Genomic DNA, 115,343 nt, shown 5'->3' on the forward strand with positions numbered 1-115,343 from the left:
GGCTATCGAGCAACGAAAACAGGCGCTGGCGTTGTGCCGGAACGCTTTCCAGCAGGCGTGAGGCAAGGTTTTCGACCGGGGTGAAATAGTCGATGTACAGCGCAGGTAGCAATTGATTGAATTCTTCCCGCGGCATCTGCTGCTCCAGTGCATGCAGCAGTTCGCCTTTTCTGAAGCGTGAAGCGCTCACCTCGATCGCGTTGGCGCCGTTACCGTGGCTGATCAGTATCTGTTGCCGTTCGTCGACGATTTTCAGCCGCCGGGTCGCAGGCCATTCCGGCAATGCACACACCAGGTGGAACTGGATGAAGGGGGACTGCGGTGTGACCTTAGTGCCTTCGGCGCGATCGAGGTTGAAGTCGGCGATCTCCTGGTCCAGGTTGAAGTGCTTGATCGTGTCCCGCAGCAATGGCGGCGGCCTCAGCATGTCCTGGTGGAGCTCGCGCAGGCCGGTGCTGTCCATGCCGCCGAGCAGGAGGATCGGCTCAACGGCGGGCTGTTTGATCGAGGCCCCGTCCGGGCCCAGGCGTTGGACTAGCTTGAGGTCATCCCAGTCGGCGGGCGTCTCATGCTCGGCGCGCCATCCGCCGACAGAGTTGCCCCGCACGGGCGGCGCGTAGGCGTCGGGGTCGGTAGGGTGGGACAGCTGCCATTGCTGGCTATCGGGCGCCCGTTGCAAGGCATGAATCTGATCATCAAGCTTCAGGTAATACCGCTGCGCATGTTTATACAAACCCTGCTTATCCGCGACCAGGCCGTCGGGCAGCATCTTGGGATGCCGATAGGGGGTCAGGTCGGGGTTCCACAGGCGCAAGCCCTTGTTGGCCACGTGCACTTTCAGCAGTTTTACACCGAAGCCGGCGGTCTTGACCACGCCTGCGGTGGCGACTGCCATCGCGGCGTCGTCCACCGCGTCGAGAAAGTCATTCAAGGCCTCTTCGCTATCGCCGCGGCTCCAGGCGGCGAAGCCGTCATAGACGGTATTGAGCAGCTGCAAGGCGCTGACGGCCAACAGCACTTCACCGACGATTGGAATGAATGACGCGGCAAAAAACAACAGTGACTTACCCAGTTCCAGATAGCCCTGCAGACGCTTTTGCCGGCTCATCAGGTCGGCATCGGCAGTGGGCACGGCCAGGATGCGTGCGTCACTCCTGATCTGGATGATGCGTTGCGTAGCCATGTCCTGAAACACATGCGTACGGACCGGGGTCAGGTTGAGCCTGCTCTCCAGGTTCGGGCGCGCACTGGGTGACGGTCGAGGGGCCAGCTTCAACAGGCTTCCCTGATGTTGCAGCGGTACCAGGCGAGTGAAAAAAGCCAGGTATTGCGGCTGTTCCAGGCGTTCGGCCAGGCCGTGGTGGAGATCCTCCCAGGTTGGATGCAGGCGAAACGCCGCGCTGGGGTCCTGGGGTGTGTAGAGAACCATCGGCAGCCCGATCGCCGACGCCTGAATAACCATGACATTGGGCAGAACAACATCCTGGAGGGTCAAAAGGCTGCACCGTATGTCGATGTTATTTCCAGTGGTCTGGAGGCTGCGCAGCTGCAGAAACTGCCAGGTGGTGAACGCCTTCTGCAGGTAGGCGATATGCAGTGCGACCCCAAAGGCAAGCTGCTCTTTACTGGACAAGAGTTGCATGACCTCGGCGGCGGTACGGGACGTGCCGGAGTTGGGCGTGGGTTCAAGCGCGTTATCGATATGCGCGAGGTACTGGCCGCCGATATCCAGGTTGCGGCAGACGCTGGCGAAGCGTGTCGCAGCAATAATGCTCAGCACTTCGCCGCTGGGGCCGGGATTATAGATGGCGGTGCCAGTTTCCATGCCGCCGGTCTCGGCTTCCGCTGCTTCGAAATTCTGCAAGGCCGCTTCCAGCAGCGTTTGCCGGGTGGTGCGGGCGTGATTACGGATCAGGCCCAGCAGATGATGGTTTTTCCATTCGCGGGACAGGATGGCGTTCTCGTCGTCCTGCAAACCGAAGAACTCGGTCCGCAGGGCTTGGCGTAACAATGGCCTGGCAAACTCCTCGGGGCTTTGCAGTTCATCCATCAGCGCCTTTAGCGCTTGCCTGGCCTGATTGCTGCTGATGAGGTCACTGCGAAAGTCTGCACGCTGCGAAGCCGAAGCCTGGGTCAGCCAGGCAGGCAATCTGGACGCGATGAATGCCCTGTGGGGCGATTGTGGCAAGGGGGTGCTCATGGGCTAGGCCATCCGAAGTGATGATTGACCTGCCGCAGATTACCCATGAAATTTTCGATCAACGGTTAGAAGATTAGCCCCCGCGCCCCTATAAAGGAGGGTGGTCTGCAGCCTCGCGAGCCTCTGGCTTAAAAGCCGACCACTGTCGTCGGAATTGGTCAAAATTTGTGCTATATTCCGCGCCCGCGATTTTTCATCTCAACACCGGTCACCGTCATGCAAACAGCCAAGCCGTTATTTGACTATCCCAAGTACTGGGCCGAATGTTTCGGTCCTGCGCCATTCCTGCCGATGAGCAGGGAGGAGATGGATCAGCTTGGCTGGGATTCATGCGACATCATCATCGTCACCGGTGATGCCTACGTTGACCATCCGTCGTTCGGCATGGCGATCATCGGCCGGCTGCTGGAGTCCCAGGGCTTTCGCGTCGGGATCATTGCCCAGCCGAACTGGCAGTCCAAAGACGACTTCATGAAGCTCGGCGAGCCGAACCTGTTCTTCGGCGTCGCGGCCGGCAACATGGACTCGATGATCAACCGCTACACCGCCGACAAGAAAATCCGTTCCGACGACGCCTACACCCCAGGCGGCATGGCCGGCAAACGCCCGGACCGCGCCAGCCTGGTGTACAGCCAGCGCTGCAAGGAAGCCTACAAGAACGTGCCGATCGTGCTCGGCGGCATTGAGGCCTCCCTGCGCCGCATCGCCCACTATGACTACTGGCAGGACCGCGTGCGCAACTCGATCCTGATCGACGCCACTGCCGATATCCTGCTGTACGGCAACGCCGAGCGCGCGATTGTCGAAGTCGCCCAGCGCCTGTCGTGGGGCCACAAGATCGAAGACATCACCGATGTGCGCGGCACCGCGTTCATTCGCCGCGACACCCCGGCCGGCTGGTACGAAGTGGACTCCACGCGCATCGACCGTCCGGGCAAGGTCGACAAGATCATCAACCCGTACGTCAATACCCAGGACACCCAGGCTTGCGCTATCGAGCAAGAGAAAGGCCCTGTCGACGATCCGGAAGAAGCCAAGGTCGTGCAGATCCTGGCAAGCCCGCGCATGACCCGCGACAAGACCGTGATCCGCCTGCCGTCGGTGGAAAAAGTCCGGGGCGACGCGGTGCTCTATGCCCACGCCAACCGCGTGCTGCACCTGGAAACCAACCCAGGCAACGCCCGTGCCCTGGTGCAGAAGCACGGTGAAGTAGACGTGTGGTTCAACCCGCCGCCCATTCCCATGACCACTGAAGAAATGGACTACGTGTTCGGCATGCCGTACGCCCGCGTACCGCACCCTGCCTATGGCAAGGAGAAGATTCCGGCCTACGACATGATCCGTTTCTCGGTGAACATCATGCGTGGCTGCTTCGGCGGCTGCACTTTCTGCTCGATCACCGAGCACGAAGGTCGCATCATCCAGAACCGTTCCGAAGAGTCGATCATTCGCGAGATCGAAGAGATCCGCGACAAGGTCCCGGGCTTTACCGGGGTGATTTCCGACCTCGGCGGCCCGACCGCGAACATGTACCGCATCGCCTGCAAGAGCCCGGAAATCGAATCCGCGTGCCGCAAGCCGTCGTGCGTGTTCCCCGGCATCTGCCCGAACCTGAACACCGACCACTCGTCCTTGATCCAGCTGTACCGCAGCGCCCGTGCGTTGCCGGGTGTGAAGAAAATCCTGATTGCCTCCGGCCTGCGCTATGACTTGGCCGTCGAGTCGCCGGAATATGTGAAAGAGCTGGTCACCCACCACGTCGGTGGCTACCTGAAGATCGCCCCGGAGCACACCGAGGAAGGTCCGCTCAACCAGATGATGAAACCGGGCATCGGCAGCTATGACAAGTTCAAGCGCATGTTCGAGAAGTACACCAAGGAAGCGGGTAAGGAGCAGTACCTGATCCCGTACTTCATCGCCGCCCACCCCGGCACCACCGATGAAGACATGATGAACCTGGCCCTGTGGCTCAAGGGTAACGGCTTCCGCGCCGACCAGGTGCAGGCGTTCTACCCGTCGCCGATGGCCACCGCCACCGCGATGTATCACTCGGGCAAGAACCCGCTGCGCAAGGTCACCTACAAGAGCGACGCGGTGACCATCGTCAAGAGCGAAGAGCAGCGCCGTCTGCACAAGGCGTTCCTGCGCTACCACGACCCGAAAGGCTGGCCGATGCTGCGTGAAGCGCTGACCCGCATGGGCCGCGCCGACCTGATTGGTCCGGGCAAGGACCAGCTGATCCCACTGCACCAGCCGAGTACCGACAGCTACCAGAGCGCCCGTCGCAAGAACTCGACGCCGGCCGGCAGCCATAAGGTCGCCAAGGAAACCACCACCAAAATCCTCACCCAGCACACCGGCCTGCCACCCCGTGGCAGCGACGGCAGCAACCCGTGGGACAAGCGTGAGCAAGCCAAGGCAGCGGCCCAGGCGCGGAACAAGCAGGCGGCGAAGGAACGTACCGATGCGGCGAAGGGCAAAGGCGGCAAGCCTGCGCGTAAGCCGGTTGTGCCGCGTTGATCGCAGCTTAAATATGCAGAACGCCAGCCTCGTGCTGGCGTTTTGCTTTCTGGCCGGTGGTGAGCCTGTTTGGTAAGGTGGCGGCCATTGAAGCGCTATCGGGAGCAAGCCCCCTCCCACATTTTGAATGTATTCACACATCCAAGTGTGGGAGGGGGCTTGCTCCCGATAGCGTCAGTCCAGTCACCCCCTTCAAGGAAGAGCACCTCCATGAGCAACCCCCTGCTCAGCATCGGCATGGACTCCAACCGCTCCCAATTCATGGCGCGCCAACGTATTGAAAGCCAGATCAACCTGCCGCGCCTGTTCGCGGCCATCGACGCCGACCCAGGCATCGTTGGCGCAGGCGTTGTCTACATCGACGCCGACTTCAACGTCATTACCCTGCGCGAATTCAAGCCGATTTGCAGTATCAAGCCCAAGCGCATCATTTTACGCGAGGCGCAGAAGTACATTTCGCCTGCCCAGTTTGTGGAACAGGTGAAGACAGACCCCCGTGAAGGGCGCCTTCAGAAGGAGGCATTTGATATGGGTCTTTCCTGCGGCGCAGCGGTGATCGGTTGGATCGTGGTGTTCAGCGGCAGCGTCGCCGTTCCGTTCACAGCCGGTGCCAGCGCTTTTGTCGTGGGCATTGGCATTACGGCGGCGCTGGCCAGCAGCGCCCAATGCGGGTTTGGTGTTGCGCGTACCTATAACGAAGTGCTTGACCCAGATGCCAACGACCGCATGGACGACGCCGAATGGTATGGCGCGGTTTCACCCATCCTCGATGCGGCCTCGCTGGTGGGTATCGGCACGGGGGCCTTGACCACGATTAGGCTGCTCAAGGCCAACAAGGCCGCCGCGTTGGGTAAGAGTTGGTATGAACTGCTCAAGGGCCTGAGCCGTCAGGAGCGCAAGAAGTTGACCAAGGAGTTGCTCAGCCTGCGCGATCCGAGCCTGACGCCCAAGTTGCTCAAGCTGCAGCAGCGCGCCGGCAAGCTGACCAAGAGCTACAGCTCCACCGAAATCCGTCACGCCACCCTGACCCAATTGAAAGATGCGCTGGGCGGCCTATTGGGCATCGCCGGTAGCTATCGCACAGGGCATGTCGGTACGGCCAGTACCATTGCGATCGGCTTGTACGAGGATTTGACCGAATGAGCGGCTTCCCCGATATGCGCAGTTTTCTCGCCCGTTATTTTCCGGTGTTCATGGGTACTATTTTCATGGCGATCTTCTCCGGCTCAGTTGCCGTTTCCACGGCGGGCGTGACCTATTTGCGTGGGGTAGAGCCAGCGCTCAAGTCCAATTATTCCGGGGCTGCGATCCTGCTGCTGGTGGCGGTGCTGGTGTTTGGCAACGTGATGATCGCGCGTGGCTATCCCTGGGCGGCCAAGCTGGTGGCGGGATACCTCGGCGCATGCCTGTTGTTCGTCTTGCCGATGATTCAGTACGACCTCAATCGCCTGGTGTACGGCTCGGCGGTGTTATTCCCACTGCTGGGGTTGCTGTTGCTCAACAGCAAGCGCCATCGCGAAATGCGTCAGCGGCTACTTGAAATACGGCGCCTGCGACAAGCCGTCGTTGCCCAGCGTAAAGCCCTTTAATTGGGTAGATTCACCACCTGTGTTCGCGCTTTCATCAGAAAGTCTGGCCCGCGCTGCGATCTCGCGTTGGACTGACGTGAGTAAACCAACCGGCCGCCCAGGTTGGTAAAACGCCAGCCTCGTGCTGGCGTTTTGCTTTCTGGCCGGTGGTGAGCCTGTTTGTTAAGGTGGCGGGCATTGGATCGCTATCGGGAGCAAGCCCCCTCCCACATTTTGAATGTATTCACACATCCAAGTGTGGGAGGGGGCTTGCTCCCGATAGCGTCAGTCCAGTCACCCCCTTCAAGGAAGAGCACCTCCATGAGCAACCCCCTGCTCAGCATCGGCATGGACTCCAACCGCTCCCAATTCATGGCGCGCCAGCGTATTGAAAGCCAGATCAACCTGCCGCGCCTGTTCGCGGCCATCGACGCCGACCCAGGCATCGTTGGCGCAGGCGTTGTCTACATCGACGCTGACTTCAACGTCATTACCCTGCGCGAATTCAAGCCGATTTGCAGTATCCAACCCAAGCGCATCATCCTGCGGGAGGCGCAGAAATACGTTGCACCGACACAATTCGCTCAACATGTGACGAGCAACCCCAGAGAGTCCAGGCTGATCGGCGAGGCCGTGAACACCGGGATCTCTTGTCTGGGCGCTGTCATCAGTTGGGCTGCGATTGCCAGCGGCACCCTTCTGGTGCCGTTCAGTGCGGGCGCCAGTTCCGTCGTTGTGGTGATAGGGTACGCGGCGGCGGGCGCGAGTTCGCTGCAATGCATCAATGGCCTTGCCCGCACGACGCTTGAGGTGGCCAAGCCCGAGGTCAACGATTGGCTCGACAGTGAAGGCTGGTACCAGAATGCTTCCATTGTGCTCGACGCAGCGTCGCTGGTCGGCGTGGGCGCTTCGACCCTGACGACGATCAAGCTGGTCAGGGCCGCCAAAGCCTCGACGGGCAAGAGCCTGCGGGATGTGCTTCGCGGTTTGAACCGGCAGGAAAGAGCCAGGCTGACGAAAGAGCTGTTGAGCATCAACCATCCCAGCTTGACCGCGAAGATGCTCAAGTTGAGGCAGGCGTCGGGTGAACTCACCAAGCGTTTCACCCCGACGCAGCTCAAGCACGGCACAACGACCCAGATCAAGGACGCCCTCAGCGCAGTCGTAGGGTTCGGCGGGAGCGCCTACTCCGGAAACGTCCATACCATCGCGATCGGGCTGTACGAGGAAGTAAAAGAATGGGCGAATTGATGACGCTCCGGGACTTTTTCAGGCATTACTTTCTGACGTTTCTGGGCGGCGTATTTGCGGCGTATTTTTCATTGGCGTTGGCCGTGGCGCTGGCGTTCGTCACCTATTTTGATGATGCGCCCCTTGCTCAAGTCGGGCTCAAGATCATGCTGGCCGGGGCGGTGTTCACGCTGCTGACGGTGCATAGCAACTTTATGATCTTGCGCGGTAAACCCTCTTGGACATGGTTGATGGTCGGTATCTACGTCGCTTGCCTGCTGTTTGTGTTGCCAATGATCCAATACGGCCCTCACCGTGTTCTTTATGGGTTGGCGCTGGTTTTTCCACTGTTCGGGCTGCTGATACTCAACAGCAAGGGGCAGCGCGAGATGCGCGCCAAACTCGTTGAAATTCGCCACCTGCGCCAAGCCCTTGGCGCCAGGCACAAGGCCCCATGACTGGGTAGATTCGCCACCTCCCTCCAAGGGTTCGCCACAAATATGTGCGGCGGTTGCACCATGGCACGTACGATGGCGTCGTTTTGGTGCTGTACTGCACCGGGCTCCACGATAAAGCGCAATGACTGCCGCTCTGGCATAAGTCTTGCGCGCGTTGTGCCCATGCCCTGGCTCGCAGGAGGCCGCCGTGTCGATTCATGTCGCGTTGCACCACGTTACGCATTACCGCTACGACCGCGCTGTCGAACTCGGCCCGCAGATTGTGCGCTTGCGCCCGGCTGCCCACAGCCGCACGCGGATTTTGTCCTACGCGCTGAAAGTGCTGCCCGAACAGCATTTCATCAACTGGCAGCAGGACCCTCAGGGCAACTACCTCGCACGCCTGGTGTTTCCCGAAAAGACTGACCAGCTGCGCATCGAAGTCGATCTGGTCGCCGAGATGGCGGTCTTCAACCCTTTCGACTTTTTCCTTGAGCCCTACGCCGAGAACATCCCTTTCAGCTACGCCGCCGATGAGCAGCGCGAGCTGGCGCCCTACCTGGAAACCTTGCCGCTGACGCCGAAGTTTGCCGCCTACCTGGCCGGCATCGACCGTACGCCGTTGCCGGCCGTGGATTTCCTGGTCGGGCTCAACCAGCGTCTGGCCGCCGATATCGGCTACCTGATCCGCATGGAACCGGGCGTGCAAACCCCGGAATTCACCCTGGAAAACGCCTCGGGCTCGTGCCGCGATTCGGCCTGGCTGCTGGTGCAACTGCTGCGCAACCTGGGGCTGGCAGCGCGGTTTGTCTCTGGCTACCTGATCCAGCTCACCGCCGACGTCAAGGCCCTGGATGGTCCCTCCGGTACCGAAGTGGACTTCACCGACCTGCACGCCTGGTGCGAGGTGTATTTGCCCGGCGCCGGCTGGATAGGCCTGGATGCCACCTCCGGGTTATTCGCCGGTGAGGGGCATATTCCGTTGGCCTGTAGTCCAGATCCGTCATCCGCCGCACCAATCAGTGGGCTGGTGGAACCGTGCGCGTGCGAATTCACCCACGAAATGTCGGTAGAGCGGATTTGGGAGGCCCCGAGGGTCACCAAGCCCTACACCGAAGAGCAGTGGCTGGCGATCCAGGCCCTGGGCCGGCAGATCGATGGTGACCTGCTCAGGGACGATGTGCGCCTGACCATGGGCGGCGAACCGACGTTCGTCTCCATCGACGACCCCGACGGCGCCGAGTGGAACACCGACGCCCTGGGGCCGGACAAGCGCCGCCTCTCCGCTGAACTGTTCCAACGCCTGCGCAAGCACTACGCGCCCCAGGGCCTGGTGCACTTCGGCCAGGGCAAGTGGTACCCCGGCGAGCAATTGCCGCGCTGGTCGCTCAACTGCTACTGGCGCCGCGATGGGGTGCCGATCTGGCACAACAGTGCGCTGATCGCCGATGAGCAAGCAGACTATGGCGCGGATGGCCCGTTGGCCGGGCGCTTCCTGGCCAGCGTCGCCGAACGCCTCAAGCTGTCGGCGAGCTTTGTGTTCCCGGCATTCGAAGACAACTTCTACTACCTGTGGCGCGAGGGGACGCTGCCGCAAAACGTCAGCGCCCAGGACCCGCGCCTGAGTGACGATCTGGAACGCGAACGCCTGCGCAAAGTCTTCGGCCAAGGCCTGGATAAAATCATCGGCCAGGTGCTGCCGCTGGCGCGCACTGCCGCCAATGACCGCTGGCAGAGCGGGCGCTGGTACCTGCGCGACGATCACTGCCGCCTGGTGCCCGGCGATTCGCCGTTGGGTTATCGGCTGCCGTTGGCCTCGCAGCCTTGGGTGACGGCAGCGGAATATCCGTTCGTGCATCCGACCGACCCGAATCAGGATCAACCGCAACTGCCGACCACCGCGCAACTGCAAAGCCATGGCGAGCCCGCGCCGAGTGAAGAGCGTGTGCCACAGCTGGATGAATCCGCCGACTGGCTGACCCGCACCGCGCTGTGTGCCGAAGCACGGGAAGGGCGCCTCTATCTGTTCATGCCGCCGCTGGAGCGCGTGGAAGACTATCTGGAGCTGGTGATGGCCATCGAGGCCACCGCCGAAGAACTGCAATGTCCGGTGTTGCTGGAGGGCTATGAGCCGCCGGCCGATACGCGCCTGAGCAACTTTCGCGTCACGCCGGACCCTGGCGTGATCGAGGTCAACGTGCAGCCGTCCGCCACCTGGGACGAGTTGGTGGAACGCACCGAGTTTCTTTACGAAGAAGCGCGGCAAACCCGCCTGACCACGGAAAAATTCATGATCGACGGCCGCCACACTGGCACCGGCGGCGGCAACCATTTCGTGTTGGGCGGCGCGACACCCAAGGACTCACCGTTCCTGCGCCGGCCCGACCTGCTGCGCAGCTTGATCAGCTACTGGCATAACCATCCATCTCTGTCCTATCTGTTTTCCGGCCTGTTTATCGGCCCGACGTCCCAGGCACCGAGGGTGGATGAAGCGCGCAACGACGCACTGTATGAGCTGGAAATCGCTTTTGCGCAAATGCCCGCGCCGGGCGAAGAATGCCCGCCCTGGCTGGTAGACCGGCTGCTGCGCAACCTGCTGATCGACGTGACGGGCAATACCCACCGTGCTGAGTTCTGCATCGACAAGCTCTATTCCCCCGACGGCGCCACCGGCCGTCTGGGCCTGTTGGAACTGCGCGCGTTTGAGATGCCGCCCCATGCGCGCATGAGCCTCACCCAGCAGTTGCTGTTGCGGGCGCTGGTCGCGCGTTTCTGGCGTGAACCTTACGCGCCACCGAAGCTGGCGCGCTGGGGCACCGAACTGCATGACCGCTTCCTGCTGCCGCATTTTATCGAACAGGATTTCGCGGATGTGATCGCGGAGCTCAACGCCGCCGGTTATCCGCTGCGCGCCGAGTGGTTTGCCGCGCACCTGGCGTTCCGTTTCCCCAAGGTCGGCGACTATGCCGTCAGTGGTATCGAGCTGGAACTGCGCCAGGCCCTGGAACCCTGGCATGTGCTGGGCGAGGAGGGCGCGGTGGGCGGCACGGTGCGTTATGTGGATTCGTCCCTGGAACGCCTGCAGGTGAAGTTGAGCGGCTTGCCGGCGCAACGCTATCTGCTGACCTGCAACGGCATCCCGGTGCCGCTGCAGCCCACCGGCCGCGTCGGCGAGTTCGTCGCCGGCGTGCGTTACCGCGCCTGGCAACCGTCCAACTGCCTGCAACCGACCATCGCCGTGCATGCGCCGCTGGTGTTCGACCTGCTGGACACCTGGATGCAGCGTTCGCTGGGCGGTTGCCAATATCATGTAGCCCATCCGGGCGGGCGCAATTATGACAGCTTGCCGGTGAATGCCAATGAAGCCGAGAGCCGGCGGATGGCGCGGTTTTTCCGCTTGGGGCATAGTCCAGGCAAGCTGGACGTACCAACTGTAGTTATCAACGATGAATTGCCAATGACTCTCGATCTGCGGCGTTTCCCCAATAAAAATGATTGAGTGCGATCCAAATGTGGGAGGGGGCTTGCTCCCGATGGCGGTCTGTCAGTCAGAATATCTGTTGCTGATGCACTGCAATCGGGGGCAAGCCCCCTCCCACATTGGATCGCGGTGAATTTGAGTTAACCTGAGCCCCCCTTGCCTCTGCCGAGCGTTCCATGTCCGATTTGCTCGACCGTTACCCCCTGACCCCAGGCACCTATCACGAACTGCTGGATGCCAGCGGCGCAGTGCGTGCCCATTGGCAGCGCCTGCTCGACCACCTGCAACGCAGCACGCCGGCCCAACTGGCCCAGCGCCAGGCATTGCTGACCCGGCAGATTCAGGAAAACGGCGTGACCTACAACGTCTACGCCGACCCCAAGGGCGCCGACCGTCCATGGGAACTGGACCTGTTGCCCCATGTGCTGGCCGCTGATGAGTGGCAGCACCTGTCGGCCGGTATTGCCCAGCGGGCGCGTCTGCTCAATGCCGTCCTCGCCGACCTCTATGGCCCGCAGCGCCTGATCGAAGAAGGCCTGCTGCCCGCCGAGCTGGTCTTCGGCCACAACAACTTTCTCTGGCCGTGCCAGGGTATCCAGCCGCCGGACGGAGCTTTTCTGCACCTGTTCGCCGTGGACCTGGCCCGCACGCCGGATGGTCGCTGGTGGGTGACCGCCGACCGAACCCAAGCCCCCTCGGGCGCCGGTTATGCCCTGGAAAACCGTACCATCGTGTCCCGCGCCTTCCCGGATTTGTACCGTGACCTGCAGGTGCAACACCTCACTGGTTTCTTCCGCACCCTCCAGGACACCTTGGCCCGCCAGGCGCCCGGCGATGACCAGCCGCCGCTGATCGTGCTGCTCACGCCGGGGCGCTTCAACGAAAGCTATTTCGAACATCTCTACCTCGCCCGTCAGCTCGGTTACCCGCTGGTGGAAGGCGGCGACCTCACCGTGCGCGACAGCACGGTGTTCCTCAAAACCCTCAGTGGCCTGCGCCGCGTAAACGCGATCATGCGTCGCCTGGACGACGACTTTTGCGACCCCCTGGAGCTGCGCACCGATTCGGCCCTCGGCGTACCCGGCCTGCTCGATGCCGTGCGCCAAGGCAACGTACTGGTGGCCAATGCCCTGGGCAGTGGCGTGCTGGAGTCGCCGGGGTTGCTCGGTTTCCTGCCGAAGATCAACGAATTTTTATTTGGTGAAGCACTGATCCTGCCGTCCATCGCCACCTGGTGGTGCGGCGAGGCGCCGGTGCTGGCCGAGGCGCTGGAAAAGCTGCCGCAGTTGCTGATCAAACCGGCGTTCCCTTCACAAAGTTTCGCTCCGGTATTCGGTCGCGACCTGAACGCCGAACAACGCCAGGCCCTGGCCGAACGCATGCGCGCGCGGCCCTACGCCTACGTCGCCCAGGAGTTGGCGCAGCTGTCCCAGGCGCCGGTGTGGCACACCGTGGATGACCACTTGCAACACCGCGCCATCGGCATGCGCGTATACGCCGTGGCCAGTGACGACGGCTACCGCGTACTGCCCGGCGGCTTGACCCGCGTGGCCGCTGACGCCGACGCCGAAGTGGTGTCGATGCAGCGCGGCGGTGCGAGCAAGGACACCTGGGTGCTCGGTGAACGTGCCCCCGGTGGCGAGCAATGGCGCGCCCAGCGCGCGATAGGCGCACACGACCTGGTGCGCCGCGATCCGTATCTGCCGTCACGCGTGGTAGAAAACCTGTTCTGGTTTGGCCGTTATTGCGAGCGCTGCGATGACAGCGCGCGCTGGCTGCGCATCGTGCTGGCGCGCTATGTCGACGGTGACGATCCGTTGGCGCTGCAGGCGGCGGTGGAGCTGGGTGAGAGCCTGCGATTGTTGCCGGATGAAGGGGCGCTTCCCGAACGCTTGCTGGCCGCGTTGCTCGGCGATGATTGGCCGTCGAGCCTGCGCGCCAATTTGCAGCGTTTGCAGTGGGCGGCGTCCCAGGTGCGCGGCAAGTTATCCCGGGAAAACTGGCAGGCCTTGGTGGAGCTGCAACGCGAAGCCCTGCAATTGGAGAGCGAAACCCCGGATTTCGGCGAGTTGCTGGATTTCCTCAACCGCCTGGTGATGTCCCTGGCGGCGCTGTCGGGGTTTGCCCTGGACGATATGACCCGCGATGAAGGCTGGCGCTTCTTGATGATGGGTCGGCGTATCGAGCGCCTGCAGTTTCTCAGCAGCAGCCTTGCCGCGTTCCTGCGCGGTGTGGCGGTATTCGATCAGGCGGGGTTGGAGTGGTTGCTGGAGCTGGGCAACAGCAGCATCACCTACCGCTCGCGTTACCTGGCAGTGCCGCAACTGATTCCGGTGCTCGACCTGCTGTTGCTCGACGAGCAGAACCCCCATGCGGTGCTGTTCCAGCTGAAACTGGTGAGCCGTACCTTGCGGCGCTTGAACGATGATTTCGGCGTGCCACGGGAAACCGGCCTGGGACCGTTGGTGGAGCAATTGGCGCGCTTCGACCTGGGGTGCCTGGAGAACCCGCTGTTTGGCGAAGCCAGCGTGCGCGCCGCGTTGGACGGCCTGGCCGACCTGCTGCAAGCGGTGGCCGATGAGAGTGGGCAAGTGTCGGATCGCCTGGCCTTGCGTCACTTTGCCCATGTGGATGATGTCAGCCAGCAAACGGTGTCGGTGTGATGAGTGCGCGCTATCAGATTTTCCATGACACCCATTATCACTACGACAGCCCGGTGTCCCTGGCCCAGCAGCTGGCGCATTTATGGCCACGGCCCTGTGCGTGGCAACGCTGCACCTGGCAAACCCTGGATATCAGCCCGCCGCCTTCTTCACGCCGCGATGAACTGGACGTGTTCGGCAACCCGATCACGCGCCTGGCGTTCGAGCGGCCCCATGATGAACTGCTGGTCAATGCCGGGCTGACCGTGGAAGTGCTGACGCGACCCGCGTTGGACTTCCGGCAATCGCCGCCGTGGGACCGCACCCGTGACAGCCTCACCTACAGCAGCCAACCGCTGTCGCTGGAGGTGATCGAAGCCTGCCGCTATCGCTTCGAATCGCCCTACGTGCATTTGAAAAAAACCTTCGTCGAATTCTCCGAAAGCTGCTTCCCGCCTGGCGCGCCTTTGTTGATGGGCGTGCAGGCGCTGATGCAAAAGATCTTCAGCGAATTCACCTTTGATGCCGAAGCCACGCAGGTCGCCACGCCGTTGGTGGAAGTGCTGGAGCGCCGTCGCGGCGTGTGCCAGGACTTCGCCCACTTGATGCTCGCCTGCCTGCGTTCGCGGGGGCTGGCGGCACGCTATATCAGCGGCTACCTGCTGACCCAGCCACCGCCCGGCCAGCCACGGCTGATCGGCGCCGATGCGTCGCACGCGTGGGTGTCGGTGTTCTGCCCGGTGTCGGGCTGGGTGGATTTCGATCCAACGAATAATGTGCAGCCGGCGCTGGAGCACATCACCCTGGCGTGGGGCCGGGATTTTTCCGATGTGTCGCCGTTGCGAGGGGTGATCCTGGGAGGAGGGAGCCATGACCCGGAGGTGCGGGTGACGGTGATGCCACTGATGTAACGGGATCGTTCCCACGCTCTGCGTGGGAACGCCTGCGGTGACGCTCAGCGTCACTGTGCGCCGGGACGCGGAACGTCCAAGGCTGCATTCCCACGCAGAGCGTGGGAACGATCAATTATTCAGCCGGGTCTTTCGGGGTTTCAGTCTCGTCTGCTGCCACTTCACCTTCCGCATCCGGGTTCAGTGCTCCAGCCTCTTCATCTGCAGCGGCTTTCTTGCGTTGCAGCTTTTCCTCTTTCTTCTGTTCCTTGGCCAAGTCTCTCTGACGTTTGGCGAAGGAGTAATTAGGTTTGGCCATGGGCGATCCTCTAGGGTACGAAGGTGAGGGTGGGCGGCGCGCGGCTGCCTTGGGTCGCTATGGTAGCAGCTTAGCAGCGCGCTTGGCCTTCACTTACCGTTGGCGTAAGCGGCCAGCAGGCCGTTGAACAGTTGGTTGAGGTGCATGGCTCAGGCTCCAAGGGGGGATGGGCCGATCATATTCGGTTGCCGCGACGTTGGCTGGTAGATTGTATTGATCAGTCTGATAGCCTAAAGTTGTATACAATCTGTTGATGCAGATCATAAGAACTCACGCCTGATTGAGGCACCCTTGTCGCCATACGCGTTATTCAACCCTGCCTTGGAGATTCACATGTTCGCCAAACTCGTTGCTGTTTCCCTGCTGACTCTGGCTAGCGGCCAGTTGCTTGCCGCAGAGTGCAAGGTCACTGTCGACTCCACCGACCAGATGTCGTTCAACACCAAAGAAATCACCATCGACAAGAGCTGCAAGCAGTTTACCGTTGAGCTGACTCACTCTGGCAGCCTGCCGAAAAACGTCATGGGCCATAACTGGGTGCTGACCAGCGCCGCCAACATGCAGCCAGTTGCAACCGACGGCATGGCCGCTGGTATTGACAAGGACTACCTGAAAGCCGATGACGACCGCGTCATTGCCCACACCAAAATCATTGGTGCCGGCGAGAAAGATTCGGTGACCTTCGATGTGTCCAAACTGACGGCGGGCACGGACTACATGTTCTTTTGCTCGTTCCCAGGCCATATTTCGATGATGAAAGGTACTGTGGTCGTCAAATAAGACCGCGTTATCGTTCATCGGGGGCAAGCCCCCTCCCACATTTGAATGTATTCACAAATCAAAGTGTGGGAGGGGGCTTGCCCCCGATGGCATTCTGACAATCAACGCAAAACTCTCTGCCTCACCTCAAGGCGCAAACGGCATCACGCGCTTGTGCTCAGTCTTGCGGTACGTCTCGCAAATAATCCTGAACGCCTCCTCCCGCAACGGCTCGCCGTGCAGGAACGCATCGATCTCGGCATAGGTCACGCCATGTGACGCTTCGTCCGGCTTGCCCGGCGACAGGTCTTCCAGGTCGGCGGTCGGCACTTTCTCCACCAACGACTCCGGCGCGCCGAAATGCCGCGCAATCGCCCGCACCTGGTTTTTCACCAGCCCGCTCAGCGGCGCCAGGTCGCAGGCGCCGTCACCGAACTTGGTGAAAAAGCCCATGACCGCTTCCGCCGCATGGTCGGTACCGATCACCAGCCCACCGGCCGCGCCCGCGATGGTGTACTGCGCGACCATACGCATGCGCGCCTTGGTGTTGCCCAGCACGAAGTCGCGGGATGCTACCGGTTTGCCCTCGAACGCCGCGACTTCATTGGCCAGGGCTTTGACCGCCGGGCCGATGTTGACGGTGTGGCGCTCGTCCGGCTCGATGAAGTCCACCGATGCCTGGGCTTCGTGTTCGTCGAACTGGGTTTCGTAGGGCAGGCGCACGGCGATAAACCGATAGGCCTCGTCGCCGCTGCTGGCGCGCAGTTCCTGCACGGCGCGCTGGGCCAAGAGGCCTGCGGTCAGGGAGTCGACACCGCCACTGATGCCCAGTACCAACGACTTGAGCCCGGAATTGCGCAGGCAGTCCTGAATAAAAGCCACGCGCCTGGCGACTTCTGCCTCAAGGGCGGCCTGGTCTTTGAACGGCGCTTGCACCTTGAGCTGCTGCGCAATCTCACGCTGTACGGCTTGCATGATTCACTCCTTGCTGGATAGGGCAGGTACTTTGAAAACGTGACGCAAATAGGCGACGAAATTGGGGTCGGTGCAGTGGGTCTTGCCCGCTTCATCGGAAATCTTCGCGACGGGCTGTCCATTGCAGGCGGTCATTTTAAGCACGATGCTCATCGGTTCCACCCCTGGAATATCGCAGGTCAGGTTGGTGCCGATGCCAAAGCTCACATTGATGCGACCGCGCAACGCACGGAAAATCTCCAGGGCCTTGGGCAACGTCAGGCTGTCGGAGAACACCAGGGTCTTGCTCATCGGCTCGATGCCGAGCTTGTGGTAATGAGCGATGGCTTTTTCTGCCCACTGCACCGGGTCGCCGGAATCGTGGCGCAGGCCATCGAACAGCTTGGCGAAGTACAAATCGAAGTCGCCGAGGAATGCATCGGTGGTGATGCAGTCGGTCAGGGCGATGCCGAGCAGGCCACGGTACTCGCGGACCCAGCAATCGAGGGCGGCGATCTGGCTGTCGATCAGGCGCGGGCCGAGTTGCTGGTGGGCCATGATCCACTCATGGGCCATGGTGCCCAACGGCTTCATATCGAACTCGCGGGCCAGGTGCACGTTGCTGGTGCCGACAAAACGCCCAGGGAAGTCGTGCTTGAGCACGCTGACCACTTCCTCCTGCACCCGGTACGAGAAGCGCCGACGTGTGCCGAAGTCGGCCACTTGCAACTCGGACAGCTCATCGCTGCTGGCGTTGGCGGTCAGCCAGTCGAACTTGCGGTACAGCTGCTCGCGGGCCTGCTCCAGGATCACGGTCTGGTAGCGGTAGCGGTTACGCACTTCGCTGACGATGGCCAGCATCGGCACTTCAAACAGGATCACATGCAGCCACGGCCCGCGCAGGCGGATAAACAGCTCGCCGTTCTCGATACCGGTCTGCACGTAGCGCAGGTTGAAGCGGAACAGCCCGAGAAAACGCAAGAAATCCGGCTTCATGAAGCTGATGCGTTCCAGGAAACCCAATTGGTCCGGGCTCAGGCTCAGCTCGGCGAGGCGCTCGATCTGATAGCGGATCTCCGCCAGGTAAGGGCGCAGGTCTTCGCTGTTGCGGCAACGAAACTCCCATTCAACCTCCACGTTGGGGTAGTTGTGCAGCACCGCCTGCATCATGGTCAGCTTGTAGAAGTCGGTGTCGAGCAGGTTCTGCACGATGCGATCGGCAAACACACTCTCGCTCATAACGGGAATCTCCAGACGGGTCGGCGAGGGGCGCCGGCCTTTACGCTCAATTGAGGAAGGGGGCTAGTGGCGCATAGACCTGGGTCGGTTTGCCAGTGATTTTTTTGCCAAGGCCACTGGCGCCATCGGGGGCAAGCCCCCTCCCACATTTTGAAATGCATTCCAACCTGTGGGAGGGGGCTTGCTCCCGATAGCGGTATTTCAGGCACTACACAACTTGCTCCATCATCCATTTCACAAATTCGCGCACCTTGGGCACCTCCGCCGAATGCTCCGGATATGAGAGGTAATAAGCATCCTGGCTCGGCATTGCATGCTGCCAGGGAATCACCAGCTTGCCGTCGGCCAATTCCTCTTCCACCAGAAAGCGTGGCAGCAGCGCCACGCCGCAGCCGACTTGCGCCGCGCGAATGCACATATAAAAGGTGTCAAAGCGCGGCCCGTGGTAACTGTGCTCGGTGTGGAAGCCCTGGCTGGCGAACCAGTCATGCCAGCCTTGAGGGCGTGAGGCGTTTTGCAGCAGCACCAGCTCGCTCAGTTGGGTGGGGTCGGTAAACGGCGCTGCCGGCAGGCTCTCCGGGGCGCACACGGGGATGAGTTCTTCGCTGAACAACTTCAGGCTTTCGGTGCCGGGGCGTGAACCCTGGCCGAAGTAGAACGCCATGTCGGCCTTGCCTTGCAGCAGTTCATCCGGTTCCTGTTCGTTGCACAGGTCCAAATGAATCTGCGGGTGGCGCAGGCGCCAGCCCTTGAGGCGCGGCACCAGCCAACGCGCGCCGAAGGTGTAGGGCGTGGACACGCGCAGTACTTCGGTTTCGCCGCCGTAGGAACGCAGGTAGTGGGTAGACATCTCCACTTGGGTGAGGATCTTGCGCACCTCTACCAGGTACAGATCGCCCGCCGGGGTCATCTGCAAGCGGCGCCGCACCCGGCGAAACAGCAGGTGTTGCAGCAACTCTTCCAGCTGCGCCACCTGTTTGCTCACCGCGCTTTGCGTGAGGTTCAGTTCCTCGGCGGCGCGGGTAAAGCTCAGGTGGCGGGTGGCGGCTTCGAAACACTGCAGGGCGGTGATCGAAGGCAAATGTCTTTTGTTCAGCACGGCATGCCTCTTTTTATTCTTTGCATGAATAAACGGAATGATATCTCGCCTAATCGTCGTTTGTTGGCAAGTCTTGGGCCAGCTACAAATGAGGCCTGGATCGCCGCGCCGGTTGCGGCGCACATTTTTCTGTTTCTGTTTGAAGGAGTGACCCATGGTTGCCGCATTGCTTGACCGTCTCGGGGTAGACCCGGCGCTGTACCAGGCGGGTACACAACCCGTGCATTCGCCGATCGATGGCAGCCGTATCGGCAGTGTGCACTGGGAAGGCGCGGCCGAGGTGGAGCAGCAGGTCAGTCGCGCCGAGCATGCATTCGACGCCTGGCGCAACGTGCCGGCCCCGCGTCGCGGCGAGCTGGTGCGCCAGTTGGGCGACATGTTGCGCCAATACAAGGCCGACCTTGGCGAGCTGGTCTCCTGGGAAGCCGGCAAAATCACCCAGGAAGGCCTGGGGGAAGTGCAGGAAATGATCGACATCTGCGACTTCGCCGTCGGCTTGTCGCGCCAACTCTACGGCTTGACCATCGCCTCCGAGCGTCCCGGCCACCATATGCGTGAAACCTGGCACCCACTGGGCGTGGTCGGCGTGATCAGCGCGTTCAATTTCCCGGTCGCCGTGTGGGCGTGGAACACAACGCTGGCGCTGGTGTGCGGCAATGCGGTGATCTGGAAACCGTCGGAAAAGACCCCGCTCACCGCGCTGGCCTGCCAGGCGCTGTTCGAACGGGTGTTGAAGAACTTCAAGGATGCACCGCAGTACCTCAGCCAAGTGATTATTGGCGGTCGCGATGCCGGCGCCGCGCTGGTGGATGACCCGCGTGTGGCGCTGATCAGCGCCACCGGCAGCACGCGCATGGGCCGCGAAGTGGCGCCGAAAGTTGCCGCGCGCTTTGCCCGCAGCATCCTCGAACTGGGCGGCAACAATGCAATGATCCTCAGCCCCAGCGCCGACCTGGACATGGCCGTGCGCGCCATCCTGTTCAGTGCGGTCGGCACCGCCGGCCAGCGGTGCACCACCCTGCGCCGGCTGATCGCCCATGAATCGGTCAAGGCCGACATCGTCACCCGTCTCAAGGCCGCCTACGCCAAGGTGCGCATCGGCCACCCGCTGGAAGGCAACCTGATCGGTCCGCTGATCGACAAGCATGGCTTCGACAACATGCAGGACGCCCTGGAGCAAGCCCTGAGCGAGGGCGGCAAGGTGTTCGGCGGCAAGCGCCAGTTGGAAGAGCAGTTCCCCAACGCCTACTACGTGTCGCCGGCGATTGTGGAAATGCCCGAGCAGAGCGACGTGGTGTGCACCGAGACCTTCGCGCCGATTCTGTATGTGATCGGCTACACCGACTTCGCCGAGGCCCTGCGTCTGAACAACGCGGTGCCACAAGGCTTGTCGTCATGCATCTTCACGACCGATGTGCGCGAAGCCGAGCAGTTCATGTCGGCAGTGGGCAGTGACTGCGGGATTGCCAACGTCAACATCGGCCCCAGTGGTGCGGAAATCGGTGGGGCGTTTGGCGGTGAGAAAGAGACCGGCGGCGGGCGTGAGTCGGGCTCGGATGCGTGGCGCGGGTATATGCGGCGCCAGACCAATACCGTGAACTACTCGCTGGAGTTGCCGCTGGCTCAGGGCATCACCTTCGACTGAAGCCCCCTCAAGTCGAAGTGAGAGCAAAAATGTGGGAGGGGGCTTGCTCCCGATAGCAGTGCTTCAGTCAGCGACTCTGTAGCTGACCCACCGCTATCGGGAGTAAGCCCCCTCCCACATTCGGCCGGATTTTCAATTCTGAAAAGTTGTTTGTTAGGTCTCATCGGAGTCTGGCAATGTCTTTACGCGAAACATGTTTGTGGGAACACCTCACCCCGAGCCGGCCGGATCGCGCTGCGCTCAAAGGCGAAATCAAGGTGGATGTGTGCGTGATCGGTGCAGGCATCACCGGTTTGTCGGCGGCCATTCACTTGCTGGAACAGGGTAAAACCGTCGCGGTGCTGGAGGCCCACCGCACCGGCCATGGCGGTTCGGGGCGCAACGTCGGGCTGGTCAACGCCGGTATGTGGATCCCGCCGGACGAGATCGAAGCCGGTTTCGGCGAAGCCGTGGGCAGTCAGCTCAACCGCATGTTGGGCGCCGCGCCGTCGCTGGTGTTCGGCCTGATCGACAAATACGCCATCGATTGCCAACTGCGCCGCGAGGGCACTTTGCACATGGCGCACAATGCCCGTGGCGAGGCGGACTTGCGCAGCCGGGAAGCGCAATGGAAGCGCCGCGGTGCGCCGGTCGAGTTGCTGACCGGGCAGGCATGCGAGCAGGCCACCGGCACCACGAAAATCGCCGCCGCGTTGCTCGACCGACGCGCCGGCACCTTGAACCCGATGGCCTACACCAGCGGCCTGGCGAATGCGGCGGCCGGGTTGGGCGGGCAGTTATTCGATCATTCCCCGGTGACCCAGCTTGAACGCCAGGGCGCAGACTGGCTGGTGCAGACTGCCCAGGGTGCGGTGCGGGCCGCACAGGTGGTGATCGCTTCCAATGCCTACACTGAAGGCGAATGGACCGAGCTGCGCCGCAATTTCTTCCCCGGTTATTACTATCAGGTCGCATCGGCACCGCTCACCGACGACGCTTCCTCACGCATCCTGCCGGGTGGCCAGGGTTCATGGGACACGCGCCAGGTGCTGAGCAGCATCCGTCGCGATGCCGATGGCCGCCTGTTGCTCGGCAGCCTGGGCAACGGCAACCAGAAGCCGGCCTGGTTCCTCAAGGCGTGGGCCGATCGAGTGCAGCAGCACTACTTTCCGTATCTCAAATCGGTGCAGTGGGAATACACCTGGACCGGCTGCATTGCCTTTACACCCGACCATTTGATGCGTTTGTTTGAGCCGGCGCCTGGGCTGGTGGCGGTCACCGGCTATAACGGTCGCGGGGTGACCACCGGCAGCGTGGTCGGCAAAGCGTTTGCCGACTATTTGTGTCACCAGAATCCCCAGGCGCTGCCGATTCCCTTTACACCGATGCAACCGCTGGCGGGCGCAGGCCTGCGCAGTTGCCTGTATGAAGCGGGATTCTCGCTGTATCACGCCGGGCAATGCCTGCGGATCGTGATCTGATCCGCGAAACAGCGCGCGGAGGCCGGCATTTTCTTAGCCGGCTACCCATCTGTATTGGTGCAAGTCGTAGCAATCGCGCACTGTAAATGTGCAGTTCCGTTACGCACTTGGTTACAACTAGCGGAGCGGTCGTTTATCCCTCCGGTTGCAGGTGCCACCGTTCGGGGTTGTACTTTTTTTGCTTGCCGGTTGCACCTGTCGGGGCTAGACGGTTGCACGTCCTGGCGAAAGGACTCGAAACGCCAGCAATAACAATGACACCGTGTCTTTTTGAAGAATAAAAAAGTAATGGCACGCGGCTTGCTCTGAGCTTTCAGTGAAAAGTTTGAATGCAAGTTGTCGTGCCAAAAATCAAAAATATCGGAGCACCACTCATGTCCCAGACGTTTTACAAGAAAGGTTTTCTGGCCCTCGCCGTTGCAGCGGCGCTGGGTGTTTCTACGTTTGTTCAAGCTGATGTGAAAATTGGCGTGGCAGGCCCGATGACGGGTGCCAACGCCGCTTTCGGTGAGCAGTACATGAAGGGTGCCCAGGCGGCGGCCGATGAGGTCAACAAGGCGGGTGGCGTCAACGGCGAGAAGATCGTGCTGGTGGCCGGGGATGACGCCTGCGAGCCGAAACAAGCGGTGGCCGTGGCCAACCGCCTGGCCGACCAGGACAAAGTGATCGGCGTGGTCGGGCACTTCTGCTCCTCCAACACCATCCCGGCCTCCGAGGTGTATGACGAAGCGGGCATCATCGCAATCACCCCCGGCTCCACCAACCCACAGGTGACCGAGCGCGGCCTGGGCGCCATGTTCCGCATGTGCGGGCGTGACGACCAGCAGGGCATCGTCGCCGGCGACTACATCGTCGACGTGCTCAAGGGCAAGAAAGTCGCGGTCATCAACGACAAGGACACCTACGGCAAGGGCCTGGCCGACGCCACCGCTGCCCAGTTGACCAAGCGCGGCGTGAAACCGGTGCTGGAAGAAGGCCTGACCCGTGGCGAGAAAGACTTCAGCGCCCTGGTCACCAAGATCCGCTCCCTGGGCGCCGACGTCGTGTACTTCGGCGGCTTGCACCCGGAAGCCGGCCCGCTGGTTCGCCAGATTCGTGAAGCTGGCTTGAAAGACGTCAAGTTCATGTCCGACGACGGCATCGTAACCGACGAACTGGTGGCGACCGCCGGTGGTGCGCAGTACGTGGACGGCGTCTACATGACCTTCGGCGCCGACCCGCGCCTGTTGCCGGACAGCAAGGCGGTGGTCGAGCAGTTCCGTAAAAACGGCACCGAGCCCGAAGGCTACACCCTGTACGCCTACGCCTCGATCCAGGCCCTGGCCGCAGGCTTTAACGGCGCCAAGTCGAACAAGGGCGAGGACGCAGCCAAGTGGCTGAAGGCTCACCCGGTTAAAACCGTCATGGGCGAAAAGGCCTGGGATACCAAGGGCGACCTGAAAATCTCCGACTATGTGGTTTACCAGTGGGACAAAGACGGTAAATACCACCAGCTGGAAAAGCAGAAGTAAGGCTCTGCACCACAGTCCCAATGTGGGAGGGGGCTTGCTCCCGATAGCGGTGGATCAGGTTCAAATCTATTGACTGGCACACCGCAATCGGGAGCAAGCCCCCTCCCACAAGGGGACTGGGTTGTGATCAAGATCTGTCTTTTCCTCCAGAAGCGCCGCACACCCACCGGTGTGCAGGTGCTCACCGCGTGAGATTGCGTTATGGATGGTATTTTCCTGCAGCAACTGGTCAACGGCCTGACCCTCGGGTCGGTCTATGGCCTGATCGCCATCGGCTACACAATGGTCTATGGCATCATTGGCATGATCAACTTCGCCCACGGCGAGGTTTATATGATTTCCGCTTACCTCGCGGCGATCAGTCTGGCACTGCTGGCTTACTTCGGCATCGAATCCTTCCCGCTGCTCATTCTCGGTACCCTGGTCTTCACCGTCGTCGTCACCGGCGTGTACGGTTGGGTCATCGAACGTGTCGCCTACAAACCGCTGCGTAACTCCACCCGACTGGCTCCGCTGATCAGCGCCATCGGTATCTCGCTGATCCTGCAGAACTACGCGCAGATCGCCCAGGGCGCCAAGCAACAAGGCATTCCCACCCTGCTGGCCGGCGCCTGGCGCGTCGATATCGGCACCGGGTTCGTGCAACTCACCTACACCAAAGTGTTCATCCTCGTGGCGGCATTCGCCGGCATGGCGTTGCTTACCTACATCATCAAATACACCAAGCTCGGCCGCATGTGCCGCGCCACCCAGCAAGACCGCAAGATGGCCTCGATTCTGGGCATCAACACCGACCGTGTGATCTCCTACGTATTCGTCATCGGCGCCGCCATGGCCGCCCTGGCCGGCGTGCTGATCACCCTCAATTATGGCACCTTCGACTTCTATGCCGGCTTCATCATCGGCATCAAGGCGTTTACCGCAGCGGTACTCGGCGGCATCGGCTCCCTGCCTGGGGCGATGCTGGGCGGGATCATCCTCGGTATCTCCGAGTCGCTGTTCTCGGGGTTGATCAACTCCGACTACAAAGACGTGTTCAGTTTCTCCCTGCTGGTGGTGATTCTGATTTTCCGTCCCCAGGGCCTGCTTGGTCGCCCACTCGTGGCGAAGGTGTAAACATGTCTGCTGCCAAATCTATCGATATCAAGAAAAGTGTGGTCGATACGGTCCTCGCCGGGCTGATTTCGCTGATCGTGTTCGGCCCGATCGTCGGCGTGGTGCTCGACGGCTACAGCTTCAACCTGGAACCGGCGCGCGTGGCCACGTTGGTCGCCATCGTGATGGCCGGGCGCTTTGCCCTCAGCCTGTTCCTGCAAACCCCCAAGGGCGTGAAGATCCTGCAGGGTTTCGAAAGCAGCGGCTCCGGCGTGCACGTGCGGGCGCCGGACTACAAGTCGCGGCTGCGCTGGATCATTCCGGCGTTGATCGTGATCGCCATCGTGTTTCCGATCTTTGCCAACAAGTACCTGCTGACCGTGGTGATCCTCGGGCTGATCTACGTATTGCTCGGCCTGGGCCTGAACATCGTGGTGGGTCTGGCCGGTCTGCTCGACCTGGGTTATGTGGCGTTCTACGCCATCGGCGCCTACGGCCTGGCGCTGGGTTACCAATACCTCGGCCTGGGTTTCTGGACGGTGCTGCCGCTGGCCGCCATCGCGGCGGCGTTGGCGGGGTGCATACTCGGCTTTCCGGTATTGCGAATGCATGGTGACTACCTGGCCATCGTGACCCTGGGCTTCGGTGAAATCATTCGCCTGGTGCTCAACAACTGGCTGTCGTTCACCGGTGGCCCGAACGGCATGCCGGTGCCTTCGCCGACCTTCCTCGGCCTGGAGTTCGGCAAGCGTGCCAAGGACGGCGGCATTCCGTTCCACGAGTTCTTCGGCATCGATTACAACCCCAATATCAAGTTCATGTTCATCTACATCGTGCTGTTCCTGGTGGTGCTGGCCGTGCTGTACATCAAGCATCGCCTGACCCGCATGCCGGTCGGGCGTGCCTGGGAAGCCCTGCGCGAAGATGAAATCGCCTGCCGCTCCATGGGCCTGAACCACGTACTGGTCAAGCTCTCGGCGTTCACCATCGGTGCCTCCACGGCCGGCTTGGCCGGGGTGTTCTTTGCCAGCTATCAGGGCTTCGTCAACCCGTCGTCGTTTACCTTCTTCGAGTCGGCGTTGATCCTGGCCATCGTGGTCTTGGGCGGCATGGGCTCGACGGTTGGTGTGGTGATCGCGGCGTTCGTGTTGACCGTTGCCCCGGAACTGCTGCGCAGCTTCTCTGAATACCGCGTGCTGCTGTTTGGCGTGTTGATGGTGGTGATGATGATCTGGCGACCGCGCGGGTTGATCCGCATCAGCCGTACCGGTGTGACACCACGTAAAGGAGTGGCGCCATGAGCAAGGAAGTCGTCCTTTCCGTTGAACACCTGATGATGCACTTCGGTGGCATCAAGGCCCTGAGCGACGTGAGCCTCAAGGTGAAGCGCAACTCGATCTTCGCCCTGATCGGCCCCAACGGCGCAGGCAAGACCACCGTGTTCAACTGCCTCACCGGTTTCTACAAGGCCAGTGGCGGCAAGATCGAACTCAACGTGCGTGGCAAGCAGACCAATGTGATCCAGTTACTGGGTGAGCGCTTCCAGGCCACCGATTTCGTCTCGCCGAAAAGCTTTTTCAGCCGGGTGTACTACAAGATGTTCGGCGGCACCCATTTGGTGAACCGTGCGGGCCTGGCGCGGACCTTCCAGAACATTCGCCTGTTCAAGGAAATGTCGGTGCTGGAAAACCTGCTGGTGGCCCAGCACATGTGGGTCAACCGCAACATGCTCGCCGGTATCCTCAACACCAAGGGCTACCGCAAAGCTGAAAGCGATGCCCTCGACCATGCCTTCTACTGGCTGGAAGTGGTCGACCTGGTGGACTGCGCCAACCGCCTCGCCGGCGAGCTTTCCTACGGCCAGCAGCGCCGCCTGGAAATCGCCCGCGCGATGTGCACGCGGCCGCAGATCATCTGCCTGGATGAACCGGCGGCGGGCCTCAACCCTCAGGAAACCGAAGCCCTCAGCGCGATGATTCGCCTGCTGCGCGACGAACACGACCTCACAGTGGTGCTGATCGAACACGACATGGGCATGGTAATGAGTATTTCCGACCACATCGTGGTGCTGGACCACGGCAACGTGATCGCCGAGGGCGGGCCGGACGCGATCCGCAACGACCCGAAAGTGATCGCCGCCTACTTGGGCGCAGACGAAGAGGAACTCGTATGAACGGGCCTATCCTCGAAATGAAGGACCTGGACGTGTTCTACGGCCCGATCCAGGCCCTGAAAAAAGTCTCGCTGTACATCAACGAAGGCGAAACCGTCAGCCTGATCGGCTCCAATGGCGCGGGCAAATCCACGCTGCTGATGTCGATCTTCGGCCAGCCGCGGGCTGAGTCGGGGCAGATTCTCTACAACGGCGTGGACATTACCCACAAGTCGTCCCACTACATCGCCTCCAACGGCATCGCGCAATCGCCGGAAGGGCGGCGGGTATTCCCCGACATGACCGTCGAGGAAAACCTGCTGATGGGCACCATCCCCATTGGCGACAAGTTCGCGCAGGAAGACATGCAGCGCATGTTCGAGCTGTTTCCACGGCTCAAGGAGCGGCGTAACCAGCGCGCGATGACCATGTCTGGTGGCGAGCAGCAAATGCTCGCCATCGCCCGCGCGCTGATGAGCCGGCCCAAGCTGTTGCTGCTCGATGAGCCAAGCCTGGGCCTGGCGCCGATCGTGGTGAAGCAGATCTTTTCCACCCTGCGCGAGCTGGCCTCCACCGGGATGACCATTTTCCTGGTGGAGCAGAACGCCAACCACGCCCTGCGCTTGTCGGACCGCGCCTATGTAATGGTCAACGGCGAGATTCGCCTGACGGGTACCGGCAAGGAACTGCTGGTGAATGAGGAAGTGCGCAACGCCTACCTGGGCGGTCACTGATCTCAATAACATCTCGGTCCCCTGTGGGAGGGGGCTTGCCCCCGATAGCGGTGTATCAGTCAGCACATCTGTTACTGACCCACCGCCATCGGGAGCAAGTCGAATCGTCGCACCGCCCCTCCCACATTGTTTTGTGTGATCCATAAGGCCTGCGCCAAATTGTGGAAAACAAATTCAGCTCCCCTCCAAAGCGCGACATATAGCCGCCGCAAATCCCTGTTTTGTCACAGTTTTGACTTGTCCCCATCCGCTGTGGAACCGGCTGTGGGTAAGGTGGGAGTAGCTGGCTGCAGGCCTCTGAAACCGCGGCTTGCAGCGGTGTGGTTAGTATTTGCCCAGCCACTTTTTCGGGACCCGTCGAGGGGTTTGTCAACCTGTTTAAAGACACAGGTATATGACCGTTGCGTGTCACTCCAGCCTGTGGATAAGTCTGTGACTAAACTCTGGAAAGACTGCCGCAGAGGCCGGAATGACTGGCCTGGAGCCATCGTCCAGATGTTCACCGGGGAAAACGCCTACATACGCCTCTGTCCAGGTCAAGCAAAAAACTTTCTAAAACCATCTGCAGGCCTTGTATAACGTGGCTCAAGGCGATTTGCACTTGCCCCCAAAGACTGTGGGCGCAGTTGTGGATAACCTGCGCGTATGTGGCTGCAGGCCTTGATCTGCATAGCTCTGCCCGGCGTGGTTAAAAAATGATCAGATGAGTATGAAAGTGCGCGCATAGCGGTTGCCGCGAGGGCAGCGTAAGGGCATTCTGCTGGCAACTTTTCCCGTTGCCCGCAAGGAGACCACCATGTCCGACACGCTGTTTATTACTGGCGCCACTTCAGGTTTCGGTGAAGCCTGTGCCCGCCGTTTTGCCGAAGCTGGCTGGAAACTGGTGCTCACCGGCCGGCGTGCCGAGCGCTTGAATGCGCTGGTCGAAGAGCTCTCCAAGCAAACCGAAGTGCATGGCCTGGTGGTGGACGTGCGTGATCGCAAAGGCATGGAAGACGCCATCGCTAATTTGCCGCCATCGTTCGCCACGTTGCGCGGGCTGATCAACAACGCCGGCCTGGCCGTGGGCACCGACCCTGCGCCCAAATGCAACCTCGACGATTGGGAAACCATGGTCGACACCAATATCAAAGGGCTGCTGACCACCACCAACCTGCTGCTGCCGCGCCTGATCGCCCATGGCCGTGGCGCCGGGATCATCAACCTGGGTTCCATCGCCGGTAACTACCCTTATCCGGGTAGCCATGTGTATGGCGGGTCCAAGGCGTTCGTGAAGCAGTTCTCACTGAACCTGCGCTGCGACCTGCAAGGCACCGGCGTGCGGGTGACTAATATCGAGCCGGGCTTGTGCGAGAGCGAATTTTCCCTGGTGCGTTTCGGCGGTGATCAGGCGCGTTATGACGCGACCTACGCGGGCGCCGAGCCGATCCAGCCGCAGGATATTGCCGACACGATCTTCTGGGTGCTGAATACGCCGGCGCACGTGAATATCAACCGCTTGGAGCTGATGCCGGTGAGCCAGACCTGGGCTGGGTTTGCGATTGAGCGTGGGGCCAAGTAAGGCTCAACTGATTGTTCCCACGCTCCGCGTGGGAATACCGCCGGGGACGCTCTGCGTCGCGCTTTGCTGGTGACGCAGAGCGTCACACCATGCATTCCCACGCAGAGCGTGGGAACGATCAAAGGTACACTCCGCTCCTGAAAACCCTCCGCACTGTGCGGTTTAAAGGTTTTGACGGGAGGAAATGTGAGTAACCGAGGTGAGCAGGCACTGCTCAAACAATCGACCATCCTGATGTTCGCAGTTGCGACCGCCGGGATTGTCACGGGTGTGATATCCGGCGCCCAATCCATTCTGTTCGACGGCTTTTTCTCGCTGATCGCCACCGCCATCAAGGTGTTGATGCTGATCACGGCCAAGCTGATCGCCAAGAAAAGCAACGAGCGGTTCCAGTTCGGCTACTGGCACCTGGAGCCCATGGTGCTGTTGATCGAAGGCAGCTTTCTGCTGTTGATCGCCATCTATGCGTTTCTCAACGGCGTGTTCGGCATCATCAATGGCGGGCGCGAGATCGAGTTGGGGCTGGTGATCATTTATGCGGCGGTGTTTACCGTGGTGGAGTTCGCCTACTTCTTCTATGTGCGCTACCGCAATCGCACGCTGAAATCCTCGCTGATCCAGTTCGACAACATCAGTTGGCTGGTAGACGCAATGCTGTCGGTGGGCCTGTTGATCAGCTTTCTGGCGGCACTGCTGCTCAAGTCCCAGGGGTATAGCGAGTGGGCGGTGTATGTCGACCCGCTGATCCTGATCCTGTTGGCCCTGAGCATGCTGGCGCCGGCCTTCAAGATCCTGCGCCCGGCGTTGCGTGAGGTGCTGGGGATCGCCCCGGATCACCTGGACGACACCGTGCGCGAAGTGATGGACGCGGCCCAGGCCAGGCATGGTTTCGATGACTACGTGTCCTATGTGCAAAAGCACGGGCGGGCGCGGTTCATCGAAATCCATGTGGTGTTGCCGGCGGATTACCCGGTGGATAACGTCGCGACCCTCGACAGACTGCGCGAGGAGATAGCCACAGGGCTAGGCACGCCGGATGCGGCGCGCTGGTTGACGATCAGTTTTACTGGGGATCGCAAGTGGATTGCATGAAGTCAGTTAGACCGAGGTGAGGCCATCGGGAGCAAGCCCCCTCCCACATTGGATCGGGTTCACACAGTCAAATGTGGTAGGGGCGGTGCGACGATTCGACTTGCCCCCGATGAGGCCCGTAAGGTCAGCCCAAATGCTGGGTCAGACCCTGATAGCAAGTCGCCAAATGATAAGGTGTGGTAGAAGGCATATCCCGGCGGCTCACCTGACCGTCGGCATCCAGGCATTCATGCCAACCCTTCCCATGCAGGAAATGCTCTTGCAGCGCCAGCAATTGACGCTGCAGCACTGCCTCGCTGTCAGGTCTCAGGGTCAACGCCCGCAGGTATTCAGCCTGCGCCCAGATACGTTGAGTGCCGTCGCGCACGCTGCCGTCCAGGGCAAGCATGCCGCTGACCGCACCGCTTAACTTATCCACACCCTTTTGCTCGGCATAGGCAAACGCTCGCGTCAGTGAGGCATGCAGCGCTGTACCGCGCAGCACATCCGACGACTCGAGCAAAAAGAACCACTCGAACTGATGCCCTGGCTCGAACCAGTTATCCACAGCGCCCAGCGGTTTTTCCATCATCACGCCGTGCTGGCGGTCGATAAAGCGCTTTTGCAGGGCGCCGGCCAAGTCCAGCAATGCGTCACGCGTGAGGGGATCGTCACGCACCGCCAGTGTGGCGAGAAAGCCTTCGGCCAGGTGCATCAGCGGGTTCTGCAAGGGGCCCGACTTGAGGCTTGACCAGTTGCGCTCAAGCACCGCTTCGTAGAGGCCGTCGCCGCTGGCGAAGCGTTCGGCGACCACGGCAAGCGCGGCATTGAGCACCGATTCCATCAACGGTTCACGCACCTTGGCCCAGTAATGGGCGCAGGCAAAGATGATGAAGGCGTGGGTATAGAGGTCTTTGCGTTTATCCAGCGGCTGCCCGGCCGGGTCGATGCTGTAGAACCAGCCGCCGTGTTCGGCGTCGTGGAAGTGCCGTTGCAGGGAACGGAACAGTGTGGCGGCGCGCTCCTCGGCAAAGGCTGCACCGGGTTCGCCGATCAGGCTGGCGAACAGGTACAACTGCCGGGCGCAGGCCATGGCGCGGTAGCGTTGTGGAGGCAACGGCTGGTGATCGGCGTCCAGTGCCTCGTACGGCAGCGCCAGGTCGGCATTCCAGCCCGGGCCCTGCCAGAGCGGCACGATCAGGTCATGGAAGTGCGTGAGCACGGAATTCAAAAGAGGTTGGGGCATCGGCTGGCGTCGTCACGGCAGGGGTGTGGCGCGCATGGTATCAGGCTGATCGTTCCCACGCTCTGCGTGGGAATGGTTTTCATGACGCTCCGCGTCATGCGTGGGAACGCGGAGCGTCCCCGGCTGCATTCCCACGCGGAGCGTGGGAACGATCTATCAGCCCGCCAACAACCAGACCCCAGTCGCCGCCGATGCAGCCCCGGCCACCCGCACCAACGGTGCCGCCGCCGCCGGCAGCAGGCGCACCACGGCATAACCGGCTGCGTGCAGCGCCGCAGTTGCGCCGACAAACCCCGCCGCATACGCCCAGGGGCTGGACATGTCCGGTAACTCCAAGCCATGGGCCACGCCGTGAAACAGGGCAAACAACGCCGTCACACCCACCGCCACGAACAACGGCGGCCGTACTGCCAGCGCCACCGCCAGGCCCAGCGCCAGCACCGAGGCGGCAATCCCGCTTTCCAGCGCCGGCAATTGCAGGCCTTCAAACCCCAGCATGCCGCCAATCAACATGGTGCCGACGAAGGCGCAAGGCAGGGCCCAGCGTGCATTGCCTTTTTGCTGCGCCGCCCACAGCCCGACCGCAACCATGGCCAGCAAGTGATCGAGACCGCCCAGCGGGTGGCTGATGCCGGCAACCAGGCCATTGTCGCCGTGACCCGGGTGAGCAAACGCGAGGGCGGGGGCCAGCAGCAACGCGGCGGCGAACAGTTTCTTGAGGTTCATATACAGGCTCCGTAGGGGGATCAGGCAGCGGTCAGCAGGCCTTGGCGTTCGATAAAGGCGACGATTTCATCCAGGCCGACGCCGGTTTTCTGGTTGCTGAACACAAAAGGTTTGCCATTGCGCATGCGTTGAGTGTCGCTGTTCATCAACTCCAGCGAGGCACCCACCAGCGGCGCGAGGTCGATCTTGTTAATCACCAGCAGGTCGGATTTGCAAATACCGGGCCCGCCCTTGCGCGGGAGTTTGTCGCCGGCGGACACATCGATCACATAGATGGTCAGGTCTGACAGCTCGGGGCTGAATGTCGCCGACAGGTTGTCGCCGCCGGACTCCACCAGAATCAGGTCCAGGCCGGGAAAACGCCGGTTGAGTTGGTCCACCGCCTCCAGGTTGATCGAGGCATCTTCGCGGATGGCGGTGTGCGGGCAGCCGCCGGTTTCCACGCCGATGATGCGCTCCGGCGCCAGGGCCTGGTTGCGCACCAGGAAATCGGCGTCTTCGCGGGTGTAGATGTCGTTGGTGACCACCGCCAGGTTGTAGCGGTCGCGTAGCGCCAGGCACAGGGCCAGGGTCAGGGCCGTCTTGCCGGAGCCTACCGGGCCGCCGATGCCGACGCGCAGGGGTTGTGTGTTCATGTCAGGTTCTCCAAAAAACAGTCTCAGGAACGGAACAGGCGGCTGTACTGGCGTTCATGAGCCATGCATGCCAAAGACAGGCCAAAGGCGGCGCTGCCCAGATGATCGGGTTCGATGCGGTCGGCATGCTGCTGGGCCTGTTGCAGCAGCGGCAGCAGCTCGCTGGTCAGGCGCTGCGCGGCTTGCTGGCCCAGGGGCAGGGTTTTCATCAGCACGGCCAGTTGATTTTCCAGCCAGCTCCATAGCCAGGCGGCGAGCGCGTCGTCGGGGCTGATTGCCCAGGCCCGCGCGGCCAGCGCCCAGCCGAGGGCGAGATGGGGTTCAGGGTGTTGGGCAAGAAAGTCGCGGGCGGCGGCGTCCAGTTCCGGCAAGCCATTGAGCAGTTGCTGCAGGGAGTAGCCCATCTGCCGGCTCTCCTGATACAGCTCGCGGGTTTCGCGGCTGGCACGGTGTTCTTCACACAGCTGCGCCAAGCGTGGCCACGCCTGTTCTGTGGCCGCGCGGCAATGGGCGAGCAGCAACGGCGCTTCGAAACGCGCGAGGTTGAGCAGCAATTGATCGCTGATCCAGCCCCGCGCGCTGGCGGCATCGTTGACGCGGCCGTTGTCCACGGCCATTTCCAGTCCCTGGGAATAGCTGTAGCCACCAATCGGCAACTGCGGACTGGCCAGGCGCAACAGCGCCCAGGCTGGGTTCATAGACGCACGCCGAACTGATGCAGTTTGGGCGCATAGTTGAAGGCTTCATCGCCATGCCGCGAATGATGATGGCCACCGCCGTAGGCCCCGTGTTCAGGCTGGAAGGGCGCCTCGATGGTGTGCACATCGGCGCCCAGCTGCTCAAGCATGGCCTTGAGCACGTAGTCATCGAGCAGGCGCAGCCAGCCATCGCCGACCTGCAGGGCCACATGGCGGTTGCCAAGATGATAGGCGGCGCGGGTCAGTTCAAACGCGTTGCGACAGGTGACGTGCAGCAGTTGTTCAGGACGCGCGCAGACACGTACGACGCGTCCGTCTTCAGCTTGTAGGAATTCGCCGTCATGCAGCGGCGACTGCCCACGCTCCAGAAACAGGCCGACGTCTTCACCCTCGGCACTGAAACAGCGCAGGCGGCTTTTGCTGCGGGCTTCGAAGTTCAGCAGCAGTTCGGCGGCCCAGAGGGCTTGCGGGGCGATTCGGCGGTGGATCACCAGCATCAGAAAGCTTCCGGCTATGAGCGATAAGGGAGCTAGAGCAAGGGGCTTGCCAACCCGGAAGGTGCGTAGGAATTTCCTGTCAGCAGGGCGCGAGCGCCACAAGGCAGGGCACTCGCTGAGTGCATCTGTGTGGCAATTTGGTGCGCTTGAGCGGGTTTTAGCACCGTAAAAGGGCATTTTGCGTGGTGAGCGGCCGTGTGTTGCATGAAACTTCTTTCATCCAATTCTTCATTGCGTTTTTAAGGATTTATCCCACAAAGTCACGGGAATCGGCCTTCGTGGAGTTACACGGGGGTTGTTTAAGATTCGCGCCGTGTTTAATTCACTGCGATGTTCATCATGTTCAAGTCACTTATCTGTTCCGTCATTGTCAGCCTGTCGTGCCTTATCTCATCAGCCTCGGCCACTCTTCAACAGCCGCCCACCTTTGTTTCCAAGCCCGCATCATCCTCGGTCGACGATGTGATCGACCGGGCCCATCAATTGCTCGGCACACCCTACAAGTGGGGCGGTACGTCTACCGAGCAAGGGTTCGATTGCAGCAGTTTCCTGGTCTATCTGTTCAAGACCGAAGCGAATATTCAGCTTCCGCGCACCACGGCTGCGATGCACCGTTCCACCGCCGCGACCATCAAGCGCACTGCGTTGAAGCCGGGCGACGCGGTCTTTTTCAAAGGCAACGGGCAGGGGCGGGTGAGTCACGTCGGGCTGTATATCGGCGAAGGCAAATTCATCCATTCACCGCGTACCGGCAAAAATGTGCGTATCGATTCGTTGAGCAATACCTATTGGAGCAAGAACTACACCACGGCCAAGCGCTTTCATACGGCCGGCTGAGGCATTACTCGGTGCTGCCCAGGCCTTGCCAATGCTTGAGGCCGATAAAGATGAAGCGCAATTGCTGGGTGATCTTCGCCTGGGGCGTGAGATGGGCAGGCAACGCGTGGGCGGGTGGGTCGATGATGTCGGGCAGGGTGGCGAACACGCTTTTGACGATGAGGTCAGCCATTACGTGCAAACCTTCGGCATCCAGGTGTTGCAGCTTGGGCATCAGCGTGAGGTCGGCCGCCAGGTCGCGGGTGATGTCTTCGCGCAGGGCGCCGATGGCCTGGCGCACCGCCAGGCAACCGCCATATTGTTCGCGGGCCAGGAACAGGAACTGGGAACGGTTGGCCGAGACCACATCGAGAAAGATCCGCACGGACGCATCGATGATCCCGCCCATCACGAATTCGTTGTGGCGCACCAGTCGAATCGTGGCGCGGAAGGTCTGGCCGACTTCACTGACCAATACGAGCCCAAGCTCGTCCATGTCGGCGAAATGGCGATAGAACCCGGTGGGTACGATACCCGCGGCCTTCGCCACTTCGCGCAGGCTCAGGCTGCCAAACCCACGGCCACACTCCATCAGATGGCGGGCAGCGTCCATCAAGGCGAGGCGGGTCTGTTGCTTCTGTTCGGCGCGGGGCAGCATGAGCGGATGGGCTTTGTCAGCGAGTACAGCGACGCACTCTAGCAAAACCGCTTTGCCGGCGTCGAACTTGGCGGGGGCGAGACGTGACGCGGTCTATATAAAAGCGAAAGCCCGATCGACAGACCGGGCTTTTTTATGGGCCACCATGGGCTTAGCTCTGTGCTTGATGCAGTTCTTCCAGACGGTCGGCACCGCCTTCAGCAAGACCTTGGGTGTAGGCGCGATCATTGGCTTGTTCAGCACCGCCTTCTACCAGACCTTTTTCTTGCAGGCGGTCGTTGCCACCTTCGGTCAGGCCTTCGGTGTAGGCGCGTTTGTTGGCCTGTTCCGAACCGTTTTCAGCGACAGCGCCTTTGGCGTAGTCACGGTTTTCGTCTTCTTGCGAACCGCTGCGCGCCAGGGTCTGGCTGGACTGCACGGCTTGAGCTTTGTTCTGTGGGGTGGCCTGTTCGGCGGCTGGCAGGGCAAAGGCACTGGAAGCCAGGATGGATAACAGGACGGTAGCGAGTACTTGGCGTTTCATGAGGGTTGCTCCTTGGGAGGGCGATAAAGTGGGTACAGGGCTAATGCTACTCTTGATAAGTCGATATAAAAGTTCATAAAGACAATGGTAATAATCAACAGAATTGATTGTTCCCACGAGAGGCTCTAGAACGCGCCTCTCAAGCACGCGGTTTTGCACCGGGGTGGGTATTTTCGACACGAACCTGGGTAACAATGGTGCGTCGTTGATGATCAACCTTGTCTGTTTGATCAGGAAAATCGCTTTTTTCGGCTAAATCGGCCGTTGCGTTAAACCCCCGGGCACTTTGCCAGTCGTAGTCCTATAAGCTGTGTCAAAGGCTGTTGCCCAGCCAGTCGTATTCAGGAGTCCTGTGCAATGACGCGCACTCGAAAAATTGTCGCTTGGAGCTGCGCCAGCTTCGTTCTGTTGATTGCCATCGCGGTATTGGTCCTGGTGTTCTTCGACTGGAACCGCATCAAGCCCCCCCTCAATGCCAAGGTCTCCGAAGAGTTGCACCGCCCGTTCGCCATCAATGGCAACTTGGCGGTGGTGTGGCAGCGTGAGCCCGACGAAGGCGGCTGGCGCGCGTGGGTGCCGTGGCCCCATGTGATTGCCGAAGACCTGAGCCTGGGTAACCCCGACTGGTCCAAGCAGCCGCAGATGGTCACGCTGAAGAAAGTCGAGTTGCGTATTTCGCCATTGGCCTTGCTGGCACAACGCGTGGTGATCCCGCGTATCGACCTCACCGAACCGAGCGCCGACCTGCAGCGCCTGGCGGACGGCCGGGCCAACTGGACCTTCACGTTCGACCCCAAGGACCCCGACGCCGAGCCTTCCAGCTGGGTGGTGGACATCGGCGCCATCGGCTTCGACAAGGGCCACGTCACCCTCGACGACCAGACCCTCAAGACCCGCCTCGATGTGATCATCGACCCGCTGGGCAAACCGATTCCTTTCGGTGAAATCGTCGGTGACGCCGATGCCAAAAAGGTCTTGGAGAAAGGCTCGGCGCCGCAGGACTATGCGTTCGGCCTCAAGGTCAAAGGCCAGTACCATGGCCAGGCGCTCGCCGGCACCGGCAAGATCGGCGGGTTGCTCGCCTTGCAGGACGCGGCCAAGCCTTTCCCGCTGCAGGCCCAGGTTCAGATCGCCGACACCCGCATCGCCCTGGCCGGCACCCTGACCGACCCGCTCAACCTCGGCGCCCTCGACCTGCGCCTGAAGCTGTCGGGCAGCAGCCTCGGCAACCTCTACCCGTTGACTGGCGTGACACTGCCCGATTCGCCGGCGTACTCAACCGACGGTCATTTGATCGCCAAGCTGCACGAAGCCAGCGGCGCTTCATTTCGTTATGAAAACTTCAACGGCAAGATCGGCAACAGCGACATCCACGGCAACCTCGCCTACGTTGCCAGCCAGCCACGGCCCAAGCTCAGCGGCGCGCTGGTGTCCAACCAGCTGCTGATGGATGACCTGGCACCCTTGATCGGCGCCGACTCCAACGCCAAGCAGAAAGCCCGTGGCGGCGAAAGCAAACAACCGGCCACCAAAGTCTTGCCGGTGGAAGAGTTCCGCACCGAGCGCTGGCGCGAGATGGATGCCGACGTGGAATTCACTGGCAAACGCATTGTGCACAGCGCCGACCTGCCCTTCACCGATCTCTACACGCACCTGGTACTCAACGATGGTGAGCTGAGCCTTGAACCCCTGCGCTTCGGCGTGGCCGGCGGCAAGCTCGATGCGCAGATCCGCTTGAACGGCCGCACCACGCCGATGGAAGGCCGCGCGAAACTCACGGCGCGTAACTTCAAGCTCAAACAGCTGTTCCCGACCTTTGAGCCGATGAAAACCAGCTTTGGTGAACTCAACGGCGACGCCGATATTGCCGGGCGCGGCAACTCCGTGGCGGCGCTGCTGGGCACGGCCAACGGTGACTTGAAGATGCTGATCAACGACGGCGCCATCAGCCGTGGCCTGATGGAAATCGCCGGCCTTAACGTGGGCAACTACGTGGTGGGGCGCCTGTTTGGCGACAAGGAAGTGAAGATCAACTGCGCGGCGGCGGACTTCGGCATCAAGACCGGTTTGGCAACGACACGCTTGTTTGTGTTTGATACCGAGAACGCGATCATCTACGTCGATGGTACAGCGAATATGGCGACCGAGCAGTTGGACCTGACCATTACGCCGGAGTCCAAGGGCTTTCGTCTGTTCTCCCTGCGCTCGCCGTTGTACGTGAACGGGCCGTTCATCAAGCCCAATGCCGGCGTGAAAGCCATCCCCCTGGCGCTGCGCGGCGCGGGCATGGTCGCCCTGGGTGTGATCGCCGGCCCGGCTGCCGGATTGCTCGCACTGGTCGCCCCAAGTGGCGGCGAGCCGAATGCGTGCGCACCATTGTTGCAACAGATGCGAGAAGGCAAGGCGCCGAAAACCGTGAAGTAAATAACGGACTGCACCTGAAACCAAATGTGGGAGGGGGCTTGCTCCCGATTGCGGTGTATCAGCCAATCAATCTTTGACTGAGACACTGCCATCGGGGGCAAGCCCCCTCCCACAGTGGTATTGCGGTGTTACGGGTTACAGACCCTGCAGAATATCCGCCATGTCATCGGCGTGTTCTTCTTCCTGGGCCAGGATGTCTTCGAAGATGCGACGGGTAGTCGGGTCTTTATCGCCGATGTACTGAATGATCTCGCGATAGCTGTCCACCGCGATGCGCTCGGCCACCAGGTCTTCGTAGACCATTTCCTTCAGCGAGTTGCCCGCCACGTATTGTGCGTGGGAGTTCTTCGACAACAGGTCGGGGTTGAACTCCGGCTCGCCGCCCAGTTGCACGATGCGTTCGGCGAGTTTGTCGGCGTGTTCGGCTTCCTGGGTGGCGTGCTCCAGGAACTCGTCGGCGGCGACGCTGGCTTTCAGGCCGCTGGCCATGAAGTAATGACGCTTGTAGCGCAACACGCAGACCAGCTCTGTGGCCAACGATGCGTTGAGCAGGCGGATGATTTCTTCGCGGTCGGCGTCATAGCCTTCGGTCACGGCACCGTTTTCGACGTTCTGGCGGGCGCGGCTGCGCAGGGTCGCAACGTCAGTCAAGTGTGCTTCAGTCATCTCAATCTCCTGGGGCTAATCCGGTTTTACGCCACGCTCTGCCGGCGTGATCGCTCCAGGTTGTGAGTCGCGCAAGGGGCGAAAAGTTTTATCGGATTTAACCGGATGTGTCATGAGCACTCCGTGTACTGGCATCGCGGCGACTGGAATATCCATGGCCGGTGAAGTTGTAACGAGTTTTGACTACACTGCGCTGTAGGCCGCGCCCTTCGGCACGGTAACCGGGAGAAAACTCCATGAAGATGCTGCGTATTCCGTTGATCATGATGAGCCTGCTGCTGTGTTCCCAGGGTTTTGCCGCCACCGCCCAGCAAAACAAAATGACCACCTGCAATGCCGAAGCCTCTACCAAGACCCTCAAGGGCGACGAGCGCAAGGCCTTCATGAAGACCTGCCTGTCGGCCCCGGCGGCCAATGACGCCAAGACCCTGACCCCGCAGCAGCAGAAGATGAAGGATTGCAACGCGTCGGCGAAAACCAAGGCGTTGGCCGGTGATGCGCGCAAGACCTTCATGAGTACTTGCCTGAAGAATTGATAGCCCCAGGCCATAGAAGGCTGCGACACTCGTACACAGCCCCCTGTAGGAGCGAGCTTGCTCGCGAAGAACTCCATTACCCCCGCGTTTATTCAGAATAAACGCGTTATCGTTGGCGACCTTCGCGAGCAAGCTCGCTCCTGCACATCCTTTAACGCCGTTCGTTTTGAGGCTGTATGCCAACGTTTTCTCAGCGTCATGTGTTGTTGCTGTCCAGCTACATCATCATTTTCGGCGGGTTGCTGCTGGTGCTGCCGCTGAAACTGCTGCCCAGCCTGCTTGCTGGCCTGTTGGTCTATGAACTGGTCAACATGCTTACGCCCCAGCTGCAGCGGCTGATCGAAGGGCGGCGCGCGCGCTGGCTGGCGGTGGCCTTGCTGGGTACCTTGATCGTCAGCGTGCTCACGCTGATCTTCGCCGGCGCGATCAGCTTCCTGCTGCACGAAGCGGAAAACCCCGGCGCCTCGCTGGATAAATTCATGCACGTGGTCGACCGCGCACGCGGCCAGTTACCGCCGTCCATCGATGCCTATCTGCCCGCCAGCGCCGCCGAATTCCGCGTGGCCATCGGCGACTGGCTGAGCAAACACCTGAGCGAACTGCAACTGGTCGGCAAAGACGCGGCCCACATGTTCGTCACCTTGCTGATTGGCATGGTGCTCGGCGCGATTATCGCCTTGCAGCGCGTGCCCGACCTGACCAAGCGCAAACCCCTGGCCGCCGCGTTGTTCGACCGCCTGCACCTGTTGGTCCAGGCCTTTCGCAACATCGTCTTCGCCCAGATCAAGATCGCCGCGCTCAACACCGCTTTCACCGCCGTGTTCCTCGCCGTGGTGCTGCCGCTGTGTGGCATTCACCTGCCGCTGACCAAAACCCTGATCGTGTTGACCTTCCTGCTCGGCCTGCTGCCGGTGATCGGCAACCTGATGTCCAACACCCTGATCACGATTGTCGCGTTGTCGCTGTCGATCTGGGTCGCGGTGGCGGCGCTGGGGTATCTGATCGTGATCCACAAGGTCGAGTACTTCCTCAACGCACGCATCGTCGGTGGGCAGATCAGTGCCAAGTCGTGGGAGTTGCTGCTGGCGATGTTGGTGTTTGAGGCCGCGTTCGGGCTGCCGGGGGTGGTGGCGGGGCCGATTTATTATGCGTATTTGAAGAGTGAGTTGAAGCTGGGTGGGATGGTTTAGGTTTTGTGTTGCCTGGGCTGACGCCATCGGGAGCAAGCCTCCTCCCACATTTTGACCGTGTTCACAAATCAAAGGTGGGAGGGGGCTTGCCCCCGATGAAGTCACCACGGTGTTTCAGGTGAAATTCAGCAACCGTAACGTTTGCTGGCCTCAATCGCCAACCCACTGCCAATACTGCCAAAGATATTACCTTCCACATGCCGCGCATTCGGCAGCATCGCCGAGATGCTGTGACGCAGTGCCGGGATCCCGCTGGAACCACCGGTGAAGAACACCGTGTCCACCTGAGCCACATCCACCGAGGCGTCGTTGAGCAGTTGGGTCACGCTGTTGCGCACGCGCTCGAGCAGGCCATCGATGGCCGATTCGAACAGGTTGCGGCTCAGTTCCACGCTCAAGCCAGGCTCAACCCGGTCCAGCAACACCAGGCGGCTGTCTTCATGGGTCAGCTGGATCTTGGTCTCTTCCACTTCCATCGCCAGCCAGTGCCCGGCACGCTGTTCGATCAGCTTGAACAGGCGGTCGATGCCGCCGGTGTCTTCGATGTCGTAGCGCATGCTGCTCAGGGCCAGCTGGGATTTCTGCGAGTACACCGAGTTGATGGTGTGCCAGGTGGCCAGGTTCATGTGATGGCTGGTAGGCATGTAGGCGCCGCTTTTCATGCGGCTGCCGTAGCCGAACAGCGGCATCATGCCTTGCAGGCTGAGCTGCTTGTCGAAGTCGGTACCGCCGATGTGCACGCCACCGGTGGCGAGGATATCGCTCTGGCGGTTGTCGTTGTGACGACGGTCCGGTGACAGGCGCACCAGGGAGAAGTCGGAGGTACCGCCGCCGATATCGACGATCAGCACCAGTTCTTCTTTTTCGATGGTCGACTCGTAGTCGAACGCGGCGGCAATCGGTTCGTACTGGAACGAGATGTCCTTGAAGCCGATCTTGCGGGCCACGTCGACCAGGGTGTTTTCCGCTTCCTGGTCGGCCATCGGGTCGTCATCGACGAAAAACACCGGGCGCCCCAGCACCACTTCTTCGAACTCGCGGCCGGCGGTGGCTTCGGCGCGGCTCTTGAGCTGGCCGATGAACAGCGCCAGCAGGTCGGTGAACGGCATCGCCGTGCCCAATACGCTGGTGTCGTGCTTGATCAGCTTGGAACCCAGCAGGCTCTTGAGCGAGCGCATCAAGCGGCCTTCGTAGTTCTCCAGGTATTCGTGCAGCGCCAGGCGACCGTACACCGGGCGGCGTTCCTCGAAGTTGAAGAACACCACCGACGGCAGGGTGATCTTGTCGTCCTCCAGCGCGATAAGCGTCTCCTCGCCGGGGCGGATCCAGCCGACGGTGGAGTTGGACGTGCCGAAGTCGATGCCGCAGGCACGGGCTGGGGATGGGTTTTTCATGTCGATCGGGTTCCGGTTGCAAAACGGCCGCGCAGTGTATGCCAGTCGACGCCGGATGCGTAGGCCGACCATCCGTTAAATAGTGCTTGAAAGCGCGCGATTCGCCCCCACATCTGGTGCATACGGCAAGTGCCTGTAAAACTCCGACGCACCCCAGGCCGCAAGACTCAACACGTGCAAACCAGCGCACCTTGTGTCCGGGCTGTGCGATCTCGTTTAAGGATGGTGAACCACCGATGGATTTTAAAGACTACTACAAGATTCTGGGTGTCGAGCCGAGCGCCGACGACAAGGAAATCAAAGCCGCCTATCGCAAGCTCGCGCGCAAATATCACCCGGACGTGAGTAAGGAAAAAGACGCCGAAGCCAAGTTCAAGGACGCGTCCGAAGCCTATGAAGCCCTCAAGAGCGCGGACAAGCGTGCCGAGTACGACGAGTTGCGCAAATATGGCCAGCACGGTCAGCCGTTCCAGGGGCCACCTGGCTGGCAGAGCCGTGGCGGTTTTGGCGGTAGCGCGGGCACTGAGGATTTTTCGGACTTCTTCAGCTCGATCTTCGGCGCGCGCAGCGACGGCTTCGGCGGCGGCCAACGCCGCCCTGCCGGACGCAAGGGCCAGGACGTGGAGATGCAGTTGTCGGTGTCCCTCGAGGAGACGCTGTCCACCGAGTCCAAGCAGATCAGCTTCCAGGTGCCTCAGTACGATGCTTCGGGCCGGCACGTGAGCAATACGGTCAAGAGCCTGAACGTGAAGATCCCGGCCGGTGTGGCCGACGGTGAACGCATCCGCCTCAAGGCCCAGGGCGCGCCCGGTATTGGCGGCGGTGCCAACGGTGATCTGTACCTGATCATCAAGTTCGCGCCCCACGCCAAGTTCGAAGTGGATGGCGAAAACCTGGTGATCAACCTGCCGCTGGCGCCGTGGGAATTGGCGCTGGGCACGGAAGTCACGGTGCCGACGCTGACCGGCAAGATCAACCTCAAGGTGCCCGCCGGCAGCCAGAACGGCCAGCGCATGCGCGCCAAGGGCCACGGGTTGCTGAACAAGGCTGGCCAGCGTGGTTTCCTGTTCGTGCAGCTCAAGGCGGTGATGCCGCCGGCAGGTAGCGACGAGGTGAAAGCGTTGTGGCAGGAGCTGGCCAAGAAAGCCAACTTCAATCCGCGCGAGCAGTTCTAAGCTGCCTTAATGTAGGAGCGAGCTTGCTCGCGAAGCACTCAAGGACGCCGCGTTTATTCAGGTTATACGCGTTATCGTTGACGTTCTTCGCGAGCAAGGGCTAGCCGCCCGCCTGCTCCTACAGTGAGGCGGTAGTCAGAACAGAAAATAGCGCTGCGCCATCGGCAGTACTTCAGCCGGTTCACACCACAGCAATACACCATCGGCCTTGACCTGATACGTCTGCGGGTCCACTTCGATATCCGGCAGGTAATCGTTATGGATCAGGTCGCTCTTCTGCACCTCGCGACAGCCCTTGACCACCGCAATCTGCTTTTTCAAACCCAGGGCCTCGGGCAGGCCGGCCTTCTGCGCTGCCTGGCTGATAAAGGTCAAGCTGGTGGCATGCAGTGAGCTGCCGAAGCTGGCGAACATCGGGCGGTAATGCACCGGCTGCGGTGTCGGAATCGAAGCGTTGGCATCGCCCATCAGGCTGGAGGCAATCGCGCCGCCCTTGAGGATCAGCGTGGGTTTGATCCCGAAGAACGCCGGGCGCCACAGCACCAGATCGGCCCATTTGCCAACTTCGATGGAGCCGACAATATGGCTGATGCCATGGGTGATCGCCGGGTTGATGGTGTACTTGGCGATATAGCGCTTGGCGCGAAAGTTGTCGTTGCCCGGCCCGTCACCGGGCAGGGCGCCACGCTGTTTTTTCATCTTGTCGGCGGTCTGCCAGGTGCGGGTGATCACTTCGCCGACGCGGCCCATGGCCTGGCTGTCGGAACTGATCATCGAGAACGCGCCGAGGTCGTGCAGGATATCTTCGGCGGCAATGGTCTCGCGACGGATGCGGCTTTCGGCGAAGGCCACGTCTTCGGCGATGCTCGGGTCGAGGTGATGGCAGACCATCAGCATGTCCAGGTGTTCGTCGATGGTGTTGCGGGTGAACGGCCGCGTCGGGTTGGTGGAGCTGGGCAGCACGTTCGGCAAGCCGCAGGCCTTGATGATGTCCGGCGCATGTCCGCCACCGGCACCCTCGGTGTGATAGGTGTGAATGGTGCGGCCCTTGAGCGCGGCGAGGGTGGTTTCGACGAAGCCGGATTCGTTGAGGGTGTCGCTGTGGATTGCCACCTGCACGTCGTATTCATCGGCGACGCTCAGGCAGTTATCGATGCTGGCGGGCGTGGTGCCCCAGTCTTCGTGCAGCTTCAAGCCAATGGCGCCGGCCTTGACCTGTTCGATCAACGGCTCGGGCAGGCTCGCGTTGCCCTTGCCGGTAAAACCGATGTTCATCGGGAACGAATCACTGGCTTGCAGCATGCGCGCCAGGTGCCAAGGCCCTGAGGTGCAGGTGGTCGCGTTGGTGCCGGTGGCAGGTCCCGTGCCGCCGCCAATCATAGTGGTGACGCCGCTGGTCAGCGCCTCTTCGATCTGCTGCGGGCAGATGAAATGCACATGGGAGTCGATACCGCCGGCGGTGAGGATCATGCCTTCGCCGGCGATCACTTCGGTACTGGCGCCGATGGCCATGGTCACGCCGGGCTGGATGTCGGGGTTGCCGGCTTTGCCGATGGCGTGGATGCGGCCGTTCTTCAGGCCCACATCGGCCTTGACGATGCCCCAGTGGTCGATGATCAGCGCGTTGGTGATCAGGGTGTCGACCACTTCATGGGCGAGTAACTGGCTCTGGCCCTGACCGTCACGGATCACCTTGCCACCGCCGAATTTCACTTCCTCGCCATAGACGGTGAAGTCCTGCTCGACTTCGACGAACAGCTCGGTGTCGGCCAGGCGGACCTTGTCGCCAACGGTGGGGCCATACATGTCGGCGTAGGCTTGTTTGGAAATCTTCATGTGTGTGTCCTCGATCGTTCCCACGCTTTGCGTGGGAATGCATCCTGTGACGCTCTGCGTCACGATGTTAAGAGCGGACGCGGAGCGTCCATGGCGGCATTCCCACGCGGAGCGTGGGAACGATCAGTCGAGGTCGCCCATGATCCGACCGGCAAACCCGAACACCCGCCTTCCACCGCTCAAATCCACCAACTCCACCTCCCGACTCTGCCCCGGCTCAAACCGCACCGCCGTGCCCGCCGGAATATTCAGGCGCATGCCACGGCTCGCGGCGCGGTCGAAGGTCAGCGCATCATTGGTCTCGAAAAAATGATAATGCGAGCCCACCTGAATCGGTCGGTCGCCACTGTTGGCCACGCTCAGGCTGATGGTGCGCCGGCCCACGTTCAGTTCGATCTCGCCAGGCTGGATCTGGAATTCGCCAGGAATCATGCAGGTTGCCCCAGGGTCTTGAAGTAAATGGCGGTCGGGCTGTAGCGCCCGTCCGGGCTTTGGCAGTAGTCGGGCAATTCGCCGACCTTGGTGTAGCGCAGCGACTGGTAGAAGGCCTCGGCGCCGGAGCCGGCTTCGGTGTCGAGGTAGAGCAAGCCGCGCTTGTGCTGGCGTGCGGCGAGTTCCAGGGCATTCATCAATTGCTGCCCCAGGCCGTGGCGCCGCGCACGGCTGTGCACCAGCAGCTTCTGCACCTCGGCACGGTTCAGGCCATTGGCTTTCTGGCACAGCGCCAACTGCACGCTGGCGACCACCTGTTCATCGCGCACCACCACCCACAGCAACAGGCTGGCGTCTTCGATGCCGGCTTGCACACCGCTCAGGTACGCGCGGGCCTGGGTCTCATCGAAGTCGGCCATGAAGCCCACCGAGGCGCCATGTCGGACCGCGTCCAGCAACAGCTCGATCAAGCCGAGGCGGTAATGGGCAAAGCTTTCAGCATTGACTCGACGCAGTTGCGCAGCGCTCATCGATCTCACTCCTTGGGCGGTTCGGCGCCCGGGTTCAAGGCCAGTTGCATAAAGGTCAGGTCGAGCCAGCGGCCGAACTTGATACCCACTTGCGGCATCTGCCCGGTGGTGATGAAGCCCAGACGTTCATGCAGGCGGATCGAGGCCAGATTGCCGCTTTCGATGGCCGCCACCATTACCTGTTTGCCGCCGCTGCGCGCGCGTTCGATCAGGGCCTGCATCAAGCGCGGGCCGAGGCCCTTGCCGCGCTGGTCGTTGCGCACGTACACCGAGTGCTCGACGCTGTAGCGAAAGCCTTCGAAGGGCCGCCAGTCGCCGAACGAGGCATAGCCGGTGACCTCGGCGTTTTCCACCGCCACCAGGATCGGATAGCCCTGGGCCTGGCGGGCGCTGAACCACGCCTGGCGGTTAGCCAGGTCGACCGGCTGTTCGTTCCAGATCGCCGTGGTGTTCAACACCGCGTCGTTGTAGATATCGCGGATTGCCGGCAGGTCTTGCTCGGTAGCATCACGAATCATTGCCGCGCCTCACGCAATGGGTTGATGGACAGTGACCAGCTTGGTGCCGTCCGGGAAGGTGGCTTCCACCTGGATGTCCGGGATCATTTCCGGAATGCCTTCCATCACTTGCTCACGGCTGAGCAGGGTCGTGCCGTAGTGCATCAGGTCGGCCACGGTGCGGCCATCGCGGGCGCCTTCCATCAGCGCGGCGGAAATATAGGCGATGGTTTCCGGGTAGTTAAGCTTCACCCCACGCGCCAGGCGGCGTTCGGCTACCAGGCCGGCGGTGAAGATCAACAGTTTGTCTTTTTCCCGTGGGGTCAAATCCATGGTTCAGTCCGTCGTGAAATACATTCATAAATACAATGGAGATCAAGTGTGGGAGGGGGCTTGCCCCCGATAGCAGGGTGTCAGCCAATACATCTGTTACTGACCCACCGCCATCGGGGGCAAGCCCCCTCCCACATTTTGATCTTCATGTGCTCCAGATTCTCGGGGCGACTGCTTCGCGGCCAAGCAGCGCCGGGCGCAACAGTTTCCATAATTCAATCAACCATCCCCGTGCCAGCAGCGCTTCACTGGCCAGGCAGCGCGCGACCAGCAAACCGGGCAGTTGGGTCAAATCGCCGCGCACCGCGTTGGGCAGTGAGCGGCAGTGTTCGAGCAATTGAGCATCGATTTCACCGGTCACCAGGAGTGTGGCAAACACCGGTTGCCCATCCAGCCCGATAGGCGAATCCAGCAGCCCATCGCCGCCCACAATGCGCTGGCGCTCATGCCAGAGCAACTGGCCGTCGCGACGGATATCAAGGTGCGATTGAAAGTGGCCGAGGTCGAACCGCTCGCCGCTGGCCGGGCGCCCGAGGGCGACCACGTCCCAGTAGAACAACCGCGCATCGCCGTGCAGTTCGATGCGCGTGCTCAGTTCGGCCTGGGCGGCGCTGAATACGATGGTTTCCTGGGGCAGCCATTCCAGGGTCGCGCCGGCCTCCACGCGCAAATTCAACTGCTGAAACGCCGGGCCGCTGGCGCGGTACCACTTGGCCGCGCCGGGGCTGGTCAACTGTGCCCAGGCGCCTTGGGCAACCTGCGCGCTGATGTCGAGGCGATCACCGCCGGCAATGCCGCCCGGCGGGTGCACGATGATGTGCTGGCACACCTCGGGGCCTTCGGCGTACAGGTGTTTTTGCACGCGCAGCGGGCCGAGGTGGCGGCGCAGCACCGGGCGGGTGGTGTCGCCGAAACGCGCATAGCCGAGTTCCAGCTCGGCGCGCCAGCTGGGGGTGAACAGGGCAGGGGTAACGGGCAGGTTCATGGTTTTGTGCTTATCGTTAGGACGCTACAGATTAGATGGTTACCAGCCCGCGTACACCTTCGCTTTGCATATTTTCACCCCGGCCCTGCTGCACGATTTCGCCACGGGACATCACCAGGTACTGGTCGGCCAGTTCAGCGGCGAAGTCGTAGAACTGCTCCACCAAGAGAATCGCCATGTCACCGCGTGCCGCGAGTTTCTTGATCACCGCGCCGATTTCCTTGATCACCGAGGGCTGAATGCCTTCGGTGGGCTCATCGAGAATCAACAACCGCGGGCGACTCGCCAAGGCGCGGCCGATGGCCAACTGTTGCTGCTGGCCGCCGGACAAATCCCCTCCGCGCCGGTGCTTCATCTGCAGCAACACCGGGAACAGCTCGTAGATAAAGGCCGGCACTTCCTTGGCTTGGGCACCGGGGAAGCGCGAAAGGCCCATCAGCAGGTTTTCTTCCACCGTCAGCCGGCCGAAAATTTCCCGGCCCTGGGGCACGTAGGCAATGCCAGCATGTACGCGCTGATGCGGCTTGAACCCGGTGATCGGCTTGCCCTCCCACGTCACCGCGCCTTCCTTGGCCGGCAGCAGGCCCATCAGGCATTTGAGCAGGGTGGTCTTGCCCACGCCATTACGGCCGAGCAAGCAGGTGACTTCGCCGATCTGCACGTCAAACGACAGACCGCGCAGGATATGGCTACCGCCGTAGTACTGGTGCAGCTTGTCGACTTGCAGCATTCTCAAACCTCCTAATGAAACGACGCGGAGCGTCCAGGGCGGCATTCCCACGCGGAGCGTGGGAACGATCAGCGACCGAGGTAGACCTCGATCACCCGCTCATTTTCCTGCACCTGCTCCAGCGACCCCTCGGCCAGCACGCTGCCCTGGTGCAACACGGTGACGTGGTCGGCAATCGAGCCGACAAAGCCCATGTCATGCTCCACCACCATCAACGAATGCTTGCCCGCCAGGCCCTTGAACAGTTCGGCGGTGAATTCGGTTTCGGCATCGGTCATGCCCGCCACCGGTTCGTCCAGCAGCAACAGTTGCGGGTCCTGCATCAGCAGCATGCCGATCTCCAGAAACTGCTTCTGCCCGTGGGACAGCAACCCGGCCGGGCGCTGTGCCGAGGCCGTGAGGCGGATGGTGTCGAGCACCTCATCGATGCGGTCTTTCTGTTCGCCGCTCAAGCGTGCGCGCAGGCTGGCCCAGACGGACTTGTCGGTCTTCTGCGCCAACTCGAGGTTTTCGAACACCGTGAGGGCTTCGAATACCGTGGGTTTCTGGAACTTGCGGCCGATACCCGCCTGGGCGATCTGCACTTCGCTCATGCCGGTCAGGTCCAGGGTTTCGCCGAACCAGGCCTTGCCGTGGCTGGGCCGGGTCTTGCCGGTGATCACATCCATCAGCGTGGTCTTGCCTGCGCCGTTGGGGCCGATGATGCAGCGCAGCTCGCCGACGCCGATGTACAGGTTGAGGTCGTTCAAGGCCTTGAAGCCATCGAAGCTGACGCTGATGTCTTCCAGGGTCAGGATGGTGCCGTGGCGGGTGTTCAGGCCCTTGCCCGCAGCCTGGCCGATACCGATGGCCTCGCGGCCGCTGCCCGCGTCGAAAATAGGTTCAAGCATGACGTTCCTCATTTCTTCAGCAGGCCGATAACGCCCTTGGGCAGGTACAGGGTGACGAGAATGAACAACGCCCCGAGGAAGAACAGCCAGTATTCCGGAAAGGCCACGGTGAACCAGCTCTTCATGCCATTGACCACGCCGGCGCCGAGCAACGGGCCGATCAAGGTGCCGCGCCCGCCCAGGGCCACCCAAACGGCGGCTTCGATGGAGTTGGTCGGCGACATTTCGCTGGGGTTGATGATGCCCACTTGCGGCACATACAACGCCCCCGCCAAGCCGCACAACACTGCGCTCAATACCCACACGAACAGCTTGAAGCCGCGCGGGTCATAGCCGCAGAACATCAGACGGTTTTCCGCATCACGCAACGCGGTGAGCACCCGGCCGAACTTGCTCTGGGCCAGGCGCCAACCGAGGTACAGGCTCGTCACCAGCAGCAGTACCGTGGCCACGAACAACACCGCCCGTGTGCCCGGCTCGGTGATGCCGAAGCCCAGGGTGCTGCGGAAATTGGTAAAGCCGTTGTTGCCGCCGAACCCGGTCTCGTTGCGAAAGAACAGCAGCATCCCGGCAAACGTCAGGGCCTGGGTCATGATCGAGAAATACACGCCCTTGATCCGCGAGCGGAAGGCGAAGAAGCCGAACACCAGGGCCAGCAGCCCTGGCGCCAGCACCACCAGGCACAGCGCCCACCAGAAGTGTTGGGTACCCGCCCAGTACCAGGGCAATTCGGTCCACGACAAAAAGGTCATGAACGCCGGCAACGCATCGCCGGACGCCTGGCGCATCAGGTACATGCCCATCGCATAACCGCCCAGGGCGAAGAACAAACCGTGGCCCAGGGACAACATCCCGGCGTAGCCCCACACCAGGTCGAGCGCCAGGGCGACGATGGCATAGCAGAGGATCTTGCCCACCAGCGTCAGGGTGTAGGCGGAGATATGAAAGACGTTTTCCGCCGGCAACAGCGACAGCAACGGCAGCGCCAGCAGCACCGCGAGCAGGATCGCGCCGACGGTGATCGTCACCTTGGGGCCGGCTTTCTGTGCGGCCGTAAGCATCAATGGCTGGTTCATCAGTCGATCACCCGTCCTTTCAGTGCGAAGAGTCCTTGCGGGCGTTTCTGGATAAACAGAATGATCAGCGCGAGGATCAGGATCTTGCCGAGCACGGCGCCGATCTGCGGTTCAAGAATCTTGTTGGCGATGCCCAGGCCGAAGGCCGCCGTGACGCTGCCGGCAAGCTGGCCCACACCGCCAAGCACCACCACCAGGAACGAGTCGATGATGTAGCTCTGGCCCAGGTCCGGGCCGACGTTGCCGATCTGGCTCAGGGCGACGCCGCCCAGCCCCGCAATGCCGGACCCCAAGCCAAAGGCGAGCATGTCTACCCGCCCGGTCGGCACACCGCAGCAGGCGGCCATGTTGCGGTTCTGGGTGACGGCGCGCACGTTGAGACCCAGGCGCGTCTTGTTCAGCAACAGCCAGGTCAGCACCACCACGAACAGCGCGAAGGCAATGATCACCAGGCGGTTGTACGGCAGCACAAGATTGGGCAGCACCTGAATGCCCCCGGACAGCCAGGCGGGGTTGGACACTTCGACGTTCTGTGCGCCGAACACCAACCGCACCAGTTGGATCAGCATCAGGCTGATGCCCCAGGTGGCGAGCAGGGTTTCCAGCGGGCGGCCATACAAGTGACGAATCACCGTACGCTCCAGCGCCATGCCGATGGCGGCCGTGACAAAAAAAGCCACCGGCAGCGCGATCAGCGGGTAGAACTCGATGGCCTGGGGCACGTAGCGCTGCATCAGCAACTGCACGACGTAGGTGGAATAGGCGCCGAGCATCAGCATTTCGCCGTGGGCCATATTGATCACCCCCAGCAGGCCGAAGGTGATCGCCAGGCCCAGGGCCGCGAGCAGCAGAATCGAGCCCAGCGACATGCCGCTGAAGGCTTGGCCGAGGATCTCCCCGACCATCAATTTGCGTTTGACCTGGGCCAGGCTGGTCTCGGCGGCGGTATGCACGGTGGCTTCGGTTTCGACGCCGGGCGCGAGCAACGTCTCCAGGCGCGTGCGGGCCAGCGGGTCGCCCGTGCTGCCGAGCAAGCGCACGGCGGCCAGGCGCACCACCGGGTCGCTGTCGACCAATTGCAGGTTGGCCAGGGCCAGGCTGAGGGCGCTGTGCACTTGCTCATCGGGCTCGGTGGCGAGCTGCTGGTCGAGGAATTTAAGCTGGGCCGGCACCGCGCTTTTTTGCAGGGTGCGCGCCGCATCAAGGCGTACCTTGGGATCGGCCGCAAGCAGTCGCTGGCTGGCCTGTACATTATCGATCAGGCCGCGCAGGCGGTTGTTCAGGCGTACGGTCTTGGTTTCACCGTTGACGGTGAGTTGGCCTTGTTGCAGGGCGTCCACCAGTTCGATGCGCGCCGGGTCTGGCTGGGCGGCCCAGTCCTGGAGGAGCTTGGCTTGCTGCGCCGGGTTGGCGTTGATGAAGTCTTCGGCGTCGCTGGCGTGTGCGGCCAAAGGCAGCAACAACAGCAAGGCGAGTAAATAGCGATTGAGGGCAGCGGGCATAAACAAGTGTCCTAGTCATGCACGGACAGTGTGGGAGGGAGCAAGCCCCCTCCCACATTTGGCCTGTGGTGGGGCTTAGTTGCTCTTCACGGCGTAATCGGGCTTTTTGTCATTGCCCGGAATGTACGGGCTCCACGGTTGTGCACGGATCGGCTCATTGGTCTGCCACACCACCGAGAACTGCCCGTCAGCCTGGATTTCGCCGATCATCACCGGCTTGTGCAGGTGGTGGTTGGTCTTGTCCATGGTCAGGGTGAAACCGGACGGTGCGGCGAAGGTCTGGCCGGCCAGGGCTTCGCGCACTTTGTCGACATCGGTGGACTTGGCCTTTTCCGCCGCCTGCGCCCACATGTGGATGCCCACGTAGGTGGCTTCCATCGGGTCGTTGGTCACGGCCTTGTCTGCGCCTGGCAGGTTGTGTTTCTTGGCGTAGGCTTTCCAGTCGGCCACGAACTTCTGGTTCACCGGGTTCTCCACCGACTGGAAGTAGTTCCAGGCCGCGAGGTTGCCCACCAGTGGCTTGGTGTCGATGCCGCGCAGCTCCTCTTCACCCACGGAGAACGCCACTACCGGTACCTCGGTCGCCTTCAGGCCCTGGTTGGCCAGTTCCTTGTAGAACGGCACGTTGGAGTCGCCGTTCACGGTGGAAATCACTGCGGTCTTGCCGCCGGCGGAGAACTTCTTGATGTTGGCGACGATGGTCTGGTAATCGCTGTGGCCGAACGGGGTGTAGACCTCTTCGATGTCTTTGTCCGCCACGCCTTTGGAATGCAGGAACGAGCGCAGGATCTTGTTGGTGGTGCGCGGGTACACATAGTCGGTGCCCAGCAGGAAGAAGCGCTTGGCGCCGCCGCCTTCTTCGCTCATCAGGTACTCCACCGCCGGGATCGCCTGCTGGTTCGGCGCCGCGCCGGTGTAGAACACATTCGGCGACATCTCTTCGCCTTCGTATTGCACCGGGTAGAACAGCAGGCCATTGAGCTCTTCGAACACCGGCAAGACCGATTTACGCGACACCGAGGTCCAGCAGCCGAACACCACGGCGACCTTGTCCTGGGTCAGCAACTGGCGGCCTTTTTCAGCGAACAGCGGCCAGTTGGACGCGGGGTCGACCACCACCGGTTCGAGCATCTTGCCGTTCACACCGCCCTTGGCGTTGATCTCGTCAATGGTCATCAGCGCCATGTCCTTGAGCGAGGTTTCGGAGATCGCCATGGTCCCGGACAACGAGTGCAGGATGCCGACCTTGATGGTCTCGGCGGCCTGGAGGGTCCAGGTCATGCCCATGGCGGCAATGGATGCCGACAAAGTGAAAGCCTTGATCAAGCTGCGACGCTTCATGGTGCGATCTCCGTAAAACCGATAGTTTTTGTTGGGCAGATACACACGACTTTGCAAGGGCTGTGCCTGCTACGCGAGGCACAGGATTACAGGCGGGTTCGGGAGGCGCTCAGGCACAGTGGCGCACCAGCATGGCGCCACATTCCGTTGTGGAGTGCACGGCAAGCTTCAAAACAGGGCGTTGCGCAACAGGCCGTGCCGGCGGTGCGCAACCCAGTCCTACGCGGTGACGCTGACCCGTGAAAGGAGCAGGCGGTCCAGCACCCACACGACGATCAGCGAAGCGCCCACCAACGGGAAAATGATTGCCAGGCCGAGCATGATCGCCATGGCGGTTTTCCACCTGGGCAAATCATGACGCAGGGGCGGCACACCCAGCCCGCCCTGCGGCCGACGCTTCCACCAGATCACCACGCCACTCACCGCGCTGAGCAGGATCATCAGGCAGATCACCAGCACGATCAGTTGGTTGACCCAGCCGAACATCTTGCCTTCGTGCAGCATCACGCCGGTTTCGGTGGCGCGTGCGACGCCGTTGTAATGTGCCCAGCGCACGTCGGCGAGCACCTTGCCGGTGTACTGGTCCACATGCAGCGTGGCGTCGTTACGTGGGTCGTCGGCGAACACCGCGACCGTGAACACGCCCGTGGCCGTGGTGGGGAAGGTGATGCTGTAACCGGGCTCGACCTGGCGCGCCGTGGCCAGGTCGACCACCTGTTGCAGGCTGACGATGGGCGCGGCGGGGCCTGCATGCATGGCGCCGTGGTTCATGTGTTCGGCATGATCGCCCGACATCGGCATCGGTGTGTTTTCCATCGCCCAGGGCACGGTTTGCTGGCTGGCGGTATTGAGGCTGCGCGCCTGCTGGTCCGATTGCGGCACGTTGTTCCACATCGCTGACGGGAAGGTGTTCCACAGGTCGGCGTATTGCTTGCCCCAGAACCCTGTCCAGGTCATGCCGCTGAGCAGCATCACCAGCAGGAATGCCGCGCCCCAGAAACCGGCGACGGCGTGCAGGTCGCGCCAGAACAACCGTCCTCGGCTGCCCAGGCGTGGCCATAACACGCCCGCCGATGACTGACCGCGCGGCCACCACAGGTACAGGCCGGACACCACCAGCATCACGCCCCAACCGGCAGCGAGCTCAATCAGGCGGTCACCCGTGGTGCCGATCATCAGCTCGCCATGCAGGGCGCGGGCGATGGCTTGCAGGTTGTTCTTGGCGTCCTGCTCACCGAGCACGGTGCCGCGATACGGGTCAACGAATACAGTGATTTCGCGGCCTTGGTGTTGCATCACGAACTGCGCGCTGCTGGTGGCGTCGGCGGGCGGCAGGTATTTGCTGATCGCGGCCTGAGGGTAAGCGGCCTTGGCCCGTTGCAGTTGCTCGTCGGCGCTCAGTGCCTGCGCGGCGGCGGGCACTTTGAGCAGGTCGCCGTACATCAGGGGATCGAGCTGGGGTTTGAACAGGTAGATGATGCCGGTCAGGGCCAGCAGCACCATGAAGGGGGCGACGAAGAGCCCGGCGTAGAAGTGCCAGCGCCAGGCCAGGTTGTAGAAGGAGATTTTTTGAGTGGTCATCAGGATGCTCCGCAAAAGCGTGAATTCTTGTCGTTGGTCAGGCCGCAATCGGGGGCAAGCCCCCTCCCACATTGGATCGGGTTCACAGATTGAGCCTTGTGAACACAGTCAAGTGTGGGAGGGGCTTGCCCCCGATGCTTTTAGAAGCTCATATCCACCTTGGTCCAGAGGGTGCGCCCCGGCTCCTTGATGGCTTGCGGGTCGCTTGCCGGGTAACCGAACCCGGCGTTGCCGGCCAGGTTCAAATGCTCGGCATAAGCCTTGCCGAACAGATTGTCGACACCGGTACTGACCTTGAAGTTTTTATTGATGCGGTACGCCGCGTTCAGTGAGAACACACCAAAACCGCCGCTCTTGTCGAAGTCCTTGCCGACCACATTGCCCTTGTTCGGGTCGATACGGTTTTGCGCCGCGACCACGCGCCACAAGGCCCCGGCGCTCCAATCATCTTCGCTGTAGGTCAGGCCCAGGCGCGCATCCAGCGGCGGCATCTGTGGCAGTGCCTTGCCGTCGCTGCTGTTCTTGCCCCAGGCGTAGGCGAGGCTGGCGTCGGCTTTCCAGTGTTGCGTCAGTGTGTAGGCCGCACCCAGTTCACCGCCCATGATGCGCGCGTCGACATTGCGCGCCTGGGAGGTGGTGCCCATCATGCCGGGCCTGTAGTCGAACAGGATGAAGTCGCGCACCTGGCCGACGTAAGCCGAGGCCCAGGCTTGCAGGTCGGCGGTTTTGTATTGCGCGCCGACATCCAGCTGGGTGGTCTTCTCGGGCTTTACGCCGTCGAAGGCATTGGCCGAGCCGACCGCGCCGGTGTTGGGGGAAAACAGCTCCCAGTAATCCGGGAAGCGTTCGGCGTGACCCACGCCGGCATACAGTGTGGTGGGGGTGTCCGCCAGGTCGTGCTCGTAGCGCACGAAGCCTGACGGCAAGGTATCGGCGCGGGTGTCGCCGGCGGTCGGGTTGGGGCGCGACATCATTCCCGAGCCAGTGCGTTGGCGAAAATCCTTGGCCGAGGCGCGGTCCAGGCGTGCGCCGGTGATCAGGCGGTCGCGGTCGGCGGCGTACCAGGTCAGCTCGCCAAATACGCCGTAGTTGTGGAAGTTGGCGTCCTTGTCGCGCGGCAGGTCCTTGTAGGTGTCGACGCCCATGCTGCTGCGCGCGCGGTGTTCGTTGGTCTGCGCGTCCAGGCCGCCGATCAACTGCACATCGGCCCAGCGCCACGTGGCCTTGACCCTTGCACCGAGGGTGCGGCGGTCGACGTTGGAGGCCATGGGCCCGGCCATCATGCCGGTGCCGGACGGTACGCGCAGGCTGTAGTTGTCCATCACGTGGTCGGCGTAGTTGTAGTAGACCTGGGCCTCAAGCTTATCCAGCACCTCGCCGAGGTTGGACTTCTCGAAGCGCAGCCCCAGGCTTTCGCGCAGGAACTGCGACCCGTCCATGCCGCGCCCGGCGTAACGTGCCTCGCCATCGCCACGGCCGGCGGTGAGCTCGAGCAGCGTATCCGCGTCGGGGGTGAAGCCGACAGCGACGTCGCCGTTCCATTTGTCATAGCGCGACGCGACCGTGTCGTTGTTGCCGTCCTTGTAATCGTCGGCGTGGGCCTGGTTGCCGATCACCCGCACATAGCCCAGCGGCCCGCCGGCAGCGGCATCGATGACCTTGTCGAAACGGCCGTTGGAACCGGCCAATACGCTGGCGTTGAGCCGCGTGCCCAGCTCGCCGAAGTGTTCCGGCTCACGCTCGAACAGCACGGTGCCGGCTGACGCACCGGGGCCCCATAGCACGGTTTGCGGGCCCTTGATCACGGTGAGCTTGTCGTAGGTTTCCGGCGAGATGTACGAGGTGGGCGCATCCATCCGGCCGGGGCAGGCGCCGAGCATCATGCCGCCGTTGGTGAGGATATTCAGGCGCGAGCCGAACATGCCGCGCAGCACCGGGTCGCCATTGGTGCCGCCGTTGCGTACCAGAGCGAAACCGGGGATGGTCTTGAGGTAGTCGCCACCATCGCTGGCGGGCACTGGCTGGCGTGGGTCTTTCGGGTTGGTGACAACGGTGAGTGGCGAGCTGGGGGCGATCGCGGTGATCACCGTGGGGCTCAACTCGTGTTCTTCCGCGTGGGCCTGCGAAGCAAGCAGTGCGCCGCACAGTACGGCAAAAACAGGGGCAACCCCCAAACGGGTGTCGACAGGAAACCTGGACATGAAAAATTCCATCAATCAATCGTAAACGACACGGCCAGCAGCCTGCGGCTGTCTGTTTAAAGTCGGCCGGTGTGAAGTAACGCTATGAGGGGCTTACGAGGCGATGGGCGGCGCACGACTGCGGGCGCCGGGGAAGATGCTTTGCCGGGCATGGCCCAGGCGCGGGGCGGGGGGAAGGGCGTTGGCGGGCGGCGGGGCGTCGAGGGCGATGAAGGACACGCCGCCGGGCAGGGCCGGGCAACTGAAGAGCAGGCTGCAATAGCCGCACTTTTCCCAGAGCACGTGGTGCTCGTCGGGGGTTTTGGTGGGCTTGGGCTCGCCATGGCAGCTCGGCATGTCCATCGACATACCGGCGTGATGATCCATCGGCATCGCTTGGGAAATCAGCGGGCCGATAAAGATCATCAGCATGGCGAACAGGCTGATCCAACTGCCACGCATCAGGCGTGGGCGTGGAGACAACCTGGCGCGAGAGGCGCCCATCAAGGTCAGCCTATTGGGCGTGCTGATGCGCGTGGGCGGCCACCGGCGGCGTTTTCTGCACCGATACGTTCACGTCGACCTTGCCGGCCTTTTCAAAGGTCAGGGTCAGCGGGAACTGCTTGCCGTCGGCCAACAGGCTGCGGTCTTTAAGGCCCAGCAGCATGACGTGGTAAGCCATCGGCGCGAAGGTCAGCTCGCCCTTGGCCGGCACGGCGACGCTGGGCACCTGGCGCATCTTCATCAGGTCGCCTTGCATCACATGCTCGTGCAGCTCGGCTTTTTCGGCGACGCTGGTTTCGACGCTGAGCAAACGGTCCGGGGAAGCGCCGGTGTTATGAATCACGAAGTACGCCGCAACGGTGGGCGCATTCGGCGGCAATTCCTGGGACCAGGGATCGCTGACCAACAGGTCGCCGACCTTGTAGTCATCGGCATTGGCGGCACTGAACACCGGCAGCAGCAACGCCGCCAGAAGCAGGGAAGATTTGAGCATGGCAGTTCTCCAGAACGGTTCTAAACGCAGTTCACTTGCGAAGCAGATCAGACCGTTGGAGAGGCGCGGGGGTTGAGGCTCGGCCATTGCTGGCGTGGCGTGGGGTTTTGCAGTGCAGGCGCCGGCAGGCTGCGCAGGGCCTCGAACCGTGTGACATACAGCTGCGGCACATGCCCCGGCAACGCCACCCACGATGCCGAACCTGAGCAACACCAGCAATGCTGCATGGCAGAGTGATCATCCGGCGCCGCCGGAATTTCCAGCGTGCTTAGGGCGAGCGTCTTCAAGCTGGCGCCGTTGGAAGAGCAGAAACTGCCCCACATCAACCGCTTGACCGGGTCATCCACCTGCTGCATCGCACCGGCCAGCGGCATGGCAAACGCATTGAACAGCACTGCAAGGCAGGCGATCCAGGCAATTGCAAAGCGTTGACGGGCCATGGCGGATAATCCGTAGGGTTAAACGATCAGGCGGGTATTTAGCCTGATCGGGGGGGATAAGTAAAAAGGGGCGGTGTGGTTTGGTGTCGCAGTGCTATCAGATCGCCGTGGCGTGAAGCTTGAGGCCCAACGCCTTCATGACCTTCATGATAGTCGCGAACTCGGGATTGCCAGCGCTGGAGAGGGCTTTGTACAGACTTTCTCGTCCGAGGCCGGCATCGCGGGCTACCTGCGTCATGCCTTGGGCGCGGGCTATGTTGTTAAGAGCTGAACGAATCAGCACGCCGTCACCGGCATCTTCTTCGAAGGAGGCTTCAAGATATTCAGCCATGTCCTCCGGGGTCTTGAGATGCTCGGCTATGTCAAAATCCTTAAATTGAATCATGAGTCACTGCTCCTTTCCAAATTGATCTGCGATGTGTTTTGCACGCTGGATATCGCGTTTTTGCGTCGATTTATCGCCACCTATCAACAGCAGGTAAACCAGCTCACCTATGCGCGTGAAATACACCCGGTAGCCTGGGCCATGGTGGATGCGCATTTCCGATACGCCATGCCCTACGGTTTCGCAGTCTCCAAAATTGCCCCTCATCGCGTTATCCAATCTGACCAGCACACGACCACGGGCGGGTCTGCCGCGTGACGAATCTAGCCACTCCTGAAACTCGTCGGATCTCTTGAATCGAATCATCTTTGATCGTATTCCTTGGGATACAAGATGGCAAGTTGCGACGCGCTGCAAAGGCAGTGCATCCCCATCGCGGGCGCTGAGGCAAAACCGCGAGAGCGGAGGGTAGAGCGCAGGGTTTTGGCTGAGCCAGCCAGCGGGTTCGGAAGAGTTTGTAAGATGAATCGACTTATTGATGGCGTAGACAAACAACCAGAGTTTTTCCAATAAGCGTTCGATCGTTCCCACGCTCTGCGTGGGAATGCCGCCCAGGACGCTCTGCGTCTGCTCTAGTAATTGTGACGCGGAGCGTCACGGGATGCGTTGCCACGCGGAGCGTGGGAACGATCAAACAGAAACGTCCGACAACTCTTTGAGGTTGCCGGTAGGAAACTCAATCTCTAGTCTCCGTACACCGCTGCAAACTCAGCGGTCGGGCGTCGCGGCTCGGATTGATTAAGCATTGCCTCCTTTCAGTTGACGCTTTTTTATCGTCTACTGTGCGGCGCTATGGTGGCTGTGCGCGGGATACCTTCGGGTATGCCGGCTTCCTTAATCTCCGGTCCGCGAACCTGCGCACAGCTGCCACCCCCATCGCATCGCGGCGATTAGTTGGCAGCTCCACTTAGATTAAGGAGCTTCACATGATCAAACCCACCCCCAATCCCCCCATCCGGCTGTTCACCGTGGCCGACGGCATCAGCACCGAAGACCTGCTGGTCAACCTCAGCGAAACACTCGCCTCGGCCAATGCGCTGAGTTGCGACATTGCCTTTAACCTGGAAGGCGCGCCACGCGAGGAATTGCTGGGCGTTGCGCAGTTGATCGAGCTTGCGCAGTTGTTGGCTGATCGTGTGAACGATGTCGGGCAGGCCACAGCGGCAGGCAGCTGATAACCCAGTCCAAATGTGGGAGGGGGCTTGCCCCCGATTGCAGTGGATCAGCCAATAAGTCTGTGTCTGACACGCCGCACTCGGGGGCAAGCCCCCTCCCACATTGGACCGGTGTGGTTCAGTGAGCGTGGATGGCCTCTAAGGCCGCGGCCACTGTGGAGAACTCCCGATCCACCGCCGCCAACACCGGCCGCTTCAACACTAACACCGGCACCCCGCGTTCCCGCGCCACTTCCAGCTTCGGCTCGGTGGCCGTGCTGCCACTGTTCTTGCTGATCAGCACATCAATCCTGCGTCGTTCAAACAACGCGCGTTCTTCTTCGATGAGGAACGGGCCGCGTGCGCCAATCACTTCACAGCGATCATTGCCGGGATACACATCCAGCGCGCGCAGCGTCCAGAACTGTTCGGCGGGGATTTCGTCGAGATGCTGCAACGGTTCGCGACCCAAGGTGAAGAGGGGACGATTGAACGGTTTGAGTGCTTCGGTCAGCTCGGCCCAATCACTGACCTCACGCCAATCGTCACCGGCCTGCGGCCGCCATGCCGGTCGGCGCAACGCCCAGCAGGGCACACCGCACAACTGCGCCGCCCGCGCCGCGTTCTGGCTGATCTGCGCTGCATAAGGATGGGTCGCGTCGAGGATCAGGCTGATCCCCGCATCCCGAACAAACTGCGCCAAGCCCTCAGCGCCACCGTAACCGCCGACCCGCACTTGGCAGGTCAGATTGGTCGGCACACGTCCCACGCCCGCCAGGCTGTAGATATGTTCCGGCCCTAACGTCCGCGCGATGGCCAGCGCTTCGGTCACACCGCCCAGCAACAGAATCCGTTTCATAGCGGCTTGACCACTTCCAGCAAGGTAATCGGCAGCGCCTGGCGCCAGGTATCGAACTCTCCCAGCGGCTGGGCCTGGGCCACATGGACGCGCGTCAGTTCGCCGCCGTGCTCGGCGCGCCAGTTCATCAGGGTCATTTCGCTTTGCAGGGTTACGGCGTTGGCGACGAGTCGACCGCCGGGGCGCAGCTGTTGCCAACAGCTGTCGAGCACGCCGTCGCGGGTGACGCCGCCGCCGATGAAGATGGCGTCGGGTGTCGGCAGGCCATGCAGGGCGTCCGGGGCGGTGCCGCGTACCAGGTGCAGGCCGGGCACGCCGAGGGCGTCGCGATTGTGTTCGATCAAGTCTTGGCGGCCTGCGTCGGCTTCAATCGCCAGTGCGCGGCAACTAGGATGAGTGCGCATCCATTCGATACCGATGGAACCGCTGCCCGCCCCCACATCCCACAGCAGCTCGCCCGGCATGGGGGCCAGGCGCGCGAGGGTCATGGCGCGCACATCGCGTTTGGTCAGTTGGCCGTCGTGCTTAAAGGCGCTATCCGGCAAGCCTGCCAGGCGCGACAGGCGTGGCGTGTCGGGAGAGGCCAGGCACTCGATGGCGACCAGGTTCAGATCGGCGGCCGAGTGGTGCTGCCAATCCTCGGCCAGGCCGTCGATACGTCGCTCATTCGCCCCGCCCAAGTGTTCAAAGACGCTCAATCGGCTCGGCCCGAACCCGGCCTCGGTCAACACCGCCGCGATCAACGCAGGGCTGCCACCGTCATTACTCAGCACTAACACGCGCACACCGCTGGCCAGATGCGCGTTGATTGCCGCGACGGGCCGAGCCACCACGGATAACGTCACCACGTCCTGTAACGGCCAGCCCAAACGCGCGGCTGCAAGGGATACCGACGACGGCGCGGGCACAATCAGCAACTCTTGCGCCGCAATCTGTCGCGCCAGGCTGGCACCCACGCCATAGAACATCGGATCGCCACTGGCCAATACGCACACCGGTTCTCCGCGCCGCGCCAGTACCGGTTCCAGGGAGAACGGGCTCGGCCACAACTCGCGCTCACCGCGAATGCACACCGGCAACAGGTCCAACTGGCGCTGCGCCCCTATAATCCGTGTGGCGCGCAACAAGGCGTGCCGAGCGTTTCTGCCCAGGCCCTTGAAGCCGTCTTCACCGATGCCTACTACCGTCAGCCAGGGCGACATATCAATTCCTTGAACGACATCCGACGGGCAGGCTTTTCATGCCGTCGGACAAAGCAGGCATAATACCGCGCCTTTACCCGTCAACCGGAAGCCCCGTGAAGCCAACGCCCGCTCTGAATACCTTGCGCCCCTCGGCTTGTCCGGGGTTGTTGCGCATCGTCCAGGCGTTGGACGGCGGTATTTGTCGGATCAAACTGGCCGGTGGCTCGATCACCACGGCCCAGGCCAACGCCGTGGCGGACGCTGCCCAGGCGTACGCGGGCGGGGTGATCGAGGCGACCAACCGCGCCAACCTGCAGATTCGCGGGATCGGCGCCGAGCAGGAGGCCTTGATCGCGATGTTGTTGGCGGCAGGCCTCGGCCCGAGCAACGCGGGCGGTGATGACGTGCGCAACCTGATGCTCAGCCCCAGCGCCGGCATCGACCCACAGATGCTGTTCGACACACGCCCCCTGGCCGGGCAGATCCTCGCCACCCTGGAAAACCATCCACGCTTTCATGAGCTGTCGGCCAAATTCGCCGTGCAGCTGGATGGCTTCGAGGCCTTGGCGATGCTCGAACATCATCACGATCTGTGGCTGTCGGCCTTCGAACAGGCGGGTGAAACCCTGCTCGCGTTCGGCCTGGCCGGCTGTCCTGGCCTGAATGCACCGTTGGCCGCTGTGCGCTTGGACCAAGGCCATGCGCTGGTGGTGGCCGTGCTCGAAGCCTTTCTCGACCTGGCCACGCCGGAACAAACGCGCATGCGCCATCTGGCTGTGGATAACTTACTGAGCCGCCTGCGCCTGCCGCTACTGCCTGCGAATGGCTTCAACCGCCCGGCCAGCAGCGCTTCGGGCCATCCGGGCAGTTATCCACAGCGCCAGCAAGACCGGTTCTATGTCACCGCCGCCGCGCCATTGGGCCGCCTGGATTCGGCGATGCTCAAGGGCGCCGCACAGCTGGCCTGCGAGTATGGCGACGCCACCTTGCGGTTCACCCCTTGGCAGGGCGTGCTGCTGCCTAACCTCACACAGCCAGGCGTGGTGACCGAACAGTTGGCGCAACTGGGCTTTCTCTGCGCCGCCGACCAACCCCTGGCGCGCATGATCGCCTGTACCGGTTCCAGCGGCTGCGGCAAAGGCTTGTCGGATACCAAAACCGACGCCGTGCAATTGGCCGGCCTGCGACCGGGTCACGCTGTTCACTTGTCCGGCTGCCCGCGCTCCTGCGCCGCCGCACACACTGCGCCGGTCACCTTGCTGGCGGTGAGCACCGGCCACTACGACCTCTATTTTCGCGACGCTGCTCATCCAGGTTTTGGCCGGCTGCACGCGCGCACTCTTTCTATTGACGCGGCGGGCGCCTTGCTGCGCGCTCGCCCACGGAGCAACACCGATGATTGATTACATCCGCGACGGTCAGGAGATCTATCGCAACTCCTTCGCCATCATTCGCGCGGAGGCGAACCTGGCGCGTATCCCGGCGGATCTGGAGAAACTCGCGGTGCGGGTGATTCATGCATGCGGCATGGTCGAGGCCATCGACGGCCTGCAATTTTCCGACGGCGCAGGCAAGGCCGGGCGCGACGCGCTCGCGGCGGGCGCACCGATTTTATGCGATGCGCGGATGGTCTCCGAAGGCGTGACCCGTGCGCGCCTGCCGGCCAACAACAAGGTGATCTGCACTCTGCGCGACGACAGCGTGCCGGAACTGGCGCGCGAGCTTGGCAACACACGCTCCGCCGCTGCCCTGGAACTTTGGCGCCCGCATTTGGCCGGCAGCGTGGTAGTGATCGGCAACGCACCGACCGCCTTGTTCTACCTGTTGGAAATGCTCGACGCCGGCGCGCCGAAACCGGCGTTGATCCTTGGTTTTCCGGTGGGTTTCGTCGGTGCCGCCGAATCCAAGGCGATGCTCGCCGCCGACAGCCGGGGTGTGCCGTTCGTGATCATGCAGGGCCGCCTGGGCGGCAGCGCCATGGCCGCCGCCGCCGTCAATGCGCTCGCCACGGAGGTTGAATAATGCCTGCACGCGGACGTCTGATCGGCCTGGGTGTAGGCCCCGGCGACCCGGAACTGATCACCCTCAAGGCCCTGCGCCTGCTGCGCGAATCGCCGGTGGTGGCGTACTTCGTGGCCAAGGGCAAGAAGGGCAATGCCTTCGGCATCATCGAAGACCACCTGGTGCCCCAGCAAACCCTGATGCCGCTGGTGTACCCGGTGACCACCGAGGCGCTGCCGGCGCCGCTGTCCTATGAGCAAGTGATCAGCGATTTCTACGACACGGCCAGTGTCGATGTGGCCGCGCACCTGGATGCTGGCCGCGATGTGGCGGTCATCTGTGAAGGCGACCCGTTCTTCTACGGCTCCTACATGTACCTGCATGACCGCCTCGCCGAACGCTATGAGGCGCAGGTCATCCCGGGCGTGTGTTCGATGCTGGGCGGTGCTTCGGTATTGGGCGCGCCGCTGGTGTATCGCAATCAGAGCCTGTCGGTGCTCTCTGGCGTGTTGCCCCACGATGACCTCAAGCGCCGGCTGGCGGACGCGGATGCGGCGGTGATCATGAAGCTGGGGCGCAACTTTCCCAAGGTGCGCCAGGTATTGGAAGAACTCGGTCTGGCCGGGCGCGCGCTGTACGTGGAGCGCGCCACCATGGCCAATCAGAAAATTGTGCCGCTGGATCAGGTGGAGCCGATGTCGTCGCCGTATTTCTCGTTGATCATCGTGCCCGGTGAACGGTGGCAAGGTTGATGAGCCCGGCGATTGTCATTCTGGGCCAGGGCAGCCTGGCGACCGCGCGCAGGATCCAGCAACTTTACCCGGCTGCGCTGATCCATGGCCTGGACGGTCGGGTTGAGGGTGCAGACCAACGCTACAGCGAATTCGGCGCCACCCTGCGCCAGCTCTACCAGCAAGGCACGCCGCTGATTGCGCTGTGCGCCGCCGGCATTGTGATCCGCACCCTCGCGCCGCTCTTGCTCGAAAAAGGCGAGGAGCCGGCCGTGCTGGCCGTCGCCGAAGACGGCAGCGCCGTGGTGCCGCTACTGGGCGGCCTGGGCGGCGTGAATGTGATGGCGCGGGAGATTGCCGCCGCGTTGGGCGTGGCAGCGGCGATCACCACCAGTGGCGAGTTGCGGTTCGGCACCTGCCTGCTCAACCCGCCCACGGGCTATGCGTTGGCGGACCTGGAGCTGGGCAAGCGCTTTGTCTCGGACCTGCTGGCCGGTGAAAGCGTGCGCATCGAAGGCGCGGCGCCCTGGCTGGAGCAGGCCAATTTGCCGCAGGATCCGCAGGCACGCCTGGCGATTCATGTGGGCAGTGCCGAGCGTACGCCTGCCGCCAACGAATTGCTGATCTACCCGAAGACGGTGTGCGTCACCTGCAAGCCCGGTGCGCACCTGGCGGCACGTGTGCGCACGGCCTTGCAGGAGGCGGGCGTTGCCGTGCAAGCGCTGGCGTGCCTGCTGGCGAGCGACACGCAGATGGCCGAAGCCTCGTTGCATGAGGCCGCGTCTGAGTTGGGAGTGCCGCTGCGGTTTGCCAAGCTTGAGCCGCACGCGGACATCACCCTCAGCGTGGCCGAGCAGCCGGTGGATGTGTCACAGGTAGGCCGCCCGCGTGGCCGTCTCGCCGTGATCGGCCTTGGCCCTGGCGCCGCTGACTTGATGGTGCCGGCCGTCAAGGCCGAGTTGGCGCGCTGCACCGATGTGCTGGGCTACGAAACCTACGTGCGCATGGCCGGGCCGTTCCGTGACGACCAGGTGCAGCATTGCACGGACAACCGCGAAGAAATGCAACGCGCACGTCACGCCTTCGAACTGGCCGCCCAAGGGCGCTCGGTGGTGGTGGTGTCGTCTGGCGACCCCGGTGTATTCGCCATGGCCGCTGCGGTGATCGAGGCGTTGCATGAGTCCAGTGACCCAGCCTGGCATCAGGTCGACCTGCAGATCCTGCCTGGCGTCTCGGCTTCCCTGGCCACCGCTGCCCAGGCGGGCGCGCCGCTGGGGCATGATTTCTGTGTGATGTCGCTGTCGGATAACCTCAAGCCCTGGTCGATCATCGAAAAGCGTCTGGAGCTCGCGTCCCAGGCCGACCTGGCGCTGGCGTTCTACAACCCGATTTCCCGTGCGCGCCCGTGGCAACTGGGGCGTGCACTGGAGATCGTCGCGCAGCACCGCACGCCTGAAACACCGGTGGTACTGGGCCGTGATATCGGTCGCCCCGGCCAGACGCTGCGCGTCACCACGCTGGGCCAGCTCACCCCGGACCAGGTGGATATGCGCACCATGGTGCTGGTCGGCTCGTCCACCACCTGCACCTTTGCGCGTGCCGGCGGCGGGGAGTGGGTGTACACACCGCGCTGGTACGGCGGTAAACCCGGCTCCTGAAAACACCTCGGCGGTGATCCGAAAGCTCCGAATGACTCAAGGAATTTCCTGTAGTCGTCCGGGGCTTTTTCTTTTTTTCACGGCGAAACCATGAAGCCCTTCGTGCATGCCGCGCTATTGCTGGACGGCGCGCTTAGCCGAGCCGCGCCAAGGGATGTTTGTCGTCTGGAAAGCCTGTCGGTCAGTGGACTAGTGTGGTTACAAGCCCCGAGTCGGGGTGTACGTGGAGAATTGGAAATGGAGCGACATCACAGAAGGATCAACAGTACCAAAAGGCGCAAGTTGATTGCCGCCTACAAATTGCCGGGTGCGCCAGGCACGCACGCGGCTTTACCGCTGGACACCGAAGATGACTGCAACGCGGCGGTGGTCAACAACGGCGTGATTTCCTTTGCCGAGGGGTTGTCCGGGCTTAACCGCGAGTACATCCGCAAAAGCTACCTGTTGGCCAGCAGTTATGTGAGCGATGTATTGAAGGTTCATCGGGGCACCGAGGCCTGGTACGACGAATTTATCAAGGTCATGGTCAGCCTCGGCTGGTTGCCGTTGCGCAGCAGTTTTGAGCGAGTCTCACGCGCCAGCAAGGGGTTGACGGTGCAACTGGCGGCACTGAATATCATCGGCGCGATGCTCGCTTCGATGTCGTTGTCGGGGCCGCTGCTCAGTCTGCTGCCGAAACTGGCTGCGGATGCGCTGGAAGCCTTGAAGCAACAGCCGGCGTCGTTCGATTTGTTCAAGCGCAACAGCAGCGTGCACCAGGGCGGTGACTTTGGCGTGGCGTCCTGCGCGCAAACCAATGGCGAAGTGATGATGGTGCTGGTGACCTACAGCAGCCGTGGCGTGAGTAAACAGGTGGGTTTGCCGTTCCTTGAATGGGACAGCTCATCGTTCGAGGCCTTCAGCGGGCAGACCTGCCTGGTGCTGAATACCTCGGTGGTCAACGAGAAGACCCTTCAACTGATGCGTGACAGCGCGGGCGACAAGGTGCAGTCGGCCATTGCCAAATACCGGATCTAGGTCACCAGATAACCGCGCACCCCGGTAAAGATAATTTGCGCGGCCAGGGCACACACGAACAACCCCATCAACCGGCTGACAATCTGCAAGCCCTGGTCGCCGAGAATTCGTTCGATACGATTGGACAGGTACAGCACCACGCCCACGGTAAGGCTGGCCAGGGCGATGCTGAGGATGGCGGTGAGCTTGTCGTCCCAGTGGGGCTGGCTTACCCCCATCACCAGCAGCGCGCCGATGGTGCCGGGGCCGACCGTCAGCGGGATGGTCAGCGGTACGATGGTCACGTCCTGCTGCACGTTATCGGTCTGCACTGCCGACTTGCCTTGGGCCATGCCCAGGGCAGAGATAAACAGCACGCTGCCGGCACCGATGCGGAAGGCATCCACGGTGATACCGAACACACTGAAAATCACCCGGCCGAACAGGTACAGCAGCACGCTCGATACCAGCGTCGCCAACGCGACTTTCCACGCCAGGCGCCGCCGCTCCTTGCTGGAATAACCACGGGTCAGGCTGATAAAGCAGGACAGCACAAAGAACGGGCTATAGAGCACCAGCATCTTCAGGTAAACGCTGAACAACACATGGAGCATGAGGGGCGGCTCGCGGGTGGTGGAAGTGTGGAGGAGTCTATCAGGCGCCAGAGATCAAATGTGGGAGGGGGCTGATCGTTCCCACGCGCTGATCGTTCCCACGCTCCGCGTGGGAATGCATCCGGTGACGTTTCCACGCGGAGCGTGGGAACGATCAGTCAGGAGGGGGCGTGCTCTGGTCGCTGTTGGCGCTGCGCCACCCAGAATTCCACCAGTTCACGCAACTGCGACAGCTCCACCGGCTTGGCCATATGCCCATCCATCCCGGCCTGGCGCGCACGTTCCTTGTGTTCCGAAAGAATGTGCGCAGTCAGCGCCACCACCGGCGTGCGTACACGTTGGTGGCTGACTTCCCACGCGCGCAATTGCTGGGTGGCGGAGAAACCATCGAGGATCGGCATTTCACAGTCCATCAACACCAGGTCATAGCGCTGGGCTTTCATCGCTTCCAACGCTTCTTCGCCGTTGCTGGCGGTGTCCGGGTTGAGGTTGAGCTTGCCGAGCATGCCACGTATCACTTTGGTGGAGATGCTGTTGTCTTCGGCCACCAGGATGCGGAAGTCGCTGGGCACCGTAATCACTGCCGGGGCGGCTGGAGCGGGGCGAGGGTGGGTCAAGCCTTTGCTGCGTTGGGCCAGTTCGTCGGCCAGGGTGGTCTTGAGCGTATACCCGGCCACCGGTTTGGCCAGGATGCGTTTGATCCCGCAGTTGCGCGCGATGATCTTGCTCGGCGCGTTGCTGATGCCCGTGAGCATGATCAGCAGGATATCGTGGTTCAGGCTCGGGTCTTCCTTGATCTTCGCCGCCAGTTGCATGCCGGTCATGCCGGGCATGTTCTGGTCCAGGAGCACCACGTCGAAGTAATCGCGCAGGTGCGCCTTGGTACGCAGCAGGGCCAGGGCCTCCTTGCCGGAAGCCACGGCGCTGACGTTCAGGCCCCAGGCCGAGCATTGTTGCAACAGCACCTTGCGGCAGGTGTCGTTGTCGTCCACCACCAGTACGCGTGCGTCCTTGAGCGGGCCGTCGAGATCGGAGGTCGGGTGCTCGAGGCGTTCCGGGTCCAGCGGCAGGGTCAGCCACAGCGTGCTGCCTTGGTGACTGCCGCTCTTGATACCGAACTCGCCGTTCATCAACAGGATCAACTGACGCGCGATAACCAGGCCCAGATGGCCACTCAAGCGTGTCGCCGAGAGGAAGTTCTTGCTGTGCAGTTCGCTGTGCAGCAGGGCGTCGCGTTCGGCGGCTTCCATCGGTACGCCGCTGTCTTGTACCGCAATGCGCAGGCGCGGCACGGTGCTGCGTTCGTCGAGGGCCACGACGATCAGCACTTCGCCCTCGTCGGTTTTGTGCAGGGCGTTTTCCAGCAGACTCAGCAACGCCTGGCGCAGGCGTGTCGGATCACCGCTGATCACGCGCGGCACCTGGGGCTGGATGAAGCTGATCAGCTCGACATTCTGCTGCTCGGCCTTGGCGCGGAAGATGCTCAGGCAGTCGTCGATCAGCGCGTTGAGGTCGAACTGCACATCATCGAGTTCGATCTGTCCCGACTCGAGCTTGGAGATGTCGAGGATTTCGTTGATCAGCGTGAGCAACTCGTTACCGGCGCTGTGGATGGTCTGCACATAGTCGCGTTGTTTCACCGACAACGGCGTGCCCAGCAGCAACTCGGTCATGCCCAGCACGCCGTTCATGGGGGTGCGGATTTCGTGGCTGATCTTCGCCAGGAATTCGGCCTTGGCGGCAATTTCGGCGTTGCTGGCGGCCAGGTCGCGGCTGAGGCTGAAGCGGGTTTCGACAATGGCGCGCTGGCGCTCGCCGAGGGCCAGGCTCATCAACAGGCCACTGAGGCAGATAAACGTGAGCAGGGTCACGATCAGGCCTTGCGGTGCCACCAGCGTGAGGCCGAGCAGGGCGGGCAGAATGATCAGCGTGCCGATGTTGAACACCACCATGCCGGCCACGAACAGGCGCGCCGGGCGATAGCCTCTTTGCCAGTGATAGGCCGAGACAAACAGCATGCTCAGGCCGGCCAGCGCGACCAGGGCGTAGGTGATGATGTTCAACGGCAAGGTGTTGACGAACAACAGCAACAGGCCGCACAGCACGATCAACAAGATGTCGGCCATCAACAGTTTGTTCAGCGGGTGTGGGCCCAGGGGCATGAAGAAACGGTAGGCAAACATCAGCCCGCACGGCGCGGTCAGCAGCAGCGCGAGGTAGGCGCCTGGGGTCTGGATCGCATGCCAATTCGGCAGCCACGGCCCCACCACGTTGAGCAACAGCGCCAGGCTGAGCATCAACAACACTTCGCAGGCCGCCAGCCACAGGCTGCTGCGCGAGCGGTGGTAGGCGAAGCGTGTGAGGTTATGCAGGATCAGCATCAGCAGCACGCCGAACAACAGGCCATAGAGCAGCGTCTGGTTCTGGTTGGCGGCGGCCAGTACGGCGGGTTCCAGCGTGATGTAAGGGCGTAGCTCGTGCTCCGACACCAGGCGCAGGTACACCTCGAGCGGGCGCTGGCTCTGCGGCATCGGGAGCATGAAGTCACTGCTCGGCAGCGGGCGCTCGGCCTGGGGCTGGCGCGTGCCGGTGGTTTGTTGTTCCACCAGGGTATCGCCATCCAGCACATACAGGCTCAGGTGCGACAGGTCCGGCGCGAACACCCGCAGCACTTGTTCATGCTTGCCGGGTTGCAGCTTGAAGCGTACCCACAACGCACCGTCCGGCTGCGCGGCGGTAATCCGGTCCAGTTCGATGGGGCTGAATTGATTGGTGTAGCGGGCGGAGCGGATATCGCTCAGTTGCAGGTCGGCCTGCTCATCGAGCAATACTGCCCAGCCACCGCCTTGGGCAGCGGCTTGAGCCGGGGCCAGGCAGAGCAAGGTCAGCAGGCTGACTGTAAAAGCTAAGGCGATCCTGAGCCAGCGCACGGCGAAGTCCCTTCGTAGGTGAATGCACGGGTTAACTATGCGCGGGGGGCATGAGTACGGCAAGGGCCAGAGGCCCTTACCTACCCGAACGGATAGCTACTCAGTTGCTCTCGCCACGTTCACGGGCAATGGCGCGGTAACCGATGTCGGTGCGATAGAAGCAGCCCTTCCAGTCGATTTTCGCGGCCAGCGTGTACGCCTGTTGCTGCGCGGCGTCGACACTGGCGCCCATTGCGGTGGCGCACAGCACGCGGCCACCGGCGGTGACGACCTTGCCGTCCTTCAGCGCGGTGCCAGCATGGAACACCTTGCCTTCCAGCGCTGCTGCCGCGTCCAGGCCCTCGATCACATCGCCCTTGGCGTAATCGGCCGGGTAACCGCCGGCGGCCAGCACGATACCGACACTCGGGCGTGGGTCCCACTGCGCTTCGACCTTGTCCAGGGCCTGGGCCAGCGCGGCTTCCACCAGCAGCACCAGGCTCGATTGCAGGCGCAGCATCACCGGTTGGGTTTCCGGATCGCCAAAGCGGCAGTTGAACTCGATGACTTTCGGGTTACCAGCTTTGTCGATCATCAGCCCGGCGTAGAGGAAGCCGGTGTAGACGTTGCCTTCGTCGGCCATGCCGCGCACGGTCGGCCAGATCACCAGGTCCATGACGCGCTGGTGCACGTCGGCGGTGACGACCGGGGCAGGGGAGTAAGCGCCCATGCCGCCGGTGTTCGGGCCGCTGTCGCCGTTGCCGACGCGCTTGTGGTCCTGGCTGGTGGCCATTGGCAGTACGTTCTTGCCGTCGACCATTACGATGAAGCTGGCTTCTTCGCCGTCGAGGAATTCTTCGATGACCACGCGCGAACCGGCATCACCAAAGGCATTGCCGGCGAGCATGTCGCGCACGGCGTCCTCGGCTTCCTGCAGGGTCATGGCGACGATCACGCCTTTACCGGCGGCCAGGCCATCGGCCTTGATCACGATCGGCGCGCCTTTTTCACGCAGGTAAGCCAGGGCCGGTTCGATCTCGGTGAAGTTCTGGTAGTCGGCGGTCGGGATCTTGTGGCGTGCCAGGAAATCCTTGGTGAAGGCTTTCGAACCTTCCAGTTGAGCAGCGCCTGCGGTCGGCCCGAAGCAATCCAGGCCACGGCTGCGGAACAGGTCGACGACGCCGGCCACCAGCGGCACTTCCGGGCCGACGATGGTCAGGGAGACGTTTTTCTCGGCGAAATCTGCCAGTTGCTCAAGGGCCAGCACGTCGATCGCGACGTTTTCGCACTTGGCTTCAATGGCGGTACCGGCGTTACCGGGGGCGACGAAGACTTTCTGGACGCGTGGGTCCTGGGCAACTTTCCAGGCCAGGGCGTGTTCACGGCCACCGCTGCCAATGATCAAAACATTCATTTCAAAAACCTCGTTAGCATGATCGTTCCCACGCTCTGCGTGGGAATGCAACACGGGACGCTCCGCGTCCCAAAGCGTGACGCATAGCGCCACAAGAGGCATTCCCACGCGGAGCGTGGGAACGATCGATCAGTGGCGGAAGTGGCGCATGCCAGTGAAGACCATGGCGATGCCAGCTTCGTCGGCAGCAGCGATGACTTCAGCATCACGCATCGAACCGCCCGGTTGGATCACGGCGGTCACGCCTGCTTTTGCGGCATTGTCCAGACCATCACGGAACGGGAAGAACGCATCGGAAGCCATCACCGAGCCGGCTACCTGCAAGCCGGCGTGTTCGGCCTTGATCGCAGCGATACGTGCCGAGTTCACGCGGCTCATCTGGCCGGCGCCGACACCGATGGTCTGGCGGTTCTTGGCGTAGACGATGGCGTTGGACTTAACGTACTTGGCGACTTTCCAGGCGAAGATCAGGTCGTTGATCTCCTGCTCGGTCGGCGCGCGTTTGGTCACGACCTTAAGGTCCTGGCTGCCGATCATGCCGATGTCGCGGCTCTGCACCAGCAAACCGCCATTGACGCGCTTGTAGTCCCAGGCAGCGGCGCGCTCAGCCGACCATTCGCCGCAGGCCAGCAGGCGCACGTTGGCCTTGGCGGCGACGATGGCGCGGGCTTCTTCACTGACGCTTGGCGCAATGATCACTTCGACGAACTGACGCTCGACGATGGCCTTGGCCGTCTCGGCATCCAGTTCACGGTTGAAGGCAATGATGCCGCCGAACGCCGATTCGGTGTCGGTGGCGTAGGCCAGTTCGTACGCCTGGCGGATCCCGCCTTCAGCGTCCGGGCTCACGGCCACGCCGCACGGGTTGGCGTGCTTGACGATCACGCAGGCCGGCTTGATGAAGCTCTTCACGCACTCCAGCGCAGCGTCGGTGTCGGCCACGTTGTTGTAGGACAGTTCTTTGCCTTGCAGCTGGGTGGCGGTGGCGATGCCCACTTCGGCCGGCTTGGCTTCCACGTAGAACGCCGCGCTCTGGTGCGGGTTCTCGCCGTAGCGCATTTCCTGGGCCTTGATGAACTGGCTGTTGAAGGTGCGTGGGAACTGGCTGCGGCCTTCGGTGCTCAGGACGTCGGCGGCCTGGTTCACGGTGCCCATGTAGTTGGCGATCATGCCGTCGTAGGCGGCGGTGTGTTCGAACGCCTTGAGCATCAGGTCAAACCGCTGGGCGTAGGTCAGGCCACCGGCTTTGAGGCTGTCGAGCACTTGGGTGTAGTCGCTGGCGTTGACCACGATGGCCACGTCTTTGTGGTTCTTGGCGGCCGAGCGAACCATGGTCGGGCCGCCGATATCGATGTTTTCGATGGCGGTCGGCAGGTCGCAGCCTGGCTTGTTGATGGTGGCTTCGAACGGGTAGAGGTTAACCGCCACCAGGTCGATCGGCTTGATGCCGTGCTCGTTCATGATGGCGTCGTCGATACCGCGACGGCCAAGGATGCCGCCGTGGATTTTCGGGTGCAGGGTCTTGACCCGACCGTCCATCATTTCCGCGAAACCGGTGTAGTCCGCGACTTCTACTGCGGCCACGCCGTTGTCCTGCAGCAGTTTGAAGGTCCCGCCCGTGGAGAGGATTTCCACGCCAAGGAGCTGCAAGCTCCGGGCAAATTCGAGGATCCCGGTCTTGTCGGAAACACTGATCAAGGCGCGGCGGATCGGCAGGCGGGTAGTCTGGTCGGTCATCTCAATTTCCATCAAAAGCAAAGGAGTCAGCAAAAAAGGCGACCGTTTTTACGCGGGCGCCTTTCTGGTTTGATTGAATGCTTACAGCAAATCGTATTGCTTGAGCTTTTTGCGCAGCGTGCCCCGGTTGAGGCCCAGCAGCTCACTGGCTTTGGTCTGGTTGCCCTTGACGTAGTTCATCACGCTTTCGAGCAGGGGCGCCTCGACTTCGGAGAGCACCAGGTTGTACACGTCCGTGACGGAAGCGCCCTCGAGGTGGGCGAAATAATTGTGCAGCGCCTTCTCGACACTCCCGCGAAGGGTCTGGCCTTCTTCGCTCGGCGTGTTGAGGTGCTGTTTCAAATTGACGTTGTCGCTCACGGGTGCTGTTCCACTCACTAAAGTCTCGGTCATCATCGTCATGCGGCCACCCCTTCTCCATCCCCTGTTCCCAGGCTCTTGTCACGTTCGGCGAAGAACTCACGAACGGTGGCGACCTGTGCCTGCGTTTCATCCAAACGGTTGAACTGAGCGCGAAATTCCCTGGCGCCCGGCAAGGTGGCGAGGTACCAGCCGACATGCTTGCGAGCAATGCGTACGCCCATCACATCCCCATAGAAGGTGTGCAGGGCGGCCAGATGCTCTAGCAGAATACGTTCCACCTCGGTCAGTCCCGGTGCCGGCAACACGTTGCCGGTACGCAGGAAATGCTCGATCTCACGGAAAATCCATGGCCGCCCCTGGGCGGCCCGGCCGATCAACACGCCGTCGGCGCCGGTTGCGTGCAGAACGCGCCGGGCTTTCTCGGCTGAATCGATATCGCCATTGGCAAACACCGGCATCGACACCGCCTGCTTGATCGCGGCAATGGTGTCGTACTCGGCTTCCCCGGTGTAAAGGTCGGCACGGGTGCGGCCATGCACCGCCAGCGCTGCAATACCTGCCTGTTCGGCGATCTTCGCCACCGTCAGGCCATTCTTGTTGTCCCGGTCCCAGCCGGTGCGAATCTTCAGGGTCACCGGCACATCGACTGCGGCGACAACGGCCTGCAGGATCTCGGCAACCAACTGCTCATCTTTCAGCAGGGCGGAACCTGCGGCCTTGTTGCAGACCTTCTTGGCCGGGCAGCCCATGTTGATATCAATGATCTGCGCGCCCAGCTCCACATTGGCCCGAGCGGCATCCGCCAGCATCTGCGCATCACCCCCGGCGATCTGCACCGAGCGTGGCTCGGGATCACCTTCGTGGATCATGCGCATCCGCGACTTGCGGGTGTTCCACAAACTCATGTCGCTGGTGACCATTTCAGAGACTACTAGACCCGCGCCCAAACGTTTGCAGAGCTGACGAAAGGGCTGGTCCGTGACGCCCGCCATCGGGGCGAGGATCAAGCCGTTGTGCAATGTATATGGGCCGATGCGTACCGCCGACATAGGACTTCCCTGTTGTGGGGCCGGATCATTAGAGTTCGAAAAAGGGTTGGCATGATACCCGCTCTCGATGACTGGATAAAGGCTGAATTGGATAAAATCTGAACAGTTATTTTTTTATCGCCAGTGGTTTGGTTGACGTCGGCGCAGTCAATAAACCGCCGTCAAACCTCGGTGCTGGCGCAGCTTCACTCGGGCGAATGGAAGCTCAGGCTGTAGTTCACCGCTTTGCTGCCGGGGTCAAGGATGTCCAGGGAGATGTGGATCGGTGTCTGCGACGGCATTTCACTGACCCCGGCCAACTCGCCGCTGAGGTACTCGGCGGGCTTGAAGCGCCGACTGGCGATCAGGCCGCCGTTCAAGTCGGCAAAGCGCAGCTCCAGCTGCGGAAAGGGCTGGGAGAAAGTCGCGCGGTTGTAGATGATCGCATCCACCACCAGCGCCCCAGCGAACTCCGGATGGCTGCGCACCACCAGGTTGCTGCTCTTGATGTGGGCGATGTCGACCCGTGATGGCACAGTGCAGCCCAATTTCGGGCACAGTTGCTGGAACCACGGACGGTAGGCGTCCTGGCGGGCCAGTTCGTCGAATTGGTAGGCGATGTACTGGCCTGCCAGGCCTGCGGCGGCGAGCAGTACCAGCACGATCCAGGTCAGGCGGCGGCCCAGGCCTGACGGACGCTTCTGCGCATACAGGTGCAGCGGGTCGTCTTCCAGGTCCTGGAACACCTCGTCGACATTGGCCTCGGCACGCGCCCGCTTGCGCCGGGCGTGGGGGCGGTCGTCGGTGGCTTGCGCCGCTGGCGTCAGAGGCGTGAAGGGTGGATCGGGATCGTCGTCCGGATTCGAGCGCAGCGGCGGTTCATCGTCGTCGAGATCGTCGCGGTGAAACGACAGGGACGGCTCGGTGCGCTCGCTCGGCTCCGGCTCCGGCTCCGCTTCGGCGGGCAGGGCGCGCTCTTGCGGCGGCTCGCTGAACAGGCTGGCGGCCCACTTTTCTTCCTCGGCCTTGACTGTATTGCGGCTGGCGCTGAGGGCATCTTCCTTGTGCCGACGCTCGGCACCGGGCTGGCGGCGGTCCGCGCCGACGGGCTGGGTGTGCTGAATTTCGCGGCGCTCGAGCTTGGCCAGTTCCTCGTCCAGGTCCAGGGTGTCCAGGTCCAGCTCTTGGGCTGTCCACTGTTTTTGGCTGATTGCGCGCGGCGGCTCAGACGTGGGTTCATCAGCGCCGAACTGTTCAGGTTGCGCTGCCGGCACCGAGGCTCGCTGCTCCAGCAACTGGCGCGCAGCATTGAACACCTGCAGGCAGGAGCCGCAGCGCACCACGCCACGGGCCACGCTCAATTGAGCGTGGTTGACGCGAAAGCGTGCTTGGCAATGCGGGCACTGGGTGACGAAACTGTCGCTCATGCGGCCATCCGATTCAGACAAGCGCTCATTCTAGCGCCGACGACCGCTGATGCGTACCCAGCCGTCACGGTTGGCGATGGGGTCCAGCTCGAAATCCCTGGCGTAGGCGGCGGCGACCTCTTCACCTTGCTCGGCGAGAATGCCCGACAGTGCCAGGCGCCCGCCTGGCTTGACCAGGTTCGACAACTGCGGCGCCAGCGATACCAACGGCCCGGCGAGGATGTTGGCGACCAGCACATCGGCCTGTACCTGGGGCAGGTCCTCAGGCAGATAGAGTGGGAATTTGCCTTCAGGAATGTGGTTGCGCCCGGCGTTATCGCGGGAGGCTTCCAGGGCCTGCACGTCGATATCGGTGCCCACGGCCTGCTTGGCGCCCAGCAGCAGCGCGGCGATGGCCAGGATCCCCGAGCCGCATCCGAAGTCGAGCACGTTGCAGTCGCTCAGATCCTGGCCGTCCAGCCATTCCAGGCACAGCGCGGTGGTGGGGTGAGTGCCGGTGCCGAACGCCAGGCCCGGGTCCAGCAGCAGGTTGACCGCATCCGGCTCGGGGGCGGCGTGCCAGCTGGGTACGATCCACAGGCGCTGGCCGAAACGCATGGGCTGGAAATTGTCCATCCAGCTGCGTTCCCAATCCTGGTCTTCGATCACTTCGCTGTGATGCTCCGGCAGCGGGGCGCCGGTGAGCAACTCCAGATGGGCCAGTACGCTGGCGGCCTCGGTGCCGTCTTCGAACAGGGCCAGCAAGTGGGTGTGGGACCACAGCGGGGTGGTGTTGAGTTCCGGTTCGAAGATCGGCTGGTCTTCAGCGTCCATGAAGGTCACCGACACAGCGCCGACTTCGAGGAAAGCGTCTTCGTAGGTTTCGGCTTGTTCTGGGCTGATGGCGAGACGGACTTGCAGCCAAGGCATGGCGGGCACCTTTGAAAAAATGAGTGTGCAGCGGGATGGGGCTGCGAAAGCGCGCAAGTTTACGCGAGCGAACAGCAGAAGACGACATTACTGACGATCGTTCCCACGCTCGGCGTGGGAATGCTGCTCTGGACGCTCCGCGTCCGTGACGCGGAGCGTCACAAGATGCGTTCCCACGCCGAGCGTGGGAACGATCAGTCAAGCCCCCTCCCACAGGTGGTTGGTGTGTGGCTGCCAGAAACAACAAAGCCGCCCGAAGGCGGCTATGTGGGTGGAGCACTTACTGGTTGGCCAGCTTGTGTTCCAGGTAGTGAATGTTCACACCACCTTCGCAGAAGCCTTCATCACGCACCAGGTCCCGATGCAGCGGGATGTTGGTCTTGATGCCGTCGACCACGATTTCGTCCAGGGCGTTGCGCATGCGGGCCATGGCCTCGTCGCGGGTCGCGCCCCAGGTGATCAGCTTGCCGATCAGCGAGTCGTAGTTGGACGGAACCTTGTAGCCGCTGTACAGGTGCGAATCCACACGTACGCCGTTGCCGCCGGGCGCGTGGAAATGCTTGACCAGGCCTGGGCTCGGCATAAAGGTTTGCGGGTCTTCGGCGTTGATCCGGCACTCCAGGGAGTGGCCGTGGATCTTCACGTCTTCCTGGGTGAAGGACAGCACGTTGCCGGCGGCGATGCTGAGCATCTCCTTGACGATGTCGATACCGGTGACCATCTCCGACACCGGGTGCTCTACCTGCACGCGAGTGTTCATCTCGATGAAGTAGAAACGGCCGTTCTCGTAGAGGAACTCGAAAGTACCGGCGCCACGGTAGTTGATGTCGATGCACGCCTTGACGCAGCGCGCCAGGACTTCCTGGCGGGCTTTCTCGTCCAGGCCTGGTGCCGGTGCTTCTTCCAGCACCTTCTGGTGACGACGTTGCAGCGAGCAATCGCGGTCGCCCAGGTGGATCGCGTGGCCCTGGCCGTCGGACAGTACCTGCACTTCCACGTGACGTGGGTTGGTCAGGTATTTCTCCAGGTAGACCATCGGGTTGCCGAACCAGGCAGCCGCTTCGGAGCGGGTCTGCTTGGCGGCTTCGATCAGTTCTTCTTCCTTGTGCACCACGCGCATGCCGCGACCACCACCGCCACCGGCGGCCTTGATGATCACCGGGTAGCCGACTTCACGACCGATGCGCAGAGCGGTTTCCTCGTCTTCCGGCAGCGGGCCGTCGGAGCCGGGAACGGTAGGCACGCCGGCGGCGATCATGGCGTCCTTGGCCGAGACCTTGTCGCCCATCAGGCGAATGGTTTCGGCTTTCGGGCCGATGAAGGCAAACCCGGATTTTTCCACCTGTTCGGCGAAATCGGCGTTTTCCGCGAGGAAGCCGTAGCCTGGGTGAATGCCATCGGCGCCGGTCACTTCGGCGGCAGCGATGATGTTCGAGACTTTCAGGTACGAGTTGGTCGCCAGGGGCGGGCCGATGCAGATGCTCTCGTCCGCCAGTTTCACGTGCATCAATTCGGTATCGGCCGTCGAGTAAACAGCGACGGTCTTGATGCCCTCTTCCTTACAGGCGCGCAGGATACGCAGCGCGATCTCGCCGCGGTTGGCGATCAGGACTTTTTGCAGTTTCTTCGCAGGTTTCAACATCGAAGGCGCTCCGCGGTTCAAACGATGGTGAACAGCGGCTGGTCGTACTCAACCGGCTGACCGTTTTCTACCAGGATGGATTCGATGACGCCGGCTTTTTCAGCCGTGATGTGGTTCATCATCTTCATCGCTTCAACGATGCAGATGGTGTCGCCCACTTTCACGGTCTTGCCCACTTCAACGAAGGCTGGCGAGGTCGGTGCCGGGGTGCGGTAGAAAGTACCGACCATTGGCGACTTGACCACGAAACCGTTCAGCGCAGGGGCTGCTGGCGCCGCAGGCGCGGCGGCGGCTGGAGCAGCGGCAGGTGCGGCAGCGGCCGGAGCCGGTGCTTGCATCTGTGGCGCGTAGAACTGTTGAGCCGGGGTCTTGCTGTGACGGCTGATCCGTACGGACTCTTCGCCTTCCTTGATTTCCAGCTCGTCGATACCGGATTCTTCCAGCAGTTCGATCAGTTTCTTAACTTTACGGATATCCATGAATCATCAACTCCCAAGGGTCGGTCAGGGGCGTTTAGCCTGTTCTTCAACGTGTTCCAGGGCGGCCTCCAGGGCCAGTCGGTAACCGCTGGCGCCAAGGCCGCAGATCACTCCTACCGCTACATCGGAGAAGTAAGAGTGATGGCGGAAAGCTTCGCGTTTGTGCACGTTCGATAAATGCACTTCGATGAATGGGATGCTCACCGCCAGCAGCGCGTCACGTAATGCAACGCTTGTGTGCGTAAAAGCGGCGGGATTGATCAGAATGAAATCCACGCCTTCGCCACGCGCGGCATGGATGCGATCAATCAATTCATACTCGGCATTGCTTTGCAGGTAGAGCAAATGGTGGCCGGCGACACGGGCCCGCTGTTCCAGATCGAGGTTGATCTGATCCAGGGTCACTGCCCCGTAGACGCCCGGTTCACGGGTGCCGAGCAGGTTCAGGTTGGGTCCGTGAAGAACCAGTAAGGTCGCCATCGGCTGTTCCTTGTTATTGGTGGGGTACTGCAGAACCCGGCGACTATGCCGCAAAGCCTTTGTGACTGTCCAGTTCTATGCAGTAGCCAGCACGATTAGCGAGGATTGCGCGAAATTTGTGACTGTGGCTCAGGATCTGGTCATTGGCAATGCAATCGAGAACATGTGGGAGATCAATGTGGGAGGGGGCTTGCCCCCGATAGCAGTGTGTCAGTCTCGACATCTGTAACTGAGCTACCGCAATCGGGGGCAAGCCCCCTCCCACATTTGATCTTCATAGGGCGCGGGATCGGGTCAGACCCGGAATGCCTGCACAGCCGTATTGAGCTGCCCACCCAGCACCAGCAGATGCTCGCCCTGGCTGCGTCCCTGGCCGATACGCCGCAGGTTGTCTTCACCCAGTTGGTGAATTCTTTCGCTGTTGTCGCGAATCTCACTCACGGCCCCGCTTTGTTGCGCCGTCACGTCAGCGATGCGCACGGCGGTCGCGGAGATGGTCTGGATTGCCCCGACGATTTCATCCAGCGCGCCATCGGCGGCCTGGGCTTGCTCGGCGGTGGCTTCGGCGTGTTCGACCTGTGCCCGCATGCCTTGTACCGATTGGTGGGCGGCGGTTTGCAGGCCGGCGATCAGGCCCTGGATTTCGGCGGTGGCGCCGGCGGTACGCTGGGCCAGGGAGCGCACTTCATCGGCGACCACGGCAAAACCGCGCCCGGCCTCACCGGCGCGGGCCGCTTCGATCGCGGCGTTGAGCGCCAGCAGGTTGGTCTGGTCGGCGATCGAGCGGATCACCGTGAGTACGCCGCCGATGGTGGCGGACTCTGCGGCGAGTTTCTCGATCATCTGCGCATTTTGCTGCACTTCACCCACCAGGGCATGCAACCCGGCCAGGCTCAAGCCGATTACCCGCTGACCTTGTTCCACGGCGACACCGGCACTGCGACTCGCGCCTGCGGCCTGGCTGGCATCACCCGCCACTTGCTGGATGGTCGCCTCCAGTTCGCCCAGGGAGTCACGAATCTGCGCGGTGTCCCCGGCCTGGCGTTCGGCGCCGTCGTGCAAACCGCTGCTCAGTTCGGCCAGGGTGCGGCTGCTGCCAGCGACTTCTTCGGCATTGCCGCGGATCGTGCCGACGAGGTCCACCAGATAAGCGCGCAGGCGATTCAGCGAGGCTTCGATGTCGCGCAGTTCGCGGTTGGTCCTGCCCAAGGCGATCGGCTGGCTGAAGTTGCCTTCGGCCCAGGTGGACAGCGCCGGGGCGAGGTGGGTCAGCACCCGCGCCAGGCGGCGTTGCAGGGTATCGATCAACAGTGCGATCAGCAGGATCAGGCCAATCATCAGCCCCTGCATCAGGCGCACTTCGCCCTGGATGTTGGCGTGCTGCGCGCGCACCACCGGCTCCAGGCCGGCGATGGCTTGTCGCACGCGGGTGATCTTGATGTGTGTGGCGGCGGCGAGTTCGGTGCGTTGCTGGATCTGTTCGCGGGTGCGCTTGAGTTCGGCGGGGTAGCGAGTCAACAGGCTGTTGAGTTCACGCTTGAGGTCGACGCCGGTGTCCTGGGCTTCGGTTTTTTCAGCGTTTTCCAGGCCCATCAACGCGGAAAAATCGTCGCTGCTGGAGTCGGCACTGGCCTTCACCCCCAGCAAAGGCAACTGCGCCAACAGGTCAGCCTGGGTACGAATGCTGGCGATTTCACGCTCGACATCATCGGCCAATTCGGCGCGACCGCTGCTCACCAGTTTGTCCCGTGCCAGGGACAGCTTGCCCAGGTGTTGCGCGGCGGCCAGCAGTGGCGGCAGATAGCGCGCCGCGTCCGGGGCATTCACGGCGCTGGCGTACTGGCTCAGTTGCTCCAGGTTCGCCCCCAGCTCGCGTTCGGCCTGCAATAACAGCGCTTGCGGGTCGCCGGCCAGTTTGCCGGCGGCGAGCAGGTCGGTTTTGCTGAAAGCGTCCAGGTCCGTAAGACTGGGGCGCAGGTTCTGGGCCAACTCTGGCGGCAATGAATCGAGCTGCTGCAGCAGGCTTTCCAGGCTCTGGCCGGCGCTGCTCAAACGCAGGGCATCGCCGCTGGCCAGGTAGTCGTCGATATTGCGTGCGACCTGGTTTTCGAAGGCCTGGGACAGCCCCAGATAGCGCTCCATCAACAGGTACGGGCGCTCCAGTGCTCGTTGCGACCACCACAGCGTCGCCCCAAGTGCCAGGCACACGGCCACCAACAAAAGGGTATTGAGATTGGTCAGCAGCTTCAGGCGCATGCGTGGTTTCAACCGACAGCAAAAGATAAGTGCCTGAAGTTATTGCGTTTACATTACAAAGTTATGACCGAATCAGTGGATTCCGGTGAAAAGATGGCACTTTGCTTTGATGTGCGAGCGGCTTGCACGCGGTTACGTCCGGCATGCTTGGCGCGGTACAGCGCCTCATCGGCCTGGGCGGCCATCGTCAGGCTGTCGGAACCGTCGCACAGCTCCACCAGCCCGGCGCTGAAGGTGCACCATAAATCCTGGGGTTGGGCCGGGTAGTGGATTTCCGCAAAACGCCCACGAATCTCGTCCAGCACTTTGCAGGCCGATTCGAGGTCGGTGTCGGGCATCACAATGGCGAATTCCTCACCGCCATAGCGGCCGATATAGTCGCTTTTGCGCAAACGCTGCTTGAGAAACAACGCCAGGCTTTTGATCACGCGGTCGCCCATGGGGTGACCGTGGCTGTCGTTGACCCGCTTGAAGTGGTCGATATCGAGCATGGCAAAGCTCAGCGGCTTGTTCTCGCGGCGGGCGCGGAAGCTGCAGTCTTCGAGCAATTGCAGGATATGCGTGTGGTTGTACAGCCCGGTCAGGCTGTCGCGCACCATCCGCGCTTTCAAATTGCGCGCACGCGCCGCACGGTTGCGCACGGTGGTGATCAGGTGGCGCGGCTTGATCGGCTTGGTCAGGAAGTCGTCACCGCCTTCGCTCATTGCATCCAGTTGTTTGTCCAGGTCGTCCTCGGCCGACAAGTAGATGATCGGTACGCTGACATAACGGTCGTTGTGGCGAATCACCTTGGCCAACTCGGTGCCGGTGCAGGCGGGCATGTACATGTCGAGGATGATCAGGTCGGGCTGGAAGTCGGCCAGTTCGGCCATGGCCCGGATCGGCTCGATCAACGTGCGGGTGACGATGCCGGCGCTGTTGAGCAGACGCTCGGTGTGCAACGCCTGGGCGCGGGAGTCGTCAATGATCAGCACTTTATACGGCTCATATTGAGCCACGCAGGTCAGCACTTCGATCTTTTCCAGCAGGCTCGAGGCCTCCAGCGTGCCGGTCAGGAATTCTTCACCGCCGGCGCGCACGGCGGCCAGACGGGTCGGGGTGTCGGTTTCATGCAGGCTGAAAAACAGCAGCGGCAGCTTTTGCTCCAGGCCTTCCTGGGCTTCGGCAGCCAGTTTCAGGCCCAGGCCGGTGCCGCAGAAATCCACGTCCATCACGATGGCCGACGGCAGGCGCTCGGCCATGGCGGCGCGAAAGGCTGCGACGCTGTCCAGGGACTGGGCGCTCATGCCAAAGAATTCCAACTGCTTGGCCAGGCGCTCGGCGCGGTTGTGGTCGGCCAGCATCACGTAGATCGGCTTGCGCATCGGCGGCAGCAGGGTTTGTTCCAGCTGATCGCCCTGGCGCAGCCCGGTGCGCGACAAGCGCTGCATCAAGCGATTGAGCTCGGTGATCAATTGGCTGCTCAGGCGCCCGCGGTTTTCATCCACCGCTTTGAGGGACTCGCCAATGTGCTGGGCCAGTTGGCGGTGTTCGGGCTGTTCGAAACGCTCGGCAAAGCGTTGCAGGCGCAGATTGGCTTCATTGAGCTCGGAGAAATCCGCGTTGGACCATTCGCTACGCTGCAGGCGCTGCCAGATCTCAAGAATTTGACGTGCCTGATGAATTACCCGCTGGGCAAAGTGCTGCTTGAGACGCTCGCGGCTGGGGTCTTCTGACTCGGTCATATCCTGACTACTGTGCGGGTGCATGCTGAGGTCGACTGATGGCTCTATGCTAGCATCTCTTTTCTGCTGCATGAGTGTCATACGTCAATTAAGTACGTGTCTGTGGTATTCATTTTTTGACCTCGTGGTCGCGCTGTGTAAAAAGCGTGCATCCTTTATAGTCCAACCTTCGGTATGCGCCAATTTGGTTTAAAAGCCCGCACCGATGGGCACGATGGGGTAGGGTTGTGGTCGGAATGTTTGACCGCACCCGGACAATTGATGTGCATGAACTCAAGTGATTGAAAGGATATCGCCATGCTGGACTGGAAAAACCGCGAAGGCAGTGCCAAAGGCCCCGCCCCTGAGCCCAAGTCGGCCAACCGCAGCTACGTTCGCAACCTGCTGATGAGCCGCGCCTTGCTCAGCGTGATCTGCTTGTACTTGCTGGTCACCGGTGGCCTGGGTTGGTATTGGAGTCAGGAACCCGCGTTGTTCCCGGTCCAGCAAAACGCCCAGCTGGCCGCCGAGAAGGAAGGCAAGCAGATGGTGATCGGCTACACCACCGTCGAAACCCTGAAAACCGTGGTCGGCACTTTGCTGAACAAACCCGGTGGCTACATTTCCAACGACCGTTTCCCGCCAGGCCTGTGGATGGACAACATGCCCAGCTGGGAGTACGGCGTGCTGGTGCAGGTGCGTGACCTGACCCGTGCCCTGCGCAAAGACTTCGCCCGTTCCCAATCGCAGTCGGCAGAAGACGCTGACCTGGCCAAGGCCGAGCCGCGTTTCAACTTCGACAACAAGAGCTGGGTGCTGCCGTCCAGCGAGTCGGAATACCAGGAAGGCATCAACTCCCTGAACCGCTACGAAGCACGCCTGTCCGACCCGAACCAGAAGGGCGCGCTGTTCTATTCCCGCGCCGACAACCTGAACAACTGGCTGGGCGATGTTGCCACCCGCCTGGGTTCGCTGTCGCAGCGCCTGTCGGCCAGCGTGGGCCGGGTCAAGCTGAACACCGCGCTGAAAACCGAAGCGCTGGCGCCGGGTGAAGTGCCGCAGGTCGATGAGGAAGTGGTGGAAACCCCCTGGATGCAGATCGACAACGTGTTCTACGAGGCCCGTGGCCAGGCGTGGGCACTGTCCCACCTGCTGCGCGCCATCGAAGTCGATTTCGCCGATGTGCTGGCCAAGAAAAACGCCACCGTCAGCGTGCGCCAGATCATTCGTGAGCTGGAGGCCTCGCAGGAACCGGTGTGGAGCCCGATGATTCTCAATGGCAGTGGCTTCGGGGTACTGGCGAACCATTCGCTGGTAATGGCCAACTACATTTCCCGGGCCAACGCTGCGGTGATCGATTTGCGTCAGCTTCTCAACCAGGGTTGATGATGGACGCTACTCAAAGGGAGGCCGCCCACCGGGTAGCCTCCGATGCTGAACTGATCTGTTGGGTCGACGAGCAGGACAACCTGCTCGGCCACCTGGTCAGGTCCGATCTTCGCCGGCGTGGCTTGATCGGCCGTTGCACCTTCATATTCCTGTTCAATACCAAGGGTGAGTTGTGCGTGCATCGGCGCACCCTGAGCAAAGCGCTGTATCCAGGGTTCTGGGACACGGCCGCGGGCGGGATGGTCGCGGCAGGGGAAACCTATGCCGATTCGGCGGCCCGTGAGCTTGCAGAAGAACTCGGCGTCAGCGGCGTGGAATTGACCGAACATGACCATTTCTATTTCGAAGACGGCGACAGCAGGCTTTGGTGCACCTCCTACTCTGCGGTATGGGACGGGCCACTGTGCCTGCAGCCCGAAGAAGTCATGGAAGCGCGCTTCCTGCCGGTTGAAACGGTGTTGAGCGAGGCGAAACACAAGTCTTACTGCCCGGACGCTCAAGAGGGCCTGCGGCGCTATCTGGCGTTGCGTCGCTAAAGTTGCATGAAATGGCGCCATTTGGCCCTTAGCAACTTGGCTTTTTGCCGTTACACTGCGCCACTTTTCATCCCTAGAGGATTGCCGGTGGCCAAGAAAGCCGCATCCTTCGCCGCCCTGGGTGGCCTGGTATTTTCCACCGACGCAGGTCGACACTGCCCGGACTGTCGTCAGCCCGTGGATTCGTGCACCTGCAAAAACACCCTGATTCCCGAAGGCGACGGCATTGCCCGCGTACGCCGCGAGAGCAAAGGCCGTGGCGGCAAGACGGTGACCACCATCACCGGCGTGCCGCTGGCCGAAGACGCGCTCAAGGAGCTTGCCACCGCGCTGAAAAAGCGCTGCGGCACGGGTGGCGCGTTGAAAGACGGGGTCATCGAAATCCAGGGCGATCACGTCGAACTGCTGTTGGCCGAGTTGATCAAGCTCGGTTACAAGGCCAAGAAGTCCGGCGGCTGAAAGCCTCTTCCCAACCTGTGTCTAAACTCTGTCCTGCAAGCGAGGTCTACCTCCCTCACAGGCAAATCGTCATTTTCATTCTTTAGACTGCGCCAGCCTCCGCTTGAGGTGGCGCCTTCGCCTTCATTTATAGGGGACTTCGATGTCCGTACGACGCACACGCAAAGACGATGGCAGCCAATGGACAGTTGCGGACAGCCGCAGCGTTTATGGGATTCGCCATTGGGGGGCCGGTTATTTCGCGATCAATGAAGCCGGTCGCGTAGAAGTCCGTCCGAACGGTCCGAACAGCACGCCCGTCGATCTGTACGAGCAAGTCGACGCGCTGCGCAAAAGCGGCCTGTCGTTGCCACTGCTGGTGCGCTTCCCCGATATCCTGCAAGACCGTGTCCGCCAGCTCACCGGTGCCTTCGATTCGAACATCGAGCGCCTGGAATACCAGAGCCAATACACCGCGCTGTACCCGATCAAGGTGAACCAGCAGGAAGCGGTGATCGAGAACATCATCGCCACCCAGAACGTCTCCATCGGCCTGGAAGCCGGCTCCAAGCCTGAGCTGCTGGCCGTATTGGCCCTGGCGCCGAAGGGCGGCACCATCGTCTGCAACGGTTACAAGGACCGAGAGTTCATCCGCCTGGCGCTGATGGGCCAGAAGCTCGGCCACAACGTGTTTATCGTGATCGAGAAAGAATCCGAAGTGGGGCTGGTGATCGAAGAGGCTGCCAGCCTCAAGGTCAAGCCCCAGGTCGGCTTGCGTGTGCGCCTGTCGTCGCTGGCCTCGAGCAAGTGGGCTGATACCGGCGGTGAAAAGTCCAAGTTCGGGTTGTCGGCGGCGCAACTGCTGTCGGTGGTCGAGCGTTTCCGCGCGGCGGGCCTCGACCAGGGCATCCGCCTGCTGCACTTCCACATGGGCTCGCAGATCGCCAACCTGGCCGACTACCAGCACGGGTTCAAGGAAGCCATTCGTTACTACGGCGAGCTGCGCAACCTCGGCCTGCCGGTGGACCACATCGACGTCGGCGGCGGACTGGGCGTGGACTACGACGGTACCCACTCGCGTAACGCCAGCTCGATCAACTACGACATGGACGACTACGCCGGCGTGGTGGTGGGCATGCTCAAGGAATTCTGCGACGCGCAGAGCCTGCCGCACCCGCACATCTTCTCCGAAAGCGGCCGTTCCCTGACCGCCCACCACGCCATGCTGGTGGTGCAGGTAACCGACGTCGAGAAACACAACGACGAAATCCCGACTATCGAAAACAAGGAAAGCCTGCCCGAAACCGTGCAATGGCTGGTAGACCTGCTCGGCCCGACCGATATCGAGATGGTCACCGAAACCTACTGGCGCGCCACCCACTACATGAGCGACGTGGCTACCCAGTATGCCGACGGCAAACTGACCCTGGCCGAGAAAGCCCTGGCCGAACAGTGCTACTTCGCCGTGTGCCGCCGCCTGCACAACTCGCTCAAGGCGCGCCAGCGCTCGCACCGCCAGGTGCTGGACGAACTCAACGACAAGCTGGCCGACAAGTACATCTGCAACTTCTCGGTGTTTCAGAGCCTGCCGGACACCTGGGCCATCGGCCAGGTACTGCCGATCCTGCCGCTGCATCGCCTCGACGAAGAGCCGCTACGCCGCGCCGTGCTGCAAGACCTGACCTGCGACTCCGACGGCAAGATCAAGCAGTACGTCGACGAGCAGAGCATCGAGACCAGCCTGCCGGTACATGCCCTGAACGAGGGCGAAGACTACCTGCTGGGTATTTTCCTGGTGGGGGCTTACCAGGAAATCCTCGGTGACATGCACAACCTGTTCGGCGACACCGACTCGGTGAACATCTACCAGCGTGAAGACGGTTCGGTGTACAGCGCCGGTATCGAGACCCACGACACCATCGAAGACATGCTGCGCTATGTGCACTTGTCGCCGGAAGAGCTGATGACGCATTACCGTGACAAGTGCGCGAGCGCGAAGATCTCCGCGTCGGAGCGCACCCAGTTCCTGGATGCGCTGCGCCTGGGCCTGACGCGGTCGTCGTACCTGTCCTCGTAATAGCAGCTGATATAGCTCTAAAAATGTGGGAGGGGGCTTGCCCCCGATAGCAGTGGATCAGTCAGAGCATTAGTGGCTGACACACCGCAATCGGGAGCAAGCCCCCTCCCACATTTGGATTGCATTTCTTCAGTTGGCGCCCAGCCACAGTCCTTGCCGATTCAACCGCCACGCAATCGCCCACAGCGTCAAACTGCGCACTGCCATGAACACCAGGAAGGTTATCCACAACCCGTGATTGCCCAACCCCTGCAGTGCCCAGGCGATCGGCAGTACCAACAGCACCGTCAGCAACATCCCATTGCGCATTTCCCGCGCCCGCGTTGCGCCGATAAACAGCCCATCCAGTAAATAACTCCACACCGCAATCAACGGCAATACCGCGAGGTAGGGCAGGTAGATATCGGCGGTTTCGCGCACGCTGGGGATATCCGTCTGCATGGCGATAAACACATGGCCGCCGAAGGTAAAGAGCAATGCGAAGCCCAGGCTGGCGATCAATGACCAGCCACAGGCCACCACCAATGAACGTCTCAACGCCTGTCGGTCATGCGCGCCGATGGCGTGGCCGCACAGAGCTTCCACCGCGTGGGCCAGGCCGTCCAAAGCGTGAGCGGTCAGCAGCAGGCCGTTGAGCAACAGCGCATTGGCCGCCACGGTGGCATCGCCCAGGCGGGCGCCTTGTACCGTGATCATGAAGAACACCGACTGCAACGCCAGGCTGCGGATAAAGATGTCGCGGTTCACCGCCAGCAGCGGGCGCCAGCTTTCCCATAGCTTCAACGCGCCCCAGGCGATATGCCCAGGGTAGGCGCGCAGGGCTTTTTGCGTGAGGGCCAGGCCGAGCAGGGCGCCGGTCCACTCGGCGATCACCGAGGCGCGGGCCGAACCGACCACGCCCCAGTCCAGGCCGAGCACGAACCACAGGTTCAGCGCGATATTGACCAGGTTGGTGGTCAGCAGAATCGCCAGCGGCGCACGGGCGTTCTGGGTGCCGAGGAACCAGCCGACCAGCGCATAACTGGCCAGTGCGGCAGGCAAACCGAACAGGCGCGTATGGAAGAATTCACGGGTCAGCTGGTTCAGTTCGGCGGAGGGCTGCATCCACTCCAGGGCCAGGTGGCTCAGCGGAATGCCGACGGTGCCGAGCAACATCGCCAACCCCAGCGCCAGCAACAAACCCTGCAGCAGGATCTGGCGCAAGGCCGCGCCGTCATTACGCCCGGCGGCCTGGGCGGCGAAACCGGTGGAGCCCATGCGCAGGAAACCCATGGCCCAGGCGAGAAAGGTGTACAGGCTGGCCCCGACGGCCACAGCGCCCAGTTGGTGAGCGTGGGGCAGGTGGCCGATGACCATGCTGTCGACCAGGGCTACCAGCGGCACGGAGATATTCGACAGGATCATCGGCGCGGCCAGGGCCCAGACACGGCGATGGGTGGGGCGGTGGCGCCAGTCGGCGAGCAGGGCGGTCATGAAGGCTCCTTCGAGGGTGCCGCATTGTAACCGTCCACCCGCCACACCGCAGAACCAATGTGGGAGGGGGCTTGCCCCCGATGGCGGAGTGTCAGGCACAGATTTATCCACTGAGAGACCGCATTCGGGGGCAAGCCCCCTCCCACATTTTTTGATCTCCATTGACTGTGGGATTGGGCTTGGCCCACCCTCCGTCGGTCAATGTGACCGGCGCCACAACGGCTTGGCCGGCGCTGATATATAGTTCACCCCCCGGTTTCCTCTGACGACGAGTGCCCCATGCTTAACAAAGGATTGTTCCTGGCCTGCGCGCTGGCCCTGCTGAGCGCCTGCGATTCTTCCGATAAACCGTCTGCGCCTTCCGCCCCGGCGGCGAGTGTGGCGCCCAAGCCGGCCAAGGCGGCGGTGGATGTGGCGGCGTTGAAGCAGCGCTACGCCGGGCGCGAGTTGAGTGTGGTGGACGTGTCCGAGGTGCAGTTGGATGGGGCCAGCACCTTGTCGGTGAGTTTCTCCATTCCCCTGGACCCGGATCAGAAGTTCGCCGACAAAGTCCATCTGGTGGACAGCACGTCAGGCAAGGTCGATGGCGCCTGGGAACTCTCGGACAACCTGATGGAGTTGCGCCTGCGTCACCTGGAACCGCAGCGCAAGCTGGTGCTTACGGTTGACCCTGGCGTCAAGGCGGTGAATAACGCCCTGCTGCCCGCCGAGTACAGCGCCCGCCTGGAAACCCGTGACCTGCAAGCCACCGTCGGCTTCGCCAGCCGCGGCACATTGCTGCCCACGCGCCTGGCCGAAGGCTTGCCGGTGATCGCGCTGAACGTCGACAAGATTGACGTCGAATTCTTCCGCATCAAGCCCGAGTCCCTGCCGTCGTTCCTGGCGCAGTGGGGGCGCAATACCAGCCTGCAAAGTTACGAGTCGCTTGAATTGCTGCCGATGGCCGATCTGGTCTACGGCGGGCGTTTCGACTTGAACCCGGCGCGCAATACCCGCGAAACCCTGTTGCTGCCGATTGCCGGCCTCAAGCAATTGCAGCAGCCCGGTGTGTACCTGGCGGTGATGCGCGCCTCAGGCACCTACAACTATTCGCAACCGGCCACGTTGTTTACCTTGAGTGATATCGGCCTGTCGGTGCACCGCTACGCCAATCGCCTGGATGTGTTTACCCAGGCGCTGGAAGGTGGCAAGGCGCTGAACGGCGTCGAGCTGGAAATTCTCGATGCCGAAGGCCGTGTGCTCGGCCAGGGCAAGACCGAAGACGGTGGCCACGCCGAGTTGCCGCTGCCGAAAAAAGCCCAGGTGCTGCTAGCCAAGCAAGGCGAACAGACCAGCTTATTGCGCCTCGACAGCGCCGCGCTGGACCTGGCCGAGTTCGACATCGCTGGCCAGCCGTCCCATCCGCTGCAGTTCTTTGTGTTCGGCCCGCGTGACTTGTACCGTCCCGGTGAAACCGTGCTGCTCAACGCGCTGTTGCGTGACAAGGACGGCAACGCCGTCAAGCCGCAACCGGTAAGCGTCGAAGTGCGTCGCCCGGATGAGCAGGTCAGCCGCAAGTTCGTGTGGGACGCCGACGCTTCCGGCCTCTATCAATACGCGCTGCAACTGGCCGGCGAAGCACCGACCGGGCGGTGGCAGTTGGTGTTCGACCTGGGCGATGGCAAGCCGCAGCTGTATGAGTTCCTCGTCGAAGACTTCCTGCCCGAGCGCCTGGCGCTGGAACTCAAGGGCAGCGACACCGCGCTGAGCCCTGCGGATGACCCGGTCATCCAGGTCAACGGCCGTTATCTGTACGGCGCGCCGGCCTCGGGCAACCGGGTCAGCGGGCAGGTTTATGTGCGCCCGCTGCGTGAAGCGGTCAAAGCCCTGCCGGGCTTCCAGTTCGGTTCGGTCACCGAAGAAGAGCTGAGCCAGGATTTCGAACTGGACGAAAGCACGCTCGACGCCAAGGGCCAGGAAGAACTGACCCTGGAAAGCAAATGGGCCGAGGCCAAGTCGCCGCTGCAACTGATCGTGCAAGCCAGCCTGCAAGAGTCGGGCGGGCGGCCGATCACCCGGCGCCTGGTACAGCCGATCTGGCCGGCCGAGCAGTTGCCGGGCCTGCGCGGGCTGTTTGACGGCACTGAAACCAACGGCGACGGCCCGGCGGAATTTGAAGTGCTGGTGGCCAACCAGGACGGGCAGAAACTCGCCGCGCAGAACCTCAAGGTGCGTCTGGTGCGTGAGCGCCGCGACTACTACTGGAACTACTCCGACAATGATGGCTGGAGCTATCACTACAACGAGAAATTCCTCAACCTCGACGAACAGACCCTCGACATCAAGGCTGGAGATACCGCCAAGGTCAGCTTCCAGGTGGAGTGGGGCCCTTATCGCGTGGAGGTCGAAGACCCGCAGACCGGCCTGATCAGCAGCCTGCGCTTCTGGGCCGGCTACCAGGCCCAGGACAACACCGAAGGCGGTGCCGTGCGCCCCGACCAGGTCAAGCTGGCGCTGGATAAACCTGCCTATGGCGATGGCGACACGGCCAATGTCACCGTCACCCCGCCGGCTGCCGGTAAAGGCTATCTGCTGGTGGAGTCCGCCGAAGGGCCGCTGTGGTGGCAGGAAATCGACGTGCCGGCCGAAGGCAAAAGCTTCGCCGTGAAGCTCGACCCGAAATGGTCGCGGCATGATCTGTACGTGAGCGCACTGGTAATCCGTCCAGGCGAGCGCAAAGCCAATATCACCCCCAAACGCGCGGTGGGCCTGCTGCACCTGCCGTTGGATCGTACCCAGCGCAAGCTGGGCCTCACGCTGACCGCTCCGGAAAAAATGCGCCCCAAACAACCGCTGACGGTGAAGATCGCCGCCAGGAATGCCGACGGCAGTGTGCCCAAGCAGGTGCATGTGCTGGTGGCCGCAGTAGACGTGGGCATTCTCAATATCACCGAATACCCCACACCCGATCCGTACGCCAGCCTGTTTGGCCGCAAGGCCTACGGCGTGGACCAGTTCGACATCTACGGCCAGTTGATCGAAGCCGGGCAGGGCCGTCTGGCCAGCCTGGCGTTCGGTGGCGACGCGGCACTGGCCAAGGGCGGCAAGCGCCCGGACACCAGCGTGACCATCGTCGCCCTGCAAAGCGCGCCGGTCACCCTCAACGAAAAGGGCGAGGGTGAAGTCAGCGTCAATATTCCGGATTTCAACGGCGAACTGCGCCTGATGGCCCAGGCCTGGAGCGATGATCGCTATGGCATGGCGCAAGCCAAGACGGTCATCGCCGCGCCGCTGATTGCCGAGCTGTCGGCGCCGCGCTTCCTGGCCGGGGGTGACCAGACCACCTTGGCGCTGGACCTGTCCAACTTGTCCGGTAAGGCGCAGAAACTCGAGGTGCAACTGACCGCCGAAGGGCAACTTGAACTGGCCGGTAACGGCGCGCAAACCGTCGAGCTGAAACAAGGCCAGCGCACCACCCTGCGTATCCCGGTGAAAGCCTGGGGCGGCCTGGGGCAGGGCAAAGTGAAGGTCACGGTCAATGGCCTGGACCTGCCCGGTGAAACCCTGCCGCCGTTCAGCCGTGAATGGACCCTGGGCGTGCGCCCTGCTTACCCGGCGTTGCTCAAGCATTACCGCGCCGTGCTCAAGGACCAGCCGTGGAGCTTGCCGGCAGGCACCCTGGAGCAGTTCGACAGCTCGGGACGCGAGGCGTTGTTGAGCCTGTCCAGCCGGCCGCCGTTGAACCTCGGCGCGCAGATCAGTGCGCTCAAGGCTTACCCCTACGGCTGCCTGGAACAAACCGCCAGCGGTCTGTACCCCTCGCTCTATGCCGACGACGCGCTGCTCAAACGCCTGAGTATCAAGGGCGAGCCGGATGCCGAGCGTAAACGCAAGATCGAGCTGGGCATCGAACGCCTGCTGGGCATGCAGCGCTACAACGGCAGCTTCGGTTTGTGGGGCGCGGACGGCGAGGAAGAATATTGGCTGACCGCCTACGTCACCGACTTCCTGCTGCGCGCGCGCGACCAGGGCTTTGCCGTACCGGCCGAGGCGCTGAAGAAAGCCAGCGAGCGTCTGCTGCGCTACGTGCAGGAGCGCAACCTGATCGAAGTCGACTACAGCGACAACGCCGACCACACCCGTTTCGCCGTGCAGGCCTACGCCGGCATGGTCCTGGCGCGCAGTCAGCAGGCGCCGCTGGGGGCCTTGCGCAGCATCTTCGAACGCCGCAGCGATGCGCGTTCCGGCTTGCCGCTGGTGCAGCTGGCCATCGCCCTGCAGAAAATGGGCGACCAGCCGCGTGCGGACCAGGCGTTGCTCGCGGGCCTGGCGGCGCAGCGCAGCGCCAAGGAATGGTTGGCCGACTACGGCAGCCCATTGCGCGACCAGGCGATGATCCTGGCCTTGCTGGAAGAAAATGACCTGGCCAAGGGCAAGCGCGAGGAACGATTGTTCACCCTGGCGGACCAGTTGGCGGCCAGCCCGTATCTGTCGACCCAGGAGCGTAATTCACTGTTCCTCGCTGGGCGCCTTGGGCTCGCCCAGCCAGAGGCGAGCTGGCAGGTGTCGCTGACCGGCAGTGGCGCGGTGCGCGAACTGAACAATCAGCAATCGACGCTGCAACTGGATGACAAGCTGCTGTCCAGCGACTTGACCCTGAGCAACCAGGGCGAAACGCCGGTGTATCAGCAACTGACCCTTTCCGGTTATCCACAAGTGCCACCGGCAGCGGGCGGCGAAAACCTGAGCATCCGTCGCGAATACCTGGGCATGAACGGCCAGCTGCTGAACCTGCACAGCCTCAACAGCGGTGATTTGGTGTTGGTGCACTTGGCGGTCAGCGCCAAGCAACGGGTGCCGGACGCCCTGGTGGTCGACCTGCTACCCGCCGGCCTGGAACTGGAAAACCAGAACCTGGCACAGAGCGCGGCCAGCCTGGAGAACGCCAGCAGCCAGGTGAAGGAGTGGCGCGAATCGATGCAGAACGCCTCGCTCAAGCATCAGGAGTTTCGTGATGACCGGTACGTGGCGGCGATGAACCTGGATGGCTATGGCACGACGCACTTGCTCTATCTGGCGCGGGCTGTAACGCCGGGCACCTACCGTGTGCCGCCGCCGCAGGTGGAGTCGATGTACCGGCCGAACTGGCAGGCGGTGGGCGAAACCCCGGCAGATATGGTGATCAAGGGCCGCTGATCGCTGAAGTTGAAATGGAGATCCAATGTGGGAGGGGGCTTGCCCCCGATGGCGGTGTGTCAGTCACCCTATGCATTGACTGAACTACCGCTATCGGGGGCAAGCCCCCTCCCACAGGGATTGTGCGGTGTGTGTGGGATCAGTGCACGACCCAGCTCAACAACCACAGGCCCAGCACCAGCCAGATGATCCCGATAATGACCGAGGCGCGCATAAAGGCGCGTACCGCCGAGTACAGGAAGAGCAGCCCGACGATCAGGGTAAGGATGCTGATGATCGAGGTGTCCATGCCCAGGGTGCGTGACAAGCCATCGATAAAGTTGCCGCCAGCGTGGGTCAGGGCTCCGAACAAGCCGCTCAGACCGTCGACGATAAAGCGGATGACGGCGCCGAGCGCCTGGCCCAACCACTCGAAAAAGCTTTCTACCTGCATGTGCGTGTCCTGATAAGAAGGTGGGCGTAACTGTGCCTTTGGTCGTTGTTGCGACAGGCGAGTTCCCTACAAGCATAGAGGTTTGCCCGCTTGAATTTGCGTTTTGTTGCCCGCTGGGCACTGCTGAGCCTGTTGTTGGTGATTGCCCTGCTATGGCTGGCCGACCGTATCTGGCCTTTGCCGTTGCCCCAGGACGACCTGGCCCGGGTGGTGTTGGCCGAGGATGGCACACCACTGTGGCGCTTTGCCGATGCCAATGGCGTGTGGCGCTATCCAGTGCAAACCAGCGAAGTCTCACCGTATTACCTGGACGCGTTGCTGACCTACGAAGATCGTTGGTTCTATCGGCACCCCGGGATAAATCCGTTGGCATTGGCGCGGGCGACGTGGCAGAACCTGAGCGGTGCGCGGGTGGTGTCGGGCGGCAGTACGTTATCGATGCAAGTGGCGCGTTTGCTCGATCCGCATTCGCGTACCTTCCTCGGCAAGTTGCGTCAGCTGTGGCGTACCGCGCAGTTGGAGTGGCACCTGTCCAAGGAGCAGATCCTCAACCTGTACCTGAACCGCGCACCGTTCGGCGGTACGCTGCAGGGCGTGGCGGCGGCCAGTTGGGCTTATCTGGGTAAATCCCCGGCGCAATTGACCCACGCCGAAGCGGCCCTGCTCGCGGTATTGCCTCAGGCACCGAGCCGCTTGCGCCCGGACCGTCACCCGCAGCGCGCCCAGCAGGCTCGCGACAAAGTGCTGCGCCGGCTCGCTGAGTTCCAGGTATGGCCGCAATCGGCGGTGGATGAGGCGCTGGAAGAACCGCTGCTGCTCGCGCCGCGCCTGGAACCGAGCCTGGCGCCGTTGCTCGCGCGGCGCTTGAACCGTCCCGACAGCCCGCCGCTGATACGTACCACGGTGGATGCCACGTTACAGCGCCGTCTGGAAGACCTGCTGTTGGGCTGGCGCGCACGTTTGCCCGAACATACCTCCGCTGCGATCCTGGTGGTCGAGGAGGAGACCATGGCCGTGCGTGCCTACCTCGGCTCGGTGGATATCAATGACGCCAAACGCTATGGGCATGTGGACATGATCAGCGCGCTGCGCTCGCCCGGTTCCACCTTGAAACCCTTCCTCTATGGCATGGCGCTGGACGATGGCTTGATTCATTCCGAATCCCTGCTGCAGGACGTGCCGCGACGTTACGGCGATTACCGGCCGGGCAATTTCTCCATGGGCTTTACCGGGGCGGTGCCGGCGAGTACGGCGCTGTCCAGCTCGCTGAACCTGCCGGCAGTGCAATTGCTGGAAGCCTACGGGCCGAAACGCTTCGCCGCGCAGATGCGCATCGGCGGCATGCCGCTGGCGTTGCCGGCATTGGCCGAACCGAACCTGGCGCTGATCCTGGGGGGCGCGGGCAGCCGCCTGGAAGACCTGGTCAGCGGCTACAGTGCGTTCGCCCGCGACGGCAAGAGCGCCACCCTGCGCTTGCAGCCGGATGACGCGCTGAGGGAGCGGCCATTATTGTCGCCGGGAGCGGCCTGGATCGTGCGGCGTATTCTCAGCGGCCAGGCGCGCCCCGACCGCGACCCACGGGCCGAACTCGTGCAACGCCCGACGCTGGCCTGGAAAACCGGCACCAGTTATGGCTTTCGCGATGCCTGGGCGATTGGTGTCGGCCCGCGTTACCTGATCGGCGTCTGGATCGGTCGACCAGACGGCACGCCGGTGCCGGGGCAGTTTGGCCTGGCCTCGGCAGCGCCGTTGATGTTGCAGGTGCATGACGTGCTGGCCAACCGCGACAGCCAGCGCGGCATCAGCGCAGCCGTCAAACCGGTGCCGGCCAATGTCGGCGTGGCGGCCATCTGTTGGCCGCTGGGCCAGCCGATGAGTCGCAGCGATCCCAATTGCCGTCGCCAGCGCTTTGCCTGGACACTGGACAACACCACGCCGCCGACCTTGCAGGCGCTGGACCAACCCCTGAGCGTGGGGTTGATGGAAAACCTTTGGGTCAACGCCAAAGGGTTACGCGTCGATGCCCATTGCCCCGGCGCAGAAGCGAACAATATCGCCCTGTGGCCGGCGCCGCTGGAGCCTTGGTTGCCCAGGGCGGAGCGCCGCGAAGCGCGCATCCCGGCAGCCGACCCGGATTGCCCGCCGCCGGCCTTGGCCGCCGCTTCGCCGTTGTCTATTGTGGGCGTGCGCGAGGGCGATCAACTGCGTCTGCCCGCTGCCAGTCAACAGGCGCTACGCCTGAAAATCTCCGCCCTGGGCGGTAGCGGGCGGCGGTGGTGGTTTCTTAACGGGGCGCCTTTGGGTGACAGTGCCAACCAGGATTTCATCAATGCCAGTTTCGAGCGATTGGGCCGTTATCAACTGAGTGTTCTGGATGAGGCGGGGCAAACTGCCAGGCTTGAGTTCAGTGTGGTTGATTAGGGCCTCATCGGGGGCAAGCCCCCTCCCACATTTGATTTGTGAACACATTCCAGTGTGGGAGGGGGCTTGCCCCCGATAGCGTCCTCAAGCCCACCACCGCTATTCACTTGCCTTCAATCTCCATCCCCCTGAAGCTATACCCATTCAGGAGCCCCCAATGAACCTCGAACACCTCACCGAACGCCTGCACCGCATCCGCGATACCAACGATTGGAAGCAGTTCCACAGCCCGAAAAACCTGGCCATGGCCGCCAGTGTGGAAATGGCCGAACTGGTGGAGATCTTCCAATGGCTGAGCGAAGACCAGTCGCGCCAATTGCCCGCCGATAAGCTGGCTCACGCCGGCCAGGAAGTCGGTGACATCGTGCTGTACCTGCTGTTGCTGTGCAGTGAGCTGGGCCTGGACATGAACGAGGTGGTGCGCGCCAAACTGGCCGACAGCGAACGGCGGTTTGCCCATGAGTGATCGGCATTTCGACCAGTTGGCCACGCGTTTTGCCGAGAAGATCTATGGTGGCGCCAAGGGCGCGATTCGCCTGGCAGTGTTGCAGGCCGATCTTACCGAGGCCCTGCCGGACCGCCCGTTGCGCGTACTGGATATCGGCGCGGGGTTGGGGCACATGTCGTTGTGGCTGGCCGAACGCGGCCATCAGGTAACCCTGGCCGAGCCCGCCGAGCCCATGCTCGAAGGCGCACGCCAGCGTTTCGCCGACGCCGGGCAGAACGCCACGTTCATTCACGCGCCCTGGCAAGACTTGCTCGGCCAACTCACCGAGCCCTACGACCTGGTGCTGTGCCATGCGGTGCTCGAATGGCTGGCCGAACCCCATGCGATCCTGCCGGTGCTGCACCAGTTGACGCTGCCCGGCGGCTGGCTGTCCCTGGCGTTTTACAACCGCGACGCGCTGATCTACCGCAACCTGCTCAAGGGCCACTTTCGCAAGATGCGCAAGAACGATATGGCCGGCGAAAAGCAGAGCCTCACGCCGCAGCAGCCACTGGACCCGCGGGAATTGGCGGCGCAACTCGAAGGGCTCTGGCAGGTCGAAAGCCAAAGTGGCGTGCGTGTGTTCCACGACTATATGCCGGTGGAATTCCAGGCGCGCGCCGATCTGCAGGATTTGCTGGAGATGGAGCTCGCTCACCGTCGTCACCCAAGCTTTGCCGGACTTGGGCGTTATTTGCACTGGGTATGCCGTCCGGTTTAAGCGGCCCAGCCTGCGGAGGTCGAAATGCGTCGTCTCGGTTTGCTCCTGTTGTCTCTCGGGTTAGGCGCCTGTTCCAGCCCTAACCCTTATGTGGCCGCTTCGGCTCCGATCCCACCGGCCCCGGCGCAAGCGGCCACGACCTTCGATGCCAGTGCCTACCCGGCGCCGGTGCGCGACTATGGTGCCTACCGCAATTGGGCCTGGCGTAACGGCCAGTTGCCGGCCGGCACCGCGTGGGCGGATTCGGCCCAGGTTGCCGAAGCGGTCAGCGGCGCACTGGACCAGCGCGGTTTGCGCCCGTTGCATGACAATCGCGCGCCCGACCTGTTGGTCAGCGCCGATGTGCGCCTGGAGAAACGCCTGCGGCAAGTCCAGGATGACTATGGCTACGGCTATGGCGGCTACAACCGTTATGGCAATGGCTACGGCATGTACAACTCGGTGCCGATGGTGCGTACCTATGAAGTGCAGGTCGTGGTGGTGCGGGTCAATCTGTTTGACGCCCGCAGCGGCCAGCCGGTGTGGAGCGCCAGTGCGGAAACGGGCAGCCAGGGCAGCCTGAGCGAGCGTGCGGATGCGCTGCGCCAGGCGGTACAGAAGGCACTGACGGCGTATCCTCCGCGTTAACCGCTATTCTCATTTAAAGCCGGACCGATCGTTGGAGGGCCACCATGTTTCGTCGTATCGCTACGCTTGCTTTTGTCATGCTGCTGGGCGGTTGCCAGAGTAACCAGGTCAACCACGATTTTGACGCCAGCCGCGACTTTGCCGCCTACCGTCACTGGGCCTGGAAGGAGCCGGCGCTGCAATACCGCCCGGATGACCCGCGCATCAAGAGCGACCTCACCGAGCAACGTATCCGCCAGGCCGTGGGCGAGCAGCTTGATCAGCGCGGCCTGCGCCCAGCAGCGCCCGGCACCAAGGCTGACCTGAATGTGCAGGCCTACCTGATCGTCGAAGACCGCCAGCAGCAGGTCACCACCAACTACGGCGGTGCCTGGGGCGGGCCATGGAATGGCTATTGGGGCGCGCCGATGTACAACGAAACGCGCAACATCACTTACAAGGTAGCGACCCTGCAGATCGACCTGCTCGACGGCAAGGACGGCAAGCTGGTGTGGCGTGGCAGTGACGAACAAATCATGGCCAGCTCGCCGAACCCCCAGGACCGCAGCGCGGCCATTCGCAACACCGTGAGCAAAATCCTCGCTAACTACCCGCCGCGCTGATCCTGCCCTTTAGAAGCGCTGCGCCGGCAGCGCGTCTACACTTATCGATACCCTAAGGAGAGTAAGCGCACGGCAACTCGCCGGCACAGGAGTGCTCGATGTCTCCCCGACTTCATGGCAAGCAACGCGGCGCCATCGGCTTGATGGCGGTCGGTGTGTTGGCAGTGGTGTTGGCGTTCACGTTGCTGGCGGTCGACAGCGGACGGCTTTACCTGGAAAAGCGCAGGCTGCAAGGGGTAGCGGACACGGCAGCGCTGGAAGCTGTCAGCCGCGACGGCACTTGCGCGGCCGGCCTGAGCGCAGCGGCGTATGCGGCGCAAAGCGTGGCTCGTAATCAATTCGTGGTGGGTAACGGCAATACTTTGGTCACCCGTTGTGGCGCCGTGACCACCGGCGCGTCCGGCCAGCGCGTGTTCGCGGCCAATCCGGCGCTGTCAGCGGCGATCGAAGTGGTGGTCAGCAAAACCGTCACCACCAGTGTCGCCGGCGGCGTGTGGTCGTTGTTTTCCGGTACCCCGGTCAGTCTCAATACCCAATTGACCGCTAAGGCCGTGGCGGCGAAGCCCACGCCACCGATGGCCCAGTTGAGCATCAAAAGCACCCTGACCAGCGTCGATACCGCCAGCGCCGGCTCGTTGAACGCGGTGTTCAGCGGGTTGCTCGGCGGCGCGGTCAATGTGTCGGTGCTCGGCTGGAATGGCTTGCTCGACAGCAACATCAATATGCTCAGCTACCTCGACCAGTTGGCCCTCGACCTGCACGTGGCCGCCGGTGACTACACCCAGTTGCTCAACACCACAGTGACCGCCTCGCAGTTGCTTCAAGCCGCCATCAGCGTGCTGGGTAACAGCCCGTTGACGGCGAATGCCGTGACCGCGCTGGGCATTATCAAGGTCGCGGCGACCAACCCGGTGCCGCTGACCGTCGGCACAATCCTGCAGGTGCAGACCGGCACCACCGCTGCTGCGCTGAATGCCAACCTGCAGGTGTTCCAACTGGTCCAGGGCGTTGTGCAGTTGGCCGGCAGCCAGAGCGGGGCGGCGGTGACCTTGCCCATCAACGTGTTAGGGCTGGCCAATGTCACCACACAGGTCAAAGTGATCGAGCCGCCGCAGCTGTCGGCCATTGGCAATCCGATGCTCGCGGCGGCCAACCCATTGGGCCCGAACAGGATTTTTGTGCGCACTGCGCAACTGCGCACGCAGATAACGGTGAGCTTGCCGGTGCTCAACAGCGTGGCCGGCTTGACCACGGCGGTGAATGACCTGGTGGGGCCGCTGACGCCGGTGCTCAACGGCCTGCTGAGCCTGAACCTGGTGACCACGATCAACTCGGCATTTTGCCTGCTGGGCGCCGGTTGCCAACAACTGGACATCATTGCGGTGCCGGGTAACGTGCCGCTCAAGATCGTGCTGGATGCCGGCGGCGCCAGCACTTATGTCACCGGCTACACCTGCCCTACGGGCAGCGCGGGCACCAAAAGCCTGACCGCCCACACCATCAGCTCGATCGCGTCGTTGAATGTCGGCAACATCAGCAACGCATTTTCTTCCACCCTGCCGATGAGCGTGGCGCCTCTGCCGCTGGTCGATATCGGCATCAAGACCTGCCACAAGATCCTTGGCATCGGCAGTTGTGACCCGCGTGTGGCGTTTGCTGGCGGCGGCATCGCGATCAACCTGCAAAGCACTGTGGCGGGCAGCAACAGTGAGCAGAACCTGGTGTTTTCCAGCACCACACCGTTCGCCACGCCGCCTGATGTGGGGCTTGCGCCCAGTTATCAATCGGCTGTGCCGGCTGCAAATTTGGTGAGTGGCCTTTCCGCCGCGCTCAATGGCGTCGGCATCACGGCTTATCGACCCGTGGGGAGCAACCCTTTGGGAAGCGTGATCGCAAGCACGGTGTCGTTGCTCAGCGGTGTCTCCGCCCTTGTGACGCCCGTGTTGAATAACGCCCTGGGCCCATTGCTCAACCCGATCCTCAACAACCTGTTGAACAGCCTGGGCATCAGCCTGGCAAGCGTGACCGTGGGCGCCAACCTGAGCTGCGGCCAGGCCGGCGAAGCTTACCTGGTGATTTAAACGTCGCTGGCCCTGGGCAGTTCCACGCAAAACCGCGCGCCGTGCTCGCCGTTGCTGACGCTGAGGCGTCCGCCCATGTTTTCGACGATGCCGTAGCTCACCGACAAGCCCAGCCCGGTGCCCACGCCAATCGGCTTGGTGGTGAAGAACGGCTCGAAGATGCGTTCCAGCAAACGCGGGTCAATGCCACCGCCGTTATCTTCGACCCAGATGCGTACGTGGCGGCTGTCGTGTTCGGTGTGCACGGCGATCCAGGGGCGCAGGTCCGGTTGCTTTTGCTTCAGGCTCAACAGCGCATCGCGGGCATTGACCATCAGGTTGATCAGCACTTGCTCCAGCTGGTCGGCGTAACCTGTGACCTGCACCGAACCGTCCGCCTGGATCAGTTTGACCTCCACGCCTTTGCCGTGCAGGCCTTCGCTGAGCAGCGACAGGGTGCCTTCCACCGCGTGCGCCGGGTCGAAGGGCTGCTGCTCGACTTCCGAGCGGCGGCCGAACACGCGCATATGGTCCACCACCCGCGCCGCGCGTTGCACCTGTGCGTCAATGCGCTGGAGTTTTTCCGTCAGGTAGTCGACCTGCACGTCGCCATTGCCCAGGCGCTTGAGCACGTTGACGACGGCCATGCGCATCACGTTCAGCGGCTGGTTGATCTCATGGGCCAGGCCGGTGGCCATTTCGCCGAGGGTGGCCATTTTCGCGCTTTGCGTCAGCTGCTGCTGGGCGCGTCGCACTTCGGTGTTGTCGCGGCCCACGGCCTGCACTTCAACCAGATGGCCGTGCTCGTCGAACACGCCACGGTCCGACCACACCCACCAGGCATGCTCGCGCCCCGGCAGTTGCAGGCTGATTTGCGCCGTGCTCACGGGAAATTCCGGGGTCAGTTGCTGGATGCGCAGCACAAACGCCGCGCGTTGCTCGGCCGACAGCCAGTGCCCAAGGTTCAGTCCCGGCAATTGCCCGGGCCGGCATTCCAGGTAATTGGCCAGGGGCGTGTTGCCAAAGGTCAGGGTCAGGTCCGGGCGGTAGCGGCAGATCATTGCCGGGGAGTCTTCCACCAGGATGCGGTAGCGCTCTTCGCTGGCCTTGACCTGTTGCGCAGCCAACGTGGCTTCGGTGACGTCCAGCCACAGGCCGACCGCCTCCACCGGCAGGCCGAGGTCGTCGCGCAGCAATTTGGCCTCGTCGAGTAGCCAGTGGTAGTCGCCCTGTTTATCCTGGACCCGATAGCGACTGCGCACGCTGCCTTCGCGCAACAGTTGGCGCGTGCGCTGGAAATACAGGTCACGGTCTTGCGGGTGGACCCATTGCACCAGGCTGTCGTGGCTGCATTCGGCGAGGGTGCGGCCCAGCAGCGGCAGCAGGCTGTCGCTGAAAAACACCGGCTGCAAGGCACCGTTCACGTAGCGCTGCACGTAGATCACCGCCGGCGAACTGGCGATCAGGTTGTCCAGGCGCGCATGGGCGGCGTCGGCTTGCAGTTGCTGGTTTTTGATGTCGCTGATGTCGAGCATGAAGCCGATGCAGCGACGCTGCTCACCCGCGCCCAGCACCTGGCCCTGCACGCGGTACCAAGTGGGTGGTTGGTCGCTGTCGCCACGGTTGAGGCGTACGCTGGCGAGCAAGGGTTTGCCAAGGGCTTGCAGGTCGCGCAGGCGGCTGTGCAATTCCTCGCGATCAGCGGGGTGGATGAGGTTGAGCCAGGTGTCCAGGGCTTGCCGGGTCGGGCCGTCTTCGGGGCCCAGGTTGCGCAGCAATTGCGGCGCCAGCTGGATCTCGTCGCTGGCGGGCAGCAACTCCCACCAGCCGGTGCCCAGCAAGCCCTGCAGGGCTTCCTGGCGCTCCAGTTGCAGATGATGGCGGTGTTCGCGCAGGCGGCTGAGCAGCGGGGCGGCGAGGGCGGCGGCGAGGTTCAGCCAGTCACGCTCGCGGGTGTCGGGTTCACCGCTGTAGGCCCCGCACAGCAACCACGCGGCGACGCCCTGGCTATCGCGGTAGGGCACGAGGAACCCATCTGCATTGCCAAACACGCTGTGCAAGCGTGGGTGTTCACCGCGCCCGTAAAGTGCCTGCAGGCTCAATGGGGTGGTGCCGTTGAGGCTGTCCAGGCAGGTCCCGAGGCGCTGGCCGGGGTGCCAGAACAGCGGCGCGTCATGCTGGGCGTATTGGCTGTAGATCATCCAGCCCTGGTCCTCTTGATCGAGCAGCGCCAGGGCGATACAGGGGATTTTCCAGCGCTGCGCCACACTGCACAGTTGTTCGTTGAACACATCGGGCAGTCGGCTGAGGCTGCACACGCGCAGGTGCTCGCTGACCTGGCTGGCCAATTGCCGATTCTGTTCGCGCTGCTCGGCCAGTTGCCGCCCGTCAAGCAAATCGCCGATATCCACCGCGTGCAGCCGCCACCCTTGGTCGTCAGGCTCAAGGCTGCCACGGGTGTGCAGGACCTGCCCGGCGCTGCCCTGGAAATCCAGGTCAAGGCTATGGCGCTGCCAGTCAGCGGGAACGCCCTCCACTGCCAGGGCGCTATGGGCCCACAGCAAAGCGTGCAACGGCGTCCCTGCGGCAAAGGGCGCCAGGTGTGAGCGCAGTGTGCCGCTGATATCGAGCACTCGACCTTGGGCATCCAACAGCACCTGCAAACCGGCCGAGGGCGCCGCCGCAGGCGCGATCGCCAGCGCGCTGCCCCGGCCGAGCAAGCGCCCGAACAGTTTGTCCCCGGAGGTCAAAATTGCAGGCTCGACTGTGCCTGCAGCGTCACCGGCAACTGCGGCACGCTGCCAATGCCGGGCAGCACAATGAACGGCATCACCGCCTGCAGATTGGCCGAGGGGTAGTTGATCTGCACCTTCAGCAGGCCACCCACGAAGGTGGTGCTGACCTGCGTCGCCGTGTTGAAGTTATAGGTGTTTGGGATCCAGCGCAGGCGTTCGCTGATCGCGCTCTTGGCGGTGCTTTGCACCGCAGCGCTGTAGCCCGGCATGGCCGGGTCCAGCCCGACGCTAAGGCGCACGGCCTCGGCGGTGGCCTGGTTGAACGACTGCAATAACAGCAGCGGCAGGCTGTAGCTGACCATGCCGTAGAACACGGCGAAGAACATCACGAACACCGCGACGAACTCAATCGCGGCCGTGCCTTTCTGTTTGTGGGGGAGGCTAGTTTTCATCACCGCGTCTACCCTGACGGCTACTACTTGATATCAGCATAGAATCAATCGGCAAAAAGGGATGTTTTTTACGTGATCCAAGGTGCGGTGGTGCTGTTGTGGTTGGGGCTTTGCGCGGTGCAGGACACGCGGCAGCGATTGCTCGCCAATCGCCTGACGCTGGGCGTTGCGGTGTTGGCGGGGATCTACCTGTTCTGGACCGGCAGCACCTGGCTCGGTGCCTCCGTCGGCCAAGGTCTGTGGGCGTTTATTCTGGCGCTGCTGTTGACCTTGCCGGGGTACGCCTTGGGCCGTCTTGGCGCTGGGGATGTGAAGCTGCTCGCGGCCTTGGCCCTGGTGTCGGATGCCGAGTATTTGTTGGGCTCGTTTATCGGCGCAGCCGTGGCGAGCGGGCTGTGGCTGTTGCTGGCGCCAAGGCTCTGGCCGCTTATGAGTCAACGGCTTGCGGCTTGCCTGGGGCACCTTGCGCCCGCACCGTCAAAAAAACTGCCGTTTGCGCCGTTTTTGCTGGTCGGATTTGCGCTTGTCTGGTTTTGGATTCATTGAATGACGGAAGGGATTAACGCTATGTACATAGTTGGAAAGTACGTCTACGTTTAATAAAGCGTTGTATAGGAATATTCGTGGTTAAGGATGGGTCAATCTTTTGGCTGCCAGGCATGGAGTAGCGTGTGGACAAGCTTAATTCTGCGGTAAAAGTGCTTGTGGTCGACGATCAGCCGTTGATCGTGGAAGAGCTTTGCGAATTTCTTGAAAGCAGCGGGTTGCGTTGTGTGCCGTGTGAGTCCAGCCAGCAAGCCTTGACACGTTTCAGCGAAGACACCGAGATCGGCCTGGTGCTGTGTGACCTGCATATGCCGGAGATGGATGGCATCGAACTGGTCCAGGCCCTGCAAAAAGTGGCCGGCCGGCAGCGGGTCTTCGAGGCGATCATGCTGACCGGGCGCGCCGACAAACAGGACGTGATCAAGGCCCTGCGCGCCGGGATCGCGGATTACTATCAGAAGCCGATCAATCTGGACGAGTTGCTCGAAGGTTTGCAGCGCCAGCTAGCCGCGTTGCAAGAGCGCAAGAACGACCTGCAACTGGGGAACCTGAACCAGAAGCTGCAATTTCTATCCGAGTCGATCAACGACCTGTACCAGGACCTCGATAAAGTGCGCCGCAATCCTAAGGGTGAAGAGGCCACGACGGAAGAAACCGGGCCGGTGGAAATTCCGGCGATCTTCAACCAGCTGTCACCGCGTCAGCTGGATGTGGCCAGGCTGGTTGGCAAAGGGCAGACCAACTATCAGATTGCCTGCGAGCTGGGCATCACGGAGAACACCGTCAAGCTTTATGTGTCGCAAGTGCTGCGGCTGACGCATATGCACAACCGTACGCAGTTGGCGCTGGCGTTATCGCCGAGTAATTCGACGCTGCGCCAGCGGGTGACGGCTCACTGAGTGATCGTTCCCACGCTCTGCGTGGGAATGCCTCCTGCGACGCTCCGCGTCGCGCCCACCGCGGTAATGCGCACAGCTGACGCAGAGCGTCACGGGCTACATTCCCACGCGGAGCGTGGGAACGATCACCACGTAGGCACCCTCACCACTCAGTTGTCCCCTTGGGTTTTCCCGCCGATCTTCTGCTCGAAAAACTCCGGAATCTCATGCTTGAAACTGTCCACCCAGCGCTGGGCGGCCACGTCGCGTTCGGTGGCGGAGGCTGACTGTGGCGTCGCTGACGCGGCTGTCCCGCTGACCTGCAACGCCAGCCAGTTCTCCGTGGCGGCCTGCTGTGGCGAGGATGGGCCGGGCTCGATGGCCATGACACCGAGCGGCAAGGCCAGCACGGCCAGGCTTGCGAAATAAGGCAGTTTCATCATCAATTCCTCGGGTTGCTGTTGGCGTCGCTGACTCTGGCGATCTGGTCCTTGGCCTTGGCGGCGGTCGCGCTTGAAGCCTTGAGTTTTTCGGCACGGGCCTGGGCTTCGGTGACTTGTTCGGGCCCCAGGCCCATCTGGCTGACCACCTGCGCGGCCTGCTTCCAGTTGTCTTGATAGATCAGCAGCGTCACCAGGTTGATCGCTGCCAGTGGGTCGCTTTGCTTGAGTTCCATGGCGGTCATGAATTCAAACCGCGCGTCGTCCAGGCGCAGTTGGTTGAGGTACACCACGCCCAGGTCATTGCGGATTTTCTCGTCGGTGGGCGCCAGCCGCGCCGCGCGCTGCAAGTGGGCCATGGCCTGGGCGTTGTCGCCTTTGGCCGAGGCCAGTTGCCCCAGGCCGTGTTCGCCTTCGGCGGCCATGCAGGTGCCGAGCAGGCTGCGGTACAGCGGCCCCGCCTCGTTGCGCCCGAGCAAGCGATAAGCCTTGGCCTGGCGCAGACGAACCTGGGGCAGACTGGCCGGCAAACTCTGCAGGTTGGCCAGGCTGGCGTGCAGTTTGCCGTCGTTGGCCATTTCATCGGCCAGGCTCAACGACAACTCGTGTTCGGCGCCAGGCTTGGGGCAACTGCCGGGAGCCGTCAGGGCGCCCCATGGGGTTTGGCCATTGGTGGCGCACCCTCCCAGCAGCAACAGGCTCAAAGCGGCTATCAAGGCTTTCATCGGTCGCTCCTCATAGGTTACTCAACGCCCGGGTAATACCGATGAAGGCCGGCCCCCCGAGCACGATCAGCAAGGCGGGAAACAAAAACACCATCATCACCACCGACATTTTCGCCGACATCTTCGACACGAATTCCTGGATGCGCGTCAGGCGTCGGTCGTCGAGCAATTGCTTGAGCGCCAGCAATGACTTCATCGCACCGCCGCCCTGCTGGATCAGTTGCTGAAGGATGATGCAGGTGTCGGTGAACTCATCCACGGCCAGCAGCCTGGCGGTCGTGCCCAGTTCTTCACTGAGCTCCAGCCCGGAGTCGACCCGGTGCAGAACCAGCCGCAGTTCATGGGTCAGGGTCGGCAGCAGGTGTTGCGCTTCGATGCTCAATACGCGCAATGCCTGTTCGACCGCCATGCCCGATTCGAACAGGATCCGCAGTAACGGAATAAAGGTCGAGACTTCCTGGGAGATCCGCAGCTGACGCGCCTTGGCCACGCTGGCCAGGATGCGCTTGGGCAAGAGGTAGCCGACGCCCAGCGCGATCAGGGGCAGCAGCCACGGCGAGCCACTTTCAGGAAACAGCAACGGCTGAGCGATCAGGGCCACGACCAACAGCAGCACCGGCGTGCCGATCTGGAAGGCGGCGAACATCGAGCGCTGGCTGGCGGTGCGCCAACCTATGCGGTTGAGCAGCGTCTGGGTTTCGTTGTCGAGGCTGACCGAACGTTGCGCGAGGGGGCTGTTGCCCAACTGGCGCATCATCGCCCCGAGGCGGTGTTCGCGGCCCAACTGGCCCTGCAGGCGTTGGGCAACCAGGCGCTGACCACGCCGATGTTTGACCAGGTTGGCCAGGAGCAGCGCCAGGGCGGCCAGCAACAACACGGCGCTGATCAGCAGCGAAATAGCCATCTCATACGCTCCGCAACATGCGCCACAGGGCGAAGCAGCCGAGCACCTGCATACCCAGGGCCACGAATAACAGCATGCGGCCAGTGCCGTCGTTCCACATGGTCATCAGGTAGGCGGGGTTGACCGCCAGGAAGTAGCCCACCATGGAAATGGGCAGCGCGGTGAGCACGTAGGCGGTCACCCGGGTTTCGCCGGTCAGGGCGCGTAACTGGCGCGCGGCTTGCTCGCGCTCGCGGATCATCTTGATCAGGTTTTCCAACAGCTCGCTGGCATTGCCGCCATAGCGGTGGTTGACCTTCAAGCCCAGGGCGAACAAGCGCAACTCGTCGCGCTCGTAGAATTCGGCGAAGTCATGGGCGGACTCCGGCAGGCTGACTCCCAGCTGCACGTTGCGCTGGATTCGGCCCATGGCGTTTTTCAGCGGGTCTTCGGCCACGTCGATCCCGCCCAGCACCGCATCGGCCAGGGTGCGCCCGGCCTTTAGGCTGCGCACGGTGTGGTCGAGCAATTGCGGCAGCTGTTCGATCATGCGCGTGATGCGGCGTTGATAACGCCAGGCGATGTACAGGCGCAGCAGCACGGGCGGCAGCACCAGCATCACCAGCAGGCCGACCCAGCTGACGACGATCAACCCGAGCACCGCGCCCAGGCCCCACACCGTCAGCCACAGCCCCAGGCTGTCGCTGGGTTTGCCCAGGCCTGCGCGCAGGAACATGCGTTCCACGCGATTCCACGAGCTGCTTTCTTCGGTGAGCTGCGGCTGGCCTTCGGCGAGGCGGCCCAGCACGCGTTCGGTCCGGGCACGGCGCAAGCCATGCTGGAACGAGCGGATCGACAGGCCGATCAGGATCAGGCAGATGAGTAGCAGGATGGCCCCGGTCATGCTCGATTCCCCCTCAAGGCTATACCGGTTCGCGGCGCAGTTTGTCGCCGGCCGGGTTGAGCGCTTCACGCACGAAGCCGAAGCCGGTGCGCCGGTCATGGCGAAACAGGGTGTTGGTCACGTACACGTCTTCGCGGATGCCCACCACCTCGACCACTTCGCTGACGCAACGACGTCCGTCCGGCAGGCGGGTCAGTTGCACCACCACATCCAGCGCCGCGCAGATCATCTGCCGCAGGGTCTTTTCCGCGATCATGCGGCCGGTCAGGCCCACCAGGGTTTCCAGGCGCAGCAGGGCGTCGGCGGCATTGTTGGCGTGCACGGTACTCATGGAGCCGTCATGGCCGGTGTTCATGGCGGTCAGTACATCGAGCACTTCCACCCCGCGAATCTCGCCGAGAATGATGCGGTCGGGGCGCATCCGCAGGGCGTTGCGGATCAGGTCGCTGGCCTTGACCTCGCCGTGCCCTTCGGCATTCGGCGGGCGGGTTTCCAGGCGCACCACATGGGGATGGCCCAATTGCAATTCGGCCACGTCTTCAATGGTGACCAGGCGTTCATGGGGGTTGATCAACTGGCTGAGAATATTCAGCAGCGTGGTTTTACCGGTGCCTGTCCCGCCGCTGATGAGGATATTGCAACGCTTGCCCACCGCTTCCTGGAAGAAGTCGAAGATGTTCTGGTCGATGGTCTGCATGGCCACCAGATCGCTGCTTTTGAGCATGTCCTTGCGAAACTTTCGGATCGACAGGCAGGGGCCGTCCAGGGCAATCGGCGGGATGATCGCATTGACCCGGCTGCCATCGGGCAGGCGCGCATCGACCATCGGCGACGACTCATCCAGACGCCGCCCCAGCGGTGCGAGAATGCGTTGCATGACGCGCTCCACATGGTGGGCGTCGATAAAGCGCAGGTCGCTCTGATGCAGCAAGCCGTCACGTTCGATAAACACCCGGTGCGGCCCATTGACCAGGATTTCGGTGACGGACGGATCGCGCAGCAACACTTCCAGCGGGCCGAAGCCGGTCAGTTCGTCGACGATTTCTTCGGCCAGGCGCTCCATCTCGTAGCGCGAGATCGCCAGGTGCATGCGGTTGATGTATTCGGCCACTTTGTCGATGACAAATTGCGCCAGGGACTGGCGCGAGCCTTCCAGCAGGTTCAGCCCCGATTCTTCGATGGCATCGATGATGTAGCGATGCAGCACCAGCTTCAAACCGTCGTGATCGGTGTTGCCAGCCGCGCCGCGTGCGGGTGCGCCGAAGAGTTTTTCACTGCTCATTTAGCGGCTCCCAGCAAACGCTCCAGCCAACGGCTGGGCGGTTTTGCGGTGGGGTCATGTGAGCGTTTCGCCAGGCGCTCGCCGAGGGTTTTGAGCCCTTGCGTCAGGGCTTCGCGCGGCGCCAGCGCAAACAGGGTTTGCCCTTGGTTCTTGGCGTTCAGCCGTAGCTCCGCGCTCAATGGCAACACCGCAATCACTTCCAGGCCGAAGCTTTTGCCCAGCGCTTCGGCGTCAGGCGCGCAGCCTTTGAGGTAGCCATCGATCAAGAGCTTGGCGTGTTCGAGCTTCATGCCTTTTTCGCGCCAATGGTTCAGCACCGCCAGGTTGCGCCGGCAGTCCAGCACGTTCTGGTCGGTGCACCACAGCAGCTTGTCGCAATGGCTGACAAAGGTGCGCAGGGCGTCGCTGTCCGGCTGGCCGACCAGGTTCACCACAATGTGCTGGAAGTGCTGGCGCAGTGCGCTGAGCAACATATACAGCTCGGCGGCGCTGGTGTGCTCCAGCAGCTCATCGTTGGGCGCGTAGGCAAGCATGCGCAGGCCGTCTTCAGCTGAGGTAAAGGCGCTGTTGATCAGGGTCGCGTCCAGCCGCCTCAGGTGGCGCAGGGCATCGCCGAAATTGAACGAACTTTCCAGGCCCAGCAGCGCCAGGCTGTCACCGCGTGGCAGGCCGAGGTCGAGCAACAGCGTTTGCTGGCCGCTCTTTTGCACCACCAGCGCCAGATGGCTGCTGAGCAGCGCGCCGTCGGAAGTGCCCTGGGTGCCGTACAGCACCGAGAGGCCGCCCAGATGGGTGTGAGTGGTGACCGCGGGCAGGCGCTTGCTCAGGCGGCGCACCAGCCCGGCGACTTCGCTGGAGCGCGAGCCGTAGGCGACGAAGTCCCGCGCGCCGGCGCGCATCGCGTTGAGCACCAACTGATTGTCCATACCGTCGCCGAGGGCGACGATCGCCAGCATCGGCTTGGCTTCCAGTGCGCCTTCGATCAGCGCGCTCTGGGCCACCAGATGCTCGCGATCGAGGCCGATGAACACCAGGTTGGCGAAGGTCACATCGACCAGGGCCAGCAGCTCATCCAGGGTACCGCTGCCGGCGCTGACCACCTGGCCGAGGGGCGCCAGCGCGCCCTGCAGCCATTCGAGGTCGGTGGTATTACGGGTAATTGCCAGGAAGGTCTGGCTCAGGTGATCGCTCATTGGGACAACCCGTTGAGGCGGTCAAAATTACCGTTTTCCAGGAAGAACAGGCGGTACCAGTTCGGGTCGTAGTTGCGCATTTTTTCACCGGGCAGCGCCGGCAGTCGGGCATTGGCCGCCAGCGGTTGCACCAGGTGCGGCGTGACGATCATCAGCAGTTCCTTGTCCTCGCGCTGGACCGACGAGTCGCGAAAGAACGCCCCCAGGATCGGGATGTCCCCCAGGCCTGGGAACTTGGCGATGCTGGTGGTGGTGTTGCTGCTGATCAGGCCGCTGATCACGAAGCTTTCGCCGTCGGCCAGGGACACGCTGGTATCGGTGCGGCGAATGGTCAGGGCCGGCACGCGGATATTTTCGATGACCACCGCGTTGGTGTAATCCAGTTCGCTGACCTCCGGCGCCACCTTGAGGGAAATGCGGTTGCGGTCGATCACGGTCGGGGTGAGGGTCAGGCGAATGCCGAATTCCTTGTATTCGATCGAGATGGTATCGCTGCCGCTGCTCGGCACCGGCACCGGTATTTCGCCGCCAGCGAGGAAGGTTGCGCTTTGCCCGCTCATGGCCACCAGGCTCGGCCGCGCGAGGGTGTAGGCAAAGCCGCTGCTTTCCAGGGCGTTGATCATCGCCGAGACGCGGCCGCCGCCAAAACCGATGTTGAAGTTGTCGGTGCTCACCGGCAGCTTGAACGTGCTGGGCGTGGGGGACAGCAAGTTGGGGCTGCCGAGGAAGAAGTTGTTGCCGATGCCCAGGATCTTGGTGCTGGCCTCCTTGAGTTTGGTGCGGCTGACTTCGACGAAGCGGATATCGGTCTGTACCTGGCTGGGCAGCAAAGGATCATCGGCGGGCGACAGCGAAAGACTGGTCAAGGCGGTATTGGCCTTGCCCTTGACGAACACCATGCTCTGGCGCGGGGTGGTCGAACAGGCGGTCCACACCATCAGGCTGGTGGTGCCGGGGCCGACGCCGGTCAGCAGGAAACCCCGATCGCCATTGAGATGAACGTCAGCGATTTTCGGATCGCCAATGGCCAGGCGTGTTATGGCCACCGGCGATTGCAGTTCCTGTTGCAGGCCCTCGCCTACGGACAACGCGGCGGGCAGTTGAGCCAGGTTGGCGCAATTGCTCGCAGCCGCCATGGCCAGCCCGATGGACAGGTGCGACAGCAGCAACGCACAGGTAATTCTCAGCGTGAACACCGGTATGAAACGTCGGTTCATGCACAGCATCCTTGTTCAGTCAGGGGTTTGTTGAGTTGCTTGATTGCCGCGTATCACCTCGACGCCAGCACGGCGCGGGGCGCTGCTCTGGGCCACTTTCCTGGGGGCCTGGGCGAAGGCCAGTTGGGTGAACTGATAGAGGTCGCGGTTAGCGTTCTGCAGATTGCCCGGCGCGTCGTCTGCGCCGGCCCAGTAGTGGCTCAACAGGCGTTCGTCGGCGCTGCGCACGGCCAGGCGCAAGGTGCCGGCCTGGGTGGCGAGCATCAGCCGGCTCAGCAACTGCTCGGGCACGGCCAGCACCACCGTGCGCGAGGGCGCATGGCGTTGGGCTTTCTCTTCGGCGGTGAGCGCGGGAGGGGCGGCGGGGGTGCCGTCGTTGGTCAGGCCCATCTGGTCGCCGACGCTGAGCAGGCGCACGGCGGGGATCACCACCTGGGCCGATTGTTCAAGGTTGGCCGCGTCCTGGCGCAGGTACAGCAGCACGTCCACATAGTCGCCGGGACTCAACTGGCCGGCGGCGCCAATCACTTCATCGACGGCGACGGCCAGGGCGCGTTCATCGGCGCGGATCATCCGCGCCAGCGGCCCGCCCGGAGTGAAACTTTCCTCGTTGAGCCAG

Annotated in this window: 101 protein-coding genes (2 of these 101 only partly in view); 42 read left to right on the forward strand and 59 right to left on the reverse strand. The window is 62.3% G+C overall.

What is annotated here, in order from left to right; translation table 11 throughout:
- Window positions 1–2,200 carry the 5' portion of a dermonecrotic toxin domain-containing protein gene (locus C4J91_RS02685; protein ID WP_124361032.1) on the reverse strand. Its footprint begins 1,757 nt before the window's first position, so the window shows 2,200 of its 3,957 coding nt (coding positions 1–2,200); it begins with the start codon at window positions 2,198–2,200; its stop codon lies beyond the left edge, outside the window.
- A 216-nt stretch (window positions 2,201–2,416) separates the two neighbouring features.
- Here C4J91_RS02685 and C4J91_RS02690 point away from each other — a divergent pair, with 216 nt between their 5' ends.
- The 8 genes from C4J91_RS02690 (at window position 2,417) to C4J91_RS02725 (ending at window position 14,989) form a co-directional block, all read left to right on the forward strand.
- Window positions 2,417–4,720 carry a YgiQ family radical SAM protein gene (locus tag C4J91_RS02690; protein ID WP_012721927.1) on the forward strand — a complete coding sequence of 768 codons (2,304 nt, stop codon included), beginning with the start codon at window positions 2,417–2,419 and terminating at the stop codon, window positions 4,718–4,720.
- Window positions 4,721–4,930: 210 nt separating this feature from the next.
- Entirely contained in the window at window positions 4,931–5,863 is a 933-nt protein-coding gene (locus C4J91_RS02695) for an NAD synthetase (RefSeq protein ID WP_124361033.1), read from the forward strand.
- Complete coding sequence (locus tag C4J91_RS02700) at window positions 5,860–6,309, forward strand: hypothetical protein (protein WP_124361034.1); 450 nt, start codon at window positions 5,860–5,862, stop codon at window positions 6,307–6,309. Before C4J91_RS02695 ends, C4J91_RS02700 begins: the two co-directional genes overlap by 4 nt.
- A 300-nt stretch (window positions 6,310–6,609) precedes the next feature.
- Window positions 6,610–7,539, forward strand: a complete 930-nt coding sequence (locus C4J91_RS02705; RefSeq protein WP_124361035.1) for an NAD synthetase — start codon at window positions 6,610–6,612, stop codon at window positions 7,537–7,539.
- A complete protein-coding gene (locus C4J91_RS02710) occupies window positions 7,527–7,976 on the forward strand; it encodes a hypothetical protein (protein ID WP_124361036.1) in 450 nt (149 codons plus the stop codon). Before C4J91_RS02705 ends, C4J91_RS02710 begins: the two co-directional genes overlap by 13 nt.
- Before the next feature lie 187 nt (window positions 7,977–8,163).
- A complete protein-coding gene (locus tag C4J91_RS02715) occupies window positions 8,164–11,454 on the forward strand; it encodes a DUF2126 domain-containing protein (RefSeq protein ID WP_124361037.1) in 3,291 nt (1,096 codons plus the stop codon).
- Between the two features lie 158 nt (window positions 11,455–11,612).
- Window positions 11,613–14,099 (forward strand): circularly permuted type 2 ATP-grasp protein, encoded by a 2,487-nt coding sequence (locus C4J91_RS02720; protein ID WP_124361038.1) that lies wholly within the window; start codon window positions 11,613–11,615, stop codon window positions 14,097–14,099.
- Complete coding sequence (locus tag C4J91_RS02725; RefSeq protein ID WP_124361039.1) at window positions 14,099–14,989, forward strand: transglutaminase family protein; 891 nt, start codon at window positions 14,099–14,101, stop codon at window positions 14,987–14,989. The genes C4J91_RS02720 and C4J91_RS02725 overlap by 1 nt, the downstream gene beginning before the upstream one ends.
- Window positions 14,990–15,104: 115 nt before the next feature.
- On the opposite strand, the gene C4J91_RS02730 is transcribed toward C4J91_RS02725, so the two are convergent.
- Window positions 15,105–15,287 (reverse strand): hypothetical protein, encoded by a 183-nt coding sequence (locus tag C4J91_RS02730; protein ID WP_057724239.1) that lies wholly within the window; start codon window positions 15,285–15,287, stop codon window positions 15,105–15,107.
- 333 nt (window positions 15,288–15,620) lie between these two features.
- Between C4J91_RS02730 and azu the strand changes: the two genes are divergently transcribed.
- A complete protein-coding gene (azu, locus tag C4J91_RS02735; RefSeq protein WP_124361040.1) occupies window positions 15,621–16,067 on the forward strand; it encodes an azurin in 447 nt (148 codons plus the stop codon).
- A 126-nt stretch (window positions 16,068–16,193) separates the two neighbouring features.
- On the opposite strand, the gene nadE is transcribed toward azu, so the two are convergent.
- The 3 genes from nadE to C4J91_RS02750 all read right to left on the reverse strand — a co-directional run bounded on the left by nadE (window position 16,194) and on the right by C4J91_RS02750 (window position 19,338).
- Window positions 16,194–17,021, reverse strand: a complete 828-nt coding sequence (nadE, locus tag C4J91_RS02740; protein ID WP_124361041.1) for an ammonia-dependent NAD(+) synthetase — start codon at window positions 17,019–17,021, stop codon at window positions 16,194–16,196.
- A 3-nt stretch (window positions 17,022–17,024) separates the two neighbouring features.
- Window positions 17,025–18,239: a nicotinate phosphoribosyltransferase gene (gene pncB / locus C4J91_RS02745; RefSeq protein ID WP_124361042.1), complete on the reverse strand. Its 1,215-nt coding sequence runs from the start codon at window positions 18,237–18,239 to the stop codon at window positions 17,025–17,027.
- Window positions 18,240–18,447: 208 nt separating this feature from the next.
- Window positions 18,448–19,338, reverse strand: a complete 891-nt coding sequence (locus C4J91_RS02750) for a LysR family transcriptional regulator (RefSeq protein WP_124361043.1) — start codon at window positions 19,336–19,338, stop codon at window positions 18,448–18,450.
- 154 nt (window positions 19,339–19,492) lie between these two features.
- Between C4J91_RS02750 and C4J91_RS02755 the strand changes: the two genes are divergently transcribed.
- The 9 genes from C4J91_RS02755 (at window position 19,493) to C4J91_RS02800 (ending at window position 30,588) form a co-directional block, all read left to right on the forward strand.
- Window positions 19,493–20,983 (forward strand): aldehyde dehydrogenase family protein, encoded by a 1,491-nt coding sequence (locus C4J91_RS02755; protein WP_124361044.1) that lies wholly within the window; start codon window positions 19,493–19,495, stop codon window positions 20,981–20,983.
- A gap of 176 nt (window positions 20,984–21,159) precedes the next feature.
- Window positions 21,160–22,443 (forward strand): FAD-binding oxidoreductase, encoded by a 1,284-nt coding sequence (locus C4J91_RS02760; RefSeq protein WP_124361045.1) that lies wholly within the window; start codon window positions 21,160–21,162, stop codon window positions 22,441–22,443.
- A gap of 374 nt (window positions 22,444–22,817) precedes the next feature.
- A complete protein-coding gene (locus C4J91_RS02765) occupies window positions 22,818–23,954 on the forward strand; it encodes a branched-chain amino acid ABC transporter substrate-binding protein (RefSeq protein WP_124361046.1) in 1,137 nt (378 codons plus the stop codon).
- A gap of 201 nt (window positions 23,955–24,155) precedes the next feature.
- Complete coding sequence (locus C4J91_RS02770) at window positions 24,156–25,070, forward strand: branched-chain amino acid ABC transporter permease (protein WP_048727385.1); 915 nt, start codon at window positions 24,156–24,158, stop codon at window positions 25,068–25,070.
- Window positions 25,071–25,072: 2 nt separating this feature from the next.
- On the forward strand, window positions 25,073–26,350 hold the full coding sequence (gene livM / locus C4J91_RS02775) for a high-affinity branched-chain amino acid ABC transporter permease LivM (protein WP_124361047.1): 1,278 nt from the start codon (window positions 25,073–25,075) through the stop codon (window positions 26,348–26,350).
- Window positions 26,347–27,222 carry an ABC transporter ATP-binding protein gene (locus tag C4J91_RS02780; RefSeq protein ID WP_124361048.1) on the forward strand — a complete coding sequence of 292 codons (876 nt, stop codon included), beginning with the start codon at window positions 26,347–26,349 and terminating at the stop codon, window positions 27,220–27,222. The genes livM and C4J91_RS02780 overlap by 4 nt, the downstream gene beginning before the upstream one ends.
- On the forward strand, window positions 27,219–27,935 hold the full coding sequence (locus C4J91_RS02785; RefSeq protein ID WP_124361049.1) for an ABC transporter ATP-binding protein: 717 nt from the start codon (window positions 27,219–27,221) through the stop codon (window positions 27,933–27,935). The genes C4J91_RS02780 and C4J91_RS02785 overlap by 4 nt, the downstream gene beginning before the upstream one ends.
- Window positions 27,936–28,731: 796 nt before the next feature.
- Window positions 28,732–29,496, forward strand: coding sequence for an SDR family oxidoreductase (locus C4J91_RS02795; protein WP_124361050.1), 765 nt, complete (start codon window positions 28,732–28,734; stop codon window positions 29,494–29,496).
- Window positions 29,497–29,682: 186 nt separating this feature from the next.
- Complete coding sequence (locus C4J91_RS02800) at window positions 29,683–30,588, forward strand: cation diffusion facilitator family transporter (RefSeq protein ID WP_124361051.1); 906 nt, start codon at window positions 29,683–29,685, stop codon at window positions 30,586–30,588.
- Between the two features lie 124 nt (window positions 30,589–30,712).
- On the opposite strand, the gene C4J91_RS02805 is transcribed toward C4J91_RS02800, so the two are convergent.
- From C4J91_RS02805 to ureE, 5 genes are all read right to left on the reverse strand, one after another.
- On the reverse strand, window positions 30,713–31,813 hold the full coding sequence (locus C4J91_RS02805) for an AGE family epimerase/isomerase (RefSeq protein WP_124361052.1): 1,101 nt from the start codon (window positions 31,811–31,813) through the stop codon (window positions 30,713–30,715).
- A gap of 156 nt (window positions 31,814–31,969) precedes the next feature.
- The gene (locus C4J91_RS02810; RefSeq protein WP_124361053.1) at window positions 31,970–32,539 is read right to left on the reverse strand and encodes a HupE/UreJ family protein; all 570 of its coding nucleotides are present in this window, start codon (window positions 32,537–32,539) and stop codon (window positions 31,970–31,972) included.
- 20 nt (window positions 32,540–32,559) lie between these two features.
- Window positions 32,560–33,174, reverse strand: a complete 615-nt coding sequence (gene ureG, locus C4J91_RS02815; RefSeq protein ID WP_017849719.1) for an urease accessory protein UreG — start codon at window positions 33,172–33,174, stop codon at window positions 32,560–32,562.
- 23 nt (window positions 33,175–33,197) lie between these two features.
- Entirely contained in the window at window positions 33,198–33,872 is a 675-nt protein-coding gene (locus C4J91_RS02820) for an urease accessory protein UreF (RefSeq protein ID WP_124361054.1), read from the reverse strand.
- On the reverse strand, window positions 33,869–34,369 hold the full coding sequence (gene ureE, locus C4J91_RS02825) for an urease accessory protein UreE (RefSeq protein WP_124361055.1): 501 nt from the start codon (window positions 34,367–34,369) through the stop codon (window positions 33,869–33,871). The genes C4J91_RS02820 and ureE overlap by 4 nt, the downstream gene beginning before the upstream one ends.
- Window positions 34,370–34,708: 339 nt before the next feature.
- Here ureE and C4J91_RS02830 point away from each other — a divergent pair, with 339 nt between their 5' ends.
- The gene (locus tag C4J91_RS02830; RefSeq protein WP_124361056.1) at window positions 34,709–35,206 is read left to right on the forward strand and encodes a C40 family peptidase; all 498 of its coding nucleotides are present in this window, start codon (window positions 34,709–34,711) and stop codon (window positions 35,204–35,206) included.
- Between the two features lie 4 nt (window positions 35,207–35,210).
- Here C4J91_RS02830 and C4J91_RS02835 read toward each other — a convergent pair whose 3' ends face one another.
- Together C4J91_RS02835 and C4J91_RS02840 are read right to left on the reverse strand one after the other, a co-directional pair.
- Entirely contained in the window at window positions 35,211–35,843 is a 633-nt protein-coding gene (locus C4J91_RS02835; protein ID WP_124361057.1) for a TetR family transcriptional regulator, read from the reverse strand.
- Between the two features lie 151 nt (window positions 35,844–35,994).
- Window positions 35,995–36,366: a hypothetical protein gene (locus C4J91_RS02840; RefSeq protein WP_124361058.1), complete on the reverse strand. Its 372-nt coding sequence runs from the start codon at window positions 36,364–36,366 to the stop codon at window positions 35,995–35,997.
- 357 nt (window positions 36,367–36,723) lie between these two features.
- On the opposite strand from C4J91_RS02840, the gene C4J91_RS02845 reads away from it, so the two are divergent.
- Window positions 36,724–38,790, forward strand: a complete 2,067-nt coding sequence (locus tag C4J91_RS02845) for an AsmA family protein (protein ID WP_124361059.1) — start codon at window positions 36,724–36,726, stop codon at window positions 38,788–38,790.
- Window positions 38,791–38,925: 135 nt separating this feature from the next.
- Here the strand turns inward: C4J91_RS02845 and C4J91_RS02850 are convergent, their stop codons facing one another.
- On the reverse strand, window positions 38,926–39,456 hold the full coding sequence (locus tag C4J91_RS02850; RefSeq protein WP_124361060.1) for a bacterioferritin: 531 nt from the start codon (window positions 39,454–39,456) through the stop codon (window positions 38,926–38,928).
- 236 nt (window positions 39,457–39,692) lie between these two features.
- On the opposite strand from C4J91_RS02850, the gene C4J91_RS02855 reads away from it, so the two are divergent.
- Together C4J91_RS02855 and C4J91_RS02860 are read left to right on the forward strand one after the other, a co-directional pair.
- Window positions 39,693–39,992 (forward strand): PsiF family protein, encoded by a 300-nt coding sequence (locus C4J91_RS02855; protein ID WP_124361061.1) that lies wholly within the window; start codon window positions 39,693–39,695, stop codon window positions 39,990–39,992.
- A gap of 176 nt (window positions 39,993–40,168) precedes the next feature.
- Window positions 40,169–41,182 (forward strand): AI-2E family transporter, encoded by a 1,014-nt coding sequence (locus C4J91_RS02860; RefSeq protein WP_124361062.1) that lies wholly within the window; start codon window positions 40,169–40,171, stop codon window positions 41,180–41,182.
- A gap of 125 nt (window positions 41,183–41,307) precedes the next feature.
- Here the strand turns inward: C4J91_RS02860 and C4J91_RS02865 are convergent, their stop codons facing one another.
- Window positions 41,308–42,576: an Hsp70 family protein gene (locus C4J91_RS02865; RefSeq protein WP_124361063.1), complete on the reverse strand. Its 1,269-nt coding sequence runs from the start codon at window positions 42,574–42,576 to the stop codon at window positions 41,308–41,310.
- A gap of 236 nt (window positions 42,577–42,812) precedes the next feature.
- On the opposite strand from C4J91_RS02865, the gene C4J91_RS02870 reads away from it, so the two are divergent.
- The gene (locus C4J91_RS02870; RefSeq protein WP_124361064.1) at window positions 42,813–43,751 is read left to right on the forward strand and encodes a DnaJ C-terminal domain-containing protein; all 939 of its coding nucleotides are present in this window, start codon (window positions 42,813–42,815) and stop codon (window positions 43,749–43,751) included.
- Between the two features lie 135 nt (window positions 43,752–43,886).
- Here the strand turns inward: C4J91_RS02870 and ureC are convergent, their stop codons facing one another.
- From ureC to C4J91_RS02960, 18 genes are all read right to left on the reverse strand, one after another.
- Window positions 43,887–45,587, reverse strand: coding sequence for an urease subunit alpha (ureC, locus tag C4J91_RS02875; RefSeq protein ID WP_124361065.1), 1,701 nt, complete (start codon window positions 45,585–45,587; stop codon window positions 43,887–43,889).
- A gap of 123 nt (window positions 45,588–45,710) precedes the next feature.
- Window positions 45,711–46,019: an urease subunit beta gene (locus C4J91_RS02880; RefSeq protein WP_124361066.1), complete on the reverse strand. Its 309-nt coding sequence runs from the start codon at window positions 46,017–46,019 to the stop codon at window positions 45,711–45,713.
- The gene (locus tag C4J91_RS02885; protein WP_124361067.1) at window positions 46,016–46,549 is read right to left on the reverse strand and encodes a GNAT family N-acetyltransferase; all 534 of its coding nucleotides are present in this window, start codon (window positions 46,547–46,549) and stop codon (window positions 46,016–46,018) included. The genes C4J91_RS02880 and C4J91_RS02885 overlap by 4 nt, the downstream gene beginning before the upstream one ends.
- Before the next feature lie 5 nt (window positions 46,550–46,554).
- Window positions 46,555–47,067, reverse strand: a complete 513-nt coding sequence (locus tag C4J91_RS02890) for a GNAT family N-acetyltransferase (protein ID WP_124361068.1) — start codon at window positions 47,065–47,067, stop codon at window positions 46,555–46,557.
- Between the two features lie 9 nt (window positions 47,068–47,076).
- Window positions 47,077–47,379, reverse strand: a complete 303-nt coding sequence (gene ureA / locus C4J91_RS02895; protein ID WP_003171437.1) for an urease subunit gamma — start codon at window positions 47,377–47,379, stop codon at window positions 47,077–47,079.
- A gap of 145 nt (window positions 47,380–47,524) precedes the next feature.
- Window positions 47,525–48,364 carry an urease accessory protein UreD gene (locus tag C4J91_RS02900; protein WP_124361069.1) on the reverse strand — a complete coding sequence of 280 codons (840 nt, stop codon included), beginning with the start codon at window positions 48,362–48,364 and terminating at the stop codon, window positions 47,525–47,527.
- 31 nt (window positions 48,365–48,395) lie between these two features.
- A complete protein-coding gene (gene urtE, locus C4J91_RS02905; protein ID WP_124361070.1) occupies window positions 48,396–49,094 on the reverse strand; it encodes an urea ABC transporter ATP-binding subunit UrtE in 699 nt (232 codons plus the stop codon).
- Window positions 49,095–49,162: 68 nt separating this feature from the next.
- Window positions 49,163–49,996: an urea ABC transporter ATP-binding protein UrtD gene (urtD, locus tag C4J91_RS02910; protein ID WP_164484508.1), complete on the reverse strand. Its 834-nt coding sequence runs from the start codon at window positions 49,994–49,996 to the stop codon at window positions 49,163–49,165.
- The gene (gene urtC, locus C4J91_RS02915; RefSeq protein WP_124361072.1) at window positions 49,993–51,060 is read right to left on the reverse strand and encodes an urea ABC transporter permease subunit UrtC; all 1,068 of its coding nucleotides are present in this window, start codon (window positions 51,058–51,060) and stop codon (window positions 49,993–49,995) included. The genes urtD and urtC overlap by 4 nt, the downstream gene beginning before the upstream one ends.
- Window positions 51,060–52,562 carry an urea ABC transporter permease subunit UrtB gene (urtB, locus tag C4J91_RS02920; RefSeq protein WP_124361073.1) on the reverse strand — a complete coding sequence of 501 codons (1,503 nt, stop codon included), beginning with the start codon at window positions 52,560–52,562 and terminating at the stop codon, window positions 51,060–51,062. The genes urtC and urtB overlap by 1 nt, the downstream gene beginning before the upstream one ends.
- 75 nt (window positions 52,563–52,637) lie before the next feature.
- The gene (urtA, locus tag C4J91_RS02925; RefSeq protein ID WP_124361074.1) at window positions 52,638–53,903 is read right to left on the reverse strand and encodes an urea ABC transporter substrate-binding protein; all 1,266 of its coding nucleotides are present in this window, start codon (window positions 53,901–53,903) and stop codon (window positions 52,638–52,640) included.
- Window positions 53,904–54,122: 219 nt separating this feature from the next.
- Window positions 54,123–55,484, reverse strand: a complete 1,362-nt coding sequence (locus tag C4J91_RS02930; RefSeq protein ID WP_124361075.1) for a PepSY domain-containing protein — start codon at window positions 55,482–55,484, stop codon at window positions 54,123–54,125.
- Window positions 55,485–55,624: 140 nt separating this feature from the next.
- Window positions 55,625–57,685, reverse strand: coding sequence for a TonB-dependent copper receptor (locus tag C4J91_RS02935; RefSeq protein WP_124361076.1), 2,061 nt, complete (start codon window positions 57,683–57,685; stop codon window positions 55,625–55,627).
- A 93-nt stretch (window positions 57,686–57,778) separates the two neighbouring features.
- The gene (locus C4J91_RS02940; protein WP_124361077.1) at window positions 57,779–58,168 is read right to left on the reverse strand and encodes a DUF2946 domain-containing protein; all 390 of its coding nucleotides are present in this window, start codon (window positions 58,166–58,168) and stop codon (window positions 57,779–57,781) included.
- 10 nt (window positions 58,169–58,178) lie between these two features.
- Window positions 58,179–58,661 (reverse strand): copper chaperone PCu(A)C, encoded by a 483-nt coding sequence (locus tag C4J91_RS02945; protein WP_124361078.1) that lies wholly within the window; start codon window positions 58,659–58,661, stop codon window positions 58,179–58,181.
- A 47-nt stretch (window positions 58,662–58,708) separates the two neighbouring features.
- On the reverse strand, window positions 58,709–59,101 hold the full coding sequence (locus tag C4J91_RS02950) for a DUF2946 domain-containing protein (RefSeq protein ID WP_124361079.1): 393 nt from the start codon (window positions 59,099–59,101) through the stop codon (window positions 58,709–58,711).
- Window positions 59,102–59,198: 97 nt separating this feature from the next.
- Entirely contained in the window at window positions 59,199–59,486 is a 288-nt protein-coding gene (locus C4J91_RS02955) for an addiction module antidote protein (RefSeq protein WP_124361080.1), read from the reverse strand.
- Between the two features lie 3 nt (window positions 59,487–59,489).
- On the reverse strand, window positions 59,490–59,792 hold the full coding sequence (locus C4J91_RS02960; protein ID WP_124361081.1) for a type II toxin-antitoxin system RelE/ParE family toxin: 303 nt from the start codon (window positions 59,790–59,792) through the stop codon (window positions 59,490–59,492).
- A gap of 620 nt (window positions 59,793–60,412) precedes the next feature.
- Between C4J91_RS02960 and C4J91_RS02965 the strand changes: the two genes are divergently transcribed.
- Window positions 60,413–60,661: a DUF6124 family protein gene (locus tag C4J91_RS02965; protein ID WP_124361082.1), complete on the forward strand. Its 249-nt coding sequence runs from the start codon at window positions 60,413–60,415 to the stop codon at window positions 60,659–60,661.
- Between the two features lie 118 nt (window positions 60,662–60,779).
- Here the strand turns inward: C4J91_RS02965 and C4J91_RS02970 are convergent, their stop codons facing one another.
- Window positions 60,780–61,499 (reverse strand): cobalt-precorrin-6A reductase, encoded by a 720-nt coding sequence (locus tag C4J91_RS02970; RefSeq protein WP_124361083.1) that lies wholly within the window; start codon window positions 61,497–61,499, stop codon window positions 60,780–60,782.
- Window positions 61,496–62,701 carry a precorrin-6y C5,15-methyltransferase (decarboxylating) subunit CbiE gene (gene cbiE / locus C4J91_RS02975; protein WP_124361084.1) on the reverse strand — a complete coding sequence of 402 codons (1,206 nt, stop codon included), beginning with the start codon at window positions 62,699–62,701 and terminating at the stop codon, window positions 61,496–61,498. The genes C4J91_RS02970 and cbiE overlap by 4 nt, the downstream gene beginning before the upstream one ends.
- 38 nt (window positions 62,702–62,739) lie before the next feature.
- Here cbiE and cobG point away from each other — a divergent pair, with 38 nt between their 5' ends.
- The 5 genes from cobG to C4J91_RS03000 all read left to right on the forward strand — a co-directional run bounded on the left by cobG (window position 62,740) and on the right by C4J91_RS03000 (window position 68,090).
- Window positions 62,740–64,086, forward strand: coding sequence for a precorrin-3B synthase (cobG, locus tag C4J91_RS02980; RefSeq protein ID WP_124361085.1), 1,347 nt, complete (start codon window positions 62,740–62,742; stop codon window positions 64,084–64,086).
- A complete protein-coding gene (locus tag C4J91_RS02985; protein WP_124361086.1) occupies window positions 64,079–64,705 on the forward strand; it encodes a precorrin-8X methylmutase in 627 nt (208 codons plus the stop codon). The genes cobG and C4J91_RS02985 overlap by 8 nt, the downstream gene beginning before the upstream one ends.
- Entirely contained in the window at window positions 64,705–65,436 is a 732-nt protein-coding gene (locus C4J91_RS02990; RefSeq protein ID WP_124361087.1) for a precorrin-2 C(20)-methyltransferase, read from the forward strand. The genes C4J91_RS02985 and C4J91_RS02990 overlap by 1 nt, the downstream gene beginning before the upstream one ends.
- The gene (gene cobJ / locus C4J91_RS02995) at window positions 65,436–67,073 is read left to right on the forward strand and encodes a precorrin-3B C(17)-methyltransferase (RefSeq protein ID WP_124361088.1); all 1,638 of its coding nucleotides are present in this window, start codon (window positions 65,436–65,438) and stop codon (window positions 67,071–67,073) included. The genes C4J91_RS02990 and cobJ overlap by 1 nt, the downstream gene beginning before the upstream one ends.
- A gap of 237 nt (window positions 67,074–67,310) precedes the next feature.
- Window positions 67,311–68,090, forward strand: a complete 780-nt coding sequence (locus tag C4J91_RS03000) for a hypothetical protein (RefSeq protein ID WP_124361089.1) — start codon at window positions 67,311–67,313, stop codon at window positions 68,088–68,090.
- Here C4J91_RS03000 and C4J91_RS03005 read toward each other — a convergent pair.
- The 13 genes from C4J91_RS03005 to C4J91_RS03070 all read right to left on the reverse strand — a co-directional run bounded on the left by C4J91_RS03005 (window position 68,087) and on the right by C4J91_RS03070 (window position 85,051).
- On the reverse strand, window positions 68,087–68,683 hold the full coding sequence (locus C4J91_RS03005; protein ID WP_065883442.1) for a MarC family protein: 597 nt from the start codon (window positions 68,681–68,683) through the stop codon (window positions 68,087–68,089). The two genes, C4J91_RS03000 and C4J91_RS03005, sit on opposite strands and share 4 nt — an antisense overlap.
- A 158-nt stretch (window positions 68,684–68,841) precedes the next feature.
- Window positions 68,842–71,613, reverse strand: a complete 2,772-nt coding sequence (locus C4J91_RS03010) for a hybrid sensor histidine kinase/response regulator (protein ID WP_124361090.1) — start codon at window positions 71,611–71,613, stop codon at window positions 68,842–68,844.
- Window positions 71,614–71,713: 100 nt separating this feature from the next.
- Window positions 71,714–73,006: a phosphoribosylamine--glycine ligase gene (gene purD / locus C4J91_RS03015; RefSeq protein ID WP_124361091.1), complete on the reverse strand. Its 1,293-nt coding sequence runs from the start codon at window positions 73,004–73,006 to the stop codon at window positions 71,714–71,716.
- A 129-nt stretch (window positions 73,007–73,135) separates the two neighbouring features.
- Entirely contained in the window at window positions 73,136–74,743 is a 1,608-nt protein-coding gene (purH, locus tag C4J91_RS03020; protein WP_124361092.1) for a bifunctional phosphoribosylaminoimidazolecarboxamide formyltransferase/IMP cyclohydrolase, read from the reverse strand.
- A gap of 81 nt (window positions 74,744–74,824) precedes the next feature.
- Complete coding sequence (fis, locus tag C4J91_RS03025; protein ID WP_003221275.1) at window positions 74,825–75,145, reverse strand: DNA-binding transcriptional regulator Fis; 321 nt, start codon at window positions 75,143–75,145, stop codon at window positions 74,825–74,827.
- On the reverse strand, window positions 75,142–76,155 hold the full coding sequence (gene dusB / locus C4J91_RS03030) for a tRNA dihydrouridine synthase DusB (RefSeq protein ID WP_124361093.1): 1,014 nt from the start codon (window positions 76,153–76,155) through the stop codon (window positions 75,142–75,144). The genes fis and dusB overlap by 4 nt, the downstream gene beginning before the upstream one ends.
- 185 nt (window positions 76,156–76,340) lie before the next feature.
- On the reverse strand, window positions 76,341–77,561 hold the full coding sequence (locus tag C4J91_RS03040; RefSeq protein ID WP_124361094.1) for a DUF3426 domain-containing protein: 1,221 nt from the start codon (window positions 77,559–77,561) through the stop codon (window positions 76,341–76,343).
- Between the two features lie 30 nt (window positions 77,562–77,591).
- Window positions 77,592–78,470, reverse strand: a complete 879-nt coding sequence (gene prmA / locus C4J91_RS03045) for a 50S ribosomal protein L11 methyltransferase (protein WP_124361095.1) — start codon at window positions 78,468–78,470, stop codon at window positions 77,592–77,594.
- A 280-nt stretch (window positions 78,471–78,750) separates the two neighbouring features.
- Entirely contained in the window at window positions 78,751–80,112 is a 1,362-nt protein-coding gene (accC, locus tag C4J91_RS03050; RefSeq protein WP_124361096.1) for an acetyl-CoA carboxylase biotin carboxylase subunit, read from the reverse strand.
- Between the two features lie 17 nt (window positions 80,113–80,129).
- Window positions 80,130–80,591, reverse strand: coding sequence for an acetyl-CoA carboxylase biotin carboxyl carrier protein (gene accB, locus C4J91_RS03055; protein ID WP_012721998.1), 462 nt, complete (start codon window positions 80,589–80,591; stop codon window positions 80,130–80,132).
- A gap of 24 nt (window positions 80,592–80,615) precedes the next feature.
- Window positions 80,616–81,071: a type II 3-dehydroquinate dehydratase gene (aroQ, locus tag C4J91_RS03060; RefSeq protein ID WP_065951442.1), complete on the reverse strand. Its 456-nt coding sequence runs from the start codon at window positions 81,069–81,071 to the stop codon at window positions 80,616–80,618.
- Window positions 81,072–81,365: 294 nt separating this feature from the next.
- Window positions 81,366–83,327, reverse strand: coding sequence for a methyl-accepting chemotaxis protein (locus tag C4J91_RS03065; RefSeq protein ID WP_124361097.1), 1,962 nt, complete (start codon window positions 83,325–83,327; stop codon window positions 81,366–81,368).
- Window positions 83,328–83,380: 53 nt separating this feature from the next.
- Window positions 83,381–85,051: a PleD family two-component system response regulator gene (locus C4J91_RS03070; RefSeq protein WP_124361098.1), complete on the reverse strand. Its 1,671-nt coding sequence runs from the start codon at window positions 85,049–85,051 to the stop codon at window positions 83,381–83,383.
- 297 nt (window positions 85,052–85,348) lie between these two features.
- Between C4J91_RS03070 and C4J91_RS03075 the strand changes: the two genes are divergently transcribed.
- From C4J91_RS03075 to speA, 4 genes are all read left to right on the forward strand, one after another.
- On the forward strand, window positions 85,349–86,416 hold the full coding sequence (locus C4J91_RS03075; RefSeq protein ID WP_124361099.1) for a DUF2333 family protein: 1,068 nt from the start codon (window positions 85,349–85,351) through the stop codon (window positions 86,414–86,416).
- Window positions 86,417–86,418: 2 nt separating this feature from the next.
- On the forward strand, window positions 86,419–86,955 hold the full coding sequence (locus C4J91_RS03080; RefSeq protein ID WP_124361100.1) for an NUDIX hydrolase: 537 nt from the start codon (window positions 86,419–86,421) through the stop codon (window positions 86,953–86,955).
- Window positions 86,956–87,042: 87 nt separating this feature from the next.
- Entirely contained in the window at window positions 87,043–87,414 is a 372-nt protein-coding gene (locus C4J91_RS03085) for a translation initiation factor Sui1 (RefSeq protein ID WP_124361101.1), read from the forward strand.
- 142 nt (window positions 87,415–87,556) lie between these two features.
- On the forward strand, window positions 87,557–89,470 hold the full coding sequence (gene speA, locus C4J91_RS03090) for an arginine decarboxylase (RefSeq protein WP_124361102.1): 1,914 nt from the start codon (window positions 87,557–87,559) through the stop codon (window positions 89,468–89,470).
- A 129-nt stretch (window positions 89,471–89,599) separates the two neighbouring features.
- Here the strand turns inward: speA and C4J91_RS03095 are convergent, their stop codons facing one another.
- Window positions 89,600–90,943: an MATE family efflux transporter gene (locus C4J91_RS03095; RefSeq protein WP_124361103.1), complete on the reverse strand. Its 1,344-nt coding sequence runs from the start codon at window positions 90,941–90,943 to the stop codon at window positions 89,600–89,602.
- A gap of 279 nt (window positions 90,944–91,222) precedes the next feature.
- Between C4J91_RS03095 and C4J91_RS03100 the strand changes: the two genes are divergently transcribed.
- Complete coding sequence (locus C4J91_RS03100) at window positions 91,223–96,118, forward strand: alpha-2-macroglobulin (protein ID WP_124361104.1); 4,896 nt, start codon at window positions 91,223–91,225, stop codon at window positions 96,116–96,118.
- A 139-nt stretch (window positions 96,119–96,257) separates the two neighbouring features.
- Here the strand turns inward: C4J91_RS03100 and C4J91_RS03105 are convergent, their stop codons facing one another.
- The gene (locus tag C4J91_RS03105; RefSeq protein WP_124361105.1) at window positions 96,258–96,551 is read right to left on the reverse strand and encodes a hypothetical protein; all 294 of its coding nucleotides are present in this window, start codon (window positions 96,549–96,551) and stop codon (window positions 96,258–96,260) included.
- Window positions 96,552–96,641: 90 nt separating this feature from the next.
- Here C4J91_RS03105 and pbpC point away from each other — a divergent pair, with 90 nt between their 5' ends.
- The 6 genes from pbpC (at window position 96,642) to C4J91_RS03135 (ending at window position 103,490) form a co-directional block, all read left to right on the forward strand.
- Entirely contained in the window at window positions 96,642–98,972 is a 2,331-nt protein-coding gene (pbpC, locus tag C4J91_RS03110; RefSeq protein WP_124361106.1) for a peptidoglycan glycosyltransferase PbpC, read from the forward strand.
- 157 nt (window positions 98,973–99,129) lie between these two features.
- Complete coding sequence (locus tag C4J91_RS03115; RefSeq protein ID WP_048723087.1) at window positions 99,130–99,438, forward strand: MazG-like family protein; 309 nt, start codon at window positions 99,130–99,132, stop codon at window positions 99,436–99,438.
- Entirely contained in the window at window positions 99,431–100,180 is a 750-nt protein-coding gene (locus tag C4J91_RS03120) for a methyltransferase (protein WP_124361107.1), read from the forward strand. Before C4J91_RS03115 ends, C4J91_RS03120 begins: the two co-directional genes overlap by 8 nt.
- 24 nt (window positions 100,181–100,204) lie before the next feature.
- On the forward strand, window positions 100,205–100,807 hold the full coding sequence (locus C4J91_RS03125) for a DUF4136 domain-containing protein (protein ID WP_124361108.1): 603 nt from the start codon (window positions 100,205–100,207) through the stop codon (window positions 100,805–100,807).
- 44 nt (window positions 100,808–100,851) lie between these two features.
- Entirely contained in the window at window positions 100,852–101,409 is a 558-nt protein-coding gene (locus tag C4J91_RS03130) for a DUF4136 domain-containing protein (RefSeq protein WP_124361109.1), read from the forward strand.
- A 98-nt stretch (window positions 101,410–101,507) separates the two neighbouring features.
- Complete coding sequence (locus C4J91_RS03135) at window positions 101,508–103,490, forward strand: pilus assembly protein TadG-related protein (RefSeq protein ID WP_124361110.1); 1,983 nt, start codon at window positions 101,508–101,510, stop codon at window positions 103,488–103,490.
- Here C4J91_RS03135 and C4J91_RS03140 read toward each other — a convergent pair.
- Window positions 103,487–106,219, reverse strand: a complete 2,733-nt coding sequence (locus C4J91_RS03140; protein ID WP_124361111.1) for a PAS domain-containing sensor histidine kinase — start codon at window positions 106,217–106,219, stop codon at window positions 103,487–103,489. The genes C4J91_RS03135 and C4J91_RS03140 overlap by 4 nt on opposite strands.
- A complete protein-coding gene (locus C4J91_RS03145; RefSeq protein WP_124361112.1) occupies window positions 106,216–106,656 on the reverse strand; it encodes a TadE/TadG family type IV pilus assembly protein in 441 nt (146 codons plus the stop codon). The genes C4J91_RS03140 and C4J91_RS03145 overlap by 4 nt, the downstream gene beginning before the upstream one ends.
- A 75-nt stretch (window positions 106,657–106,731) precedes the next feature.
- On the opposite strand from C4J91_RS03145, the gene C4J91_RS03150 reads away from it, so the two are divergent.
- Window positions 106,732–107,202 (forward strand): prepilin peptidase, encoded by a 471-nt coding sequence (locus C4J91_RS03150; protein WP_177412843.1) that lies wholly within the window; start codon window positions 106,732–106,734, stop codon window positions 107,200–107,202.
- Window positions 107,203–107,327: 125 nt separating this feature from the next.
- The gene (locus C4J91_RS03155) at window positions 107,328–108,101 is read left to right on the forward strand and encodes a response regulator transcription factor (protein ID WP_124361114.1); all 774 of its coding nucleotides are present in this window, start codon (window positions 107,328–107,330) and stop codon (window positions 108,099–108,101) included.
- Window positions 108,102–108,250: 149 nt separating this feature from the next.
- On the opposite strand, the gene C4J91_RS03160 is transcribed toward C4J91_RS03155, so the two are convergent.
- The 8 genes in view from C4J91_RS03160 to cpaB are tightly spaced (at most 19 nt apart) and all read right to left on the reverse strand, a layout consistent with a single transcriptional unit that may run on beyond the window.
- Window positions 108,251–108,520, reverse strand: a complete 270-nt coding sequence (locus C4J91_RS03160; RefSeq protein ID WP_124361115.1) for a DUF3613 domain-containing protein — start codon at window positions 108,518–108,520, stop codon at window positions 108,251–108,253.
- Window positions 108,521–108,522: 2 nt separating this feature from the next.
- On the reverse strand, window positions 108,523–109,245 hold the full coding sequence (locus C4J91_RS03165) for a tetratricopeptide repeat protein (RefSeq protein WP_124361116.1): 723 nt from the start codon (window positions 109,243–109,245) through the stop codon (window positions 108,523–108,525).
- Window positions 109,246–109,255: 10 nt separating this feature from the next.
- Window positions 109,256–110,149: a type II secretion system F family protein gene (locus C4J91_RS03170; protein WP_124361117.1), complete on the reverse strand. Its 894-nt coding sequence runs from the start codon at window positions 110,147–110,149 to the stop codon at window positions 109,256–109,258.
- A gap of 1 nt (window position 110,150) precedes the next feature.
- Window positions 110,151–111,032: a type II secretion system F family protein gene (locus C4J91_RS03175; protein WP_124361118.1), complete on the reverse strand. Its 882-nt coding sequence runs from the start codon at window positions 111,030–111,032 to the stop codon at window positions 110,151–110,153.
- Between the two features lie 19 nt (window positions 111,033–111,051).
- Complete coding sequence (locus C4J91_RS03180) at window positions 111,052–112,314, reverse strand: CpaF family protein (RefSeq protein WP_124361119.1); 1,263 nt, start codon at window positions 112,312–112,314, stop codon at window positions 111,052–111,054.
- Entirely contained in the window at window positions 112,311–113,507 is a 1,197-nt protein-coding gene (locus C4J91_RS03185) for a pilus assembly protein (RefSeq protein WP_124361120.1), read from the reverse strand. Before C4J91_RS03185 ends, C4J91_RS03180 begins: the two co-directional genes overlap by 4 nt.
- Window positions 113,504–114,724, reverse strand: a complete 1,221-nt coding sequence (locus tag C4J91_RS03190) for a type II and III secretion system protein family protein (protein WP_124361121.1) — start codon at window positions 114,722–114,724, stop codon at window positions 113,504–113,506. Before C4J91_RS03190 ends, C4J91_RS03185 begins: the two co-directional genes overlap by 4 nt.
- A 15-nt stretch (window positions 114,725–114,739) precedes the next feature.
- On the reverse strand, window positions 114,740–115,343 hold the 3' portion of the coding sequence (gene cpaB / locus C4J91_RS03195; RefSeq protein WP_124361122.1) for a Flp pilus assembly protein CpaB. It continues 326 nt past the right edge of the window; the window shows 604 of its 930 coding nt (coding positions 327–930); its start codon lies beyond the right edge, outside the window — the gene reads right to left on this strand; it ends in the stop codon at window positions 114,740–114,742.

Source organism: Pseudomonas sp. R3-52-08, assembly GCF_003851745.1.
In the GTDB taxonomy this organism is placed as follows: Bacteria; Pseudomonadota; Gammaproteobacteria; order Pseudomonadales; family Pseudomonadaceae; genus Aquipseudomonas.

Bases quoted from the DNA above. Each gene is read 5' to 3' on its own strand.
- C4J91_RS02690 (WP_012721927.1), top strand. From the start codon at position 2,417: ATGCAAACAGCCAAGCCGTTATTTGACTATCCCAAGTACTGGGCCGAA.
- C4J91_RS02695 (WP_124361033.1), top strand. From the start codon at position 4,931: ATGAGCAACCCCCTGCTCAGCATCGGCATGGACTCCAACCGCTCCCAA.
- C4J91_RS02700 (WP_124361034.1), top strand. From the start codon at position 5,860: ATGAGCGGCTTCCCCGATATGCGCAGTTTTCTCGCCCGTTATTTTCCG.
- C4J91_RS02705 (WP_124361035.1), top strand. From the start codon at position 6,610: ATGAGCAACCCCCTGCTCAGCATCGGCATGGACTCCAACCGCTCCCAA.
- C4J91_RS02710 (WP_124361036.1), top strand. From the start codon at position 7,527: ATGGGCGAATTGATGACGCTCCGGGACTTTTTCAGGCATTACTTTCTG.
- C4J91_RS02720 (WP_124361038.1), top strand. From the start codon at position 11,613: ATGTCCGATTTGCTCGACCGTTACCCCCTGACCCCAGGCACCTATCAC.
- C4J91_RS02725 (WP_124361039.1), top strand. From the start codon at position 14,099: ATGAGTGCGCGCTATCAGATTTTCCATGACACCCATTATCACTACGAC.
- C4J91_RS02730 (WP_057724239.1), bottom strand. From the start codon at position 15,287: ATGGCCAAACCTAATTACTCCTTCGCCAAACGTCAGAGAGACTTGGCC.
- azu (WP_124361040.1), top strand. From the start codon at position 15,621: ATGTTCGCCAAACTCGTTGCTGTTTCCCTGCTGACTCTGGCTAGCGGC.
- nadE (WP_124361041.1), bottom strand. From the start codon at position 17,021: ATGCAAGCCGTACAGCGTGAGATTGCGCAGCAGCTCAAGGTGCAAGCG.
- pncB (WP_124361042.1), bottom strand. From the start codon at position 18,239: ATGAGCGAGAGTGTGTTTGCCGATCGCATCGTGCAGAACCTGCTCGAC.
- C4J91_RS02755 (WP_124361044.1), top strand. From the start codon at position 19,493: ATGGTTGCCGCATTGCTTGACCGTCTCGGGGTAGACCCGGCGCTGTAC.
- C4J91_RS02760 (WP_124361045.1), top strand. From the start codon at position 21,160: ATGTCTTTACGCGAAACATGTTTGTGGGAACACCTCACCCCGAGCCGG.
- C4J91_RS02765 (WP_124361046.1), top strand. From the start codon at position 22,818: ATGTCCCAGACGTTTTACAAGAAAGGTTTTCTGGCCCTCGCCGTTGCA.
- C4J91_RS02770 (WP_048727385.1), top strand. From the start codon at position 24,156: ATGGATGGTATTTTCCTGCAGCAACTGGTCAACGGCCTGACCCTCGGG.
- livM (WP_124361047.1), top strand. From the start codon at position 25,073: ATGTCTGCTGCCAAATCTATCGATATCAAGAAAAGTGTGGTCGATACG.
- C4J91_RS02780 (WP_124361048.1), top strand. From the start codon at position 26,347: ATGAGCAAGGAAGTCGTCCTTTCCGTTGAACACCTGATGATGCACTTC.
- C4J91_RS02785 (WP_124361049.1), top strand. From the start codon at position 27,219: ATGAACGGGCCTATCCTCGAAATGAAGGACCTGGACGTGTTCTACGGC.
- C4J91_RS02795 (WP_124361050.1), top strand. From the start codon at position 28,732: ATGTCCGACACGCTGTTTATTACTGGCGCCACTTCAGGTTTCGGTGAA.
- C4J91_RS02805 (WP_124361052.1), bottom strand. From the start codon at position 31,813: ATGCCCCAACCTCTTTTGAATTCCGTGCTCACGCACTTCCATGACCTG.
- C4J91_RS02810 (WP_124361053.1), bottom strand. From the start codon at position 32,539: ATGAACCTCAAGAAACTGTTCGCCGCCGCGTTGCTGCTGGCCCCCGCC.
- ureG (WP_017849719.1), bottom strand. From the start codon at position 33,174: ATGAACACACAACCCCTGCGCGTCGGCATCGGCGGCCCGGTAGGCTCC.
- C4J91_RS02820 (WP_124361054.1), bottom strand. From the start codon at position 33,872: ATGAACCCAGCCTGGGCGCTGTTGCGCCTGGCCAGTCCGCAGTTGCCG.
- ureE (WP_124361055.1), bottom strand. From the start codon at position 34,369: ATGCTGGTGATCCACCGCCGAATCGCCCCGCAAGCCCTCTGGGCCGCC.
- C4J91_RS02830 (WP_124361056.1), top strand. From the start codon at position 34,709: ATGTTCAAGTCACTTATCTGTTCCGTCATTGTCAGCCTGTCGTGCCTT.
- C4J91_RS02835 (WP_124361057.1), bottom strand. From the start codon at position 35,843: ATGCTGCCCCGCGCCGAACAGAAGCAACAGACCCGCCTCGCCTTGATG.
- C4J91_RS02840 (WP_124361058.1), bottom strand. From the start codon at position 36,366: ATGAAACGCCAAGTACTCGCTACCGTCCTGTTATCCATCCTGGCTTCC.
- C4J91_RS02845 (WP_124361059.1), top strand. From the start codon at position 36,724: ATGACGCGCACTCGAAAAATTGTCGCTTGGAGCTGCGCCAGCTTCGTT.
- C4J91_RS02850 (WP_124361060.1), bottom strand. From the start codon at position 39,456: ATGACTGAAGCACACTTGACTGACGTTGCGACCCTGCGCAGCCGCGCC.
- C4J91_RS02855 (WP_124361061.1), top strand. From the start codon at position 39,693: ATGAAGATGCTGCGTATTCCGTTGATCATGATGAGCCTGCTGCTGTGT.
- C4J91_RS02860 (WP_124361062.1), top strand. From the start codon at position 40,169: ATGCCAACGTTTTCTCAGCGTCATGTGTTGTTGCTGTCCAGCTACATC.
- C4J91_RS02865 (WP_124361063.1), bottom strand. From the start codon at position 42,576: ATGAAAAACCCATCCCCAGCCCGTGCCTGCGGCATCGACTTCGGCACG.
- C4J91_RS02870 (WP_124361064.1), top strand. From the start codon at position 42,813: ATGGATTTTAAAGACTACTACAAGATTCTGGGTGTCGAGCCGAGCGCC.
- ureC (WP_124361065.1), bottom strand. From the start codon at position 45,587: ATGAAGATTTCCAAACAAGCCTACGCCGACATGTATGGCCCCACCGTT.
- C4J91_RS02880 (WP_124361066.1), bottom strand. From the start codon at position 46,019: ATGATTCCTGGCGAATTCCAGATCCAGCCTGGCGAGATCGAACTGAAC.
- C4J91_RS02885 (WP_124361067.1), bottom strand. From the start codon at position 46,549: ATGAGCGCTGCGCAACTGCGTCGAGTCAATGCTGAAAGCTTTGCCCAT.
- C4J91_RS02890 (WP_124361068.1), bottom strand. From the start codon at position 47,067: ATGATTCGTGATGCTACCGAGCAAGACCTGCCGGCAATCCGCGATATC.
- ureA (WP_003171437.1), bottom strand. From the start codon at position 47,379: ATGGATTTGACCCCACGGGAAAAAGACAAACTGTTGATCTTCACCGCC.
- C4J91_RS02900 (WP_124361069.1), bottom strand. From the start codon at position 48,364: ATGAACCTGCCCGTTACCCCTGCCCTGTTCACCCCCAGCTGGCGCGCC.
- urtE (WP_124361070.1), bottom strand. From the start codon at position 49,094: ATGCTGCAAGTCGACAAGCTGCACCAGTACTACGGCGGTAGCCATATC.
- urtD (WP_164484508.1), bottom strand. From the start codon at position 49,996: ATGAGGAACGTCATGCTTGAACCTATTTTCGACGCGGGCAGCGGCCGC.
- urtC (WP_124361072.1), bottom strand. From the start codon at position 51,060: ATGAACCAGCCATTGATGCTTACGGCCGCACAGAAAGCCGGCCCCAAG.
- urtB (WP_124361073.1), bottom strand. From the start codon at position 52,562: ATGCCCGCTGCCCTCAATCGCTATTTACTCGCCTTGCTGTTGTTGCTG.
- urtA (WP_124361074.1), bottom strand. From the start codon at position 53,903: ATGAAGCGTCGCAGCTTGATCAAGGCTTTCACTTTGTCGGCATCCATT.
- C4J91_RS02930 (WP_124361075.1), bottom strand. From the start codon at position 55,484: ATGACCACTCAAAAAATCTCCTTCTACAACCTGGCCTGGCGCTGGCAC.
- C4J91_RS02935 (WP_124361076.1), bottom strand. From the start codon at position 57,685: ATGTCCAGGTTTCCTGTCGACACCCGTTTGGGGGTTGCCCCTGTTTTT.
- C4J91_RS02940 (WP_124361077.1), bottom strand. From the start codon at position 58,168: ATGGGCGCCTCTCGCGCCAGGTTGTCTCCACGCCCACGCCTGATGCGT.
- C4J91_RS02945 (WP_124361078.1), bottom strand. From the start codon at position 58,661: ATGCTCAAATCTTCCCTGCTTCTGGCGGCGTTGCTGCTGCCGGTGTTC.
- C4J91_RS02950 (WP_124361079.1), bottom strand. From the start codon at position 59,101: ATGGCCCGTCAACGCTTTGCAATTGCCTGGATCGCCTGCCTTGCAGTG.
- C4J91_RS02955 (WP_124361080.1), bottom strand. From the start codon at position 59,486: ATGATTCAATTTAAGGATTTTGACATAGCCGAGCATCTCAAGACCCCG.
- C4J91_RS02960 (WP_124361081.1), bottom strand. From the start codon at position 59,792: ATGATTCGATTCAAGAGATCCGACGAGTTTCAGGAGTGGCTAGATTCG.
- C4J91_RS02965 (WP_124361082.1), top strand. From the start codon at position 60,413: ATGATCAAACCCACCCCCAATCCCCCCATCCGGCTGTTCACCGTGGCC.
- C4J91_RS02970 (WP_124361083.1), bottom strand. From the start codon at position 61,499: ATGAAACGGATTCTGTTGCTGGGCGGTGTGACCGAAGCGCTGGCCATC.
- cbiE (WP_124361084.1), bottom strand. From the start codon at position 62,701: ATGTCGCCCTGGCTGACGGTAGTAGGCATCGGTGAAGACGGCTTCAAG.
- cobG (WP_124361085.1), top strand. From the start codon at position 62,740: ATGCCGTCGGACAAAGCAGGCATAATACCGCGCCTTTACCCGTCAACC.
- C4J91_RS02985 (WP_124361086.1), top strand. From the start codon at position 64,079: ATGATTGATTACATCCGCGACGGTCAGGAGATCTATCGCAACTCCTTC.
- C4J91_RS02990 (WP_124361087.1), top strand. From the start codon at position 64,705: ATGCCTGCACGCGGACGTCTGATCGGCCTGGGTGTAGGCCCCGGCGAC.
- cobJ (WP_124361088.1), top strand. From the start codon at position 65,436: ATGAGCCCGGCGATTGTCATTCTGGGCCAGGGCAGCCTGGCGACCGCG.
- C4J91_RS03000 (WP_124361089.1), top strand. From the start codon at position 67,311: ATGGAGCGACATCACAGAAGGATCAACAGTACCAAAAGGCGCAAGTTG.
- C4J91_RS03005 (WP_065883442.1), bottom strand. From the start codon at position 68,683: ATGCTCCATGTGTTGTTCAGCGTTTACCTGAAGATGCTGGTGCTCTAT.
- purD (WP_124361091.1), bottom strand. From the start codon at position 73,006: ATGAATGTTTTGATCATTGGCAGCGGTGGCCGTGAACACGCCCTGGCC.
- purH (WP_124361092.1), bottom strand. From the start codon at position 74,743: ATGACCGACCAGACTACCCGCCTGCCGATCCGCCGCGCCTTGATCAGT.
- fis (WP_003221275.1), bottom strand. From the start codon at position 75,145: ATGACGATGATGACCGAGACTTTAGTGAGTGGAACAGCACCCGTGAGC.
- dusB (WP_124361093.1), bottom strand. From the start codon at position 76,155: ATGTCGGCGGTACGCATCGGCCCATATACATTGCACAACGGCTTGATC.
- C4J91_RS03040 (WP_124361094.1), bottom strand. From the start codon at position 77,561: ATGAGCGACAGTTTCGTCACCCAGTGCCCGCATTGCCAAGCACGCTTT.
- prmA (WP_124361095.1), bottom strand. From the start codon at position 78,470: ATGCCTTGGCTGCAAGTCCGTCTCGCCATCAGCCCAGAACAAGCCGAA.
- accC (WP_124361096.1), bottom strand. From the start codon at position 80,112: ATGTTGAAACCTGCGAAGAAACTGCAAAAAGTCCTGATCGCCAACCGC.
- accB (WP_012721998.1), bottom strand. From the start codon at position 80,591: ATGGATATCCGTAAAGTTAAGAAACTGATCGAACTGCTGGAAGAATCC.
- aroQ (WP_065951442.1), bottom strand. From the start codon at position 81,071: ATGGCGACCTTACTGGTTCTTCACGGACCCAACCTGAACCTGCTCGGC.
- C4J91_RS03065 (WP_124361097.1), bottom strand. From the start codon at position 83,327: ATGCGCCTGAAGCTGCTGACCAATCTCAATACCCTTTTGTTGGTGGCC.
- C4J91_RS03070 (WP_124361098.1), bottom strand. From the start codon at position 85,051: ATGACCGAGTCAGAAGACCCCAGCCGCGAGCGTCTCAAGCAGCACTTT.
- C4J91_RS03075 (WP_124361099.1), top strand. From the start codon at position 85,349: ATGCTGGACTGGAAAAACCGCGAAGGCAGTGCCAAAGGCCCCGCCCCT.
- C4J91_RS03080 (WP_124361100.1), top strand. From the start codon at position 86,419: ATGGACGCTACTCAAAGGGAGGCCGCCCACCGGGTAGCCTCCGATGCT.
- speA (WP_124361102.1), top strand. From the start codon at position 87,557: ATGTCCGTACGACGCACACGCAAAGACGATGGCAGCCAATGGACAGTT.
- C4J91_RS03095 (WP_124361103.1), bottom strand. From the start codon at position 90,943: ATGACCGCCCTGCTCGCCGACTGGCGCCACCGCCCCACCCATCGCCGT.
- C4J91_RS03100 (WP_124361104.1), top strand. From the start codon at position 91,223: ATGCTTAACAAAGGATTGTTCCTGGCCTGCGCGCTGGCCCTGCTGAGC.
- C4J91_RS03105 (WP_124361105.1), bottom strand. From the start codon at position 96,551: ATGCAGGTAGAAAGCTTTTTCGAGTGGTTGGGCCAGGCGCTCGGCGCC.
- C4J91_RS03115 (WP_048723087.1), top strand. From the start codon at position 99,130: ATGAACCTCGAACACCTCACCGAACGCCTGCACCGCATCCGCGATACC.
- C4J91_RS03120 (WP_124361107.1), top strand. From the start codon at position 99,431: ATGAGTGATCGGCATTTCGACCAGTTGGCCACGCGTTTTGCCGAGAAG.
- C4J91_RS03125 (WP_124361108.1), top strand. From the start codon at position 100,205: ATGCGTCGTCTCGGTTTGCTCCTGTTGTCTCTCGGGTTAGGCGCCTGT.
- C4J91_RS03130 (WP_124361109.1), top strand. From the start codon at position 100,852: ATGTTTCGTCGTATCGCTACGCTTGCTTTTGTCATGCTGCTGGGCGGT.
- C4J91_RS03135 (WP_124361110.1), top strand. From the start codon at position 101,508: ATGTCTCCCCGACTTCATGGCAAGCAACGCGGCGCCATCGGCTTGATG.
- C4J91_RS03145 (WP_124361112.1), bottom strand. From the start codon at position 106,656: ATGAAAACTAGCCTCCCCCACAAACAGAAAGGCACGGCCGCGATTGAG.
- C4J91_RS03160 (WP_124361115.1), bottom strand. From the start codon at position 108,520: ATGAAACTGCCTTATTTCGCAAGCCTGGCCGTGCTGGCCTTGCCGCTC.
- C4J91_RS03165 (WP_124361116.1), bottom strand. From the start codon at position 109,245: ATGAAAGCCTTGATAGCCGCTTTGAGCCTGTTGCTGCTGGGAGGGTGC.
- C4J91_RS03170 (WP_124361117.1), bottom strand. From the start codon at position 110,149: ATGGCTATTTCGCTGCTGATCAGCGCCGTGTTGTTGCTGGCCGCCCTG.
- C4J91_RS03175 (WP_124361118.1), bottom strand. From the start codon at position 111,032: ATGACCGGGGCCATCCTGCTACTCATCTGCCTGATCCTGATCGGCCTG.
- C4J91_RS03180 (WP_124361119.1), bottom strand. From the start codon at position 112,314: ATGAGCAGTGAAAAACTCTTCGGCGCACCCGCACGCGGCGCGGCTGGC.
- C4J91_RS03185 (WP_124361120.1), bottom strand. From the start codon at position 113,507: ATGAGCGATCACCTGAGCCAGACCTTCCTGGCAATTACCCGTAATACC.
- C4J91_RS03190 (WP_124361121.1), bottom strand. From the start codon at position 114,724: ATGAACCGACGTTTCATACCGGTGTTCACGCTGAGAATTACCTGTGCG.